Genomic DNA, 111502 nt, shown 5'->3' with positions numbered 1-111502 from the left:
ATGTCCGGCGCGGTCGATATCGATAACGGCCCCGATGGCGTGATGGAGTTCGATTGGAAGTGCGGCGGCATCGTGGTTGATGTGCTGCGCCAGTACGGCGAGACCCGGCACGACGCCGTGCAGCTTCGTTTCGCTGGTGCGTACCAACGCGACGACACCGCCGAAGTGCTCGCCATCGAAATCGTGGCGCGTGGCCGGCATAAGGAAATCACGATGGGCTCGGCCAAGATCGGCGATCAAACCGAGTTCTCCGTAAAGACCACGTGCAGCTATTACAAGCTCACGGTCAACGGCGTGACTCTGATCGAAATCGACCGCATGGCGATGATTGAAATCGTCGGCGGCGTTGACCGGCTCGCGCAGCAGCGCGCCGCGCTCGGCCTGTAATCCACGCCCGGCGCAACGCCGGGCCGCTCTCACCACGCCCTAAGGATCGTTCATGCCCAAGACCACCCCGGCCGAGATTTCGGCCGTCCAGCCCGTGCCGGTTCGCACAGCCGATATCACCTTGGAAACCCCGCTGAAGCGCGGCGATTCCGAGATCACAGTGGTCACCGTGCGCCGACCGGTGTCCGGCGAACTGCGCGGCCTGTCGATGCTCGATCTGATGCGCATGGAAATCGACGCCGTGCAGAAGGTGCTTCCGCGCGTCACCGTGCCCACGCTTACCGCGTTCGACGTGGCGCAGTTGGACCCGGCCGATACGGCGCAATTCGGCATGGCGATCACCGATTTTTTTCTGACGAAGGCGCAGCGGGAAGTCTCCCCGACTGCGTAGAAAACGCGATGGCGGATATCGCCGTCGTGTTCGGTTGGTCCCCGGTCGAGATGGGGGCTCTCTCTCTTAGTGAACTGATGGCGTGGCGCGAACGTGCGCGCGTGCGGAGCGGTGCGGACGAATGAGCGGCGGCGATCTTGCGTTGAAAGTGCGACTGGACCTGCTGGACCGCGCCACGGCGCCCATGCGCAAGATTGCCGCCGCGAGCCAGGGCGCCGCACGCGCGCTTCGCGAAACGCAAGCGCAACTTAAAGAGCTTGAGCGCAAGCAACAGCAGATTGCCGGCTTTCGCCGGCTCAAGAATGACGCCGACGCCAGCGGCCAAGCGCTGAAGGCTGCGCACCAACGCATGGCCGCGTTGCGCGGACAGATGGACGGGAGCGAGGCCGCCAGCGGCAAGCTGGCGCGCGCCTATGCGCGTGCTGAGCGCGAGACGGCCAAGCTGCGGTCCGCGCACCTGGGCGCGTTGCGCGTGCTGAAAGAGGCCAAGGGCGGCCTCGCGTCGGCGGGGATCGAGGTCAAGCGCCTGGGCGATCACGAACGGCATCTGCGGCAAGAGATGGCGCAGACGACGCAACGCATTGCCGCACAGCGCGAACAATTGAATCGCCTTGCCCAGCAAGCGCGACGGACACAAGCCGCGCAGCAGCGCATGGGAAGGATGCAGCAGCAGGCCAGCGCGGCGGCCAGCGCGGGCGCGAGCCTGGGCGTTGCTGGCGCCGCCACCGCCGCGCCGATCTTGTTCGCCGTCCGGGCTTACGCGTCATTTGAAGATGCGATGACGGGCGTTGCGCGACAAGTGGACGGCATGCGCGACAAGGTGGGTCGCCTGACGCCGCTGTATTACTCGATGGGCCGCGAACTGCAAAAGTTGTCCGAGGACTTGCCCGGCACCGCCGAGGAACTGGCGGCGATTGCCGAAGCAGCGGCGCGCATGGGCATCAAGGGCGAGAAAGACATTCTCGCCTTCACCAAAACCGTTTCGGTCATGGCCGACGCGTTCAACCTGCCCACCGACGAAATCGGCGAAAGCATGGGCAAGCTGCGCAGCCTCTACAAAGTGCCGATTGGCAGCATCGAAGAATTGGGCGATGCGATCAATTACCTAGACGATAACGCGCAGTCCCAAGGCCGCGACATCATCGACGTGATGCAGCGCCTGGGCGGTGTTGCCGACAAGCTCAATTACCGGCAGGCGGCGGCGCTGGGCAGCACGTTTCTTTCGTTGGGCAGCGCGCCCGAGGTTGCGGCGAGTGCAGCGAACGCTATGGTGCGCGAATTGGCCGTGGCGACAATGCAGGGCAAGCGCTTCCAAAACGGATTGCGCGCCTTGAGCCTGGACGCGGATGCGTTGCAGCAAGGCATGGTGACCGACGCGCAGGGCACGATTAAGCGCGTGCTTGCGGCAATCAAACAACTGCCGGGCAAAGATCAACTCACGGTCACGACCCAGCTTTTCGGCAAGGAATTCGGCGACGACGCATCCAAGCTCGCGAACAATCTGGACGAGTACGAGCGGCAAATTAAGCTGACCGAAGACGCGCGGGCGCTGGGTTCGTCCCAGCGCGAAGCCGCCGCCCGCGCCAACAACCTGTCCGCGATCTGGGCGAACGCCAAGGACACCGGCCGCAATTTCGCCGCCGATGCCGGCGCGCTTCTGGCGCCGAACCTGCGCGAGATCGGCGACCGCCTCAAGGGCATGACGCAATCCGCCCGGGCCTGGATCGCGGCCAATCCTGCGATGGCCGCCGGCCTGGTCAAAGCGGCCGCGGCTGGCGCCGTCATGCTGACCGTGCTGGGCGGCCTCGCCCTGGTGCTGGCGGGCATCCTGGGGCCGCTCGCCGTGATCCGGTACGGGCTGACCAGCCTGGGCCCGGCACTGACTCAGGCGCAGACCGCATTGAGCGGCCTGGGGGCGCGCGTGCTACCGCTGGTCGCAAACGCCGGCCGCGCCCTGTTGCCGATCCTGGGCGGCCTGTCTGCGCCCGTGCTCGCGCTTATCGCCGTGCTGGCTGCGGTCGCGGTCGTCGTCTGGAAATACTGGCAACCGATCAAGGCGTTTTTGGTTGGTCTGTGGGCGGACTTCACCGACGCGTTGCGCCCGGTGCTGGCGGAACTGGCGCCGCTGGGTGCCGCGCTGGCGGACGCCTTGGCGCCGTTGCGTCCGCTGTGGGAAGCCGTGGGCGGTGCGCTGGCCGTGGTGTGGGGCTGGATGCGGGATCTGTTTACCCCGTTTCAGGCCACAGCCGACCAGCTCGCCGGAGCGACCGAGAACGGCCGTGCGTTCGGCGCGGTGCTTGGCGCCGTCGTTGCCGGGCAGGTCCGCGCTGTCATCGCCGTACTGTCCACGCTCGCCGGTTGGCTCAAGACGGTGATTGCGTATTCGCCGCTGGGATTGATCGCGGCGAACTGGGACGGACTGCGCGGCTACTTCGGCGCGCTGTGGGGCGCGGTGCAAGGCATCGTGCGGGGCGGATGGAATGCCGTCATCGGCGTGTTCACGGGCGACGGGGCACGGCTGCGCGATGGCTTGGCGTCGCTGTGGAACGGCATCAACACGGTATTGATGGGCTGGCCTGCGCGGTTCGCGGCGTTCGGCGGTGATCTGATCCAAGGGCTTATCAATGGCGTGCTCGGCCGCCTCGACGCGCTCAAAGCCGCGATGACCAACGTCGCCGGCAACGTGGCGGGCTGGTTCGCAAAGCGTCTGGACATTCGCAGCCCGTCGCGCGTGTTCGCGCAATTCGGCGATCACACGATGGCCGGCCTTGCTGTGGGTTTGGACCGAAGCCAAACCGCGCCGCTTGCCGTGCTCTCGCGCCTCACGTCCGGGATGCAGCGAGCCGGCGCCGCGTTGGCGGTGGGGGCGGTAACGGCATCGCCCGCCGTGGCGATCGATCAACGCCCACCCGTGACCGCGCGAGCGTGCGCACCGCAGGCGAGTGCGCCGGCCGCGCCGGTCGTGATCCACATCCACGTGAGCGATTCCGCCAAGGGCGAGGAAATCGCGGCCGCCGTGCGCTCCGAACTGGCGCGGATTGAACGCGAACGTTCGGCGCGGCAGCGCTCCACCTACACCGATTACGACGACTGACCGATGATGATGGCCCTGGATACCTTTGTGTTTTCGCTGCCGACGCTGGCGTATGACCAACTGCAACGCAGCACGTCATGGCGGCACCCTGCATCGGAGCGAGTCGGCGCCCGCGCGGCGCGGCAGTACGTCGGCCCCGGCGATGACACCATCCGCCTGTCTGGGCTCATCGCGCCCGAATTGACCGGCACGCCGGCCTCGCTGGACGTGTTGCGGGCGATGGCCGACGACGGGCGGCCGTATGCGTTGGTTGAGGGTACAGGGATTGTTCACGGCGCCTTCGTGATCGGCGATATCAACGAAACGCGCTCGCTGTTCTTTGCAGACGGTGCCGCGCGACGCATCGAGTTCGATATGACGCTGGTCCGCGTGGATGACGATGCACGCGACGCGGATGGCCGGGCATGACCGCGCACGCGATCCCAGATTGGCGCGTCACGCTCGACGGCAAAGACCTGACCGACCGCATGCGCCCGCGCTTGCTCGATCTGTCGCTGACGGAAGCGCGCGGCGGAGAAGCCGACCAGCTCGATATGCGCATTCAAGACCATGACGGCGCGTTGGCATTGCCGCGTCGGGGTGTGGTGCTCACCGTAGCGTTAGGCTGGCGCGGCGCTGGGTTGGTAGACAAGGGCTCTTTCACCGTGGACGAGGTAGAGCACGACGGGCCGCCTTACGTGCTTACGATTCGTGCGCGCAGCGCCGATCTGACCAAGCCGCTGCGCATTCGACGGGAACGTTCATGGCACGGCGTTACGCTGGGCGCAGTGCTGCGCCAAATTGCCGGCGAGCACCGTTTGCAGTCGCGCATTGCGCCAGCCTTGGCCGGCGTTGCCATTGCGCACCTGGACCAAACCGAAAGCGATGTGGCGCTGCTGGCACGCCTGGGCCAGCGCTATGACGCCGTGGCGACGATCAAAGGCGGGTGCCTGCTGTTCGCACCGGTCGGCAGCGGGCGCACCGCCAGCGGTGTTGCGCTTCCCGAGGCCACTTTGACCCGAGAGAGCGGGGACCGGCACCGGTTCGCCTACACTGACCGGGATCAATACAGCGGCGTGCGTGCGTATTGGTCCGACCGCGACGGCGCCAATCGTAAATCCGTGCTGATCGGAGAAAGCGGCAATGCGAAGCGCCTTCGCGACACCTATGCGAACCAAGCCCAGGCCCGCGAACAAGCCGAAGCCGAGTGGGCGCGCGTGCAGCGCGGCGCGGCGGTGTTGTCGCTGACCTTGGCGCTCGGCCGCCCTGAGTTGTATCCAGAACAGCGCATGCGCGTGCGCGGGTTTAAACGCGAGATCGACGGCACATCGTGGCTGATCGCCAAAACCACCCACACCATGAGCGCGGACACAGGACTGACGACGGGGCTTGAACTGGAATCGGCGACGGACTGAACTGTTCAGGACGCCGCCGGACTATTCCTACCCCACGTCGGGCGAAATGCTACCTGTCCAATGCGTCGGCGCCGCGCGATACTACGCGTGGACGCCTTGGCCACTTCGCGTTGCGATGGATCGCGACGAATCGACCGCACGGACCCTAAGCGCCGGCGTCCTCTTTTTTCCCTTCCCGCGACGACCCGCGCTCCAAAGCGCGGGCATTTTTTCGCGCCCGTATACCGTGATCGGAGGCGTAGGAATTTTCCTACACGATGCCGCCGCAAATTCCGACGCGGCAATGCGGCAGTCACGAACGCAGGGGCGTTGCGATGCACCGTTTTTTGCGCGAGTCGGACACCCCGCATCGCCGTGGCGACGTAACAGATTGATCGCGCGTAGAGCGCTGGGCGCCGACGTGTTGAAGTCGGTGCGGCCCTTGATCGCTTTGCATGCGGTCCATTCGGGGCACCCCGTAAGCGCCGCGTGCCCTGCAAAGCCACGCAACGCATTCGGCAAATGCACGCGCATGGTGAGTGACCGGATATGCACATCACCATCAACGTACTGTCCAACCGTGACCGCGTGCGTCAGTCGGTCTTCCCCTTTTTTTTGCGTCCGCCGCCGCCCACGTTGAACGTTTGCGATCCGGTTATTGGGCCGTGGCTGACCTGCCCAATTTTGATGTTTCCGCTGGACGCATTGAACGTCGATCCAGTCGCGGGCGCTTGTGCCGAAATGCCGAGCACCGCCAATGCGGCTTTACGTAGTTCAAGCGAAGAACCGCGATACCGCGCCAACAATTCCGCTTCGTCATCGGCAATCGTGGAAGCGACGCGCTCGCCCGTGATGATGTAGGTGACATCAAAGCCCGCCGCCGCCAATTGCGTCATGTACGCAAGGTTGGGCATCGACTCGCCCATCTCGTAAGCCGCCTGAGTCCGCAGGCTCACGTGGCCCAGCGCGGCAGTCTCTTTTTGACTGGCGCTTTGCCGCTGCCTTTCTTCCGCAATCCTTGCGCCGATTGTGCTTATGTCCTTGTGCATAAAACTGCATCTTCCTGTTGACATGTGCGAAATTTCGCACGATTATAGATTCCGAACTGTACGAACCTATCCGCATCCATCGCAATGTCAAATCAGTCACGCATTCGCACCAAGAAACAGGCCAAAGCCGAACTGCGCCGTCGCGGTGTCAGTGTTGCCCAGTTCGCTAGGGCGCACGGTCTCGCGGTCGGCACGGTCTATCACGTTCTGAGCGGCGTTAGTCCTGCGCTGCGCGGCGAGGCCCATAAGGCGGCGGTGCTGCTGGGCATCAAAAACGGGGTGATCGAGCAGGGGGGCAAGTGAGCCGCATCCTGACCATGCTGTGCGGACACTGCCGCTGTGTCGGCAATGTTCGGTCGAGTAAGGAAATGACGCCGCTGTTTCGCGAGGTCACTTTGCGCTGCACCAACGATATGTGCGGGCATGTATGGGTGGCGGACTTGATTGCGGTTCGTACCGTTTCCCCCTCTGCCTGTCCCGATCCTGAAATCGCTTTGCCGTTTGCGCGAAGCGTGATGATCCGAAACCTAGGGTTGCAATTGGAACTGGCTTTCCGCGACGCCGCCAACGATCCCGGGTAGTTCGCTCCCGGTTCCTCTCCCAATCCCGACTTCTGTTCGCACGGCCCCACGGCCGGGCCTGGTCCCCTATTGCCTGAAGAAATGCAGACAGACACGCTCAACAAGATTTGCGAACGCCTTGAACAAGATTTCGGGTTCAAGAAGCGCAAGCAGTACTACCAAGACGGTAAGTGCCCGGAGTGCGGACAGAAAGAGCTGTTCACGCTGCGCGACAATCCGAACGCACTTAAGTGCGGTCGGGAGAACAATTGCGGTGCCGTGATCTTTGTTCGGGATTTGTATCCGGACCTGTTCAAGAACTATTCGGCCCGCTTTAAGCAGACCGACACCGCGCCGCACGCGGCGGCGGATGCCTATTTGTCAGAGGCGCGTGGGTTCGATCTTTCCCGCTTGCGTGGCCTGTATACGCAAGAGTTGCACCGCGATTCCGAACTCAAGATCACCACGGCCACGGTGCGTTTTCCGTTGGTGAACGGCATTTGGTGGGAGCGCTTCATTGACCACGCCGAGCGCTTCGGCAAGCAAAAGGCCAAGTTCGCGCCCGGCAAGGATCGTGCGGGCGAGTGGTGGCAGATGAAGGACACCGCCGCGTGGCCGTCCGAAATCTGGCTGACCGAGGGCGTGTTCGACGCAATCGCCCTGGAACATCACGGCATCGCGGCCCGTGCGCTCATGTCGTGCAACAGCTATCCCGACAAGGCGTTGGCGCGGCTGCGCGCCGCGTGCGAGGCCGCCGGCAAGCGATTGCCGACCCTGGTTTGGGCACTGCACAACGACAACGCGGGCCGCACGTACACGCTCAAATGGCATCACAAAGCCAAGGCGGATGGATGGAAGTCCAAGGCCGCGCAGATTCCGCAGAGCGGCCGGAACAAGATCGATTGGAACGATGCGCACCTGCGCGGCGCAATGAAGCCCAGCGACCGCGATACCTACCTGCACGAAGGTGCATTGCTGTGCGCGGACTCGCCTTCCAAGAAAGCGCGAATCATCTACAAGCGCGAGGAACGGGCGACGTTCCATTTTGCGCACGGCAATCGGCTGTATTGGGCGAGCTTCAATGCGGAAGCCTACAACAAGGCCAAAGACAAGCTGGAAGGTGAGAGCGCTGGAATGACCGAACAAGAATTGCGCGACAAAGCGTTGAACGATTCGCTGTGTGTCTCCGAAATCTGCAATTGCCACCCGCAGCCGCTTTACTACCAGTCCAATCGCCTGACCGGTGAGAGTTGGTATTACTACCGCATCACGTTTCCGCCGGGGCCGTACCACAAGACCGAAATCAAGGACACGTTCACCGCCAATCAACTGACGTCGGCAACCGAATTCCGAAACCGTCTCTTGCACATGGCGTCGGGCGCGATCTGGGACGGCACCACGCCGCAGGTTATCCGACTGTCGAAAGATACGCTGTTCGGCCTCAAGACCGTTGAGACCATCCCGTTCATTGGCTACGCCCGCGAACACGGCTGCTATGTCTTCGGCGACGTGGCAGTGAAGGACGGCGCCGTCTACAAGCGCAACGACGAAGACTATTTCGATATCGGAAAGCTGTCGCTCAAGAGCTTGAACGAAAGCATCGGCCTGACGATCAACACCAAGCGCGACGAGTACCGCAGCGATTGGCTGAACATGATCTGGGCGTGCTACGGGGTCAAAGGCATTGTGTCGTTGGCGTTCTGGTTCGGGTCGCTGTTTGCCGAGCAAATCCGCGCCAAGCAACAGAGTTTGCCGTTTATCGAAATGTCCGGCGAGCCCGGCACCGGCAAATCGACCCTGATTGAATTTCTGTGGAAGCTGGTAGGCCGCACCGGGCACGAAGGCATGGACCCGGCCAAGTCCACGTTGGCCGGCCGCATGCGTACCTTTACACAGGTCGCCAATCTGCCGGTGGTGCTGATCGAATCCGACCGTGGCAAAGAGGACGATCTAAAGCTCAAGAAGTTCGATTGGGAAGAAATCAAGCCGCTGTTCAACGGACACATTGGCCGCTCGATCGGTGTCAAGAACTCGGGCACCGACACTTACGAACCGCCGTTCCGCGCGTCGATTGTGATTGAGCAGAACGCCCCCGTCTCGGCGAGCAAGCCTGTGCTTGAGCGCATCGTGCATATGACGTTCGACAAGTCATTGCATAGTCGAGAGAACAAGGCGATTGCGGAGCAGTTGACCGACATTGATGTGTCCGAGGTCTCCGCGTTCGCGTTGATGGCGACGCAGCGCGAAGCCGAGGTAATGAAGATCGTCAACGACGCGGCGCGGGACTACAGCAACCAACTGTTGAGCTTGGCGGACATGAAGAACGTCCGTCTAGCGCATAACCACGCGCAGATTATGGCCCTGGTGGACGCGTTGAAGCTGGTGACGCCGTTGACCGATGAGCAGCACAGCGCAACGCACGCGGCCTTGATTCAAATGGCACTGGCGCGGCAAGTCGCGCTCGATGTCGATCACAAGCACGTGCAAACGTTCTGGGAGCTTTACGACTTCGTCGGCGGCGACTCGGGCAGCCCGCCGCTGAACCACGCCAACAGTGAAAGCCTGATCGCGGTAAGCCTCGTTGAATTTGAGGCCCGCGTAATGCGCGCCGGCATTCGCATGCCGTGTGACCAGTCGGAACTGAAAGACCTTTTGCGCACCTCGCGTGCGCGCAAGTTCCTCGACCACAAGAACGTCAAATCCCGCCTTACGGGCGAGGCGAAAAAGTGCTGGGTGTTCCAGCGCGAAATCTAAGCGGTCCCGGCGGGAGAGTTGGCGCTCTCCCCAAGGGCCATCACCACGGAGCAACGGAGAGAAACCATGCGAAGCACCACCGAAACGACGACGGCAGCAAGCGCACGCCACGAAGATCACGGCACCGGGACCGGCAGGAAGGCTATCACGGTCGAAAAAATCAGCAGTGTGCTTGCCGCGCATGCCCGCGCGGCCGTCACCTACTTGGACGCAGCCCAGGAACGGTATTTGGCTGAGGCCCGGCAACGGCGTGCGATGGCCGCCGCCATGCGGCTAAATCCGTTGTTGCCGCGTGACAAGCGCCACCAAGCCGCAGAGTCGGCGGAAGTTCGCGCCGGTTTCGCCGACGACAAGGCGTCGCACTACGCGGCGCGAGCAGCGCAGTTGCGGGCGTTCAACCCGGAACTACAGCCGTCGCCGCAAGTCCGGGTCGTCATCGCCGCGCAGGTCAACCGAATCGACGTGACCGCTTATTGGCCGCAGGGGCAGGGCGCCGCGCTGACGCAAAGCCGCGAACGCCTGGACGCACACTTGTGGCTCGTCACGGGCGCCCATTGGGGCGACCACCTGGAAACACTGGGGCCGGCGCTGTGCGAGTTTTTAGACGGGTTGCCGATGGCCTTGGATGTGGCTGACAGCTTGCGGTGCGGCGCATCCGAGGGTGCCCGCCATGGCTAAGCCCATCGGAATAGTGGCCGTGGTGCGCACGTGGGCTTTGGCCTGGGAGCGCAGGCGCGCCCAGGCGGCCCACCGCCGCGAGGTCCGGCGCGTCCTGGCGGCCTGCGCTGTAACGGCGACTGGCTTGCGCGCTCCGCAGTCGCCCCAGGCCGTGCGCCGCTCTTGGGAGGCGACATGACGCAACGACAGATCGCCCATCAGGTCACCTTGCCCGCCTGCGCTCAGGGGCACGCCGTTCGGCACGTCCACGACCTGCGGCGGCCGGAAGCTGGCGGCGGGCACCTTCTGGAATGCGAGTGCCGGCAAACGGCGAAATACGCCTGTGTCGGCGACGCCCTGCGGCAGTGGCGGCGGATGAACGCCAAGCGCCGCGCCCCGATCCGGCGCAGCGAGCCGGCGGCGCAGGCCGCACAGCCAGCGCCGGCAACGCTGGCCGGCATTCTGCAATTCCCCCTGGCCTTTGTCCGAGGGTCGGGCGCATGAGGAAAACCATGAATCGATTTGGTGGCCGGCATGCGCCACTGGACGGCGGCCCCGTCTCGGGCCAGCGAGAAAGCGGAGCCCGGTCGCCGCTGACCGTGATGGCCCGCCGCTGCCATCGCTGCAATACCGCGCGGGCGGTCGGCGGCGGGCGGGTGCGGATCGTTCAGCAACGCGGATGCCGAGTAAACGTTTTCACCTGCGCGGAGTGCAGCCGATGAGCCGAACCCCGGATATCGACGCCGGGCAAGTGTGGGTGGCCCGTAAGCGGCGCACCCGCACCCCGTCGCGGCGGGTGGTGGCCGCGATCAACGGCCGTATCTGCTACAGCGCGGGCGGGGACGTGACTCGTTGGTGCCGGCTCCGCGCCTTCCTCGTTTGGCTGCGGCGGTACAACGCCGTTCGCACCGATCCCCGGCGGCGCCGAGCGCTGGCGGCTTCCTGGCGGGGGGCATGATGGCGGTTGCACAACGGCGCATGCCGGCAAACGAACGGTTGCTGCGGCGGCAAGAGGTAGAACACCGGGTGGGCCTGAAAAAGTCGGCGATTTACCAGCGCATCGCAAAAGGGGCCTTTCCGGTGCCGGTGCCCGACGAAGACGGCACGAATGTCCGTTGGCTAGAGTCGGAAATTCGGGCCTACATTGCGGCCCGAAAGCGCGCCCGGGATGCTGGGTAAGGTGATGGGTACGGAAGTCTAGAAAAGAAAAAAGCCCCTGAAAAACAGGGGCTTTTTCTTTGATCTGGCGGAGAGGGGGGGATTCGAACCCCCGGTACGCTATAAACGTACGCCTGATTTCGAGTCAGGTACATTCAACCACTCTGCCACCTCTCCGGGTGCAGTGAGCCGCGAATGATACGGGCTGAGGCGGCCGATCACAAGCGGCCCGCGGCGCGTGCGGCGCCGGTATTTCCCGGGCTCCTGCTTCGGCCGGGCCCGCGCGGGCGGAGCGGGGCTACACTAACCGCCCCTTCGCAAACCACGGCTGCGCCCCATGTCCGAAATCCTGGTCCCGGTGTCCTTCGGCGAACTGTTGGACAAGATCTCGATCCTGCAGATCAAGTCCGAACGCATGACCGACGAAGCCAAGCTGAGCAACGTCCGCAACGAGCTGAGCGCTCTGGAGAACACTTGGATGGCCCATCCGGCCGCCGGTCACGACATCGTGCGCCTGCGTGCCGACCTGAAGGCGGTCAACGAGCGTTTGTGGGTGATCGAGGACGACATCCGGATCAAGGAAAAGGCGCAGGAATTCGACGCCGAGTTCATCCGCCTGGCGCGCTCGGTCTACGTCGAGAACGACGTGCGCGCGCGGGTCAAGAAAGAGATCAATCTGGCGCTGGGTTCGACCTACGTGGAAGAGAAGTCCTACCAGGACTACGGTACCGGCGCGTTCTGAGCCGGCGCGCGGCAACCGTCGGGGAGGACGGACGATGGCCGAAGCCAAACCGCGCGCCGCCGGCGCGTGGCTGTACGACGATCTGCTCGCCTGGCTGTGCCCGGGCGGGCTGTTGCTGACCGCGCTGGCCCTGCGCCATCCGGCCGGCCTGCATCTGTTGCGCGAGCAGGCGCCGGAACTGACTCTGCCGACCTGGTTCGCCGGTGCCTATGCGCTGGGCCTGGCGCTGAGTCCGATCGGGCGGCTGATCTATGGCATCGCCCAGGGCATCGTGTGGCCGCGCTTGCGCCAGGCCTGGGCGCCGGCGATCGAGTTTCTGTCGGCCCGCCTCGAACGCAGCGAAGGCCTGGTGTTGCCGAGCGCGGCTCAGATGTCGACCTCGGTCTTCCACGATGTGGACCGGCGCATGCGCGAGTATCTGGAAGCCGCCGATCCGTCTTCGCGCAACACGCTCAACCGGATGAAGGTGCTGTGCAGTCTGGCCTGCAACGCGGCCGCGGCCTGCCTGGTGTTCGTCGCGGTCGACGGCCTTACCGGCGGTTACATCGATTGGACCGCGGGACGTATCGGCGTGGCGGCGTTGGTGATCGCGCTGGCGTTGATCGCGGCGGTCTATCGCGAGCGTCGGCGACAGCGCACGCAGTTGTCGATCTGGCGGCGGTTGCGGATCGAGAACGAACAGGGTTAGTTGCGGTGTAGCCGCTCGCGCAAGTGGCCAACGCCGCCTGAGCCACGCAATCCTCCTGTAGGAGCGGCGCGAGCCGCGACAACCGAAGCGACGAAGTACCACGAAAGCAACCGTGCGATCACCTCCGAGATATTCCTCGGGGACTGCGTTACCTCATTCGAGCGCAGTGCCCGACAGGTACGGGCTTCAGTTACTGCGCTTACGTCCGCAGCTTCGCTTGTCGCGGCTCGCGCCGCTCCTGCAGGGAGCGAACGGCGGCATCGAATCTAGCCGGCGGCAGACGCGCTGAAGCGCTCGAACGCAGCCGCATGCAATCGCGCCGGATCGCTCGACGGCGGCGGATCGGGCAGCAGCTTCCACGACCGCGAGGTGATCTCGACGCCTAACGCTCCCAACGCGGCGGCGTACTCAGCGAACGCGTCGTCATCGTCGAACACCCGATCGCCGATCAGCGTCTCGACCAGTCCGCGTCCTTGCAGCAGCGAGAACTGGCCTTCGTTGTCGTACTTCGCGATCGGCGCGGCGGCCAACGCGAGGTTTTCGGGGCCGTGCCAATAGCCGAACAGGTTGTCGTGATCGTCTTCGAAGAAGAAGCTGATCGACTCGCACACCTGCGCGCAGGCGCGGACGTTGGCCGCGATCTGCGGATCGGCGAGTTCGCTCGGGCTCATGTAGCTCGCGGGATCGAGCAGGCTCGGTGCATCGTCGGGTTCGAGCAGCCTGTAGCCCATCGACGCCAACGCTTCGGCCAGGTCGGCATCGCCGGCGTCGCGCAGGCGCAGCAGGATCGTCAGATCGGCCGGGGCCGGGCCGTAACGGTCTTCAAGCGTGGCCAGAGCCATGGAACGTCCTTGTGTCGGTAGGGAAGAGGGTTCAAGCGGCCGGGTGATCGGCCACGTAGCGTTCGAACGCGGCAATGCCGTCCTCGACCGCGATCAGGTCCATGACCCCGTCGTGTTCGATCTTGGTGCCCCAGGCGATTTCGCTGGCGGACTTGCCCAGGTACTTGCGTGCGGCGTCGTCGTAGCGGTCGGCGCAGTAGCGCCGATCGCTGTAGGGGCCGCTGCGCGCCGGATTGCTGGCCGCGTGCAGGCCCAGCACCTTGGTGCCCATGGCGTTGGCGATGTGCATCGGGCCCGAATCGGGCGTCATCAGCAACTGGCCGCGCTCCAGCAGCGCCGGCAACTGCTTGAGCGTGTCCTTGCCGACCAGATCCAGCGCCGGGTGCTTCATCGCCGCGACGATCGCGTCGCTGGTGTCGCGTTCGAGCTGGCTGCGTCCGCCGCACAGCACCACCCGCCAGCCGCGCTGGGCGGCGTGGTCGGCCACCGCGGCGTAGCGTTCGCTGCGCCAATTGCGCAGGGTGTGGCTGGAGCACGGCGAAATCAGCAGGGTCGGCGCGGCGTCGTCCGGCCATTGCGCCCGCGCCCATTCGCGCGCGTCCTCGGGCACCGGCAGGTCCCAGACCACGTCGGTCTGGCGCAGGCCCAGCGGCTCGCTGAAGCTGCCGATGGCGTCGAGCACGTGGATGCCGGGCCGGTCGGGGATGCGTTCGTTGACGAACAGCCCGTGCAGGTCCTTGGAGCGCGAGCGGTCGTAACCGACCCGGCGCTGGGCCGGCACGAACGCCGACAGCAGGTTCGCGCGCGCGGCCACCTGCATCTGCAGCAGCACGTCGAAGCGTCCGCCGGGCAGCGGCCGCTCGCCCAGGGCGCGGCGCAGCGCGCGCATGCCGGCCAGGCCGGTTTTCTTGTCGTATTCGAGGAAATCCACGCCGTCCAGGCCTTCGAGCAGGCGGCGTTCGCCCTTGCCGATCAGCCAGACGATCGAGGCCTGCGGCCGCGCCTTGCGCAAGGTCCGGACCAGCGGCACGACGTGGGTGACATCGCCCAGCGCCGACAGGCGCAGCAGGCAGATCGAGGGTGAGGCATTGAGAGACGATTGGGTCACGTGACTTGTTAGACTCGGACGGATGACCGGTTATGACGCCGCCGAGGGACTGACGCCGTACCGCGACGATAGCGGTTACGGCGCGATTCTGTTCGACCGGACGCGGGTGCGGCAAGCCGCGCCGGAATGGTTCTCGCCCGCGCACTGGGGCGAGCAGGCGCGGCCGGTCGACAGCGGCGGCCGCGGCGGGGCCTGGTTCGTCGACGCGCCGTTCGGCCAGGCGGTGCTGCGGCGCTACTTGCGCGGCGGCCTGGTCGCGCGCTTCAACCGCGACCGCTACTGGTGGCACGGCGCCAACTACACCCGCAGCTTCGCCGAGTTCCGCCTGACCCGCGAACTGGCGCGCAAGGGCCTGCCGGTGCCGATGCCGATCGCCGCCTGGTACCGGCGCGACGGCCTGCATTACTACGCCGCGATCCTGATCGAGCGCCTGGGCGGCGTGCGTTCGCTGGCCGACCGCGCCGCGGTCGCCGGCGACGGCGCGCCCTGGGAAGAGGCCGGCCGGCTGATCTCGCGCTGCCATCGCGCCGGGTTGGACCATGCCGATCTCAACGCGACCAATCTGCTGTTCGACACCGCCGGGCGCGGCTGGGTGATCGATCTGGACCGCGGCGCGATCCGGATTCCGGCCACCGCCTGGCGCGAGCGCAATCTGGCCCGGTTGCAGCGTTCGCTGCTGAAATTGCGCGGCTCGCGCAGCCCGGCCGAGGTCGAACGCGATTTCGCCCGTTTGCGCACGGCCTATGACCGCGCCTGGGAACGTGGTTACTAAGGAAGGTCTGAATAACTCCGTCCTGGAGTTATTCAGACGTCGCGGGGGCGAGCCAAGCTCGACCCCGCTCCCGCCGGATCAAGCACTTGCGTGCTCGATCCGCGAGCGCGCCATCCATGGCGCGCGGAACCTCTGAATTATTCAGAGGTTCTGAGAGACTAACGAGCGCTCGAAAGGGGACGGGATGACTTGGCGGCTGCGTCTGCACGGTGTCGGCAATGCGTCGGCGGTGGAATTGGGATCGGCGATGGCGACCCTGGAGCGCGACGGCGAACCCTGGCTGACCGTCGACTGCGGCGGCGAGGGCCTGACCGCGTTCCTGGCCCATTACGGGCATATGCCCGAGGCCTTGTTCCTCACCCACGCCCACATGGACCATATCGCCGGTTTCGAACGGCTGTTCGTGGCCCATTACTTCGACGAGGCGCGGCGCGGCAAGCCGCGGCTGTACATCCCCGCGCCGCTGGTGCCGCTGCTGCAGCAACGGGTCGCCGATTACCCCAACGTGCTGGCCGAGGGCGGGGTGAATTTCTGGGACGCGTTCCAATTGGTGCCGGTCAGCGGCCATTTCTGGCACCGCGGCCTGCGACTGGAGGTGTTCGCCACCCGCCATCACTGGCCGGACACCTCCTTCGGCCTGCGCCTGCCCGGCAGCGCGGTATGGACCGGCGACACCCGGCCGATCCCCGAGGCGCTGGCCAAGTATGCCGACCAGGGCGAGCTGATCGCCCACGACTGCGCCCTGCACGGCAATCCCTCGCACAGCGGGATCGAGGACCTGGAGCGCGAATACCCGCCCGAACTGCTGAACCGCTGCCTGCTTTACCACTACGCCAGTCAGGAGGAGGGCGACGCTCTGGCCGCGCGGGGGTATCGTGTGGGCAGGCCCGGGGAGGTCGTCGACCTCGCCGAACCCATCGTCCCGCAGGTGCCGACTGCTTGAGACTCCCCGTTTGAGAGCTGCCGCGTGAACGCCGTACCCGCCCTGTCGCCGCCGTCGCTGCCGCTGGATCGGCAGGGCCGGCCGCTGCGCGATCTGCGTTTGTCGGTGATCGAGGCCTGCAACTTCCGTTGCCCCTACTGCATGCCGGCCGAGCGGGTGCCCGACGACTACGGCCTGGACGCGGCCTCGCGCCTGAGCTTCGACGAGATCGAGACCCTGGTGCGCGGTTTCGTCCGCATCGGCGTGAGCAAGCTGCGCCTGACCGGCGGCGAGCCGCTGCTGCGCAAGCGCTTGCCCGAGCTGATCGCGCGCTTGGCGAAGATCGACGGCCTCGACGATCTGGCCCTGACCACCAACGGCTCGCTGCTCGCGCGCCAGGCCCGGGCGCTGCGCGAGGCCGGTCTGCGCCGGCTGACTGTGAGCCTGGATGCGCTCGATCCCGACCTGTTCCGGCGCCTGTCCGGCGGCCGCGGCGAGGTCGCCGACGTGCTGGCGGGCATCGAGGCCGCGCGCGCGGCGGGTTTCGATTCGCTGAAGATCAACTGCGTGATCCAGCGCGGCGTCAACGAAGACCAGGCGCTGACGCTGGCGCAGCACTTCCGCGGCAGCGGCCATGTGCTGCGTTTCATCGAATACATGGACGTGGGCAACTGCAACGGCTGGAGCGCGCAGGGCGTGGTGACCTCGCAGGAGTTGCGCGACCGCTTGCACGCGCGCTGGCCGCTGCGCGCGCTCGACGCCAACTACCGCGGCGAAGTCGCCTCGCGCTACGCCTATGCCGACGGCTTGGGCGAAATCGGCTTCGTCTCCTCGATCAGCGCGCCGTTCTGCGGCGACTGCCATCGCTCGCGCGTGTCCGCCGACGGCCGCCTCTACACCTGTCTGTTCGCCGCCGACGGCACCGACCTGCGGCCCGCGCTCGTCCACGGCGAGGCGGCCTTCGCCCAACGCCTGAGCGAACTGTGGTCGCGCCGCAACGACCGTTACAGCGAACTGCGCGCGATGGATGCGCCGCGCTCCAAGCGGCACGTGGAAATGTTCCTGATCGGCGGTTGAGCGACGCGCGGCGCCCGACGAACGAGAGCCCCTCTCCCGTTCACGGGAGAGGGGTTGGGGTGAGGGCCGCGGAACCGTTGCGCCCACGCCCGCCACCATCGAAGCTTCAGTCAGTCCCCGACCTTTCCTGTGCATGACGCCCCCCCTCATTGGCATCCGACGGTTTCCTGACGATAAGCGCCGCGCTGACCACGGCGGCGCTGGCGCGGATCGTCGCGCAGCCGGACATCGCCGCGGAAAACGATTCGGATGCGGGCACGCGCAATCTGTTGCCCCAACCCTGGTGCCGTTCTCTGGCTGTCGAGCTGCGCGAACGCTTGCTCCACGCGCAGGTGCTGCACGCCGACAATGCCGCGGTGCAATGCACGCTGTTCCGCAAGAGCAGCGCCACCAATTGGAAGGTCGCCTTGCACCAGGATCTGTCGATCCCGGTCGCGCAGCGCCTCGAACACGCGCAGTTGCAGGCATGGTCGAACAAAGAGGGCGGCCACTTCGTTCAGCCGCCGGCCGCGCTGCTGGAGCGCCTGGTCGCGGTGCGTGTGCACATGGACCCCTGCGGCCCCGGCGACGGCCCGCTGCGCGTGGTTCCCGGCTCGCACCGGCACGGCAAACTGGACGCAGCGCACGCCGCGGCGCTGCGCGAACGGCACGGCGAGGTCGAATGCACCGCGCAGCCCGGCGATCTGCTTATCATGCGACCGTTGCTGCTGCACGCCTCGTCCAAGGCCACGAGCCCGTCGGGACGGCGGCGCGTCCTGCATTTCCTGTTCGGCCCGCACGATCCCGGGTTCGGACTGCGTTGGAGTACCGCGATTTGAAATCCAAGCCTTCCTTGACCCATATCGATCGCGACGGCCGCCCGGCCATGGTCGATGTGGGCGGCAAACCGGTCACCGCGCGCGTAGCGGTGGCGCAATGCCGCGTGCGTTTTCCGGCCGCCGTCGCCGCGCAATTGCGCGCCAGCGGACTGAAGAGCAAGAAGGGCGCGGTCATCGACACCGCGATCATCGCCGGCACCATGGCGGTCAAGCGCACCCACGAACTGATTCCGTTCTGCCATCCGCTGCCGATCGACGGCTGCCGCTTGGCCATCGATTGGGATGGCGAGAACGCCTTGAACATCGAATGCGAGGTCCGCACCACCCATCGCACCGGCGTGGAGATGGAAGCGCTGACCGGCGCGACGGTAGCGGCGTTGACCGTTTACGATATGTGCAAGGCGCTCTCGCACGCGATCGTGCTGGGACCGGCCAAGTTGCTCGGCAAGCGCGGCGGCAAGCGCGATTTCGGTTTGGCTCGGGAGCCGGCGGATGTTGCCGCGCCGCCGAAGCGATCGGCGAAGACGTCGGCCCGGCGCAAGCCCGGGGCGCGCGCATGAGCCGGCTCACCGTGCTGTATTTCGCCAGCCTGCGCGATGCCGCGGGCATGGCCAGCGAATCGGTCGAAGCCGGCGACGCCGATCTGCGCGCGCTGTATGAATCCTTGCGTATGCGCCACGGCTTCGCGCTGCCAGCCGAGCGCCTGCGCGTCGCGGTCGACGGCGCGTTCGCGCATTGGCACGACGCGCCGCGCGCCGACAGCGAAGTCGCCTTCATTCCGCCGGTTTCGGGAGGCTGAGCGATGCGACGATTCGCCTTGTCCGATGCCGCCTTCGCGATCGCGCCGCTGCGCGAAGAACTGCTCAGCGCGCACGCCGGCGCCTACGCCAGTTTCGAAGGCTGGGTGCGCGACCACCACGGCGGCCGCGCCGTCGCCGGCCTGCGCTACGAAAGCTACGCCACCCTGGCCCAGGCCGAGGGCGAGAAGATCGTGGACGAAGCCCTGGAGCGCTTCGCCATCGTCGATGCGCGCTGCGTGCACCGCGTCGGCGATCTGGCGATCGGCGAACTCGCGGTGTGGGTCGGCGTGAGCGCCGCGCATCGCGACGCCGCGTTCGCCGCCTGCCGTTTCATCATCGATGAGACCAAGGGGCGGGTGCCGATCTGGAAGCATGAGCGCTATGCCGAGGGCGATGCGGGGTGGTTGCATCCCGAGCCGCCCGGTTCGAAATAAACGCCCATCCTGGAATTTAAGGTCAAGGATGCCATGACCCGTGCGAAGACCGAATTGCTGGCAATCGTTTGCGCGGCCCTGGTTCCGGCAGTTGGTCTGAGCGTGTTGCAAGTGTTCGGCGATCGCACGGTCGAGCCGAGCCTGGGAGCCATCCTTAGCTGGGCCGCCCTTGTTTTTTTTCGTGTCTTTGCCGGTTGCGGTAATGGTGTGGTGTTCGGCCGTGTTGTTGTTGGATCGCTTGGGTTGGGTCAATGCGGTCACCGCGTCGCTGGCCGGCGGATTGGTGGGTGCGCTCTTGTCGCTGGCGTTCACTTATCCGAACGTCCAGTTGTCGTCGGGATTTTTGCTCTGGAGCGGTATCGGAATGCTGTCGGGGCTGGTGTTCTGGCGGGTAAGGACGCTGCCGGCAAAGTGAAGTATTCATACGATATGAAGGTTGCGCCAACTCTCGATGAGGACCTGCGATGCATAGCCGGCTGATTTGTTTTGTTCTGATGTCCTGCGCGTTTTTCCCTGCGGTTTCGGGCGAGATTCTGGTCGGCAACAAGTCCGCCGACACCGTCTGGCGGCTTTCGCTGGAGGATGGGCGCAAGCTCGGCGAGTTCCCGACTCAGCCCGGCCCGCACGAGATCGTGGTCAGTCACGACGGCGCGACCGCGCTGGTCGCCAATTACGGTACCGGCGACAAACCGGGTCATACGCTCAGCGTGTTGGACCTGCGCGGGAGCGCTGCGCCGCGGATCATCGATCTGGGCCGTCACGGCCGTCCGCACGGTTTGCGCTTCCTGCCCGGCGATCGCGAAGCGCTGGCCACCACCGAGGCCTCGCAACATCTGCTCCGCGTCGATATCGCCAGCGGCAAGATCGTCGCCGAGATCGCGCTGGGTGCGGGCAAGGGTCACATGGTCGCTGTCGCCGCCGACGGCAAGACCGCCTACGTGACCAAGGTCGACCGCGGCACGGTGAGCCGTATCGATCTGAGCACCAACGCCAAGACCGACGAGGTCGATGCCGGTAAGGGCGCCGAAGGCATCGCGGTGCGGCCGGGCAGCGGTGAGGTGTGGGTCAGCAATCGCGAGGCCGACAGCGTGACCGTGCACGATCCGCGCACGTTGGCGATCCGCGACACCTTGCCCAGTCCCGGGTTTCCGATTCGCGTGGTGTTCACCGCCGACGGCCGCCAGGCGTTGGTGAGCAACGCGCGCGCGGCGACGCTGTCGGTGTTCGACGCCAAGCGCAAGAAATCGCTGGCCACGGTCGAGTTGACCCGTGCCGACGCGCAATACCGCGACACCATGCTCGGCCGCGCTGCATTGCCGATCGGGGTGATCGCCGATCCGAAGCGGCCGCGGGTGTACGTGGCGATCAGCGGCGGCGATGAAATCGCGGTGATCGACCGTAAGACCTGGAAGCCGGTGGCGCAGTGGAAGACCGGGCGCGAGCCCGATGCGCTGGCGTTGTCGCTGGGCGGGAAGTAAGCGCCGCGGCTTCGGCTCAGCAGCTGATCGGAAAGGAACCGATGCGTGTGGGTGCGAGTCGGGGCTGAAGCCCCTCCCACAGAGACTTCGCCGCTTTATCGTGATGGTGAGCGCTGCTTTGAGGGGATTGGGCACCGGCCCACGCGCGTGCAACCTCGGGGCACAGATTCCGCCGCAGCATTCAACGGCGCATGCACCACCGCGACGATGCCGCGAAATCTTTTGTGGGAGGGGCTTCAGCCCCGACACGTGCTCACAAGCATCCGCGCAAGCCCCGGCTGCCGATTTCGCCACAACGTCCGCGCGACGAACTGCGGCGGCGTCGCCCGCGATCCAAGCCCCAAAAAGGCGGCGGCCCCGCAAGCGTGACTCCGGCACCCGAATCAGTCGATACCGTTGCTGCCTTCCGGCCCTGGCGGGGTTTTCAACCTATCGTCGCGGAGGCGCCAACGGGGCCACCATAGAGATCGCATGCGCGCCTGAGCGCCGTGCGTAGTCCGGATCGTGCCGGAGGGGCGGCATTCTGCCTGAAAGGCGGCCCGGGGCGCAAACCCCGTGTGCGACGCGGCGCGTAAGGCCCGCGCGGCCGCGTCGGCGGCGCGGCTGCCGGGTCGCGCAGGCGTTCGCCCGGGACCGTTTTGCGCGAAATCCGGATCCCGCGCGGCCGCCCGATCCGAACCGTGGCCACGGCTCGATCGCGCCAGTTCGGGACGAGGCTCGCCGCCCGAAGCGCAACCGCCGCAGCACGACTCGCCGCCCAAGCGGTTTACGATCCGCACATGCGCATCGCCGTTCTCTCCGACATCCACGGCAACCTCGGCGCGCTCGACGCGGTGCGGGCCGACATCGCGCGGCGCGGCGCGGACCTCATCGTCGATCTGGGCGATCTGCTGTCCGGTCCCCTGCAGGTCGAAGCGACCGCCGACCGGCTGATCGCGCTGGGCTGGCCAACCATCGCCGGCAATCACGAACGCCAGGTGCTCAACGATCCGTTCGAACGCATGAGCGAATCCGATCGCCACGCTGTCGCCCACCTGCGCGCCGATCAGCGCGACTGGCTGCGCGGCCTGCCGGCGAGTCTGCGTTTGAACGACGACGTGCTGATGGTGCACGGCACTCCACGCAGCGACCTGGAATGTTTCATCGAAACCATCGACGCTTCCGGCATGCGCGCGGCGACTTCGGCCGAAGCGGCCGAGCGCGCCGGAGATGCCGATGCGCGGGTGATCCTGTGCGGGCACACCCATGTACCGCGCGGCCTGCGCCTGGACGACGGGCGCCTGATCGTCAATCCGGGCAGCGTGGGTTTGCAGGCCTATGCCGACGATCGTCCGCATCCGTACAAGGTCGAAAACGATTCGCCGCAGGCGCGTTACGCCATCGTCGAACGCGGCCGCGACGGCGAGTGGCGCGTGGAATTCGTCGCGGTGGATTACGACTGGAACGCCGCCGCCGAACTGGCCTTGCGCAACGGCCGGCCCGATTGGGCGCGCGCCCTGGCGACCGGGCGGATCTGAGCGCGCCGCGCCATCGCCGGCATGGGGGCGGCGCGACGTTCGTCGCCGCGCCGCCTTCGATCACAACTGCACCAGGAACTTATCCATCGGGTAGTTGAGCGTGTGGCACTGCTCGAACATCAGCCGGTTGCGATTGCTGGTGGCATAGGACTCGTGCTTGCCCATCAACTGGCACGATTGCCACTTCACGAACGGCATGTCGCCGTTGAACGGGCGATAGACCACCGGCACCGAGGGCGGGCCGATATGGCTCTGGAACGAGCGCGCCGCGTCGGTGCAGGCGATGAAGGTGATATTGCCGTTGGCCGCGTCCCAGCCGCAGTTCATCAGCTTGCTCATGACGTGGCGGATCTCGAACCGAACGCCGACCACGATCAGCGTCTTGACCGTGTTGTTGTGCGGGCCCGGCGGCAAGTCGAAGAACACCGACGGCGTGTTCACGTCCTCGTTGCACTGGATCCAAGAACCGCCGTACACGTTGACGTAGCCGCCGCGGGCGAAACGCAGCAGGGTGCCGCTGCGATACTCGAACTTGCAGTCGCGGAACCAGAAATTCAGGAACTGGTCCTGTTGGCTCACGCTCGGGCTCATGCCCGAATGCAGGAACGCATCGCCGAGCACCACGTCGTTGGCCAGATGGCAGCGGTTGAACGACCACTCCGAGTTGAGGTTGGAATCGGTGGGGCCGTCGAGTCCGATCACGCGATTCCACGGGCCTCGCCACTCGACATCGTCGAAGGCGAAATCCTGATTGGTGCCCTGAGCCACCGACGCCCAGCAATAGATCCAGTTCAGGCCCGGGCGGGTTGCGCGGAAGGAAATGTCGCGCACACGGAACTGGCGCAGGCGGCCGTGCGCGGTCAACAGATTGTTGGCGAACGCATCGCCGCCGCCGGCCACGGCGTCGAACACGATTTCCGAGCTGCGCTTGCCTTGGCCTTCGATCACATAGCCGTTGACCTTCCTCTTGATGTCGCCCTTGGGCAGCAGCGCATCGGCCTTGGTCACCCGGTAGATGCCGGCCGGAAAATACAGGTGATGGGTGAGCCAGCCGTTGCCGTTGGCCGAAGCCAGGACCGCGTCGCGCGCGGCGACGATGGCCGCGGTGTCGTCGGCGCTGCCGTTGCCGATCGCGCCGTAGTCCTTGACGTTGATCCGTCCCGGGTCAGTGCCGGCGGCCGCGGTCGGCGCGAACGCCGGATTGCCCCGCGGCGGCGGTGCGCCGCCGATCGAGCGGTCTTGAAACGCCGCGCCGCCGATCGACGCCGAGGTGGTCGCCGCGGCCGCCGCGCCGGCGCCGGCGATCATGCCGGCCGCGCCGATCAGCTTGCGCCGCGCGTGCGAGGAAGGAGCCGAATCGCCGGCGGCGCCGGGATCGGAAAGCTTCTTGCTCATCTGAATTCCTTGAGTGGATGTCGTAAGTGATCGTGCCCGCCGACGGATCGCGGCGACAGGCGCGGCAAGCCGCGCGGCGGCGCAAACCCCCTTGGGCCCCGGCGCGGCGCGCGCAATCTAGAGGCGCGGCTTCGTGCGCGAATGCGAACCGGGGCGCAGTTCGCAGGGTTGGCTTGCGACGCGGCTGTAATGATTCGTGACAGTGCGCGGCGGGTCGCGAATGCACAATTGCGGCGGGCGAGCGACAAGAATTCGAAGCGAACGAAATGTTGCTTCTATGCTTATCTGCGCTTTATTCCGAGCGTCGCGACGAATCGAGATGAGAGCGATGTTTGCCGCGCGCTTTCGAGCGGAACGAGCCCGAAGCCGCGCACCAAAAACAAAAACGCCCCGGCTTTTATCCAGCCGAGGGCGCTTTATCGTTTCGAGTTGAATTGACGGCGATCAGCTCGGCGGCGGCCTGCGCACTTGCTCGGCGACGAACGCCGCCAACGCCGCGCGAAACTCCGCAGAATCCGAAGCGCTCAGGTGATCGCGACCGGGAACGATCAGCAAGCGCTTACGCCCCTCGGGCAGCGGCGCGGCCTCGAACAGCGCTCGCGCGAACCGCGGCGGCGTGGTGGTGTCGTTCTCGCCGACGACCAACAGCACCGGCTCGTCCAGCTTCGCGGCGACCGGGCCATTGCCCTTGCCGGCCAGGGCGCCTTCCGGCGCGACCCGGCGCACCAGCACACGCGCCCACAGTTTCTGCCTGGAGCGAAGATGGGCTGCCCACTCCTCGGAGGTGGTCACCGAGCTTTCCAGAATCAAACCGTCCAGCGTGCGCTCCGAGGCGACGCGCCCAGCCATGAAACTGCCTAGCGAATGCCCGTGCACGATCAACGGCAACCCGCCCAGCGCCGCATCCTTGCGCAGATCGTCGTAGACCGTCACCGCGTCGGCCATCAACGCATCCAGCGACGCGGTCCCGCTGCTGGCGCCATAGCCGCGATGATCGACCAGCACCACGTTCACCGGTGCATCCGCATAGCTCTTGACGGTGCGCCCCGCCCACTTGGTCACCGTGTAGCCGTTGCCGCCGAAGTACAGCACCGTGGCGACCGCGTCGCGGCGCAAGAAACGCAGTGAGTACAGTTGCGCGTCATCGGCCACCGCGATGCGCGTTTCTTCGATCCGGTACTGGGGAAACTGCGCGCGCAATGCGGTCAGATCGGCCGCGGGCGCCGTGCGCGGAATCACGATGTTGTTTTCGCGCACGTGCCAGGTGCAGGCCGACAAACTCGCGACCGCCAGCAACAGCCACAAACAACGAAGGGTCCGCTTCATGCGCATTCCTTTGCCAATCGACGAAGTCGCATCGACCCCGTTTCCGGCCTGCATCTTAACTTGGCGGCGGGCGTCTTTCCCCGGAAGGAATCGACCGAGTCTCAGACGCAAGCTCTTCGGCGGCCTGGGCAATCGGTCGCTCGATCTTCGTTCGCCCGGCCGGCCCCATGGACAGGCCTCAGGCGGCTACACGACGCAGGCCGAACGCCGGATTTCCGTTGCGGAAGAGCGTTTGTTTTTCATGCGGCGTGAGCTGAATCTGAAGACGAAGACCAGGGCGTTCCTGGGCAATTCGCCGACTGGCCGATCGTTCCAGGCTCCGCCGTTGATCCCTGGTAGTGCGGCTTTGTTTCATCAGGGAGAGATAACTATGAACAGCGCGGGCGTCACCAGACGCAGACTGATGCAGGCTGCGGGCGGAACCTTGCTCCTCTATGCCGTTCCGGCGCAGTCCGTCCTCGCCTCCTCCGCCTCATGCAGCACCAGTGACTGGCGCTTTTGCAATAAATGCCGGGCGATGTTCTATCGACCCGACGATGGAGGCGTATGTACGGACGGGCAGCCCCACAGGGCGCAGGGTTACAACTTCATTCTTCCCCAATACGACTCCGGCGCCTGCAGCGACGACAAGCAGCGTCGGGAAACGGCTACTGCACAACCTCGCTGGTGTCGTTGCAAGTATTGCAACGTCTTGTTCTTCAATGGATACCGTAACAAGGGGGCTTGTTCGGCGAACGGACGGAAAGGTCACGAGGCCTTGGGCTCGGGTGGCTACCTTGTGCCCCATGATGTTCCGGGTACTCCGACCGCGCAGACGGAATGGCGTTTCTGCAACAAATGCCACGCCATGTTCTATGACGGATACGGCGAAAGGGGAGCGGAAAAAGGGCAATGTCCAGCCGGCGGAGGACATATCGCGCAGGGATATGGGTTCGTCCTGCCGCATTCACGGCCACCGACGGGTGTATTGCGATAGTCCAGCCCACTGAAGGGATTGATCGGTTCGGCGGCGTTCCTGAGCGCCCTGCGGCGGTTCAAGCCATGTAATTCGCAAGGCCGCCTGCCGGGCGGCCTTTTTGTTGCCGGGCGGTGCGGATTGGCGTCGGTTTCGGGGCGAACACCCACGTGGGGCCGCCGGGCGGAGAGCCGATGCCGTTACGCCGGCCGCATCGTCTTCAAGTTGCGATTGATCTGGTTAGTCCACAAGCGGAACACCGAGGCCAGCGCCCGGCGGCGGGACTGTTCGGGCTTACGGACTGCAGGGGGAGGGCGCCGTAGCGGGGCCGATGGTGTTGGCGATGCCGGCCAACGCATCGTGGAAGGCTTGGAGCTCAAGATAGGGGCGGGCGATGATTTTCGGGGCATACGCGGCACTCCTCTCCATGGACCGGTGGCCCGCGCAGCGCGAAGTCGCAGGCGGGATGTCGGGAGGTTAGAAATCGCATACAGGCGGCGGGCGTATTTCCCTTGCGGGTGTTGTATTAGCCGCCCTCCCGACGCATGGAACTTGCGCCGGCAATGCCTAAACGACAGGCATAAAAAACCCACCGGGATATCGGAGGCGGGTACCGTTGTTTGAGGAGTTTCTACGCTCCGGGGGCATGATTGCTACGATGAAATCTTGGTGTCGACGGGGTGTTGGCACAAAGGCTTCATGTTGCGCCGGGAGTGGTCGCAGACGAACAAACGCTCACAGCCGAGTCGTTGCAAGTAAAGCGCTGCGGCCTGACCTGTATTCTTTCGCGCAAGGCTGCACCGTGTATGACCCGCGTACTCACAAGGAGAGAAGTGAAATGTGGCGAACTCTAGTCTTCATTGGCGTGCTGGTTGGCTCTAGCGCCTATGCCCAAGAAGCGCGAAGCGAAAAAATCGAGCCCTCGCCGGAAAGCCGGCGTGCGGAAGCGCAGGCGCGTGAGCGAGATCGTATTGAAGCCCTTGCCCGGCGGGGACTTCAAGGCAATTACCAGGCGCTGCTGAAGGCGGGAAAAGTGTCCGCCAACGTCAGGGGCGCGAGCATCGCGTTGAATGCGGAGCAAGTTGAGGCGATTTCGCGCGTATCGGCGATCGACCTTGCGGCCTTGGGGTTCACGGCTTCCGATGTGGCGGCGTATCGCCGACGCAATGTGAATTTGTTCGATGTGGTCGATGAGGTGTTCACGGGGCTCACTTCGAGCCCTTTCGAGCAGATGATGCTGACGGATACGGTGGTGATAGCGACCGCCGGTAAAGTCGAAGAAAGCCGGGCCCGTACCGACGGTTATTTGTCCGCGATTCCCTATACCGTCGTGAAATCGCTGAAAGGGTCGCGCGCAGTCGGCGATCTTATCCATCATCCGCGCCAATCCGGCCCGCAGTCGGCCGAAATCTATGTGGATGTTTCTTCCGATTACCCGGTGACGCCGGGGAAGAAGTACTTGTTGACCGCGTCTCGCAATTGGTACGAGCAACGCGTCGCCGAGAACAAGAAACAGGCAGAGAGCGGCTTCAATGCGCTCGCATTTATCGTTTACGAGATTTCCGACGATGGCACCTTGCTCTCAGGCCCTCGGCCCACGCTGTCGGGCGAAGCGCCTAAGGATCTTCCGTCGATTGAAGCGGATCTACGGAATCTCCCGGTGAAGTGAGCTAGGGCAGGCTGGGAGGCTGGGAACTTCAATTCATTGCTGCCGAGCTGGCGGCGGGAGGGTATGAGGTTTGGCTCATCCGATGGCTGCGCTCCTCTCCCGGGGAAGATGGCGAACCCGATGGCGAAAACGAAACAGGCCCCTGAGATCAGGGGCCTGTTCGATGATCTGGCGGAGAGAGGGGGATTCGAACCCCCGAAGCGCGGTTTAGACGCTTACACACTTTCCAGGCGTGCTCCTTCAACCACTCGGACACCTCTCCGGATCCTGTCCGGGCCGCGTGAGCGGGCCGTGCAGGGCCGTGGATTCTAGCTGTCGGCGGCGCCGGGAACAAGCTGGTGCGCGGCAGGGGCGGCCGGAGGCGCGCGGCGTACGGGGGCGAGGGTGGGGCATGGCACAATGCCGGGGTTCGTTCGCGAGCGTCCGGCGGCCCGCTGCCGGTCGCGACCGGCCCAGGCGCGCCGCGCCGGCCCGCGCGGAGGTTCGCGGCGCCGCAGGCGCCGGCTCTCGCCCCGTCCCAACGCCCCCAAGGATCCGATGTCCTATCTCGTCCTCGCCCGCAAATGGCGCCCCAAGCGTTTCGCCGAACTGGTCGGGCAGGAGCACGTGGTCCGCGCGCTGACCAATGCGCTCGGCACCGGGCGCGTGCATCACGCCTTTCTGTTCACCGGTACGCGCGGGGTGGGCAAGACCACGATCGCGCGGATCTTCGCCAAGTCGCTGAACTGCGAGCGCGGCACCTCGGCCGACCCGTGCGGCGAGTGCAACGCCTGTCTGGACATCGACTCGGGCCGTTACATCGACCTGCTCGAAATCGACGCGGCCAGCAACACCGGCGTGGACGATGTGCGCGAGGTGATCGACAACGCTCAGTACATGCCCAGCCGCGGTCGGGTGAAGGTCTATCTGATCGACGAAGTGCACATGCTGTCCAAGTCGGCGTTCAACGCGCTGCTCAAGACCCTGGAGGAACCGCCGGGGCACGTGAAATTCCTGCTCGCCACCACCGACCCGCAGAAATTGCCGGTGACGGTGCTGTCGCGCTGTCTGCAGTTCAATCTCAAGCGTCTGGACGAGCAGCAGATCGCCGGGCAGATGACCAAGATACTCGCCGCCGAGCAGATTCCGGCCGAGGATTCGGCGATCCGCCAGCTCGCCAAGGCCGCCGACGGCAGTCTGCGCGACGGGTTGTCGCTGCTCGATCAGGCCATCGCCTATGGCGGCGCCGGCGCTGACGCACCGCTGGAAGGCGCGGCGGTCGCGGCGATGCTCGGTTCGGTCGACCGCACCCGGGTGGGCGCGGTGCTGTCGGCGCTGGCCGACGGCGAAGGCCAGCGTTTGCTCGACGAAGTCGCGACCCTGGCCGAGTTTTCGCCGGATTGGGGCAGCGTGCTCGAGGCGCTGGGCGATGCGCTGCACCGGATCCAGGTGCGTCAGTTGGTTCCCGAGGCCGCGATCGAGGCCGACGGCGTCGATGTCGATGCGCTGGCCGCGCAGCTGCGGCCGGAAGTGGTCCAGCTTTGGTATCAGATGTGCGTCAACGGACGCCGCGATCTGCCGCTGGCGCCGAGCCCGCGCGCCGGTTTCGAAATGAGCGTGCTGCGCATGCTCGCCTTCCGACCGGGCGCGGCGGCGGGCGAAACCCCGCCGGCCGGCTCGGGCTCCGAGGGCGGCCGCGCCGAAGCGGCGCGCGGCGCCAACGCCGCGGCCCAGGCCGCAGCGGCGATGCGCGAGATGGGCACGCCGGCTCGCGGCGCCGCGCCGCGTCAGGCTGCGGAGCCTCAGGCGGCAGCGCCGGCGCCCGTGCGCGAGCTGATGGCGGCTCAGTCGCCCGCCGCTGCGACGACGCCCGGCCCGGCCGTGCCGCCGGCCAACGATCCGCGCGACGCACCGCCATGGGAATTGCCGCCGCCGGTCGCCAAGCCGGTCGCGGCCGCGCGTTCCAATCCCTTCGCCGACGACCCGCGCGATGCCGCGCCGTCGCCGCCTGCGAACCCGTTCGCGGACGATCCGCGCGAAGTGGCGTTGTCGTCGGCCGCGCCGAAGCCGTCGGCACCAGTCGCGGCGCGTTCGAATCCCTTCGACGACGATCCGCGCGATGCGCCGCCGTGGGAGGTGTCCGAACAGGCGGCGCCCGCGAAGCCGATGGTTGCGCGGCCCGAACGGGTGCAGGAAGCGCCGGCGCCGTATTTGGACCCGCGCGATTCGCAGTCGCAGGTCGCTGCGCCTGACCAAATCGCGCGCCGCGAAGCGCCGCTGTGGCCCGACGACGAGCCCGTGCGCGAACCGTTGCGCGATCCGCAAGCCGCGCAGGCGAAAGAGCACGCAGCGCTTGTCGCCGCGCCGGCCGCTTCGGCGCGGCAAAGTATCAACACAGCACAAAGCCTCGCGGAGCGTGCAGACGCCCACGCGGTCGAAACGCCGGTACGGGCCGAGTCGAACCCGCCGCTGTCCGCACCGTCGCAGTCGCCGCATCGCGAGCCGCCACGCGAAGACATCTTCGCTACGCCCGCCTCCGCCCCGATCACCATGCCCGCGCGCGCCGCCGCGCCGGCGGGCGGGGTGATCATCGCCGACGATCTGGCCTGGCACGCCATCGTCGATGCCAGCGGCTTGCGCGGCCCGTCGCGGATCCTCGCCGAACATGCCGGTTTCGTCGCTTATGCCGACGGTGTGCTGACCTTGTCGCTGGGGCCGAACGACGAACACCTGAAGGCGCCGTCGCTGATCAAGATGGTCGCCGATGCGCTGGCTTCGCGCCTGGGCGCGGCGCCGCAGATCCGCTTCGAGGCGGCCCAGGCCGGCGAATCGCTGCATGCGCGCAATCAGCGCGCGCGCGACGAGCGCCAGGCCAACGCCGAGGACCTGTTCATGAACGATCCGCAGGTGCGCCGGCTGATCGACGACTACGGCGCCAAGGTCGTGCCCGATTCGATCCGGCCCTTCGACGAGGCCTGAGCCCGCCGACCGGTCCGGCCGCGCCCTTGCGCGGAGGCGACGCCGGCCCCAATCCATGACTGACATCGCGCCGTGGCAGACTCGCGGCGCACGATCCAACGAATACTTCACGACAAGGCAGGACCACCATGCGCGGCAACATCGCCCAACTCATGCAACAAGCGCAGAAGATGCAGGAAAACGTGCAGCGCGCTCAGGAAGAACTGGCCAAGATCGAAGTCACCGGCAGCGCCGGCGGCGGCATGGTCAGCGTGACCCTCACCGGCCGGATGGAGTGCCGCAAGGTGCGCATCGATCCCAGCGTGGTGAGCGATCCGGAAATGGCCGAAGACCTGATCGCCGCGGCGTTCAACGATGCGGTCAACAAGATCAACACCGAATCGCAGGCCAAGATGTCGGCCGCCACCGCCGGCATGCCGATGCCGCCGGGCATGAAGCTGCCGTTCTGATCCCCGCCCAGCTCACACCATAATCATCCGGACGCATCGACATGGGATTTCATATCGGCATCACCGCCGCGGTGGTCGCGGCCGCCTTGCTGGGGCTGGACATCTACACGACCTGGGCGATCTGGCGCGAGCCGGATCTGACCGGCGCGCAGAAGGGTATCCAAGCGGTCTTCGTCTGGCTGGTTCCGCTGCTCGGGGCGATCGTTTGCCTCAACGTAGTGCGAGCGATGAACCGCGAGCCTACCGCGCGCAGCAACTTCACTATCTCCGAGTGAGCGCAGCGCCCGCCGCCGCGATGCCGGGCGCGCGCGCATGAGCAGCGCGCTGCTGGAACAGTTGATCGACGCGTTCCGGGTGTTGCCGGGCGTGGGTCAGAAGTCGGCCCAGCGCATGGCCTATCACGTGCTCGAACGCGAGCGCGCGGGCGGACAACGTCTGGCCGACGCGCTGAGCGAGGCGATCGAAAAAATCGGCCATTGCGCGCGCTGCCGCGATTTCAGCGAAACCGAAGTCTGCACGACCTGCGCCAGCGCCTCGCGCGACGCGCATCTGCTGTGCGCGGTGGAATCGCCGGCCGACCGGCTGGCGATCGAGCAGGCTACCGGTTATCGCGGCCTGTATTTCATCCTGCAGGGCCGGCTGAGCCCGCTCGACGGCATCGGCCCGCGCGAACTCGGCCTGGACAAGCTGGCCGACCGGCTAGCCGAGGGCGAGGTGCAGGAATTGATCATCGCCACCAATCCCACGGTCGAGGGCGAGGCCACCGCGCATTATCTGGCGCAGTTGTCGCGCCAGCACGGGGTCAAGCCGAGCCGGCTAGCGCACGGCGTGCCGCTGGGCGGCGAGTTGGAATACGTCGATCGCGGCACCTTGTCGCACGCCTTCGGCAGTCGGACCGAGGTTTAGGGCGGGTCGCGATTGCGGCGCGCGGCCTCATCCGCCCTCCGCCCTCCGCCTTCTCGGGGGCAGGCCGCTTCGGGCACCTTCTCCGGTGAACGGGAGAAGGGGCGGGCTGCGATCGGAATCTTGGAATTCGGGATTGGGTGAAGCAACGCCGCGGCGATTGGCTGTAACGTAATCGCCGACTCCCACTGCGTGATTCCGACATGACCGATTCCACCATCTTCGGCAAGATCATCCGTCGCGAACTGCCGGCCGACATCGTCTATGAAGACGAGGATCTGATCGCGTTCCGCGACATCGCGCCGCAGGCGCCGGTACACGTGCTGTTCGTGCCGAAGACGCCGATCGCCACGCTCAACGATCTCAAGCCCGATCAGGCGGTCATCGTCGGCAAACTCGCGCACGCGGCGGCGGCCTATGCGCAACGCGAAGGCTTCGCCCAGGACGGTTATCGCATCGTCATGAACTGCAACGGCCATGGCGGGCAGACGGTGTTCCAACTGCATCTGCACCTGCTCGCCGGCGCCATCCTCGGCCGCTTCGGTACCCCGCGCTAAAGCCGCTGCGGTTCCCCTTGCCAGCATCCGCTGTTCCCCCTTTGAAAAAGAGGGGTAGGGGGATTCGTTTTTGCTTTTGAACGCCGCGGCAAAGCCAAAGCAAATCCCCCGGCGCAGCCGCATACGTCTGAAACGCATAGACGCAGGCGCCAGCCCCCTTTTTCAAAGGGGGCGAGTTTCCAAGGGGCGGGTTGTCGAATCACGAGCGTCGCCGCGCACCCATTCGCCCTGGCCCAAAACGACCGAAGGCGCTTTCGCGCCTTCGGTTCGCAACACCGCCGTGACGTTTATCGTCGACGGCTTACCACCAACCCCACCACGGCCACGGCGCCGGACGTTCGATCACGTCGACCTGCTGGCGCACCGGCCACAGATACACCACGTCGGCGTCCACGCGCGGGAAGCGGTAGTCGTACTCGCCGATGCGGCGGCTCTCATAACCGGCGATGCGGCCGGTGAAGGTCACCTCGCGGTTCTTCTCGAACAGCGCCGGATCGTAGAAACCGGTGCGGCAAGCCAGGAAGCGGCCGCCGGTGTCGTCGGTGGCCCAGTACGGGCGCGCGGTGTCGCCCAGGCGGGTCGAGATCATTTCGAAGCAGGTGCGGTTGGCCTGCGGTTCGACGTTGACGATACGGCCGCCCCAACGCACCACCGAACCGGTGCTGTCGGTGGCCGCCGCATCGGACGGGGTCAGGGCCGAGAACGCCCCTTGCAACGGTTGGGGCGCCGTGGCGCAGGCGCTGAGCAACGCGGCGCCGGCGGCTAACAAGGCAAGACGGAGCTTCATCGACGTTCTCCAGTGCGGCCGGGGCGGTGCGCGCGTAGCGCCCTGACCAGTTCGTTGCGCAGTTCTCGGGCCTCGCGCCGCCCGGGTTGGCCCTCAGCGTAACGCCAATCGCTGAAATGTTGGCTGAGTTGCAGCAGGCTTATGCCCAAATCGGGTCGCGCCTTTCCGACACGTTCAGCCCAGGCCAGCGCCGGCTCGTGCGGTTCGCGCTCCAGACCCAGCTTGCGGTAACGCCGGCCCAGCGCGTGCCAGGCCCGCAGCGCGGGGTCGCGCTGGCGCTCGCCGCGGCTGCTGAGCCAGACCATCCAGGCGCCGGCGGCGCTGGCGAACAACACGAACAGCATCACCAGCTTGGCGCCGTCGAGGCGGTCCACGCCGAACGGCCGCAGCAGGCGTTCTTGCCGGCTGGCGTCGAATCCGAGCACGAAATCGTTCCAGCCGCGCCGCGCCCAGTCGCTGAGATTGAACAGCGGCGTCGCCCCGCCGATCCCGCCGAACAGGCCGCCGGCGCCAGGGGCGCGATCGGCCAGAGTGTCGTAGATGCGTTCGGGCGCGACCGCCGCGGTCGGATCGACCCGCACCCAGCCGCGTCCTTGCAGCCAGACCTCGGCCCAGGCGTGCGCGTCGGAGCGGCGCACCAGCCAGTAGCGGCCGACCGGGTTGTAGTAGCCGCCGGCATAACCGGTGACCACCCGCGCCGGAATCCCGGCCGCGCGCATCAGCACCACGAAGGACGAGCTGAAGTGCTCGCAGAAGCCGGCTTTGTAATCGAACAGGAACTCGTCGACCGCGTGCCTGCCCAGCAGCGGTGTTGCCAGGGTGTAGACGAAGTCGCGGCGGATCAGCGCCAGGGCGCGCTCGACCACGGCGGCATCGTTGGCGCCCGCTTCGGCCCGCCACTGCCGGCCTAATGCCACGGTGCGCGGGTTGTAGTTCTGCGGCAGATCCAGCGCGGCGCGGCGCAGCACCGCGCGCAACTGCGGCTCGTACGCGGCCGGCGGCGAGGAGCGCAGATGCCAGCGGCTGAGCGCGCTGAGCGCGCGCGGCGCGTAGATGCCGTGATCGAGCGACAACTGCGAACCGTTCGGCGCGGCCAGCGGCAGGTCGAGCGCGACGAACTGGCGATCGTCGGTGGGTTCGACTTCCAGTTCGTAGTCCCACACCGTGGCCGAAGGCGTGAACGGCGCCGGCTCGATGCCTCGGAACCAGCGCGGCTGCGTCCAAGTACGGCCATCGAAATTCCACAGCACCGGTCCGCGCCAGTACATCTGCGAGGTCGGTGGCGCGGCGCCGTTGAAACGCGCGCGCAGGGTCACGGTCTCGTCGTTCATCAGATCGACCATTTCCCCCGGCGTCATCCGGTCCGACAGGCCCGGCCGGGCGATCGCGCGTTCGGGCACGCCCCACAACGGCGCGCTCAATCGCGGAAACAGCCAGAACACCGCCAGCGCCAACGGCAGACCGATGCCGATCAGGCGGCCGATCGCGATCAAGCGCTGCCAATGCGACAACGGTGCCTCGACCGCGCGACCGGGTTCCACCCGCGATTCCAGTTCGGCCAGGCGCTGCAGACTCGCCAGCGCGAACACCGACGCGGCCAGGCCCAGGGTCAGCGACAGCGGGCCCTGATCGAGCAGGAAGGTGGCGAACGGGCCGAACAGGGCGAAACCGATCAGGCTGCGCGCGTCGCGCAGGGTGTAGGTTTCCGACGGCTTGAGCGCGAACATCGCCGCGAGCAGGGCGCAGCCGGTGTCGCGGCCAATCGCGAAGCGGGTCATCAGCAGCACCGCGCCGACCAGCGCGATCACCATCAGCAGACGCAGCAGCGCCGGCAGCGGTTTGCGCCAGGAAAGCAGGCCCACGCCGATGCCGGCCGCGGCGATCGCGGCGGCGATCTGCGGCGGCAGTTGCAGCAACAGCGGCAGCAGGCAGCTCGCGCCGGCCAACAGCGCCCAGCGCCGCGCGCCCGGTTCCAGCGGCGGGGGGGCCTTCGGCTTAGCCATGCGGCATCAGCGCCAGCGCGCGCAGACAGGCGTGACGGTGCGCGGCGCCGTTGCCCGGGCCCAGCGCGGGCTGGTTGGGCAGGCTCAGGCGATAGCGGCAACCGTCGCGTTCGGCTTCGTCGACCCAGCGCGCCAGTCGCGAGATGCGCGCTTCCTGCTTGAGGCCGCTCAAGCGATGCCATTCCAATTCGACGTCCGCGCCCAGCGGTTGTTCGTATTCGCGCACCAGCAGCATGTCGCGCCGTGCCGAATGCTTCCAGGCGATCGCCCGGCGCGGGTCGCCGGGGCGATAGGCGCGCAGGTGATGCACGTCGTCGCCGCTGGGATGCAGCCGGGTCACCGCCTGATCGCCGCCGCCGACCGGCAGCGGCGGGCCTTGCGCTTCCGGCGTGGGATACACCAGCAGCGGCGCTTCCGGCCACACGTGCGACCAGGCCCGCGCCAGGCCCAAGGGGCGGGTGGTGGAAACGCGCAGTTTGGGCAGGTCGAGCCAGCCGCGGCGATGGGTGGCAATGCGCAGTTCGGCTTCGCCGGCGCCCTGGTCCAGATCCAGCCGCGCCGGGTCGGCGCCGAGCGCGCCGGCGTCGTCCACGCGCAGGCCGCGGCGCAGACGGTCGGGCGCGGCGCGCGCGTGCACGCGGACCTGCAGCGGTGTGCCGGCCGGTACCGGTTCGGCGTCGATGGCGACGATGCGCAGTCCGGTCAGTTGCAACTGCGCGGCGATCAGGCTCGCCAGCCCGGCGCCGGCCAGCAGCAGCGCGAGCAGAAACGCCGGGTTGTTGTTGTAGTTCAGCGCGCCCAGGGTCATCGCGGTGAGCAGCGTGCCGTAGAACGCGCCGAACCCGGTGGGCAGCACGTAGATACGGCGCCGGTCGAACTGCGCCGGCAACGGCTCGGGCCGGCGCGGCTTGGTCAGTGTCAGCATGTGCGCGCTCAGCCGCCGCGCATAACGTTCGCGCAGCGAGGCCGGCGCCGCAGCGTCGCCGTCTTCGGGGTCTTGCGGGGCCACCATCGCCGTGCTCAATCCACCGCCACGGCGTAGAGGATGGACTTGGTGATGTCCGGCGCGGCGTCGGCTTCGGCGACCAGGCGATGCGAGGCGACCGCGGCGAACAGCGCCTGCACGTCCTCGGGCACCACGTGCGCGCGGCCGAGCAGCAGCGCGTAAGCGCGCGCGGCGCGCAGCAGCGCCAGACCCGCGCGCGGCGACAGGCCCACGCGCACGCCCGGATGCTTGCGGCTGCGCGCGAGCAGGGCCTGCACATAGTTGATCAGCGCTTCGCCGGCGTAGACCGCGTCGACCGCGCGGCGGATCGCCAGCACGTCTTCGCTGCTCAGCAGCGGCTTGGTCTGTGCGATCAGATGGCGCCGGTCGGCGCCGCCCAGCAGATCGCGTTCGGCGGCTTCGTCGGGGTAGCCCAGTTGCAGGCGCAGCAGGAAGCGGTCGAGCTGCGAGTCGGGCAGCGGATAGGTGCCCGACAGATCGACCGGGTTCTGCGTGGCGATCACGAAGAACGGATCGGGCAGCGGATGAGTGCGTCCGTCGATGGTGACCTGGTGTTCGGCCATCGCCTCCAGCAACGCGCTCTGGGTACGCGGCGGAGCACGGTTGATTTCGTCGGCCAACAGCACCTGGGTGAACACCGGGCCGGGGTGGAACTGGAACTGACGCGAGGTCGGATCGAACACCGACACGCCGACCACGTCGGCCGGCAGCAGGTCGGAGGTGAACTGCACACGCTGGAATTCCAGGCCCAAGGTGGCGGCCAGCGCGTGCGCCAGGGTGGTCTTACCCAGGCCCGGCAGATCCTCGATCAGAAGATGCCCGTCCGACAGCAGCGCCACGAAGGCCAGCCGCACCGCCTGCGCTTTGCCCAGCACCAAGGCATTGACCTGGGCCTGCGCCTGTTCCAAGGCGGTGCGCAGGCCATCGGGTAGGATGCTGGCGTTGCCTGCGGGGGTCTTGCCTGCGCTCATCGGGCCTGCCGTCATCGTGCTTGGATCCTGAGTCTGTAAGGTCGGGCCTGACGGCCGCGGAGTGCTGCCACGCGCACCGCCCGCATGATCGCGTGCGGTCCGTCGCCGGCGCAGCCCGAAACCGGCGTGTCGCCCGGCTTCTGGGATGCGCGTCAACAAACCGCGGCGATGGCTGCGTTCGTGTGCGCGTATCGCCTGCAGCGGCGGAAGCGAACGGTAACGCGGACGTGCCGCGAACCGATGCCGCCGCGGCGGGTCGAAATCCATCCAGAGTGTAGCGAGGTCGGGTGCCGATGCGGGACAAGCAAGAAGCCAGCGCGATGCGCAACCTGTTCTGGGCGCTGTGGACGCTGGTGCTGCTGCTCAAGTTCGCCGTCGCCGCCAAGCTGCCGTTGTTCGTCGATGAGGCGTTCTACTGGCAGGAAGGCCGCCATCCGGCCGCCGCGTATTCGGACCTGCCCGGCCTGACCGCCTGGCTGACGCGTCTGGGCGTGGAACTGGGCGGCAATCACCCGCTGGCCTTACGCGCGCCGTTCTTGCTGGTCGCCGCGCTGGTGCCGTGGTTGCTGGCGCGCATCGCGGCGCGCGAATACGGCGAACGCAGCGGCTGGATCGCCGGTTGCTACGGCTTGCTGCTGCCGCTGTCGGGCACCTTGGGCGTGCTCGCCTTGCCCGACGCGATGATGGCGTTGGCGACTTTGTTGTGCCTGGACGCGGGCGCGCGCCTGCTGCGCGAGGTCGATGCGCGCACTGCGGTGGAACTCGCCGCCGGTCTGGCCCTGGGCGCCTTGAGTCACTACCGCTTCATCGCCGTGATCGGAGTCGGTTTCGCGGCGCTGATGCTGTTGCCGGAAGGGCGGCGCGCCCTGCGCGATGCGCGCGTGCTTACCGCGGTGGCGATCGGCGCTTCGGCGTGGGCGCCGCTGGTGGCCTGGAACATGGACAACGCCGACGCGGGATTGCGCTTCCAACTGGTCGACCGGCATCCGTGGTCGTTCCACATCGAAGGGTTGTGGTTCATCGCGATCCAGGCCCTGCTGGTGACGCCGCTGCTGTTCGTCGCGCTGGCCGTGACCGGTTGGCGCGGCGCGCGCGACGCCTCGCCGGTGACGCGTTATCTGGCGCTGCTCGGCAGCCTGGTGGTGGCCGGTTTCTTCGTGCTCGGCTTCTTCGCCGATACCGAGCGAGTCAGTTTCCATTGGCCGTTGCCGGGCTTTCTGGCCTTGTTGCCGCTGCTGCCGATGGTGCTCTCGCGCTGGCCGGAGTGGCTGCGCGGACTGACCGCGGGTCTGGCCGGCGCGACCTTGTTGGCGATGCTCGGTTATTACGTGGCCGTGTCGATGCCGGAACTGCGCGCGCGCAGCGCCGGCGAGAAGTGGTATCCGTCCAACTTCGCCGGCTGGGACGAATTGGCGCGCGCGGTGCGCGCACGGCAACAGGCGATGCCGCCGGGCACGCGCGTCGTCGCCGACAACTTCAAGGTCGGCGCCGAGCTCGGGTTCGCGCTCGACGATCCGCGCATCGCAGTGCTCGATCACCCGATCAACCACAAGCACGGCCGCGCGCCGCAGTTGCAGCTGTGGGGCCTGCAGCGCGCCGGCCGTGCCGATTGGGGCCAGGCGCCGGTGCTGTTGGTGGTCGGCGTGACCGAAGTGGAATACAAGAATCTGCTGCAGCGCTATCACGACCTGTGCGCGATGGTCGGGCCGTTGCCGCCGGCGCAGATCATCAACATCGATCACGGGCGCCAGCGCTTCGCCTTGTTCGCCTTCGACGGCGCGCCGCGCGAAGGCGCTTGCACGACTCCGGCGATGGCCTGGATCGATGCGCCGGCGGCGGGGCGCAAGGTCGAGCGCGTGTTCGAGGTCAACGGCTGGGCGTTCAAGGACGGCGTGGGTCTGCGGCGCGTGGAGGTCATGCTCGACGGACGCGTGGTCGCTCAGGCCGAGTACGGCGGCGAACGGCCGGGCGTGCGCGATTACTGGGCGCTCGCCGACGGTCGACGCTCCAGCGATCCGCAGCATCCCAAGATCGGTTTCCGCGCGCAGGTCTCGCTCGATGCCGAGGCGCCCGGGCGGCATTGGCTGGGCCTGCGACTGCATGGCCAGGACGGCAGCATCGAGGATTGGGCGGAGCAGCCGATCGAAGTGCGGCGGCGGTGAATGCGTGGTGTTGATCGAGCGAAGCGATCGATGCGCTCGTGAGCTTTTGTGGGAGGGGCTTCAGCCCCGACGCTTTTCGATCCGCTTGCTTCGAACTACCGGCAATCTGAGCGAAAAGCGTCGGGGCTGAAGCCCCTCCCACAAAAGACTTCGGCTTCCTCACATCGCCCTCAAGGCAACGCGTAACCCGCCTCGCGCAACAACCGCGCGGTCGCGATCAACGGCAGCCCGATCAACGCGGTCGGGTCGCGCGATTCGATCGCTTCGAACAACGCGATGCCCAATCCTTCGGATTTGAAACTGCCGGCGCAGTCGTAAGGCTGCTCGGCATCGACATAGCGCGCGATCTCCGCCGGGCTCAACGGGCGAAAGCGCACCACCGTGGTGTCCAGCGCGGTCAGTGGCGGATGGCCGTGGCGTGCGATGCACAGCCCGGTCAGAAAACGCACTTCGCGGCCCGACATCGCCGCCAACTGCGCCAGCGCGCCTTCGCGGCCGCCGGGTTTGCCGATCGGGCGACCGTCGAACTCGGCGACCTGGTCCGAGCCGATCACCCAGGCCTGCGGATGCAGCGCGGCGACCGCCGCGGCCTTGGCCACGGCCAGACGGCTGGCGAGGGCGGCCGGGGCTTCGCCAGGCTGCGGGGTTTCGTCGGTGTCCGGACGCGCGATGTCGAAGGCCAGGCCCAGGCGGGTCAGCAGTTCGCGCCGATAGACCGAGGTGGAGGCGAGCAGGAGCGGGGCGGACATGGCGGCGGCTCGGAAAGGATGGGTTTGGGCGGCCGTGCGCGCAGGGGGCTGGTAAGGCCTGCGCAGGCGGCCGATGGTTCAGGTCCGGTCGCGCGGCCGGCCTGGCCGGGGCAAAGCCGGCCAGGGCGCGGTTCAGGCCAGCGGCGCGCGCGCCTGCTCGATCTTGTTCAGCTGCTGCTCGATCCGGCCGCGCGCATCGTCGATCGAGGCGCGCACTTCGGCCAACTGCGACACGCTGGCCCGGCGGCCGTGATCGCGCAGCCACAGGCGCTGGCGCAGCATCTCGCGCATCGCGTCGCCGACCGGGTCGCGGCCCTCGTCGCCGGCCACCGCTTCGATCTCGGCCCGGGCCGCGCGCAGCCGGGCTTCGAGCGCGTCGGCGGCGTCGAGCACCTCGCGCATCGCGCGCTGGCGCCGCAGCGGGCGGTACAGGACCAGGCCCGCGGCCGAGGCCGCCAGCACGGCCAGAATCATGAACAGGACGTTGATCAAGCCGGACTCGACGCGGGGACAATGCCCGGAAGTCTGCACGTCCGCCCCGGCCGGCGGCAAATCCCTGCGCCGCCCGGGGCTTACGGTTTGACACAGCCCCGGTCGGTCTCTAACATTCCGCGGCTTATGTCAGCCGATGTGCCATCCGGGCGGGTGCCCGATCTTCTGGATGCCTGGCGGCTGGTGGCGGCACGGCGTGGCGTGGAAGGCCGTCTGCCGTTGTCGGCCCTGACCCGGCTGCAAGGCGTACTGCTCGATACGCAGGGCTTCGTCGAGTACTCGCTGGATTTCGACAGCGACGCACTCAAGGTGCCTTACGTCGAGCTGAAGATCGACACCGAATTGCCGTTGCTGTGCCAGCGCACCCTGGAGCGGTTCTTGTTCCCGGTTCAGATCCTCCAGCGTCTGGGGCTGATCCGCGAGGAGGCCGACGAAGCGGCGTTGCCGGAAGGCTACGAGCCCTTGCTGATGCCCGAAGACGGCATGCTGCGGGCCTCGGAGCTGGTCGAGGACGAACTGATCCTCGCCGTGCCGGTGGTGCCGATCTCGCCGGGCAGCGAAGCGGTCGAAGCCGACTGGCCGGCGCCGCAGGCCGAGCAGGACAGCGCCAATCCGTTCGCGGCGCTGTCTTCGCTGAAGAAAAAGAACTGACGCACGTATTGGTTTCAAATCAAATCGTTCCACTCCGACCTGCAGGCGAGTCAGCAAGCTCCTGCTAATCGGGCTTACGCTATCCACCTCAGGTTTCCACCGCTTTTCCGGAGCAAGACCATGGCTGTCCAGAAGTCCCGCGTTTCCCCGTCCCGCCGCGGCCAGCGCCGCGCCCACGACGCGCTGACCAGCAAGCAGCTGGCCACCGACCCGACCACCGGCGAGACCCACATCCGCCACCACGTGACCGCCGACGGTTACTACCGCGGCAAGAAGGTCATCGACACCAAGTCCAGCGTCGCCGACGAAGAGTAAGCCTCTTCCGACACGCCGCGCCGCGCGCCTGGAGTAGGTGCGCGTCGCCGCCGATCTGGGCCGGCGCCGGTGCCGAACGACACCGTGCCGGCACCGATCGGACCGTCCCTGCTGACGATCGAGCATGGAGACGCGTCCGCGTGACAACAGACCTGCGGCCGCCGCGGCTTCGTACTACCGCCAGCTTTTGCTGGCGGTCCTGTTTCCCGGTGGCTTGCGCGGCTCTGCGTCGGATCGATCGATGCTCACTGCGCGAGCCGACACACGGCAACTCCGCGGAGTGGTGATGACAGATCGGATTTACGCCCGTATCGCGGGCACCGGCAGCTATCTGCCGGAAAAGGTGTTGACCAACGCCGACCTCGCGCAATTCGTCGATACCAGCGACGAATGGATCGTCAGCCGTACCGGCATCCGCGAGCGCCACGTCGCCGCCGAAGGCGAGACCACGGTCGATCTGGCCTATCACGCTTCGCTGCGCGCGCTCGAAGCGGCGGGCGTGGACGCCGCCGAGATCGACTTGATCGTGTTCGGCACCACCACCCCGGACCTCATCTTCCCGTCCAGCGCCTGCCTGTTGCAGCACCGCCTGGGCGCCAACGGCTGCCCGGCCTTCGACGTCAATGCCGCCTGTTCGGGCTTCGTCTATGCGCTGACCGTGGCCGACAAGTTCGTGCGCTCCGGCTCGGCCAAGACCGTGCTGGTGGTCGGCTCGGAAACCCTGACCCGGATGCTCGACTGGAACGACCGCGCGACCTGCGTGTTGTTCGGCGACGGCGCCGGCGCGGTGGTGCTCAAGGCCGACAGCGAAACCGGCATCCTCAGCACCCACTTGCACGCCGACGGCGGCAAGAAGGAACTGCTGTGGAATCCGGTCGGCGTGTCGGTCGGCTTCAAACCCGAAGAACACAATGCCGGCGTCAAAGTGCTGATGACCGGCAACGAAGTGTTCAAGCACGCGGTCAAGGCGCTGGATTCGGTGGTCGAAGAGACACTGGAAGCCAACGGCCTGGACCGTCACGAGATCGACTGGCTGATTCCGCACCAAGCCAACCTGCGCATCATCGAAGCCACGGCCAAGCGCCTGGACATGCCGATGGATCGGGTGATCGTCACCGTCGATCGCCACGGCAACACCTCCTCGGGTTCGGTGCCGTTGGCGCTGGACGAAGCGGTGCGCTCGGGCAAGGTCCAGCGCGGCCAGCTTTTGCTGCTTGAGGCTTTTGGCGGCGGTTTCACCTGGGGTTCGGCTCTGCTGCGTTACTGATGCCTCGACAGGGGCGCCCGCTCCTGCGACGGAGCGGCCCCACGGCCAGGACGCCTTTGCGCAGTCCTGGCGCTGCGGCGACCGTCACGCACAGGACTCGCGTCATGGTCACTCGATTGTCGATGCAGGGCCACACGGCCTGGCTTAAATCCTATGGCGGCGGCAGCCGCCGTTTACGTTTGCGCGCGCTGGATCTGACCGTGCGCCGCCTCGGCGTGCCCGCGTTGCGGCCGCCGCCGCACCGGGTCGGCGCGGGCGCGCGCGAAACCGAGCAGCGGCGCTTGCTGGAACTGGCCGCCTGCGACGTGCGCGTGCCGAGCATCCTCGGCGAAGGCGATACCTATCTGCTGCTCAGCGACATCGGCGAAACCTTGTCGGCGCGGCTGCGCCGTTCCAGCGCCGATGAAGCCTATACGCTGGTGCATCGCGCCGCGCGCACGCTGGCGCAGGTGCATGCGCTCGGCGGCTACATCGGCCAGCCGCTGGCGCGCAATCTGACCATCGACGAACACGGCCGCATCGGCTTCATCGATTTCGAGGAAGACCCGGGCGAAATCATGACCGTGCAACAGGCGCAGATCCGCGACTGGCTGATCTTCGCCGCCGGTACTTCGCGTTATTTCCGCGATCGTGATCGCGAACTCAGCGCGATCATCGCCGAATCGTTGCGCGGCGAAGCCGAGGAGGTGCGGATCGGGCTCGGCGATGCCGCCGACCGGCTCGGTTTCGTCCAATCGGTCACCCGCTGGCTCGGGCGCCGCGCGCAGGGTTTGGGCGGCGCGGTGCGCGCGCTGCGCCGCGCGGCCTGGGTGTGGATGCTGTTCGCGGTGTTGATCGGTCTGGGGATCGATTTCGCGCCCGATCGCGAGCTCGATTCGGTCAAGCACATGGCCGAGCTCATCGACTGAACCTCGGTGCCGGCGCGGCGAGCGCGCGCCGCGCTCCATATCCGCAGCGCGATCGCGCCGCGGCGGCCTGCGTCACTTTGCGACGCGGCGTGACGCCGTACCGCCGGGTACAGACGCTGGCCGCTTTTCGCCCGTATCATTCGCCCTCCTTATCGATTCGGCAGCGCGCGTGAGCGATCAGCGACTTTCTTTCGTCTTTCCGGGCCAAGGCTCGCAATCGCTGGGCATGCTGGCCGAGTTGTCGGAACTGCATCCGCAGATCCGCGAGACTTTCCGCGAAGCCAGCGACGGCGCGGGCGCGGACCTGTGGGCGCTGAGCCAGGGCGGCTCGGAAGAAATGCTCAATCGCACCGAATACACCCAGCCGGCATTGCTCGCGGCCGGCGTGGCGGTGTGGCGCCTGTGGCAGGCCCAGGGCGGCGCGCAGCCGGCGCAACTGGCCGGCCACAGCCTGGGCGAATACACCGCGCTGGTCGCCGCCGGCGCGCTGTCGCTGCGCGACGGCGCGCACCTGGTGCGCCTGCGCGGGCAGCTGATGCAGGAAGCCGCGCCGGCCGGCGTCGGCGCGATGGCCGCGGTGCTCGGCGCCGAGGACGCGTTGGTCGAGGAGATCTGCCAGGCCGTGTCGGGCACCGAAGTGGTGGTGCCGGCCAACTACAACTCGCCGGGCCAGATCGTGATCGGCGGCCACGCCGGCGCGGTCGACAAGGCGCTCACGCGTCTGGCCGAAGCCGGCGTGCGCAAGGCGGTCAAACTGGCGGTCAGCGTGCCTTCGCACACGCCGCTGATGCGCGAAGCCGCCAACCGCCTGGCCGAGGCGATGGCGGGCCTGCACTGGAACGCGCCGGCGCTGCCGGTGGTGCAGAACGTCGACGCGGACAGCCACGAGGATGTCGAGGCGATCCGCGACGCGCTGGTGCGGCAGCTCTATCTGCCGGTGCGTTGGAGCGGTTGCGTGCAGGCCCTGGCCGCGCGCGGTACCCAGCGCATCGCCGAATGCGGTCCCGGCAAGGTGCTGGCGGGGTTGGTCAAGCGCATCGACAAGGCCATCGACGGCCGCGCGATCGGCACTCCGGCGGAGTTCGAAACCGCGCTCGCCGACTGGCGCTGAGCCGCGCGGATTATTTCGCCGCCAGGCCGCCGTCCACCGGCAAGGTAACGCCGGTGACGCCATACGCCTCGTCCGAACACAGCCACAAGGTGGCGTTAGCGATTTCCTCCGGCTCGGACATGCGCTGCATCGGCGATTGACCGGCCAGGAAAGATTTCATTTCATCGCTCAGGAAGGCCTTGGTCGCTTCGGTGGCCACCGCCGCCGGAGCCACCACGTTCACCCGGATATGGTCTTTCGCATACTTCACCGCCGCCCATTTGCTCATGTGGATCATGCCGGCCTTGGCAGTGCTGTAGGACAGGCTGGTGAAGTCGACATCGACCACCATGCCGGCGATCGAACCAGTGTTGACGATGGCGCCGCCGCCTTGCTTGAGCATTTGCCGGATCTGGTACTTCATGCCGAGGAACACGCCGCTGAGATTCAAGGCGATATTGCGGTCCCAGCCCTCTTCGAGCGTGTCGTGAACGCCGGTGCCCAACTCGTCGGGCGCCAGGATGCCGCCGGCGTTGTTGACCGCCACGTCCAGGCGGCCGAAACGCTGCGCGATGTCGGCGATCAGGCGTTCGGACTGGACCGGGTCGGTGACGTCGGACTGAATGAAATGCGCCTGGCCGCCGTGTTCGCGCAACTGCGCCTGAAACGCCGGGCCGTGCTCGTCCGACAGATCGGTGAACACCACGGTCGCGCCCTCGTGGGCGAAGGCGGTCGAGGTGATCTTGCCGATGCCGGTCGCTCCGCCGGTGATCAGCACTACTTTATTTTCGTAACGTCTGCGACTGGCGGTCATGGATCGCGCCTCGGAAGGAAGAGTGGGGTCGGGAAGGGCAGCGGCGGCGCGCGCGCCGATGGCGGTGCCGCTTCGATCATGCTGAACGGTGAGTATTGCGTTGGCATGGCGCGGACGAACGCGGCTTGGGTCACGTTGAGCGATGTGTACGACCAGCGCACAGGTCGGCTGCGCGCGCGGTCGTATTCCATCCGTGATCCGGCCCCGTGTCGCGCGCCGGGAGGCCCCGCGTGCGCTACTCAACTCCCGTCCCAGCCTGTACGCTTTGCTGCGGTCGCAACATCGGCCGGCCCGGCGCCCGTGAGGCGACGGTTCCGGCGCGGGTTCCACGGCCGTAACCCGATACGATCGGGGCCAGCCCGGTCTCGCGTCCGCGCGCAGTCCCAGCCCGCAACGCAGTATGTTTTGAACGGAGTGAATGCATGAGCACCCCACCGCTTTCGGGCGAAATCGCACTGGTCACCGGCGCCAGCCGCGGCATCGGCGCGGCCATCGCCGACGAGCTCGCCGCGCAGGGCGCGACCGTGATCGGAACCGCGACCAGCGAATCCGGCGCCCAGGCCATCGCCGCGCGCCTGGCCGCGCAGGGCGGCCACGGCCGGGTGGTGGACGTGGCCGACGCGGCCTCGATCGAGGCGCTGATCGACGGCGTGTCCAAGCAGGTCGGCGCGATCTCGATCCTGGTCAACAACGCCGGCATCACCCGCGACAACCTGCTGATGCGGATGAAGGACGAGGACTGGCAAGCCATTCTCGACACCAATCTGACCAGCGTGTACCGCACCAGCAAGGCGGTGATGCGCTCGATGATGAAGGCGCGCAAGGGCCGGATCATCAATATCGCCTCGGTGGTCGGCGTGACCGGCAACCCCGGCCAAGCCAACTACGCGGCGGCCAAGGCCGGCGTAATCGCCTTCAGCAAGTCGCTGGCGCGCGAGATCGGCAGCCGCGGCGTCACCGTGAACGTGGTCGCCCCCGGCTTCATCGACACCGACATGACCCGCGACTTGCCCGAGGACGCGAAGAAGGCCATGTTCGAACAAATCGCGCTGGGTCGCTTCGGCGAACCGGCCGACATCGCCCGCGCGGTGGCGTTCCTGGCCAGCCCTGGGGCGGCCTACATCACCGGCGAAACGCTGCACGTCAACGGCGGCATGTACATGCCCTAAAGCCTTGGCGTAGGCTAGTAAGCGATTGAACCAAAAGGGATTTTATCAAGGCCGGGAGCCGGCCTCGCGAAACCCCTCGATTCCATTAGACTATTCCATCGAAAAACCCCTCACGGGAGGAGCAGCATCCATGAGCAGCATCGAAGAGCGCGTCAAGAAGATCGTGGTCGAACAGCTGGGCGTCAAGGAAGAAGAAGTCACCAACAACGCTTCGTTCGTCGACGACCTCGGCGCGGATTCGCTCGACACGGTCGAGCTGGTGATGGCCCTCGAAGAAGAATTCGAGTGCGAAATCCCGGACGAAGAAGCCGAGAAGATCACCTCGGTGCAGCAGGCGATCGATTACGTCAAGGCGCACGTCAAGTCGTAAGGCGCCTGACGAATGCCGCGCGTGCCTGAAAACGCGCGTGGCGTTCGCGCAGTTACCGCATATCAGTGACAACTCGGGGCCGCATTGCGGCCCCGTGCTTTTACGGCCGGTCAGTACGCCGGCGTAGCGTACGCAGACGGATTCAACAGAGGTAAGGCTGCATGTCCAACCGTTCCTTCAACCGCCGTGTGGTCGTCACCGGCCTCGGTCTGGTCTCTCCGCTGGGCAACGACGTCGTCAGCAGTTGGGACGGCATCGTCAACGGCCGTTCGGGCATCGGCCCGATCACTCATTTCGATCCCGCGCTGTTCACCACGCGTATCGCCGGTGAAGTGCGCGACTTCGACATCACCCACTACGGGGTGAGTTCGAAAGACGCCAAGAAGATGGAGGAGTTCATCCATTACGGCGTCGCCGCCTCGCTGATGGCGTTAAAGGACGCCGGCATCACCGTCGACGACTCCAACGCCGAGCGCATCGGCGCGCTGATCGGTTCGGGCATCGGCGGCCTGCTCGGCATCGAAGAGCAGACCATCAAGTACCACGAGGGCGGCCCGCGCAAGATCTCGCCGTTCTACGTGCCCAGCACCATCATCAACATGCTGCCCGGTCAGGTCTCGCTGTTGACCGGCATCAAGGGCCCGAATTTCTCCGCCGTCTCGGCCTGCGCCACGTCCAACCATTCCATCGGCATGGCGATGCGCATGATCCAGTACGGCGATGCCGACGTCATGGTCGCCGGCGGCGCCGAGCGCGGCTCCTCGCCGACCTCGGTCGGCGGCTTCTGCTCGATGAAAGCGATGTCCACCCGCAACGACGATCCGATCCACGCCTCGCGGCCGTGGGACAAGGAACGCGACGGCTTCGTGCTCGGCGACGGCGCCGGCATCCTGGTGCTGGAAGAGTACGAACGCGCCAAGGCGCGCGGTGCGCGCATCTACTGCGAGCTGGCCGGTTTCGGCGCCACCTCCGACGCGTTCCATATGACCGCGCCGAGCGAGAACGGCGAAGGCCCGGCGCGTTGCATGGCGGCGGCGTTCGCCGATGCCGGGATCAACCCGGATCAGGTCGGTTATCTCAATGCGCACGGCACCTCCACGCCGCTGGGCGATCTGGCCGAGACCCTGGCGATCAAGCGCGCGCTCGGCGACCACGCCTACAAGACCATGGTCAGCTCGACCAAGTCGATGACCGGGCATCTGCTCGGCGCGGCCGGCGGCGCCGAGGCGATCTTCTCGGTGCTGGCGCTGCATCACAACATCATCCCGCCGACCATCAACCTGGACGAGCCGGGCGAGGGTTGCGATCTGGATTACGTGCCCAACACCGCGCGCGACGCCAAGGTCGACATCACCGTGTCCAACGGCTTCGGCTTCGGCGGCACCAACGGCACCCTGGTGTTCAAGCGCATCTGACCGCGTTGTCGCATGCGAAAGGCCCGCGCAGACTTCGGTCTTCGCGGGCTTTTCGTTTTCTGGCGGCGAAGAATCTTCTTTCGCCCCCTGTAGGAGCGGCGCGAGCCGCGACTGCGAGTTCACAACTACGCCGATACCTGCAATGCGCTTGCGGATTCGCAGTCGCGGCTTGCGCCGCTCCTACAGGGCTGCGGCGGGGTTCGTCGTACGGGTAAGTTCGCATTCGCGGCTTACGCCGCTCCTACAACAGCCGCGCCGGCGCTAGGATGCGATGCATGACGACCGCATCGGCCACGCCATGAACGAAGCCCGCATCTTCCGCGGCGGCGAGCGGGTCGATGCGCTCTCGCCGTACGATCGCGGCCACGCCTATGGCGACGGCCTGTTCGAGACCCTGCTCGCGCATCGCGGCGAACTGCCGTGGTGGGGCGCGCATTGGGCGCGGCTGGCGCGCGGCGCACAGCGTATAGGGCTGCCGTTGCCCGATCCGGCGCAGGTCCGCTGCGAGGCCGCGCAACTGCTCGAAGACCTGGGCGCGGTACTCAAACTGATCCTGACCCGCGGCGAAGGCGGCCGCGGCTACGCGCCGTCGGTGCAGGCCGAACCGGTCTGGACGATCTCGCGGCATCCGGTGCCCCCTGCGCCGCGGGCCGGCGGTCTGAACCTGCGCTGGTGCGATCTGCGCCTGTCCGAACAGCCGGCGCTGGCGGGTCTGAAGCACTGCAACCGGCTCGAACAGGTGCTGGCGCGCGCCGAATGGGACGATCCGGCGATCGACGAGGGCCTGCTGCGCAATGCCGCCGGCGAGGTGGTCTGCGCGACCGCGGCCAATGTGTTCGCGCTGATCGACGGGCAGTGGCGCACACCGCCGCTGGAGCGCTGCGGCGTCGCCGGTATCTGCCGCGAGTTCCTGATCCCGCTCGCCCAGGCCCGGGTCGAGCGTCTGAGTCCCGAGGATCTGCAGCGCGCCGATGCGATTTTCCTGTGCAACGCCGTGCGCGGTATCCTGCCCGTGGCGCGGCTCGGCGAGCGGCATTGGGCGCCGCATCCGGCCTTGGCCGGGCTGCGGCGCCGGCTCGGCGCAGCCCATCCCGCCTTGGTTCCGCTCGAAGACTGAGTCGCCGCACCCGCGGGCGACGGTCGGCGGCGCGGCGGGTCCGGATCGTTCGAGGAGGTTTCGTGGCTGCAAAGGAAAAAGGCCGCAAGCGTGGCTGCGGTTGTCTGATCGTCATCCTGCTGTTGCTGGCCGCCGTGGCCGCGGCGGGCGGGTGGCTGTGGCAACGCTACGAGGGTTTCGCCAACGCGCCGATGAGCGGGTTGGAGAAAGGCGAGACGCTGCTGGTCGAACGCGGCGACTCGCTGCCGGTGGTGGTGCGCAAGCTGCGCGCGCTTGGCGTGAGCGAGGGCCAGGAACTGGAATGGCGCGCGCTGGCCAAGCAACTGGGCGCGGCCGGCCGCCTGCAGGTCGGCGAGTATTCGCTGGAGCCGGGCACCAGCCCGCGCGCGCTGTTGCTGGCGATGCGCGACGGCAAGGTCATCAGCCACCGCTTCACTATCGTGGAAGGCTGGAACATGCGCGACCTGCGCGCCGCGCTGGCGCGGGCGACGCCGCTCAAGCAACGCGCCGGGCAGTTGGACGATTCGGCGCTGATGAAGGAAATCGGACGCGCTGGCCAACATCCGGAAGGCCGCTTCCTGCCCGAGACCTATCAGTACACCGGCGGCGACAGCGACGTGGACGTGCTCAAGCGCGCCGCCGACGAGATGGACAAAGCCGTCGCCGCGGCGTGGAAGGCGCGCGACAAGGACAGCGTGCTCAAGAGTCCGACCGAGCTGCTGATCATGGCCTCGATCGTCGAGAAGGAAACCGGCATCGCGCAGGAGCGCTCGCAGATCGCCGGTTTGTTCGAGCGCCGGCTCAAGCTGGGCATGAAGCTGGAGACCGATCCGACCGTGATCTACGGCATCGGCCCGAGTTACGACGGCAACATCCGCAAGCGCGATTTGCTGACCGACACGCCGTACAACACCTACACCCGAACCGGCCTGCCGCCGACGCCGATCGCGATGCCGGGACGCGCCGCGCTCAAGGCCACCGCCAATCCGGCCCCGGGCGATGCGCTGTTCTTCGTCGCGTCCGGCGACGGCAGCGGCCGCAGCCTGTTCGCCGCGACCTATGCCCAGCATCAGGCCAACGTGCGGCTGTATCTGCAGCGCTACCGGCAGAACCAGACCCGCGGGCAGCCGGAGGAAGGCAAGGCGGTGCTGGAAGAAGCGGCCGAAACGCCGGCCGCGGGCGAAGCGCCGGCCACACCGGTCAAGCCTGGAGCAGGCCGATGACGTTGCCCATCCACGCGCGCTTCGTCACCTTGGAAGGCGGCGAAGGCGCGGGCAAATCGACCGTGCTGGCGGCCTTGCGCGCAGCGTTCGAAGCGCAGGGCATCGCGGCGGTCTACACCCGCGAGCCCGGCGGCACCCCGCTGGCCGAGCAGATCCGCGGACTGATGCTCGACACCCATCACGAGCCGGCGACTGCCGAAACCGAATTGCTGCTGGCTTTCGCCGCGCGCGCCCAGCATGTGCGCACGACGATCCTGCCGGCGCTGGAGCGCGGCGCCTGGGTGGTCAGCGATCGCTTCACCGACGCCAGCTATGCCTACCAGGGCGGCGGCCGCGGCCTGGATGCGGACTTCATCGCCGATCTGGAACGCCGCGTGGTCGGCATCCGGCCCGCGCTGACCTTGCTGCTGGATGTGCCGGTGGAAGTGGGCCTGCAGCGCATGCGCGGCCGCGGCGCCGCCGATCGCATCGAAAGCGAGCGCAACGATTTCTTCGAACGCGTGCGCCAAGGCTATCGCGACCGCGCCGAGGCCGAGGCCGGGCGCTTCGAAGTCATCGACGCCAGCCAGGCGGCCGACGCGGTCGCCGCGCAGGCGGTCGCGCGGCTGCGCGCGTTGATCGCGCAGGCAGGGCGATGAGCGCGGCGTTCGCGCCCTGGCAGCGGCGCATCTACGATCAGGCCAAGGCCTCGATCGACGCCGGCCGCCTCGGCCACGGATTGCTGTTCTGCGGCCCGGCCCAGTTGGGCAAGCGCTCCGTCGCCGAACGTCTGGCCCAGGGCCTGCTGTGCCGCGAGCGCAGCGCGCAGGGCGAGCCTTGCGGCCATTGCCGCAGCTGTCTGCTGCTGGCCGCCGGCACCCATCCGGACTATCAGCTCGTGAGTTTCGTGCCGAACAAGGAAGGCACCCGGCTGCGCACCGAGATCGTGATCGAACAGATCCGCAATCTGTCCGAGCGTCTGTCGCTGACGGCGCAGTACGGCGGCGCGCAGATCGCGATCATCGATCCGGCCGACTCGATCAACACCGCGGCCTGCAACGCGCTGCTCAAGACCTTGGAAGAACCGGTGCCGGGGCGCTATCTGTGGCTGGTCAGCTCGCACCCGGCGCGCCTGCCGGCGACGATCCGCAGCCGTTGCCAGCGGCTGGAGTTCCGTTTGCCGCAGCCGGAGGAAGCGCTGGCCTGGCTCAAGGCTCAGGGCCATGGCGAGGCGGCCACGCGCGAGGCGTTCGAAGCGGCGCGCGGGCATCCGGGTTTGGCACACGAATGGTTAGGCGGCGATGGCCTGAAGCTGCGCCGCGAGGTCGCCGCGGATCTGGGCAAGCTCGCGCGCGGCGAAACTTCGGCGCCGGAGATCGCGCAACGCTGGGTCGGCGACGAGCACGCGGCCCTGCGTCTGCGACACGCGTCCGACATCGCGCTCGCCGAGGCCGCTTCCGGCTTGACCGACCCGGCGCGCCAGCGCAGTCTTGCGGCTTGGTTCGATCGAGCCAACCGGACCCGCGACTTGTTGCGGACCACGGTACGCGCCGATCTGGCGGTGGTGGAACTGTTGATGGTCTGGCGCGCCGACGAAGGGCGCCGCGCCGGGGGAGGAAGCAAGGCATGAACGCACCAGCGGGCGCAGCGCGGCAGGGCATCTTGTCGCTGACGATCAAGGACAAGGCCGCGCTGTACAGCGCGTACATGCCGTTCCTGAAATACGGCGGCATCTTCGTCGCCACGCCCAAGCGCTACTTCCTCGGCGATGAAGTCTTCTTGTTGCTGACCCTGCCCGAATCCACCGAACGCCTGCCGGTCGCCGGGAAGGTGGTCTGGGTGACCCCGACCGGGGCGCAGGGGCATCGCGCCGCCGGCATCGGCGTGCAGTTCGCCGAGACGGCCGAGGGCGATGCGGTCAAGGGCAAGATCGAGGCCTTGCTGGCCGGCACGCTCACCGCCGAGCGGCCTACGCACACGATGTAAAGCCGGCCGCCGTTCTTTTTTCGCGAGAGTCCGTATGTCGTCGGTGTGCGCCCTGTCTCCGCCGGATAAGCGCGTCCAGGCCACGCGCGTGGGCGACGATCTGTTGCGCCATTACGGCAGAAAGCCTTACTACAGCGTCGAGGAAGTCAAAGCCGCGAACCGGCGCAATCGGATCTCGATCGACGTGGAATGTTGGTCGCATGCGATGTTCAACAGCCACGAAGATTTCGACGCCATGCATGCGGCCCTGGGCGAGGTATGCGATTACGCCGGGATGAAGCTGCAGATGCTCGAAGCGGTCAGCGCGGGCGCGGGCGGCTGGTTCGATTTCGATCTGGATCTGTCGTGGCTGGAGTTTCCCGACATCGATTGGTCGGTATTCGATTTTTTCGATTGAGCGCGGCGATGAGCGGATTGTCGCGATGCCCTGTAGGAGCGGCGCGAGCCGCGACCGCGGCATAACGGTAACGGCGAAGCATTCGTCGTAGTTGCGATGTCGCGGTCGCGGCTCGCGCCGCTCCTACAGGTGGATCGCGCGATTTCGCGCATGGCCTGCCGCATCGCCGAAACGAAAAAACCGCGCGATGCGCGGTTTTTTCGTCGTGGCCGATGGCGCGAACGCTTACCGTCGCAACGCCGGTGAATCCCAGCCCGGCCGCGGCGCGAATCGATCGCCGTACCGCGCCTGCAATTGCTTCAGCCGTGCCAGCACATTGTCCACGCCGGTTTCTCGCACGTATTGGATCGGGCCGCCGCGGAACGGTGCGAAGCCGGTACCGAAGATCACGCCGGCATCGAGCAGGTCGCCGTCGGTCACCACGCCGTCGTGCAGACAGGCCACCGCTTCGTTGATCAGCGGCAGGATCAGGCGGTCTTCCAGGTCGTTCGGCGCCTTGTAGTCCTTCGGCAGTTCGGGCTTCTGCGCGCGGCCGTTCTCCCACTTGTACAGGCCCTGGCCGTCCTTCTTGCCGCGCTTGTTCGGCTCGATGTTGGCCAAGGCCGAGGGTACGGTCAGGCCGAGGAACGGCGCCAGTTCCGCGCCGACGCCGGCGGCGACGTCCAGGCCGACAGTGTCGATCAGTTCGATCGGGCCCATCGGCATGCCGAACTTGACTGCGGCCTTGTCCAGCGCCGGGCCTGGAATGCCTTCGGCGAAAGCGGTGCCGGCTTCGAGCAGGTACGGAAACAGCACGCGATTGACCAGGAACCCCGGCGTGCCGGCGACCGGCACCGGCAGTTTGTCGATCGCCTTGCAGAACGCGGCCAGGCGCTGCTCGGTCTCCGGCGCCATCTGGTCGTGGCGGATGATTTCCACCAACGGCATCAGCGCGACCGGATTGAAGTAGTGCAGGCCGCCGAACTGGGCCGGACGGCGGATGTGTTCGCGCAGTTCGTCGAGCGGAATCGACGAGGTGTTGGTGGTCAGCAGCGCATCGGGCTTCATGCGCGGCTCGACCTGCTGGTACAACTCGCGCTTGGCCTCGGGCTTTTCGATGATCGCCTCGATCACCAGATCGGCGATGTCGGCGCCTTCGCCGGCCAGATCGCCCTTCAAGCGCGCGGCCACGGCCGGCCGCTTGGCCTCGTCCTTGACCTTCTTGGCGAACAGCGCCTGCGCGCGCTCCAGGGCGCCATCGATGAAGCGTTGTTCGCGATCGCTCAGGGTGACCTCGAAACCCTTGTAGGCCGACCACGCCGCGATGTCGCCGCCCATCACGCCGGCGCCGACGACGTGCACGTTCTTGATCTTGTGTTCTTTACCGCCCTGGCCCTTGAGGCGTTCTTGCAGGAAGAACACCCGGATCAGATTGCGCGCGGTCGGCGTGCCCGACAGCTTCACCACCGATTTGCGCTCGGCCGCGAGCTGGGCCTGGATGCCGCCGCCGGTGCGTTCCCAGGTCGAGATCAACGCATACGGCGCGGGGTAGTGATCCTTCTTGGCCTTACGCGCGACTTGCTTGACCAGCATCGGCGCGAGGATCTTGCGCGCGAGCCAGGTGTTGCTCGCCCAGCCCCTGAAGCGCTGCTTGAACGGGCGCTCGTCGCCGCGTAGCGCGAGCGCGGCGGCGGTATCGACCAGCACGGCGGGCTCGGCGGTCTTGTCGACCAGGCCGATCGCGCGCGCGGCCGACGCCGACAGGGCGCGGCCGGTCAGCATCATGTCGAACGCGGCCGGCGCGCCGACCAAGCGCGGCAGACGCACGCTGCCGCCCCAGCCGGGGTAGATGCCCAGCTTCACTTCCGGCAAGCCGATGCGGGTCGACGGATCGGTGCTGGCGACGCGGTAGCGGCAGGCCAGCGAGATCTCGGTGCCGCCGCCCATGCAGAAGCCGTGGATCGCCGCGACCGTGGGGCAGGGCAGTTCGGCCAGGCGTTGGAACACCTGTTGGCCGCGACGGATCGCATCGCCGACCGTGCCCTTCTCGTCGAAGGTCTGGAATTCCTTGATGTCGGCGCCGGCGATGAAGCCGCTGGCCTTGGCCGAGCGCAGCACCAGACCCTTGGGCGGATCCAGCGCCAGCCGTTCGAGCAGGCCGTCGAGCTCGATCAGCACTTCCTGGGCGAAGGTGTTGACCGGCGATCCTTCGCGGTCGAAGGACAGCACCAATACGCCGTCCTCGCGCAGTTCGGTGTGCCAGTGCCGGGCGCGTAAGCCGTCAAACGCGGGGAGGCCGTCGAGGGCTGCAGTCATGCCGCACCATCCGTTCAGGTATGGAATAAGACGCTATCATCCCGATCTTGTTTCGCTGCCGTCAAATCGGCGTTGTCCGGGCACGCCGCGCCGGGCGTTTCCGGCGCCCCGTCGCGCCTTGTGTGACACTTGGCGGTTGCGAGCGGTCGCCGGTGGCCCCATTAATCCTGCGATTGAACTTTTCCCCGACAGGGTTGTCCCATTGTTCGGCCATGGCCGAGCTGACAGGAGTGCCGGCGCGGTATGGCCGATAACGAGTTGTTGGACCAGGAGCTGGTCAGGCGTGTCCAGCGCGGCGACAGCGCGGCCTTCGATGCCTTGGTGCGAAAGTACCAGCATCGGATCACCGCGTTGATCGGGCGCTACATTTCCGACTGGAGCGAATGCCAGGACGTGGCCCAGGAAACCTTCATCCGCGCGTACCGCGCGATGGCGAATTTCCGCGGCGACGCCCAGTTCTATACGTGGTTGCATCGGATCGCCGTGAACACCGCCAAAAACTATCTGGTAGCGCAGAACCGCCGCCCGCCGACCGACGATATCGACGCCGGCGACGCCGAGCAGTTCGAGACCGGCATGCGCCTGCGCGACACCGACACCCCCGAGCACGAGTTGCTGCGGCAGGAGATCGAGCGCACGGTCATGCGCGTGGTCGAGTCCCTGCCGGAAGAATTGAGATCGGCGATCACCCTGCGCGAGGTGGACGGTTTGAGCTACGAAGAGATCGCGCAAAAGATGGCCTGCCCGATCGGCACCGTGCGTTCGCGGATTTTCCGCGCCCGCGAGGCCATCGATACGGAACTTCGGCCCCTCTTGGACAACCAAGACCAAGGTACCCCACGCAACCGGGAGCGCGCTCACTGATGGCCTCTACCCCCTTCCAACCCGATGCCCATGGCGACGATCGCGAGAATCTGAGCGCGCTGTTCGACGGCGAGCTCGATGTCGATGCCGCGCGCTTCGCGCTCAAGCGGCTCGGTCACGATGCGCAATGGCGCGAAACCTGCGGCCGCTGGCAGTTGTGCGGCGACGTGCTGCGCGGACACGCGCAGGGCAAGGCCGCGCCGGGTTTCGCCGGCCAAGGTTTCGCCGACCGCGTCAGTGCGGCGATCGCCGCCGACGCGGCGTTGCAGGCCACCCGCGATGCGGTCGTTCACAGCGAGGCCGGCATCAAGCCGCGTCGCGCGGCCGGTTCGCGGCGCGGCTGGATCGGCGGCGCTGCGCTGGCCGCTTCGGTGGCGGTGGCGGCGCTGTTCGTGGCGCGGCCGTTCGCGGACGACTCCGCCAGCGGCGCGGCCGATCCGACCCAGGTGGCCGCGCAATCGGCGACCGTGGCGCCGGCGCAGACCGCGCAGTCCAATCCCGATCCCGCGCCTAACCCCGCGCCTGTCCCGGCGCCGAGCGGTGAAGCCCTGGCCGCCGTGCCGGCCGAGGCCGAGCCGTCGCTGACCTCGGCCGATGCCTCGGGCATCGCCGCCGCTGCGGTCGCGGTCGCGGAAATTCCGCGCCGCATCAACGAACGCCGTTCGCGCGGCCAGAGCCAGCGCGCGGCGATCCGCGCCTCCGACCGGCAGAGCCTGCAGGCGCAGCTGCCACTCGCCGCGGCCGGCGGTGCCGGACCGATCCTGGTCGCAGACGCCGCGCACGCCAATCCGTTCCGTCCGCAGCAGAGCGAAGTGCCGGCCGCCCGTCCGTGGCCGCGCGCGGCGTTGCCGGGCTATCAGGCGGCCGGCAGCGGTTATGTCGCCAACTACGGCAGCTCCGGCCTCGGCTCGCCCTCGTTCTACCCGTTCGAGCCGGCCGCCACGGCCGAGCAAGCCCGGCTTGAGCAAGCCCGGCTCGAGCAGCTTCGATCCCGGCCGCCGGTCCAGGAACGGCCGCAGCCACAGCCCTAAGCTGTCGCTGCGGCGCGGATTCCGGCTCCTGTCTTCAAGCCCGTGCCGTCGAACGCGGCCGGGCTCCCCGAACTCCAGCCGAATGCGCGGTACGTCCGCGCAATGGGCTCTCGTTGTCTCCCGTTTGTCTCCATTCTTCGGATAACCACGTCGTATCGAGGTCGCTGCCCCATGAATCGCCTGACGATGAATCGCTTTCCCATGAGTTCCACCCCGGGCCGCCTGCGCAGCCGCCCTCTGCAGTCGCTGGCCCTGGTCGGCGCGATCATCGCCGCCTTGCCGGTGGCCTGCACCGCGCAGCAATCGGCCACGCCGATCGCGCCGCCGCCCGCGGCCACACCGTCGGCACCGCTGGTCGCCGGTTTGCCCGACTTCACCAATCTGGTCCAGCGGGTGGGGCCGGCCGTGGTCAACATCAGCGCCGAGGTCACGCCCAAGCGCGAGCGCACCGCGCGAAACGCGCCGCAGCTCGATGAGGATCAGATCCCTGAGTTCTTCCGTCGCTTCTTCGGCCCGGACGGGGTTCCCGGCGGTCCGGGCGGTCAGGGTCCGCGCCAGCCGCGCGGCGGCGCCCGCTCGATCGGCAGCGGCTTCCTGATTTCGCAGGACGGCTATGTGCTGACCAATCACCACGTGGTCGACGGCGCCGATACGGTCACGGTCAAGCTCACCGACCGCCGCGAGTTCAAGGCCAAGGTGATCGGCAGCGACGAGCAATCTGACGTGGCCCTGCTCAAGATCGACGCCAAGGCCCTGCCGTTCCTGCGTACCGCCAATGCCAGCCTGACCAAGGCCGGGCAGTGGGTGGTCGCGATCGGCTCGCCGTTCGGCCTCGACCATTCGGTCACCGCCGGCATCGTCAGCGCGGTCGGCCGCAGCAATCCGTATGCGCCGGACCAGCGCTACGTGCCCTTCATCCAGACCGACGTGGCGATCAATCAGGGCAACTCCGGCGGCCCGTTGCTCAACACCAGCGGCGAGGTGGTCGGCATCAACTCGCAGATCTTCTCCAACTCCGGCGGCTACATGGGCGTGAGCTTCGCCATTCCGATCGACGTGGCGATGAATTCGGCCGAGCAGTTGCGCTCCAAGGGCAAGGTCAGCCGTGGGCAGCTCGGGGTGGTGGTGCAGCAGTTGACCTCCGAAGGTGCCCGCAGTCTCGGGTTGCCCGACAGCAACGGTGCGTTGATCAGTCAGGTGTTGGACGGCGGTCCGGCCAGCAAGGCCGGCATCGTGCCAGGCGATGTGATCCGCTCGGTGAACGGTACGGCCGTGCATGAGTCCAGCGACCTGCCGCCGCTGATCGGCAACATGGCGCCGGGTTCGAAGGTCAAGTTGGGTGTGTTCCGCGACGGCAAGACGGTCGAACTCAACGTAGCGATCAACGAACTCAATGCCGACAGCGTGGCGGGTCTGTCCGACGGCGGTGATTCCGATCGCGGTGGCGACTCTGCCGGTCCGACGGCCAAGGGCAACACCCTGGGCATCGTCGCCCAGGACGTCGACCCCGCCGCGCGCCAGCGCCTGGGCCTGAAGCCGGGCGAGGGCGTGGTGGTGCGCGACCCGGGCGCCGCCGCCGGCGATGCCGGGGTGCGGTCGGGCGATGTGATCCTGTCGGTCGGCCGTACCCCGGTCGGCAGCGCTGCGGCGCTGAACCGGGCGTTGGCCGGGGCCCAATCCGGGCAGACGGTAATGCTGCTGGTCCGTCGCGGCGCCCAGACCACCTTCATCGCGGTCCAGGCCGGCGGCGAAGCGAAGTGATTCCGGCCTGCCGGCCTCGGTCCCGTGTTTCCAGCCGGAAGCGCGGGACCGAGGCGGCGGGTCCAGACGGGACGTACCGGGCGCCCGCCGAGCTTCGGCGGGCGTTCTTGCGTCCGCCGCCGGTTCTCCGAGCCCGGTCGTCGTCGCGGTCTGTGAACGCGGCCCGGCGGATTTCCGACCCGTGCCACGTCCGCGCCACCAAGAACCGCCGGCGGCGGGGGGTGTGCGATAATCTCCCGTTAATTTTCCTGTCCGTTCACACTTTGGAGTCGGCGAGTCTTACGTCGCCCTGCATGCACCTGATCCGAAACTTCTCCATCATCGCCCACGTCGACCACGGCAAGTCGACGCTCGCCGATCGCATCATCCAGTTGTGCGGAGGTCTCGAAGCGCGCGAGATGGAAGCGCAGGTGCTCGACTCCAATCCGATCGAGCGCGAGCGCGGCATCACCATCAAGGCCCAGTCCGTCTCGCTGCCGTACAAGGCGAAGGACGGCAACACCTATCAACTCAATTTCATCGACACCCCCGGCCACGTCGACTTCAGCTACGAAGTCAGCCGTTCGCTGGCCGCCTGCGAAGGCGCGCTGTTGGTCGTGGACGCGGCCCAGGGCGTGGAAGCGCAGTCGGTCGCCAACTGCTACACCGCGGTAGAGCAAGGTCTCGAAGTAGTGCCGGTGCTGAACAAGATCGATCTGCCGACCGCCGACATCGAGCGCGCCAAGGCCGAGATCGAGGCGGTGATCGGCATCGACGCCGAGGACGCGGTCGCGATCAGCGCCAAGACCGGCCTCAATGTCGATCTGGTGCTCGAGGCCATCGTCAAGCGCATCCCGCCGCCCAAGCCGCGCGACACCGACAAGCTGCAGGCGCTGATCATCGACTCGTGGTTCGACAACTACCTCGGCGTGGTCTCGCTGGTGCGGGTCATGCAGGGCGAGATCGTGCCGGGCAGCAAGATTCTGGTGATGTCGACCGGCCGCACCCATCTGGTCGACAAGGTCGGCGTGTTCACGCCCAAGCGCAAGGATCTGGCCAAGCTCGGCGCGGGCGAAGTGGGCTGGATCAACGCTTCGATCAAGGACGTGCACGGCGCGCCGGTCGGCGACACCCTGACCTTGGCCAGCGATCCGGCCGCCAAGCCGCTGCCGGGCTTCCAGGAAATGCAGCCGCGCGTGTTCGCCGGCCTGTTCCCGGTCGACGCCGAAGATTATCCGGCGCTGCGCGAAGCCCTGGAAAAACTGCGCCTCAACGACGCCGCGCTGCGTTTCGAACCGGAAAGCTCGGAGGCGATGGGCTTCGGTTTCCGTTGTGGCTTCCTGGGCATGCTGCACATGGAGATCGTGCAGGAGCGTCTGGAGCGCGAGTACGACCTCAACCTGATTTCCACCGCGCCGACGGTGATCTACGAAGTGCTCAAGACCGACGGCACGGTGTTGCCGATGGACAACCCGGCCAAGCTGCCGCAGTTGAACTTGGTCGCGGAAATCCGCGAACCGGTGATCCGCGCCAACATCCTCACGCCGCCGGACTACATCGGCAACGTGATCAAGCTGTGCGAGGAAAAGCGCGGCGTGCAGATCGGCATTACTTATATGGCCAGCCAGGTGCAGATCAGCTACGAGCTGCCGATGGCCGAGGTGGTGCTGGATTTCTTCGACAAGCTCAAGTCGGTCTCGCGCGGCTACGCCTCGCTGGACTATCACTTCCTGCGTTTCCAGGAAGGCCCGTTCGTGCGCGTGGATACGTTGATCAACGGCGACAAGGTCGATGCGCTGTCGATCATCGTCCATCGCAGCCACGCCGACCGGCGCGGCCGCGATCTGTGCGAGAAGATGAAGGACCTGATTCCGCGGCAGATGTTCGACGTCGCCATCCAGGCCGCGATCGGCTCGCAGGTCATCGCCCGCAGCACGGTCAAGGCGATGCGCAAGAACGTTTTGGCCAAATGTTATGGTGGCGATATCAGCCGCAAGAAGAAGCTGTTGGAAAAGCAGAAGGAAGGCAAGAAGCGGATGAAGCAGGTCGGCCGGGTCGAGATTCCGCAGGAAGCCTTCCTCGCGGTGCTTTCCACCGACAGCAAGTAAGAGCGGGAATAGGGAGTGGGGAATCGGCAATGGTGAGCGTCGTCGGACCGATGGATTCCGATCCCTCCCAGCAAGGGTTTCCCGAAGTTTTCGTTGCTATCAATTACTGCGAGGACTGGGGTTGAGAGATTGAGGTTTCGCGCCGCGCCGTATACGCGCCGCGTCGCCGACTGAGCGCTCCCGATTCCCATTCCCGCCCAAAGGAACAAGCATGCGTTGGTTCGAAATCGCCCTGGTGTCGTTGACCCTGTTCACCGGCCTGGTCTGGTTGCTCGACAAAGCGGTATTGGCCAAGCGCCGCGCCGCGCGCGAGGGCCTGCTCGACGACGGCAAGGAGCCGGTGGTCGTCGACTACTCCAAGGCCTTCTTCCCGGTCTTGTTCGTGGTGCTGATCCTGCGCAGCTTCATCGCCGAGCCGTTCCGGATTCCGTCGAACTCGATGATGCCGACCCTGCTGACCGGCGACTTCATCCTGGTCAACAAGTTCACCTACGGCCTGCGCCTGCCGATCACCAACCAGAAGATCCTGGCGATGGGCGAGCCCGAGCGCGGCGACGTGGTGGTGTTTCGGCCGCCGCATCATCCCGAGCAGGACTGGATCAAGCGCATCATCGGCCTGCCCGGCGATAAGGTGAGCTACCGCGACGGCCGCCTGACCGTGAACGGCGAGCCCATCATTTATGCGCCTATCGGCACCTATCAGGGCCGCGGCAACGGTACCGAAATGACCGGTGCGCAAGAATTGCGCGAACAGATCGGCAAGCATGTGCATCGGATCCTGCTGCGCAGCGAATCGCCGCTGCTGGATCAGGGCGAAGGCGACTGGGTAGTGCCGCAGGGCGAATATTTTGTGATGGGCGACAACCGCGACAACAGCGAGGACAGCCGATACTGGGGCTTCCTGCCGGAGCAGAACCTGCGCGGCCGGGCCTTCCTGATCTGGATGAATTTCGACGGGGGCGTGGATTTTTCCCGGATCGGTAATAGCATTCCCTGACGGCGCACGCCGTGGGGCGGGGGCTTGGAGCGGTAGGGCCTGGATCGGTCGGCGCAATCGGCAACTGGGATCACATGGGGATTGAAGGTATGAAACGTAATCAGAGCGGCATAACGCTGATCGGCTTCATCGTTGTGCTGGGTGTGGTCGGCGTCTTCGTCTATATGGGCATGAAGCTGGTTCCGATGTACACGGAGTTCTATTCGGTCAAGCGCTCGCTCGCCGATCTGGCCAAAGAGCCGGGCGCTGGGCGTATGGACAGCGCCAAGGCGCGCGACCTGTTCTTCCGTCGCATGGAAATGAGCTATGTCGACAGCGTCAAGCAAGGGAACTTCAAGATCAAGCGCAACGAACGCGGTCTGGAAATCACCGTGGAGTACGAAGTGCGTCGTCAGCTGATCGCCAATCTGGACGTGGTGGGTCACTTCAACGCCGTGCAGCAATTGACTACGAAAGAAGGTGATTGATCCGATCACTCATCGCTTCGCCAATCCGGCGTTGCTGCAACAGGCTCTGACCCATCGCAGCGCCGGTGCGCCGCATAACGAGCGCCTGGAGTTCCTGGGCGATGCGTTGGTGAATCTGATGGTGGCCGAAGCGCTGTACCAGCGCTGGCCGCAGGCCGACGAGGGCGCATTGACCCGCGCCCGGGCCGAGTTGGTGCGCGAATCGGCGCTGGCGCCGATCGCGCGTTCGCTGGAGCTGGGCGCGCGGCTCACGCTCGGTCCCGGCGAGATGAAATCCGGCGGTCACCGTCGCGATTCGATCCTGGCCGACGCGCTGGAGGCCGTGGTCGCGGCGATCTACCTCGACTCGGGCTTCGAAACCTGCCGCGAACAGGTGCTGCCGTGGTTCCAGTCGGCGATGGACGCGCTGCCGCCGCCGCACAAGGTCGGCAAGGACGCCAAGACCCGCCTGCAGGAGTGGCTGCAGGGCCGGCAGAAACCGCTGCCGGTGTATGCCCTGCTGTCGGAGAGCGGCGAGGATCACGCCAAGACCTTCCGCGTCAGCTGCACGCTGGGACAGCCCGCCATGAGCGCCGAGGGCGAGGCCGGCTCGCGCCGGGCCGCCGAGCAACTCGCGGCCGAAGAGGTCTTGCGGCTGCTCAAGGCCGACGACTGAGCCTCGCGGCCACCCGCGGGGCCGCCCTTCGCGGCTGATCGACACGCCGCGCCAAGTCGTCTGGAACCCTCCCCGGCAAGCGCCGCCGCGCCCCCAAGCCGTCCTTCATTCCTTCGACGAGCCCGTTCGACAGGCCCGTTTCCTTCCTTACCGCCGCCGTTCGTGAACGCGGCCCGCATCCGAGTTTGCCCTGGCCGCGCCACGCGCGGACAATTCGCCAATGAATCCCTCCTCGCATCGCGCCGGCCACGTCGCCGTCATCGGCCGTCCCAACGTCGGCAAATCCACTCTGGTCAACGCTCTGGTCGGGGCCAAGATCAGCATCGTCTCGCCGCGTCCGCAGACCACGCGCCACCGCCTGCTCGGCATCGCCACGTTTCCCGAGGGGCAGTTGCTGCTGGTCGACACGCCCGGCCTGCACCGCGAACAGAAGCGCGCGATGAACCGGATGATGAACCGCGCCGCGCGCGGTTCGCTCGAAGGCGTCGATGCGGCGTTGCTGGTCGTGCGCGCCGGCAAGTGGGAAGACGAGGACACTTTGGCGTTCGATGCCTTGCGCGGTGCCGGCCTTCCGGTGGTGCTGGTGGTCAACCAGGTCGATCTTATCCCCGACAAAACCGCGCTGCTGCCGTATCTGGCCCGGATCAGCGAAGGCCGCGAATTCGCCGGCGTGCATCCGATCTCCGCGCTCAAGCGCAGCGGCCTGGAAGCGCTGGTCAAGACCGTGCTGGCGCTGCTGCCCGAACAGGCAGCGCTGTACGGCGAGGACGAAATCACCGACAAGAGCCAGCGCTTCCTCGCCGGCGAAATGGTGCGCGAACAAGTCATGCGCCAACTCGGCGACGAACTGCCGTATGCGACCACGGTGGAGATCGAGCGCTTCGAGGTCGACGGCGCGCTGCTGCGCATCGGCGCAGTGATCTGGGTCGAACGCGACGGTCAGAAGGCGATCGTGATCGGCAAGGGCGGCACGCGCCTGCGCGAGATCGGCGCCAAGGCGCGCGTGCAGATGGAACACCTGTTCGGCGCGAAAGTGTTCCTGGAAACCTGGGTGCGCGTGCGCGAGGGCTGGTCGGACGACGAGGCCGCTCTGCGTCAGCTCGGATATGAGTGATTGAGGCCGGGAGTGGAGATTCGGGATTCGGGATTCGCACAAGCCGATTCCGTCGCTGACTGGCGGTGACGCGTTGTTCGCAACTCTGAAGTACGCACTGCGCTTGGATCGATCCGGCCGCGCGTTTTTCCCAATCCCTAATCCCTAATCCCTAATCCCTAATCCCTAATCCCTAATCCCCGGCCCTATGCGCCTGTCCGCCGAACCCGCCTACGTGCTGCACACGCGCCCTTGGCGCGAGACCAGCTTGCTGGTCGAGGCGTTGAGCGAGCAGTACGGCCGCATCGGCCTGATCGCGCGCGGCGTGCAGGGACCCAAGCGGCAGGTGCTGCGTGCGGCCCTGCAGCCGTTTCAGTACATCCGCGTGGATGCGCTGCTGCGCGGCGAACTGGCGCGGTTGATCGCGGCCGAAGCGGTGGACGCGGCGCCGCGCTTGCACGGCGAGGCCGCGCTCGCTGGTTTCTACGTCAACGAGCTGTTGCTGCGCCTGGTGCCGCGCGGCGATCCGTTCCCCGAATTGTTCGATCTGTACGGGCGAACCCGCTCGGAATTGGGCGGCGAGCAGTTGGCCTGGACCCTGCGTCGCTTCGAACGCGATCTGCTCGAAGCCTTGGGCTCGGGCTTCGATTGGCGGGTCGACGCCGAGGGCGCGCCGATCGATCCGGCCGCGCGTTATCGGCTCGATGCCGAACAAGGCCCGCGCCGTTTGCTCAGCGATCGCGGCCACGGCGAACGCAGCGCCGCGGCGACCGGCCGCGCCCTGCTCGCGTTGGCCGACGACATCGCGCCAGAGGCTTCGGATCTGCCGGGCTTGCGCCACGCGATGCGCAGCGTGCTGGTGCATCACCTGGGGCCGCGCGGATTGAAGTCCTGGGAGATGCTGGCCGAGTTGTCGCGCGTGTCGGCCAAGCGCGAGCCGGGTGCGGAAGACGGCTGATCGGGCGCCAAGCGGCTTGAAAGTGGGAGGGCTTCAGCCCCGATGCTTTGGCTTCAAGCCGCCGCGATGGGGCGGAAGTCGCAGCCCACGCTCACGAATATTCGGGCCACTCGACGGCGGCGATTGATCGCATGCGCCGCCGCGTGACCGCGGCTCAGCCGGCTTGGTCGATCGTATCCTGCGCGGCCTGATCGAACTGGGTCAGCAGCGCCGGGGAGTCGGGTTGCGCCTGCAGCACTTGCACCGCTTGCGCCAGCCGCGCGGCGCCGACGAAACCGCAACTGGCGCGCAGTTTGTGCAGTTCGCCGCGCATGGCTTCGATGTTGCCCAACTGCGAGGCCGCCAGAATCGAGCGCCGCGCGTTCGGCAGTTCTTGGGCGAACAATCCGCGCAGGGTCGCGATATGGGCGCGATTGCCGTTGAGCGCGCGCGCGGCGCCGTCGTCGTCCCAGACCGGAGTCTGGCCGGCGCCGTTGAGCGCGGGCACAGCGGGCAGATCATGCTCGGGTAAGCCGAGCAGGCGGCGGATCGCGCAGCGCACCGCCGCCGCCGGCAGCGGTTTGACCAGCACTTCGGAGAAACCCGAGGCGATCAACCGATCACGCACTTCGCTTTCGCCCGTTGCGGTGTGGGCCAGCGCCGGGGTGCGCGGATGTTGCCGGCGCAGACGTTCGAGCAGATCGATGCCGCTGCCGTCGGGCAGATGGGCGTCGAACAGCCACAACTGATAATCCTGACCGGCGCTCAACGCCATCGCCGAGGCGAGGCTGTCGGCACCGTCGACCAAAGCAGGAATCGCCTCGACGGCCGCGGTGAGGAAGGCTCGGCTGGTCGGATCGTCCTCGACCAGCAATACGCGTGGGACCTGGGAATTCTTCATTGCCGGTTCGCTTCCGCCCGCTATCCTGCATCCATGCTGCGGACCATGTTACGCCTCCTGATGGGTTTGTCGCTGCCCCTGCTGTGGGCGGCGTCTGGGCATGCTGAAGCGCGCACGCTGAATGCCAGGATGGCGAGAGTTGCGACGGCTGTTGCAATTTTGGAACAGGTGCAACTGCGTCTGACCTGGCCCGACGGCGCCGACCGCGGCGAACTGGAGCTGCGGGCCGCGCGGATCCAGGCGCCGGACCTGGGTTATCGCTATCGCGACGTGGTCTGGCGCTGCCCGCTGCAACGCGACGGCCACGGCGGTTGGCGCTGCGACGGCGAACTGCGCGGCGCCGGCGGCCGGCCGCTGCGGTTGGCCTTGGACCTGGGCGTGGCCAGTACCGACGCGCGGCTCAGTCAGGGTGCCAGTGCGTTGTCGTTGCATCGCGCCGCGGCCACGCCGGATCTGACCCGGATCGAGTTGGCGCGGGTGCCGCTGGCCTGGGCGCAGGCGCTGGTCGCGCAGGCATGGCCGGAAGGACGGATCAAGGCCGGCCGTCTCGACGGCCATCTCGACATCGCCGCGCCCGAGCGCGAACCGCTGCGCATCGCCGGCCCGTTGCGGCTCAGCGACGGCGCGCTGGACACGCCCGATGGCCTGATCGCCGCGGAGAAACTCGGCGCGCAGTTGCGGATTCAGGCCGAGCTCGACCGCGGCAGCCGGGTCGCGATCGACGGCCGCCTGCTCGGCGGCGAGATGCTGTTCGGCAATGCCTACATCTCCATGCAGCAGCGTGCGATCGAGCTGAAATTGCAGGCTGCGCAGAGCCCGGGCGAGGGTTGGCGGCTGCCGCTGCTGTCGTGGCGCGACGGCGACATCCTCGTCGCCGAGGGCAGCGCCGCGCTGACCGCTCAGGCCGGGTTGGCCGCGTTGGATCTGGACCTGCGCAGCGCCGATCTGGCGCCGTTGCGCGACGGTTATTTGTCCGGTTTCCTGGGCTTGGCCGGCCTGGCCAAGCTGGAGATGTCCGGGGCGCTGCAGGCGCGCGTGCGCTTGCGCGGCGGCGAGTTGGAACAGGCCGAGGCGACATTGCGCGAAGTCGGATTGAAGGACGAGCAGGGCCGGTTCCGTTTCTCCGGCCTGGACGGCAGCGTGGTCTATTCGGCCGATGCGCCGCGCAGCAGCGAGCTGGGCTGGCGCGAGGGCGCCCTGTACGGCCTGGAATTCGGCGCGGCGCGGTTGCCGTTCTCCAGCGGCGACGGCGAGCTGCGCCTGCAACGCGCGGTCGATTTCGCCATGCTCGGCGGCCGCGCCGGTTTCGACGGTCTGCGCCTGCGCCCGCCCGCGGGCGGCAAGGGGCTGGATCTGCGCTTCGGCCTGAATCTGGACCGGCTCGACGTGGGCCAACTGGCCAAGGCGCTGGACGGACCGGCGTTCACCGGCGAGCTCAGCGGCCGCCTGCCGGAGGCGCACTACGCCGACGACCGGCTCGAACTCAACGGCGGCCTGACCATGCAGTTGTTCGGCGGCACCGTGGCGGTGTCGTCGCTGGCGATGGAGCGTCCGTTCGGGGTCGCGCCGACGCTGAGCTCGGACCTGGCCTTGAACGATATCGACCTGGAATCGCTGACCGGCGTGTTCGGCTTCGGCAGCATCACCGGGCGCTTGTTCGGGCGCGTGGACCAGTTGCGTCTGGTCGATTGGCAGCCGACCGCCTTCGACGCCGAACTGCACACCCGCAAGACCCGCGGCGTGCGCCAGCGGATCAGCCAGCGCGCGGTACAGGATCTGTCCAGCGTCGGCGATTCGTCCTTCGTCGGCAGCCTGCAGGACCGGCTGATCGGCTTCTTCGACGATTTCGGCTACGCCCGCCTGGGCATCGCCTGCCGCCTGGCCGACGAGGTCTGCCATATGGACGGGCTGGGGCCGGCCAAGGCCGGACCCGACGGCAGCCGCGGCTTCACCATCGTCCAAGGCGCGGGCGTGCCGCATCTGGACGTGGTGGGCTATAACCGCCGGGTCGATTGGCCGACCCTGCTCGAGCGCCTGGAGGCGGTCAGCAAGGGCGAACTCAAGCCGGTGGTTCAGTGAACCGGGCCGTCCGGGCCGAACCCGGCCGGGTAGCCTTGCCGTTCAACGGTGCCGTGGTTCAATAGCGTCGTTCGTTCAACCCGCGCTGCGATGCGCACAACCAGAAGGATTCGCTCATGCGCCGTTGGATGGGAGTACCGGTCGCCGCCGTGATGTTGACGGCCTGCGTGACCATCAACGTCTATTTTCCGGCCGCCGAAGCCAAGGAAGCGGCGAAGGAATTCGTCGAGAAGGTGATCGGCGATCAAGCCGGCGCGGTCGCGCCCGAAGCCAAGCCCAGCGAAGGCGGCAAGCCCGGCGGCAGCGCTTCGTTGAATCGCCCGGGGTTGGAATGGGGCCGACTGGCCAGCCGCATCGATTGGCTGTCGTTGGTCGGCATCGGCAGCGCGTACGCGCAATCGCCGGACATTTCGATCAAGACCCCGGCGATCCAGGCCATCCAGTCGCGCATGGCCCAGCGCTTCGACGGCCAATTGCGCGCGCACTTCGATTCGGGCGCGCTGGGCTTCACCAACAGCGGCACGGTCAGCGTGCGCGATGCGGCCAAGATTCCGTTGTCCGATCGCGTCGCGGTCAACCAGGCGGTGGCCGACCAGGGCCGCGATTCGGCCGCGGTCTACCGCGAAATCGCGGTCGCCAACGGCCACCCCGAATGGGAAGGGCAGATCCGCCAAGTGTTCGCGCGGCAGTGGATCGACAGCGCCAAGGGCGGCTGGTGGTACCAGGACGCGGGCGGCGGTTGGAAGCAGAAGTAAGCAAGGCCGGGATTGGAGATTGGCGATTCGGAATCGGTAAGAGCAAGGGCCCGCGCAAGCGGGCTTTTGCTTTCGCGTTCCAGCCACCCCCTGATCTCGAATCCCCGATCCCGGCTCCATGCGACAATGCGCGCCCTTTGATTCCTGCCAGCAGCTGTGGCCCGCATCGATCAAACCCCCTTCGAGGTCGCCATTACCGGCCTCACCCACGACGGCCGCGGCGTGGCCCGTCGGACCGATCCCAAGGCGCCCCACGACGCCGGCAAAGCCATCTTCGTCGCCGGCGCATTGCCCGGTGAGCGGGTCATGGCCAAGCAGACCGCGCGTTCGCGCAGCTTCGACGAGGCGGTGACGCTCGAGGTGCTGCAGGCCTCGGCCGACCGGGTCGAGCCGCGCTGCGCGCATTTCGGCACCTGTGGCGGCTGCGCCCTGCAGCACATGGCCGAGGATCAGCAGATTCTCGCCAAGCAGCGCGTGCTGATGGAAAACTTCGAGCGCATCGGCCATGTCACGCCCGAGCGCGTGCTGCCGGCGCTGACCGATTCGGCCTGGGGCTATCGCCGCAAGGGCCGGTTCTCGGTGCGCCGGGTCGAGAAGAAGGACAAGACCCTGGTCGGTTTCCGCGAAACCGATCCGCGCTTCGTCGCCGATATCGCGCGTTGCGAAACCGTGATTCCGGCGGTCGGCGACAAGATCGGCGCGCTCGCGCAACTGATCGACAACCTGCAGGCGCGCCGCGAAATTCCGCAGGTGGAGTTCATCGGCGGCGACCGCATGGACGACGGCGACAACGCCCACAGCGGCATCGCGCTGACCTTCCGGCATCTGGCGCCGCTGTCGCAGGCCGATCTGGATGCGCTAGCCGCATTCGGCCGCGAGCACGAGTTCGCGATCTTCCTGCAACCCGGCGGCGTGGAGAGCGTGCATCCGCTGTGGCCGGCCGATCCGCGGCTGGTGTTCTCGCTGCCGCAGTGGGATTTGCAGCTGAAGTTTCGGCCGCTGGATTTCATCCAGGTCAATGCCGGGCTCAACGGACACATGATCCAGCACGCGCTGGATCTGCTGGCGCCGCAACCGCAAGACCGGGTGCTCGATCTGTTCGCGGGCCTGGGAAATTTCACCCTGCCGCTGGCGCGCACGGTGCGCGAGGTGGTCGGCGTGGAGGGCGAGGCCGGATTGGTCAAGCGCGCGCGGGAGAACGCCGAGCATAACGGACTGACCAATGCGCAGTTCTATGCCGCCGATCTGAGCAAGGATCTCAGCGGTGAGGCGTGGATGCGCGAGGGCTTCGACCGTCTGTTGCTCGACCCGCCGCGTTCGGGCGCCGATTTCGTGTTGACCCAATTGCCGCTGAAGCAGTTCAAGCGGATCGTTTACGTCAGCTGCCATCCCGCTTCGCTGGCGCGCGACGCGGGATACTTGGTGCGCGAGAAGGGGTGGAAACTGCGTGCGGCGGGGGTGATGGACATGTTCCCGCACACCGCGCATGTCGAATCGATCGCGATGTTCGAGCGCTGAGCCGGGCCGATCGTTCACGCGGACAGGCGACTGCGGTTCATCGCGACTTGATCGGAAAGCGTCGGGCCTGAAGGCCCTCCCACAACAACGGCCGGTGCGGCGATCGGTACTGGGAAGGGGCGATCCCGACGGCTTTCGGCTCGATTCGTTGCGAACCGGGCGCCGGGCCCTGCAGCACGAGCGATTGCCGCGGCGGCGCTCAGCCCGGCAGCAGCGTCCACCGTCCGTCGTTGAGCGCGAAGCGCAGCGCAGGGGCGGAATTCCGGTCGCATTCCGCGCGTCGCCGCGGCTGAGTCATAATGGCGCATGGGCATCGAAATCGAACGCAAATTTTTAGTCGCCGGCGAGACTTGGCGCGAGGCCGCGCACAAGATCGTGCCGATGGCGCAGGGTTATCTCAACGATCTGGCGGCGATGGACAACGGCGCGATGAAGGCTTCGGTGCGCGTGCGTATCGCAGGCGAGGAGGCCTTCCTCAATCTGAAATCGCGCGAACTCGGCCATACCCGCCAGGAGTTCGACTATCCGATTCCGGTCGAAGATGCGCGCGACCTGCTGGCGCTGTGCGTCGGCGGGTTGGTCGACAAGCGCCGGCACTACGTCGAGCACGAAGGCCATCTGTGGGAGGTCGACGAATTTCTCGGCGACAACGCCGGGCTGGTCGTCGCCGAGATCGAGCTGGAAAGCGCCGATGCGGCCTTCGCCAAGCCCGCATGGGCCGGCGCGGAGGTCACCGAGTCGGTGCGTTACTACAATCTGGCGCTGTCCACTCGGCCGTTTTCGCAGTGGAGTCAGGCCGAGCGCGACGGCGAGGTCTGAGCGGCGCATCGGCGCGTTGATGAATTGCGAGGTCTGTTGTGGGAGGGGCTTCAGCCCCGACGCTCTCCTAGCAGGCGACCGGCATTCACCACATCTGAGCCAAGAGCGTCGGGGCTGAAGCCCCTCCCACAAAAGACCTCGTGACCCCGTCGGCCGTCCTGGCGAGCGCATGCAGCCACGGCGCCGCCTGTTTCCCGGCCCCGACCCCAGCCCCGCGAACCGGACAGGATGCCCCGCCGCCGCATCTGCGCGACAATATGCGTCGCGCAGACCGCGCTGTTTCTCCTTCAGGAGTTCCGCATGCTCGTGATCGGCGTCGCCGGTACCGAACTCACCGCGCAGGAGCGCGACTGGCTGCAGCACGATGCCTGCGCCGGCGTGATCCTGTTCAGCCGCAACTTCGCTTCCAAGGCCCAGGTCGCCGAGCTGTCGGCCGCGATCCGCGCCGCCGCGCCGCGGCCGCAGCTGATCTGCGTGGACCAGGAAGGCGGGCGGGTTCAGCGTTTCCGCGAGGGCTACAGCGCGTTGCCGCCGCTGGAGGTGTTCGGCAAGTTGTTTGCGAACGAGCCCCGCGCCGCGCTCGAGCTCGCCGAGGAACACGCTCAGCTGATGGCCCGCGAGGTGCAGGCCAGCGGCGTGGACCTGAGCTTCGCGCCGGTGGTCGACTTGGGCCGCGGCAATCTGGCCATCGGCAACCGCGCCTTCGACGCCGATCCGCGGGTCGTGGCCGAGTTCACCCGCGCCTACATCCGCGGCATGCACGCGCGCGGCATGGCCGCCACGCTCAAGCATTTCCCCGGCCACGGTTCGGTGCTGGCCGACACCCACTTCAACGACGCGGTCGACCCGCGCACGCTGGAGGAACTGCGTGCGACCGATCTGATTCCGTTCCTGGCCGGCATCGAGGCCAAGGCCGACGCGGTGATGATGGCGCACGTGTCCTATCCGGCGGTGGCGCCGGAGCCGGCGGGTTACTCGCGGCGCTGGATCGAGGAAATCCTGCGCGGCGACATGGGCTTCCGCGGCGTGGTATTCAGCGACGACATCGGCATGGCCGCCGCGTTCTCGGCCGGCGGGGTCCGCGCGCGCATCGACGCGCACCTGGATGCCGGTTGCGACGTGGTGTTGGTCTGTCATCCGCAGTTGGTAGAAGAGTCCTTGGCCGCGGTCGAAGGCCGCCGCCTCAACACCGCCGCATTGATCGGCCTGATCGGGCGCGGCGCGATGGGCTGGGACGGCCTGATCGCCGACACCGGCTACGCCGACACCCGCACCCGTTTGGAAGGATTGGCTTGATGAGCAACAACGACCTGGCTTCGGCCCTGGAAAACGCCGACCTGATCTTCGATCGGCGCACGCTGGAGCGCGAGATCGCGCGCATGGCGGTGGCGATCCGCAACGACTACGCCGGCAGTCGTCCCGTCTATCTCACGATCATGCACGGCGGCCTGCCGTTCGCCGCGCAGCTGGCGATGGAATTGGGCGAGCGCGGGCTGGACCTGGAGTTCGACTACCTGCACGCCACCCGCTACCGCGGCGCCACCACTGGCGCGGACCTGGTCTGGAAGCACCGCCCGGCCACGCCCTTGCGCGGCCGCCGGGTGCTGCTCGCCGACGACATCCTCGATGAAGGCCATACCTTGCACGGCATTCGCGAATGGTGTCGCGAGCAGGGCGCGGTCGAAGTGCGCATCGCCGCGCTCGCGGTCAAGGCTCACGACCGCTGCGTCGACGGCCTGCGCGCCGATTACATCGGCGTGGAAGTGCCCGACCGGTACGTATTTGGCTACGGCATGGATTTCCACGAGCAGGGGCGCAACCTGCCTGCGATCTACGCATTGAAGGACTGAGATGAGCGAGCGAGGTATCGATCTGGCGGTCATCGGCGGCACCGGCCTGTACCGCATCGCCGAACTGCAGGACGTGCAGACCCATCAGCCGGCGACGCGCTACGGCGCGCCGTCGGGGCCGGTGCGCGTGGGCACCTTGGGCGGGCGCCGCGTCGCGTTCCTGGCTCGCCATGGCGAAGGCCATTCGCTGCCGCCGCATCAGATCAACTACCGCGCCAATCTGGCCGCGTTGCAGGCGATGGGCGCGCAGCGCGTGCTCGCGCTCAATACGGTCGGGGGGATTAGCGAACGGTTCGGGCCGCGCGTACTGGGCTGTCCGGATCAGCTGATCGATTACACCTGGGGCCGCATCTCCACGATCTGGGAAGTTCATTCCGATGAAAGCGGGGGCAGCGAAGTGCTGCATGTGGATTTCGGCGAGCCTTACACGCGCTCGTTGCGCGCCGCGGTGCTGACGGCCGCGGCCCGCGCCGGCGTGGCGCTGGTCGATGGTGGCTGTTACGGCGCCACCCAGGGCCCGCGTCTGGAAACCCGCGCCGAGATCGCGCGCATGCGTCGCGACGGCTGCGATCTGGTCGGCATGACCGGCATGCCCGAAGCCGGCCTGGCGCGCGAAATGGGTCTGGATTACGCGTGCCTGGCGATCGTCGCCAACTGGGCCGCGGGCGCCGGCCCGGATCCGGACGAGATCATCACTTTGCAAGATGTGCTCGATAACGTGGCCGTGGCCTCGGCCGGTTTGCCGGCGCTGCTGACCGCGTTGCTCGAAGCGGCGTAGGTGACCACGGTCGCATAAACGCGATTGCGCGTAAAAAACGTGGCCGGATCTTGCTTCAAACAACGTGTGCGATGCCGTCACGCTGAACCGTTGTCATCCAACGGCACAGTTTGCATACTCGCAATGCGTCTAACGCCAACGCGGCGTCGACGCACGTCAACGCATCCAGCATGAGGTCAATAAGGATATGCAGTACGGCACCGTGAAGTGGTTCAACGACGCCAAGGGCTTCGGTTTCATTTCTCCCGAAGATGGCAGCGCGGATGTATTCGTGCACTTCTCCGCGATCAACGCAAAAGGTTTCCGCAGCTTGCAGGAAGGCCAGCGCGTCAGCTATCAGCTGACTCAAGGGCCGAAGGGCGCGCAGGCGTCCGAAGTGGCTCCGGTGGTTTGATCGCATTGCCCGCGGGGCCGAGTTTGGCCTGACGGCATCGGACAGTTTCCAAGGCCCCGCTTCGGCGGGGCCTTTCTTTTTTTGTGGGACCCCAGCGGTGGGGTGTGAGAGAGTTTCGCGCCGATGCATGAGGCTGCGCGTTTTCGATACTTGCCCGCTTCTTGCCGCGCACTTCCAGTTCGTTGTTCCCGCGAAGGCGGGCGCCGTTTTACTTCGGCGGAGCCGAACCTCCCGAGCCTTCAGAGCCATCTTCCAGTCCGTCATTCCCGCCAAAGCGGGAATCCAGTGCCTTTCGTGCGAGAACGTTTGAAGTCAATGGATTCCCGCTTTCGCGGGAATGACGACCTGGAAAGATAGCGCTGAAGTCTCTGGATTCCCGCCTTCGCGGGAATGACGGACTGGAAGATGGCTCTGAAGTCTCTGAACGTTTGGCTCTGCCGAAGTAAAACTAAGCCCGTCTTCTTCGGAATGCCGAGCTGAAAGAGAGCGCGCACCCACCACACACCCACCTCATCGATTCCCATTAGAATCCAGCCATCCCAGCACGGAGAGCTGATGATGCTCACGCTGCCCCCGTTCGCTACCCATCGGGTCGAGAATCAGCCGCCGGCGTTCGCACCGCGCGATCTGTGGCGCGACGACGCCACGCTGCGCGGCGCGGTGAGCCGTGAAGGCGGCGAGGGCTTCGCCGCGCAGCTGGCCGGTTACGGCGCGCTCGCCGGCGGCGAGCTCTACGCGCTGAGTTTCGACGCACACCGCGACAAGCCGCGACTGCGCAACTACGACGCCTATGGCCATCGCGTCGATCTGGTCGAATTCCATCCGAACTACCACGCGATCATGAGTGCGGCCGTCGAGCACGGCGTCGCCGGCCTGTCCTGGCACGACCCGCGCCCTGGTTCGCACGTCGCGCGCGCGGCGCTGAGCTATCTGCACCATCAGGTCGAGCCGGGCACCAGTTGTCCGCTGACCATGACCCACGCCTCGGTGCCGGTGCTGCGTCACGCGCCGGCGCTGGGTGAATGGATGCGCAAGGCCGCCGCGCCGCATTACGACGGCCGCGATGTCGCCGGCGGCGACAAGGCCGGGCTCACCCTCGGCATGGGTATGACCGAGAAACAGGGCGGCTCGGACGTGCGCGCCAACCAGACGGTCGCCACGCCGATTGGTAACGACGAATACGAACTGGTCGGCCACAAGTGGTTTTTTTCGGCACCGATGTCCGACGGATTCCTGGTGCTGGCGCAGGCGCCCGACGGTTTGACCTGCTTCCTGATGCCGCGCTGGCATCCGCACGGCGGCAAGAACGCGCTGCGGCTGATGCGGCTCAAGGACAAGCTGGGCGACTGGTCCAATGCCTCTTCGGAAGTCGAATTCCAGGGCGCGTGGGCGCAGCGCGTCGGCGAAGAAGGACGCGGGGTGGCGACCATCATCGAGATGGTGATGCTGACCCGCCTGGACTGCATGCTCGGCTCGGCCGGCGAGATGCGCATGGCGCTGGCGCAGGCGTTGCATCACGCCCGCCATCGCCGCAGCTTCGGCAAGCCGCTGGCCGATCACGCGCTGATGCGCAATGTGCTGGCCGATCTGGCGATCGAATCCGAAGCCGCGACCGCGTTGGCGATCCGCGTCGCCGGCGCGATCGACCGCGCGCCGCGCGACCCGGGCGAAGCCGCGTTCGCGCGCATCGCCACCGCGATCGGCAAGTTCTGGATCTGCAAGCGCGCGCCCGCCTTCGTCAACGAGGCGCAGGAATGCCTGGGCGGCGCGGGTTACGTCGAAGAATCGATCCTGCCGCGGCTGTATCGCCAGGCGCCGTTGAATTCGATCTGGGAAGGCAGCGGCAACATCCAATGCCTGGACGTGCTGCGCGCGCTCACGCGCGAACCCGAGGCCGGGCAGGCCGTGCTGACCGAATTGGAACGCGCGCGCGGACGTCATCCGGTCCTGGATGTGCGCATCGGCGAGATCGGCGAGGCCTTGTCCGGCCGCGCGCCGCCGCAGGAAAGCCAGATGCGCTTGTGGGTCGAGCGGTTGGCGCTGGTTTTACAGGCGGCGCTGTTGTTCGCCGCCGACAGCCCCAATGCGGTCGCGTTCTGCCGCAGCCGGCTCGACGGCGCGCACGGACTGGGCTTGGGCACCTTGCCGGGCGACCTGGATTTCGAAGCGATCGCGCAAGGAGCGCTGCCGGCATGAACAAAGTCTTGGCGTTTTCGCTTTGGGCCCTCGTGTCGGCGTGCGCGCCAGCCTGGGCGCGCACGCCGCCGGCGATGGCGCCGGCCGCGGCGCGCGCCGACCGCATCGTGGTCGACAAGTCCGAACGGCGCATGCAGCTGCTGCGCAACAACATGGTCATCCGCACCTATCCGATCCTGCTCGGCGACGCGCCGACCGGACCCAAACGCCAGCAGGGCGACGAACGCACGCCCGAAGGCAATTACCGGATCAGCGGCCGCAATCCCAACAGCCGCTTTCATCTGTCGCTGCGGGTGTCGTATCCCGACCCGGCCGATCGCAAGCGCGCAAGCACGCTCGGGGTCGATCCGGGCGGCGACATCATGATCCACGGCGGTACGCCGGCGGGGTATCGGCGCGATTGGACCGACGGATGCATCGCGGTGACCAACGAGCAGATCGAGGAGATATGGAGCCTGGTGCCGAACGGCGTGCCGATCAGGATCGATCCGTAACGCCAAGATCCGGCGCGTGTAGGAGCGGCGCGAGCCGCGACCGCGCCGATTCAGTGCCATCGAAACCTGCGCAGTCTGTGCGATGTCGCGGTCGCAGCTCGCGCAGCTCCTACAGCCAGTGGCCGTGGCATCGCGGTCCGGCGAAGCCCCTGTAGGAGCGGCGCAAGCCGCGACCGCGCCGATTCAACGCCATCGAAACCTGCGCAATCTGTGCGATGTCGCGGTCGCAGCTCGCGCAGCTCCTACAGCCAGTGGCTGTGGCATCGCCTTCCGGCGAAGCTCTTGTAGGAGCGGCGCAAGCCGCGACCGCGCCGATTCAACGCCATCGAAACTTGCGCAATCTGTGCGTTGTCGCGGTCGCAGCTTGCGCAGCTCCTACAGCCATGGGCCGTGGCATCGCCTTCCGGCGAAGCCCTTGTAGGAGCGGCGCGGGCCGCGACCGCGCCGGTTCAACGCCATCGAAACCTGCGCAATCTGTGCGATGTCGCGGTCGCAGCTTGCGCAGCTCCTACAGCCAGTGGCCGTGGCATCGCCGTCCGGCGAAGCCCTTGTAGGAGCGGCGCGAGCCGCGACCGCGTGGATTCAACGCCATCGGAGCTTGCGCAATCTGTGCGATGTCGCGGTCGCAGCTTGCGCAGCTCCTACAGCCAGTGGCCGTGGCATCGCCGTCCGGCGAAGCCCTTGTAGGAGCGGCGCGGGCCGCGATCGCGCGGATTCAACGCCATCGAAACTTGCGCAATCTGTGCGATGTCGCGATCGAGTCGATACCGGCGCTGTCGGCGGTATACAGATAGACCGTGCCGTCGAGGAACTCGACCGCGATCGCATCCGGCCCGGGCAGATAGGCGCGTACACCGGAGTCGCCGCTGAGGTTGAGATATCGCTTCATCATCGGTCGAAACCCTGAATCCGTGCGGCCGGGCGATTCTCGCCGAGTCGCGATACCGGCCGTCGCCTGTTCCGGAAGGGGTCATCCCAAGCTAGCGTGGATGGGTGTAAGGTCGGATGAGACGGCCATCCGGGCCGTCGCGGGAGGTGCGCCATGCGTGGTTCACGTAAATCCCAGGCGCTGGCGCTGATCGCGCTGGCCGCGATACCGCCGCCGGCGCACGGGTCGGATTTCTCCTTGGCCCTGTTCTGGTTGAGCCGCGGCGCGGGTGCGTTCGCCCTGTGCCTGCTGAGCGTCTGGCTGCTGAGCGAGTTCAAACGCGCAGATTGAATCCGCGCGCATTGAATCGCTGCCGATCTTGCGGCGGTCGGTTCGGCACTGCGAAGCGATGGCCGACGATCCTAGCGACGGTTCCGCGCGCTAAAACTCAGGTGATTGCAACGGCAACGCGTTTGCGCTGAAGTGCCGCGTCCGCGGACAAGGGGCGGCGGCCACAGGAACCCACACGCATGCCTTCGCTTCACCACACCACGGCCTGTCTGCGGATATGGGGCGAGGATCTGATCCCCGATGAAGTCAGCGCCTTGCTCGGCACGCAGCCGTCGCAGTCGCAGATCAAGGGCGAAACCATCTGGGTATGCAAGAGAACCGGGCGAGAGCGCATCGCTCAGACCGGATCGTGGCGCTTGAAGGCGGAGGATCGGGAACCCGGCGATCTGGAGGCGCAGATCGAAGCCTTGTTCGCCCAGCTCAGCGACGATCCCGCGGTGTGGGCGCAGTTGCAGTCGCGCTTCGAACTGGATCTGTTCTGCGGCTTGTTCATGGGCAGCAGCAACGACGGCGAAGGCATCGGCTCGCGCAATCTGCGTCTGCTGGGCGAACGCGGAATCGAGCTGATCCTCGATATCTACGACCCGAGCGAACAAGCGCCCGCGCCGTAAGCGCATTCGACCGTGGCCGGCACCGCATCGCGCAGTAACGCGAACGATTCCGCTGCATCGCAACATCCGAATAAATCGCCACATACCGCGACGCATTCGCGCCCGGTTTGGTTCATCGGGTTATTCCAATAAGTGTTCTTGTGACGCGCCTCGGACTCTGCGTGTGACTTGGCCTTGCGTGCGCATCTTGCACAAAGAAGACACATCTTTTTAGCTGGGACGGCCTCACAGGCGGCGCGTGCACGCGACCAGCCGATTCAGGCCGCCGTTAACGCAACGGCGTCGAGAAGCCGTCCGGCTTCATTCCATCGATCCCCATGTCAGACCCTTTCAGGAGTTCTTCGCATGTCCGTATCGAAATCCCGTTCGCGCCGCTCGTTCGTGCGCGCTTCCGTTTTCTGCGTCGCGGCCGCGGTCGCCGCGTTGTCTTCCGGCGCCGCGTTGGCCGCCGATCAAGTCGGCCCCGAACTGAAATTCGCCATGCAGCGCGACCTGGGCATATTCCCGGGTCAGATCGCGCAGTACCTGCAAACCGAAAGACTCGCCCAGACCCAGGGCGCAGCGATCGAACGCGAACTCGGCGGCCAGTTCGCCGGCAGCTGGATCGAGCGCAAGGCCGACGGCAGCTTCGGTTTCGTCGCCGCCAGCGCGGGCGCGCGCGCATCGACCACGCTGGCCGGGGTCGAGTTGCGCACGGTGCGCCACAGCCTCAAGCAGTTGCAGCATTCGATGGACTTGCTCGACAGCGGCGCGAGCGCGCGGGTGAAAGGCATCAGCAAGCCGTTGTCCGGGGTGCAGTCGTGGTACGTCGATCCGCGCAGCAACGCGGTGGTGGTCAAGGTCGATGAAGGCGCCACCGACGCCGGCGTGGACTTCGTCGCGCTCAGCGGCGCCGACAGCGCGACGGTGCGCATCGAAACCTCGCCGGGCCAGTTGCAGACCACCGCCAACATCATCGGCGGCATCGAATACTCGATCAACAACGCGAGCCTGTGTTCGGTCGGCTTCTCGGTCACGCGCGGCGCCACCAAGGGCTTCGTCACCGCCGGCCATTGCGGCACGGTCAACGCGGTCGCGCGCATCGGCGGCGCCCAGGTCGGCACCTTCGCCGCGCGGGTGTTCCCGGGCAACGATCGCGCCTGGGTCAGCCTGACCAGTGCGCAGACGCTGTTGCCGCGCGTGGCCAACGGCAGCGGTTACGTCACCGTGCGCGGCAGCGCCGAAGCCGCGGTCGGCGCGGCGGTGTGCCGCTCGGGCCGCACCACCGGTTATCGCTGCGGCAACATCACCGCCAAGAACGTCACCGCCAACTACGCCGAAGGCGCGGTGCGCGGCCTGACCAACGCCAACGCCTGCATGGGCCGCGGCGATTCGGGCGGTTCGTGGATCACCAGCGCCGGCCAGGGGCAGGGCGTGATGTCGGGCGGCAACGTGCAGTCCAACGGCAACAACTGCGGTATTCCGGCGGCGCAGCGCACCAGTCTGTTCGAGCGTCTCGGACCGATCCTGAGCCAGTACGGTTTGAGTCTGGTGACCGGCTGATCGATATCTGCGCTTCGGATCGAAACCGCAACGCCCCGCCTTGTGCGGGGCGTTGTGTTTATACGAGTGCGCGGCGCGTTTCGCCCTGACGAGCGTGCAGGAATGCTTGTGGATTTTGCACGCAAGTTTCTTTTCGATATCGTTTCTTGTGATCGCGCACATTGTTTTAGCCGAATCGCTGCTTCGATCGAGGTTGTCATTACGCGATGCAGGCGGTTATCTGAAATCGGTTCGCACGATCGCTGTTTGCGCGGCGTGGTGGATCGAGATCGCAACGACGCCGTGTGATTCGCCCATGGCGTTCATCTGCAAAGCCCTCGTCAACCTAAGGAGTTCTCAATGTCGGTATCCAAGCTGCCACGCTCGTTGTCCCTCGCCGGCGCGGTCTGCGCCGTGCTCGCTTCCGGCGCCGCCAGTGCGGGCGATGAAGTCGCACCAGTGCTCAAGGCCGCCATGCAACGCGATCTGGGCCTGTCCTCGGCTCAATTGCAGCAGTACTTGAAGATCGAACAACTGAGCCAGACGTTGGATGCCCAGGGCAAACGCCAGCTCGCTTCAAGCTTCGCCGGCAGTTGGATCGAGCGCGACGAGGCCGGCTCGTTCAAGGTCGTGGTCGCCACCTCGGGCACAGGCAAGAAGGCGAATCTGCCTGGTGCTGAACTGCGTCATGTCCGCCACAGCCTCAAGCAACTCCAGTCGATCCAGAGCGCGCTCGATACGCAGGCACGCGGTCGCGTGGCCGGTATCAGCAAGATGCTCACGGGCGTTAACTCCTGGTACGTCGATCCGACCAGCAACAGCGTCGTGGTCGCGGTGGCGCCGGGCGCCGACGAACAGGCCGTCGACCTGATCGCCTTCAGCGGCGCCGACGCCAGTGCGGTGCGCTTTGTGACCGACACCGGCGTGCCGCAAACGACCGCGACCGTGCGCGGCGGCATCGAGTACCGCATTCCCAAGCCCGACGGCACTTACGTTTGTTCGGTGGGCTTCTCCGTTACCAAGGGCACGGTCAAGGGCTTCGTCACCGCCGGTCATTGCGGCGCAGCCGGCCAGGCGGTGAACATCGGCACCGCCGCGCTCGGCACGTTCACCGCGTCGAAGTTCCCGGGCAACGATCGCGCGTGGGTCACGGTCAACGCCACGCACACCCTGGCCGGCAACGTCAGCAACTATTCTGGTGGCACCGTCGCGGTGAAGGGCAGCACCGAGGCCGCGGTCGGCGCGGCGCTGTGTCGGTCGGGACGCACTACAGGTTACAAGTGCGGCACCATCCGCTCCAAGAACGTATCGGTGAATTACGGGGTAGGCATCGTCAGCGGTTTGACCGAAACCAACGTGTGCACCGGCAGGGGCGATTCGGGCGGTTCCTGGATCACCGCCGCCGGCCAGGCGCAGGGCGTGACCTCCGGCGGTTCGCTGCCCAACGGGTCCAACGACAACTGCGCGGTTGCGGCGGCGCAGCGCAAGACCTGGTTCGAACGTTTGAATCCTATCCTGACTCAGTACGGCCTGACCCTGGTCAAGAGTTGAGTCGGCAGGGAACCGAGTCGGATCCGCAGTAGACGACGCCCCGCATCTGCGGGGCGTCTTGCGTCCGATTGCGCGACAGCGATCGGTCGCGCCGTATCCGGTCGCGCCGGATCAACTCAGCCGGATCAACTCAGCGCGGCCGCCATCAACACGACGCCGACGAGCACCACGGCGGTACTGACCGCGCTGATGATCAGGCCCTTGACGAAGGTGGTCTGCAGCAGCAACTGATAGACCAGCGCCGAGCCGAGAAATCCCAGGATCGTGGCCAAGGGTTCGGACACAGCGAAGCTTTCGAAGGCTTTGGTGAGCGCCGACTGCACCACCAGGCACAGCACGACCCAGCCCACGCTGGCGCGTTCGGCGCCGACCGCGCGCGCGGTGTAGAGCACCGGCAGAATCGCCAGCGCGATGATGACGGCCAGAAGCAGCAGAATCTTCAGCATGGGTGACCTGTTCGTAGTTGTGGATGCATTTTGCCTTGTCGCCAGATTGCCGACCACTGAGACCGAACTGCGTGGCGCCACCGACAGGCTCGAACCGAACACGCTGCGCGACAACCCGGCGTCGACGGTCAGCCGCGACACCTGCTCGCTGCTGCGTTGCGGTCGCGAAAACCGGAATCGAGCCCGATGCGGATCGTTCGGTGTGCTTGCCAAGCACCTGCATCACGCGGTTTTTCTCCGAGCTGCTCGCATCGTCGTCGTTTCACGCTATGAATCGGGATTAGTACTCGTCTGATTCGCGAAGGTTCTGTGACCCGGCGCATGGCTTCGAGCCGATTCTCGGCGGCGGTTCGATTGTATGGAATCTGTCTATCCCGTTACCTGGGAATGCCCGGCGAGAACGTCGTGGCGCTCTCGGCAAGTATCGAGAGCGGCGATGCGGCCCGCGGCACCATACGCGCCAGCACGGCTGGCTCTTCCTTCGAGTACACAGGAGTTCTTTCATGACTGCTACCTACACTGCACGCCGCCTGCTGGTCCGTTCATCGTTGCTCGGATTGGCGTCGGCGGGCGCGCTGGCGTGTGGCGCGGCCTCTGCCACCGATGCGATCGATGTACGGCTACGGCAGGCGATGCAGCGCGATCTGGGCATCTCCGCCAAGCAACTTCCGCAATACCTGCAGACCGAACGGCTCTCGCTGCAGCGAGGCGGCGCGGCCAAGCGCGCGCTGGGTTCGACTTACGCCGGCAGTTGGATCGAACGCAAGGCCAATGGCCGCTATCAGTTCGTGGTCGCAAGCTCGGGCACCGGCAAGGCCGCGCGCGACCTGGGCGGCGTGGAAGTGCGCAATGTGCGCCACAGCCTGCGCCAGTTGGAGAATGCGTTCTCCGCGCTGGAAGCGCATGCGGGCTCGCGTGTGGCTGGTGTCAGTAAGCCGCTGAGCGGCGTGCATTCCTGGCGCGTGGATCCGCTCACCAACTCGGTGGTGGTCAGTGTGGCTCCGGGCGCCGACACGGACGCCATCGACTTCGTCGCTTTCAGCGGCGCGGACGCTTCGGCTGTTCGCTTCGAAACCGAGCACAATACTCCGCAACTGTTGGCCGAAGTCGTGGGCGGCATCGAATACAGCTGGCCGGTGATGGTCGAGGGCCAGAAAAGGTATGGCGTGTGTTCCGTGGGTTTCCCCGTTACCAAGGGCACTGCCAGGGGATTCGCGACCGCGGGCCATTGCGGCGCGGCCGGCGTTGCCGTGAACGTCGGCCCCAGGGCCGACGAAATTCCGCTGGGCACCTTCACCGCCTCGAACTTCCCGGGCAACGACATGGCCTGGGTGACCATCAACGCCGACCACACCTTGGCCGGTAAGGTCACCGACTACAACAGCGGCTCGGTGGCGGTGAAGGGCAGCACCGAGGCCGCGATCGGCGCGGCGGTGTGCCGCTCCGGCCGCACCACTTTCTACAAGTGCGGCACCGTGCGCGCCAAGAACGTGAGCGTGAACTATGGTCTCTTCAGCCGCGTTACCGGACTGACCGAGAGCACCGCCTGCGCCGGCGGCGGCGATTCGGGCGGTTCGTGGATCACGCCGCAGGGCCAGGCTCAGGGCGTGACCTCGGGCGGCAACGTCAAGTCGGACACCAAGGAAAACTGTACGTTGGCCGAGGCGCAGCGCCGGACCTGGTTCCAGCCGCTCAATCCGCTGCTGACCAAATACGGCCTGACCCTGGTCACCAACTGATCGCGGTTCGCACTTTCGCGATATCGACGCCCCGCATCGCGGGGCGTCTTTTCTTTGAATATGCACACCGGTAACGCCACTGCCGCCGGAAGCGGCCAGTCCAAAAACCAGTCAGTCCAGAAACTGCAGTTTGGCCAGCTCAGCGTACAGACCGCCCTGCGCGAGCAATTGCTCGTGCGTGCCTTCGGCGACGATGCGGCCGCGGTCCATGACCACGATCCGGTCGGCCTTGAGCACGGTGGCCAGGCGATGGGCGATGACCAGGGTGGTGCGGCCTTCCATCAAGGCTTCCAGCGCCTGCTGCACCGCGCGTTCGCTCTGCGCGTCGAGCGCGCTGGTGGCCTCGTCGAGCAACAGGATCGGCGCGTCCTTGAGCAGGGCGCGGGCGATCGCGATGCGTTGCTGCTGGCCGCCGGACAGGCGCGCGCCGCGTTCGCCGAGCTGGGTCGACAAGCCTTCGGGCAAAGCCTGGATGAAGTCGGTCGCGTACGCGGCGCGCACGGCTTGTTCGACTTCCTCGTCGCTGGCATCCAGGCGGCCGTAGCGGATGTTGTCGCGCGCGGTGGTGGCGAAGATCGCCGGCTGTTGCGGCACCAGGGCGATGCGGCTGCGCAGCGCGCCCGGATCGGCCGACCGCACGTCCACCTCGTCCACCCGTACCGCGCCTTGTTGCGGATCATGGAAGCGCAGCAGGATCGAGAACACCGTGCTTTTGCCCGCGCCCGACGGCCCGACCAGGGCGACGGTCTCGCCGGGCCGCACGCGCAGACTGAAATCCTGCAACGCGGGCAGGTCCGGGCGCTGCGGGTAGTGGAAGCCGACGTGGTCGAACACGATGTCGCCGCGCAGCGGTTCGGGCAGGGTTTGCGGATGTTCCGGCGCCTGCACCGCGCTTTCTTCGTTGAGCAGTTCGCTGATCCGGCCCATGCCGCCGGCGGCGCGTTGCAGATCGTTCCAGACCTCGGCCAGCGCGCCGATCGAGCCGCCGCCGATCAGGGCGTACAGCACGAACTGGGCCAGCGTGCCGGCGGTGAGCCGACCGGCCATGACGTCGTGCGCGCCCGACCACAGCACCAGGATGATCGCGCCGAACACCAGGGTGATGGCGATCGCGGTGACCCAGGCCTGGGCGGTGATGCGTTGCCGCGCGGCCTTGATCGCGACCCGCAACGAATCGCCGAAACGGCCGCGCTCGTAGGGTTCGCGCGCATGCGCCTGGACCGTGCGCACGGCGCCGAGCGATTCGGCGGCCAGCGTGTTGGCGTCGGCGATGCGGTCCTGGCTGGCGCGCGAGATGCGCTGCAGCTTGCGTCCGCCGGCGACGATCGGCAGCACCGCCAGCGGAATGCCGAGCAGGGAATACGCGGCCAGACGCGGATTGGTCACGAACATCATCGCCAGGCTGCCGATCACCGTGACCGAACTGCGCAAGGCCACCGACATGCTCGAACCGACCACGCTGCGCAGCAGCTCGGCGTCGGCGGTCAGGCGCGAGACCAGCTCGCCGCTGCGGTTACGGTCGTGAAAACCCGAATCGAGCCCGATCAGATGAGCGTAGAGCCGTTCGCGCAGGTCGGCGACGACTTTCTCGCCCAGCACCGACACGAAGTAGAACCGCGCCGCGGTGGCCAGGGCCAGGCCCAGGGCGACCAGGAACAGCAGCAGGAAGGCGCTGTCGATCGCCCCGGTTCCGCCGCCGGCCGCGCTTTGCGCGAAGCCTTGGTCGATCATGGTCTTGAACGCCGCCGGAAAGCTCAGGGTCGCGGCGCTGGAAGCGGCCAGTGACAGCAGCCAGGCCACGAACAAGGCGCGGTGCTCGTTTACGAACGGCCACAAGGTGCGCAGGCTGCCGATCGGGGCCTTGTCGCGGCGGGGGGCGGCCTTCGGGCCAGCGCTGGCATCGGTCATCGGATCGCAGTCATCAGGAGAAGGGCGGTTCGCCGGGCTGATCGCCGCCGGGCGAAGCTTCGCCGGGAGATTTCAGTCGTACGCGGTTACGAGTGGCGTCGCGCAACTGCGCTTTCAAGGCGGCCGACTGCGACGCCGGCAGGCGAATCCGCACTTGCGCGCCGTCGGCGTCGAAGCGTTCGGCGCCCTTTTGCGCGTCGAATGCGTTCAGCGCCGCGTGCACGGCGCCGAGATCTTCGAACCGATAGGCCAGGTCCAGCTCAGCGTAGACGACCAGTTCCCGCCGCGGCGCCAGGCGCAGGCATTCGGCGGCCGCGCCGCCGTAGGCGCGGACCAGCCCGCCGGCGCCGAGCTTGATGCCGCCGTACCAGCGCGTGACCACGGCCACCACCTCATCGCAGCCCTGGCCGTCGATCGCGGCCAGAATGGGTCGACCGGCGGTGCCGGAGGGCTCGCCGTCGTCGTTGAAGCGGTACTGGGCGCCGATCCGGTAGGCCCAGCAGTTGTGGGTGGCGGCCGGATCGGAGACTTCCTGGACGAAGGCCAGCGCAGCCTCGGGCGAGGCCACCGGCGCGGCCAGGGCCAGGAAACGGCTGTGCTTGACCTCGATCGCGTGGCGGGCGCGTTCGGCCAGGGTGGTGGCGCTCATCGCCGTCTCAGGCGGCCGGGTGCGGGCGCCACGCGACGGATGGGCCGCCGCTGGCCGAGCTCATTTGAGCAACGGCCGCAGATCCTTCGGGATCCGGCTGCGCGGATGGGCGACGCGGAATTGGCGCAGGCTTTCGCGAGCGCGCTCGGTCTGGCCGTTGTCGCGGTACTCGCGGATGCGCTCCAGCCATTGCTCGGCCGGCAGGCGCCGCTCGTCTTCGCCGCTGCCCAGGCGCGAACCGGTGATCTCGACGCGATCGAGCGTGGTGGCTTCTTTTTCGGTGGCCGGCGGGGCTTGGGCCTTGAACGCGTTGGTTTCGCCGCGCGGCGAAGCTTCGGCGGCGGTGTTGGAGGACGCCGATTGGGATTGCGCGGCGGGTGTCGAGTCAGGCGGCGCATACGCCGGCGCGGGGTGGGTCGCGGCGTTGCGCGACTTGGCCGAGGCGGCGTCAGGTTTGGCGCTGTCGCGCGCCAGCGGTGCCGCTGTCGATACCGGTGCGGGGGCGCTCTGCGCGGCCGCCGCACCGGCGGGTGCTGAATCGGCAGGTGCGGAGAGGCCGGCGATGGACGCAGGCGCCGCCGGCGTAATGGCCGGAGCGGGAAAGGTCTTCGCATCGCGGCGTTCGACGCTGCGCGAGTACGCCGGCTCGGGCGGAGCCTGATGCGTTTTCGCTTCCGTCGCGGTTTCGGCTTTGAGGCGGCTGCGTTGGGCTCGTGCGTTCTCCAGCGGAGGCGGCGGCGGTGCGATCGCGCGCGGCGCCTCTTTCGGCGCGGCGGCAGGCAACGGCGCCTCGGCGATCGCCGGCGCTGCGGCGCTGGCCGCCGCATCCGCGGAATCGGCCATGTCCGGCGCTACCGGCAGCGCCGGTGCGGCGACCGTCGAATCCTCCGCGATCATCGCATCGGCCGGGTCCGCGGCGGCCGCCTGAGCCGCGGCGGGCGCGTCGATCGCGACCTGTTCCTCGCTCATCGCCTCCGCTGCCTTGTCCATCGGCCGCAATTGCCAGGCGATACCCACCGCCAGCGACAGCGACGCCGCCACGCCGATCCAGGCCGGCCAGCGTTGTTTTTTCGCGCGCGCGCGCGGGGCCTGCGCCACCGCGGCATGCGCGGCGGCGAGGATCCTGGCGTCGAGCGCGGGCGAGGGGCCTTCGTGCGGACCCAGCCGCAGCAGGCGCTCGGCCAGATCGCGTTCTTCCGGCGACAGCGGATCGGGAGCGTCGGGACGGCGGTTCATTCGGTCAACCTCGCGCGAAGTTTGTCCATCGCGTACCGCAGCCTGGACTTCACCGTTTCCCGGCCGGCCCCCGTGATCTCGCCGATCTCCTCCAAGCTCAGTTCCTGTTCCAGGCGCAGCAGCACCACCTCGCGCTGTTCCTCGGGCAATTCCTCGATCGCGCGCTGCAGGCGGCGGCGCTGTTCGAATTCGGACAGTTCGCGCTCCGGCGTGGTCGGATCGGGCACGCGCGCGGCGCGCTCATCGCCGTCTTCGGGCGCCGGCGGGCGGTGCTTGAGGCCGCGCCAGTAGTCGTTGAGGCGGTTGTGCGCGATCCGGAACAGCCAGGTGCTGAACTGCGCATCGGGTTTCCAGCCGTCGCGCGCGCCGATCACGCGCTGCCAGACGTCCTGGAAGAACTCGTCGGCCAGCGCCGAGTCGCGGATATGACGCAGCAAAAAGCGGTACAAAGGCCCGCGGTGGCGCGCGTAGAGCAGCTCGAACGCGGCTGCGTCGCCGGCCGTCCAGGCCAGCATCAGCACGTCGTCGCTCGCGTCGGCACCGGAATTCATTCGCGGCAGGGTACGGCCAGAAGGCGCCGACGGGAAGCGCTTGCGCGCCGGTGGGGCGTCGTATAGCGATGAGCGCAGGGCCAGTAGCATGTTCGGAATAACGGTTCGGGACCGCCAGCGGGGTTGCGGTCTGCCGAACATGTAAAGCTCGCGTTATCCTGCGCCCTGCGTAAGAGGCGGCGATCCGGTGCGTAATGATGCAATGCAAGCGGCAGCGGTGAGCGAAACGTCCGCGGGCGAGGTCCTGGCCTGCGCCCTGCAGGAGGCCCTGCCGGCGGGGTCGCAGGTGGTGGTGTGCTGGCGCGCGACGGCCGGGCGGGTGTGGGAATCGTTCACCCAGGGCACCGAGGCCGGTCTGCGCGATACCGCGCGGTGCTTGCTCGAGCGCGATCCGCCGGCGATCGGCGCCTCCGACGACCGCTATGCCGACCGGATCGAAGCGGCCTGGTGGCTGGAAGACCGCAGCCGCGCCAGCATCGTCGCGCAGATGCCGCAGGCGCTGACCGCGCCGCTGCGCGCGGCCTGGCTGGCGATGGCGCGGCGGATCGTCAGCGCCGACCTGGCCGCCGGCCGGGCCCACGCCCGCGCCGAGGCGCTGGAAAAATCCGAACGCCTGCAGCAGGCGCTGTACGGGATCGCCGATCTGGCCGGTTCGGGGCTGGAGATGACCGACCTGCTCAGCCGCATCCACGGCGTGGTGTGCGGGCTGATGTACGCGGAAAACTTCTACATCGTGCTCTACGACGATGTCGCCGACACCATGCGGTTCCTGTATTTCGCCGATCTCTACGACCCGTACGTGGCCAATCCGCTGCAGTCCATCCGCGGCGAAGACATGCCGACCAGCCTGACTTTGGCGTTGTTGCGCCACGGCGAGGCGCTGCAGGGCAGTTCGGCCGACCTGCGCCAACAGTTGAACGTGCCCCACGACGAACGTCACGGCCCCGACAGCGCCGACTGGCTGGGCGTGCCGATGCGCCGCGACGAGCGCGTGTGCGGCGCGATCGTGGTGCAGAACTACGACACCGCCGGCAGCTACGGCGACGAAGACCGCGCCCTGCTGTCGTTCGTCGCCCAACACATCCTGACCGCGCTGGACCGCTTCCGCGCGCGCGAGGAACTCGAACGCCGCGTCGCCGAGCGCACCTACGCGCTGCAGCTGAGCAACCGCGACCTGCAGGCCGAAATCATCGAGCGCCAGCGCTCCGAGCGCCTGCAGCGCGCGCTGTTCCGCATCGCCGAGCTGACCATCACCTCCGACACCCTGGAGCGCTTCTATTCCCAGGTCCACGACGTGGTCAGCGAGCTGCTGTACGCGCGCAACTTCTATATCTCGCTGCTGTCGGACGACGGCGAGCGCCTGCAGTTTCCATATTCGATCGACGAGCGCGACGTGATCCGCGAGACTCGCCGGCTCGCCGACGGCCTGACCGAATACGTGATCCGCCAGGGCAAGCCGCTGCTGGCCGACCGCCACCGCATCGCCGAGCTCAACAGCCGCGGTGAAGTGCGCAGCCACGGTTCGGCCGCGCATTGCTGGTTGGGCGTGCCGCTGTACCGCAACGACGCGGTGGTCGGGGTGATCGCGATCCAGAGCTATTCGCGCGCGATCAGCTTCAACGCGCGCGACCAGGAACTGCTGACTTTCGTCGCCCACCACATCAGCATCGGTCTGGCGCGCAAGCAGGCGCAGGACCGGCTGGTCACCGCGCACGGCGAACTCGAACAGCGCGTGGCCACCCGCACCCGCGAGCTGGCCCACACCAATGCCGAATTGGTCGCGCAGATCGGCGAACGCGTGCGCGCCGAGCTCAAGCTCACCCATCAGGCGCTGCACGATGCGCTGACCGGGCTGCCCAACCGCGGGCAGCTGCTGGAACGGCTCGACGAGGCGATCGCCCGGGCCAAGCGCGAAAACCGCGCGTTCGCCGTGCTGTTTCTGGATCTGGACCGGTTCAAGCTGGTCAACGACAGCGTCGGCCATTCGGCCGGCGACGAGCTGTTGATCGAAAGCAGCCGCCGCATCGTCAACACCGTGCGCAGCAACGACACGGTCGCGCGCCTGGGCGGCGACGAGTTCGCGATTCTGATCGAGAGCATCGACGGGCTGATGGTCGCCGAAGACCTGGCCCAGCGCGTACTGCGTTCGCTCGGCGAGCCGTGCTGGGTGGCCGGGCGCGAGGTGTTTCCCTCGGCCAGCATCGGCATCGCGCTGTGGCATCCGCGCTACGGCAACGGCACCGAACTGCTGCGCGACGCCGACGCGGCGATGTACCGCGCCAAGGGCGCCGGCCGCGGCCGGCTGGCGGTGTTCGACGAGGAAATGCGCGAGCAGGCCATGCGCATCCTCGATCTGGAAGCGGACCTGCGCCGGGCGATCAACGGCGATGCGTTCATCGCTTACTACCAGCCGATCGTGCGTCTGGACGATCAATCGCTGATCGGCCACGAAGCGCTGTTGCGCTGGCGCCACGAGAAGCGCGGCCTGTTGTTGCCGCGCGACTTCATCGGCCTGGGCGAGGACAGCGGCCTGATCGAGGAGGCCGACTGGATTCTCTACGGCCGGGTGGTGACGGAGCTTGCGCGTGGCGGGCAGGGCTACATCTCGGTCAACGTCTCGCCGCGGCATTTCCGTTCCGGCGATTTCGCCGACCGTTTGCTGCGCATGATCGACGAAGCCGGCGCCGATCCGCGCCGTCTGCGCATCGAGATCACCGAGGTCGCGCTGCTCGACGACGTGCCGAGGGCGCTGCGGATGCTGCGCAATCTGCGCAACCACGGGGTATTGGCGCAGTTGGACGATTTCGGTACGGGGTTTTCGGCGTTGTCCTATTTGCATCGATTCCCGATCGAGTGTCTGAAGATCGATCAGAGTTTCGTCGCAGGGTTGGTCGGCGAATCGCGCCCGGAAAGCGTCGCGGTGGTGCGCGCGATCCAGGCGCTGGCCGGCACCTTGGGCATCCATACCATCGGCGAAGGCGTGGAAACCCAGGCCCAACGCGCGATCCTGAGCGAACTGGGCTGCACCTACGGCCAGGGCTATCTGTTCGGGCATCCGGCCGAACGGGTCAGCGGCGAGTCGCGCCTGGTTGCGGCGGAGACGGACGGTGCCGTGTCGGCGATCGATCCGGTGACCGCGCAAAAGGGCGTCGCCGGCACCGGAGTCGACGAGCCTGACTTCGTCGAACACACGGGCACCGGCGACGCTTGAGCGCAGGATTTCAGTTTGGGTCTTGGTGTTGCGTGGCGGGCTTGCGCCACCTTGGTCGCGGCTCGCGCCGCTCCTACACGATGCAGGAGCGGCCGCGTTTGCGAGTGTAGGAGCGGCGCAAGCCGCGACCGCGGCTAAATAATGGTGAAATTGCGGACCGGCGCGAAAGACCAATCACTCCGACCCACCCGCACCGCTGCGATCGGAATCGGGCCGTCCCTGGCCCATCGCACCGCTCCCGCTCGCCCGCCGAGTTACTCGCTCACCGCCACGCCGTTGGCCGGCTTTAGCTCGCCGATCTGCGCCTTGGCGCGTTCGACCAGGCGCACGAACTCGGCGCGCTGGCCCCAGCGATCGTCCAGGCGCACGCCGCGCGCATTGGCGAGGATCTGATCCCAGCCCCAGCCGTCGTACTGACTGCCGCCGCGCAAGGCGTCGGCGAAGGCGGCCACCGAGGCGGCCATGCGCATGGGATCGCTGGCGACGGCGCGCTGGGCCGAGCGCAGCACCGGCGTTTCGATCAGTTGGCTGCGGTCTTCGCCCGGACGCTTGTAGCGCAGCTTGAGATTGGCGATCTCGCCGTCCTTACCGGCGGCGGTCGCGGTCTTTTCGCCGTAGCGCAAGGCCGGCAGCCGCGTGGCCTGTGAGCCGGCCGGAGTGATCTCGTACAACGCGGTGACCTCGTGCCCGGCGCCGATGTCGCCGGCGTCGACCTTGTCGTTGGTGAAATCCTCGCGCTTGAGCAGACGGTTTTCGTAACCGATCAGACGGTACTCGGCGACCTGCGCCGGATTGAACTCGATCTGGATCTTGACGTCGCGGGCGATGGTCATCAGGGTGGAACCCATCTCCTCGACCAGCACCTTGCGCGCTTCCTGCAAGGTGTCGATGTAAGCGTGATTGCCGTCGCCGACGTCGGCCAGTTTCTCGGAGAGCTGGTCGTTGTAGTTGCCGGTGCCGAACCCCAGCGTGGTCAGGGCGATGCCGCTCTTGCGCTGATCGGAGACCAAGGTTTCCAGCGCGTTGTTGTCGACCGTGCCGACGTTGAAATCGCCGTCGGTGGCCAGGATCACGCGATTGACGCCGCTCTTGACGAAGGCCTGCTTGGCCGTGGCATACGCCAGGCGGATGCCGTCGCCGCCGTTGGTGCTGCCGCCGGCTTCCAGGCGGCTGAGCGCATCGAGAATCTCCTGCTGACGATCGCCCGGCGTCGGCGGCAGCACCAGGCCGGCCGAACCGGCGTAGACCACGATCGAAATGCGGTCCTGCGCGCGCAGTTGTTTGGCCAGCATCGCGAACGCGCTCTTGAGCAACGGCAACTTGTCTGGGGAGTTCATCGAACCGGAGGTGTCGATCAGAAACACCAGATTGGCCGGAGGCAAGGTCTGCTTGGGCACGTCATAGCCCTTGATGCCGATCATCAGCAGTTGGCGCTGCGCGTTCCACGGCGCCGGCGCCAGTTCGGTGGAGACCTTGAACGGCGTGGCCGGCGAAGCCGGCGCGGCGTGGCCGTAGTCGAAGTAGTTGATGAACTCCTCCGCGCGCACCGCGTCGGCGGGTGGGCGCTGGCCGTCGTTGAGCATGCGCCGCACGTTGGCGTAGCTGCCGGTGTCCACGTCGATGGAGAAGGTCGACAGCGGCTGCTCGCTGGCGCGCACTACCGGGTTGTCTTCGCGTTCGGCGTACTTCTCGGTGTTGGCCGGCTGCGAGTAATAGGGCGGCGCGGGCGGCGGCGGGGCGATCCCGGCCGACAGGGCCGAAGGCATTGGTTGCAGCGCCATTCGCTTCACCTCGCGACGCTCTTGCTTGGCGCGCGCGTCGACCGGCGCGCCGGTGGCGACGACGCTATCGAGGGTGAGCGATTCGTGTCCCGCCGGCGCGGTCTGGCCGGACGCGCCGGCCTTGTAGGCGCCGACCGATTTCGCCGGTTCGCTGGGGGCGCTCAGAAACTGATTGGCCGTCGCCACCGTGGCGCTCGCTGCCGCTTCGCTGGCCGGTGCATTGACCGGGGCCGGTGGTGCGTGATGGGCTTGGGCGTCGGCCCGGTTCTTGGCGGAGGAAGAAGAACTGATGTCGCCCGAGGACTGACAGGCGCTCAAGGCCAGCGCGGCCAGCAGCGCGGCGCTCAGAGCATGGGCGGAACAACGGACGGACGACGAGCGGCGCGAGGCTTGCATGACGGCTTCCCTGGTGTGTGGACCTGGGAAGTCGAACGGGCCGGTATGGCGGGTGGGGTTGATGGGGCGAGAATTTTTTTGCGTGGGTCGGGGCACCTTCTCCCGCTTGCGGGAGAAGGTGCCCGATAGGGCGGATGAGGGCAGCGCGGTGGGCCGGCCCTCACCCCAACCCGTGCCCGGCCCGAACGCGTGGCGTTCGGGCGTTCGGTGCCGCGCGAGCCGGTGGCTCGCAAGCGCGGCCCCTCACCCCGCAAAGCAGGAGAGGGGCCTGGTTTCAGCCGACGCGATCGCGGATCACCAGCAAACGCTGCTCGCTCATATCCTCGATCGCATACCGCACGCCCTCGCGGCCCTGGCCGGAATCCTTGACTCCGCCGTAAGGCATGTTGTCGACCCGGAAGCTCGGCACGTCGCCGACGATAACGCCGCCGACGTCGAGACGGTCCCAGGCGCGCATCGCGTGATCCAGGCGGCCGGTGAACACGCCGGCCTGCAGGCCGAAGTCGCTGTCGTTGACTTCGGTGAGCACGCTGTCGAAATCGTCGAAGGGCTCGATCAGGGCGACTGGGCCGAAGGCTTCCTTGCGGTACAGGTCGGAATCGTGCGGCACCTTTTCCAGCAAGGTCGCGGGAATCATGTTGCCCGTGCGCGGCCCGGCGTTGATGCGCTTGGCGCCTGCCTTTACCGCCGCGTCGATCCACGACTGGATGCGCTTGGCGGCGTCTTCGTCCACCACCGGCCCGATGAAAGTTTTCTCATCGCGCGGATCGCCCATGCGCAACCCGCCGATCGCGGCCTTGAGTTTCTTGCGCAGCTTGTCGTAGATGTCGGCATGCGCGTAGATGCGCTGCACGCTGATGCAGCTCTGGCCGCTCTGGTAGTAGGCGCCGAACACCAGGCGCTCGACCACGTGATCCAGGCTCGCGCCGGGATCGGCGTCGACGATGCAGGCGGCATTGCCGCCGAGTTCCAGGGTGACCTTCTTCTTGCCCGCGCGCGATTTGAGATCCCAGCCGATCAGGCCGCCGGTGAAGCTCAGCAATTTGATCCGCTCGTCCTCGACCAGTAACGAGGCGTCCTCGTTGGAGCAGCACAGTACCGAGAACGCGCCTTCGGGCATATCGGTTTCGGCCAACACCTCGCCGATGATCAGCGCGCCGACCGGCGTCTTGATCGCCGGCTTGAGCACGAACGGGCAACCGGCGGCGATCGCCGGAGCGACCTTGTGCGCGACCAGGTTCAGCGGGAAATTGAACGGCGTGATGAAGCTGCACGGACCGATCGGCACGCGCTTGACCATGCCGCGGTAGCCGCGGGTGCGTTCGGAAATCTGCAGTTCGATGATCTCGCCGTCGATGCGGGTGGCCTCGCCGGCGGCGATGCGGAAGGTGTCGATCAGGCGGGTGACTTCGCCGCGCGCGTCCTTGATCGGCTTGCCGGCTTCGATGCACAGGGCCAGGGCGAGTTCTTCGAAACGTTCGGTGAAGCGGCGCACGCAATGTTCGAGCACATCGCGGCGGCGGTCGGGAGTGAACCGCTCCATCGCCTCGCGGGCCTTGTGCGCGGCGACGATGGCTTTGCGCACCGCGGCCGCGTCGGCCATCGCCACGCGGGTGGCGCGCTTGCCGCTGTATTTGTCCAACACCTCCAGATCGGTGTTGGCCGCGACCGGGCGATTGGCGAGGTAATAGGGATAGCTGGACTTGAGTCCCTTGGCGGGCTTGGTCTTCTTGGGCTTGGCCATTGGCGGCTCCTTGAGGGATGGCAAGGTCGGGGGTTGTCGTCGCTTCGGGTGTCGGGGCTGAAGCCCCTCCCACAAAATATTTCGCGGCTTCGAGGTCTTTTGTGGGAGGGGCTTTCAGCCCCGACCGAGGTCGGGTCGTATCGGGAGTAAAGCCCCCTCACAAAAGATGTCGTCGCTTCGAAGTCTTTTGTGGGAGGGGCCTTCAGCCCCGACCGAGGTCGGGTCGTATCGGGAGTAAAGCCCTCTCACAAAAGATGTCGTCGTTTCGAAGTCTTTTGTGGGAGGGGCCTTCAGCCCCGACCGAGGTCGGGTCGTATCGGGAGTGAAGCCCTCTCGCAAAAGATGTCGTCGCTTCGAAGTCTTTTGTGGGAGGGGCCTTCAGCCCCGACCGAGGTCGGGTCGGAATCCGACCCGGCATCGCACTACATGAGTTCGCTCACTGCACCGCGGCGGCCAGCCGCGGAATGTCTTCGTTGAGTATCCGGTCGTCGTCGCTGTAATCGATCGGCACCTCGATCAGATCCACGCCCGGGGTATCCAAGGCCTTGCGCAGCAGCGGCAAGAACCCATCGCTGGACTCGGGCCGGTGCCCGCGCGCGCCGTAGCTGCGCGCGTAGGCGACGAAATCCGGATTGCCCAGGTCCATGCCGAAGCTGGGGTAGCGCTCATGCGCCTGCTTCCACTTGATCATGCCGTAGGCGTCGTCGCGCAACACCAGCACCACCAGATCCAGTTTCAATCGCACCGCGGTTTCCAGTTCCTGCGAATTCATCATGAAACCGCCATCGCCGCAGACCGCGACCACTTTGCGATCCGGACAGACGATGCGTGCGGCGATCGCCGAGGGCAGGCCGGCGCCCATCGTCGCCAGCGCGTTGTCGAGCAGCAGGGTGTTGGGCTCGCGGCAACGGTAGCTGCGCGCGAACCACAGCTTGTACAGGCCGTTGTCCAGGCAGACCACATCGCGCGGCGACAGCGCCGCACGCACGTCGGCGACCAAGCGCTGCGGCACGAGCGGAAAGCGGTCGTCCGCGGTGCGGTCTTGCAACTGTTCCAGCAGCGCCTTGCGCACGCGATCGAAGTAGCTGAAATCCCAGTGCGGTTGCGGCTGCACGGCTTCGGATAGTCGCCAGACCGAATGGGCGATATCGCCGACCACTTCGATCTGCGGGAAATACACCGCGTCGACTTCGGCGCTGGCGTAGTTGACGTGGATCACCGTGCGCCGGCCTTCGCGCATGAAGAACGGCGGCTTTTCGATCACGTCGTGGCCGATGTTGACGATGCAGTCGGCCGCGTCGATGGCACGGTGGACGAAGTCGTGGTCCGACAACGCCGCGTTGCCCAGCCACAGCGGGCCTTCCTCGTCGAGCACGCCCTTGCCCATCTGAGTGGTGAAGTAGGGGATGCCGAGTTTGGCGACGAAGGCGTCGAGGGTTTTCGAGGTGGTCTTGCGGTTGGCGCCGGCGCCGATCATCAGGATCGGGTGGCGCGCGCCCGCGATCGCTTCGGCGGCGCGTTCGATGGCCTTGTCCTCGGCGACCGGACGGCGCGAGAACGAGGCCGGAATCAACCGCGCCTGGGTCGGATCGGCGGCGATGTCCTGCGGCAGTTCCAGATGCGCCGCGCCCGGGCGTTCTTCCTCGGCGCGGCGGAAGGCTTCGCGCACTCGCGCCGGGATGCTGTCGGCGGCGACGATCTGGCGGGTGTACTTGGTCAGCGGCCGCATCGTGTCGACCACATCGACGATCTGGAAATGGCCCTGCTTGCTGGTCTTGATCGGCTTCTGCCCGGTGATCATCAGCATCGGCATGGCGCCGAGCTGGGCGTAGGCCGCGGCGGTGACCAGGTTGGTTGCGCCAGGTCCCAGGGTGGACAGGCAGACTCCGGCCTTGCCGGTGAGGCGTCCGTAAGTCGCGGCCATGAATCCGGCGGCCTGTTCGTGGCGAGTCAGCACCAGTTTGATCGAGGAGGTGCGCAGCGATTCGAGCAAGTCGAGGTTTTCCTCGCCGGGGATGCCGAAGACGTACTCCACGCCCTCGGCCTCGAGCGCGGCGACGAACAGATCGGACGCCTTGGTCATGCGGAACTCCGTGTGCGGGCCGGGCCCGAATCAGCGAATCCTCGCGCAAACGGTGTTAGCGGTGGGCGATGGCGGTGGAACGGTGCGGGCTATGCGCGATCGGATCGCCAGATTCGGAAAGATCGGAAGCCGGCGCTGGCTTCGAGGTCTTTTGCGGTGGGGCTTCAGCCCCGACGCTTTCCGCTCCGGTCGCTTCGACAAGTCGGTTCCGAGATTCAAGCGATCCGATCGAAGAGCGTCGGGGCTGAAGCCCCTCCCACAAAAGACTTCGGAGTTACGAATCGCTGCCTTCGACGCGTACCTTCAACTGTCCGTCATGCACCCGCGCGGTCAAGCGATCGCCCGGCGCGGCGTCCAGCACGCTGCGCACCACGCGCCCGTCCTCGCGCTGGACGATGGCGTAGCCGCGCGCGACCGTCGCCAGCGGGCTGACCGCTTCCAGCGAACGTGCCAGGCCGCGCAGGCGCAAGGCATCGGCGCGCAGGCGGCGCGCGATGGCGGCCTGCGGGCGCTGGGCGAGCGCGGCCAGGCGTTCGCGAAGTTGCGCGATGCGTCGCCGCGGATGGCGCGCGCGCAGGACCGCGTCGGCGTGGCGCAGGCGCGCGGTGTCGCGTTCCAGGCGCAGGCGCCAGGCTTGTTCGAGCCGGCGCAACGCTTCTTGCTGGCGAGTGCGCAGCGAGGCCAGCCGGGCTTGCGGGCGCTGCGCGTTCAGACGCAGGCCGGCGCGGTCGGCGCGTTGCATCGCCTGACGCAGACGCTGGCCGTGCAGGTTGTGCAGACGCGCTTCGAGCACGCGCAGGCGATGCAGCAGATCGGTTTGCTGCGGGACCAGCAACTCGGCGGCGACCGACGGCGTCGGCGCGCGCACGTCGGCGGCGAAGTCGGCCAAGGTGAAGTCGGTTTCGTGGCCGATCGCCGACACCACCGGCACCGCCGAAGCGGCGATCGCGCGGGCCAGGCGTTCGTCGTTGAACGCCCACAGATCTTCCAGCGAACCGCCGCCGCGCGCGAGCACGATCACGTCATAGCGATCGGAGGCTTGGGCGCGTTGCAGCATCGCGGTAATGCGTTCGGCCGCGCCGTCGCCTTGTACCGGAACCGGCAACACCTCGGCCTCGGTCAGCGGGAAACGTCGCGCCAGCACGCTGAGCACGTCGCGCACCGCCGCGCCGCTGGGCGAGGTGATCACTGCGATCCGTGCCGGAAAACGCGGCAGTTCGCGCTTGCGCTCGCTGTCGAACAGGCCTTCGGCGCCGAGCCGCGCCTTGAGCTCCTCGAAGGCACGGCGCAGCGCGCCTTCGCCGGCCTCTTCCATGTGGTCGAGCACCAACTGGTAGTCGCCGCGCGCCTCGTACAGGGTCAGCCGGCCGCGCGCGAGCACCCGCAGGCCTTCGCGCGGGACGAACTTCAGCCAACTGCTCTTGGGCTTGAACATCGCGCAGCGGACCTGAGCGCGCGCGTCCTTGAGGGTCATGTACAGATGGCCCGAGGACGGCCGCGACAGATTGCCCAGTTCGCCTTCGACCCAGATCAGCGGGAAGGTGTCCTCCAGCAGGTTCCGCGCCAGGGCGTTGAGCTGGCTGGGGGTGAGGACTTCGTCGGGCTGGCTGGGGGGCATCGGTTCGGTACTGAGGCTAGGGGGAGGCTAAATTTTCCGCTCGTCATCCCCGCGAAGGCGGGGATCCAGAGACTTCAGAGCTTATGTCGCGATGAGGCCCTGGATCCCCGCCTTCGCGGGGATGACGTCCGAAAGAAGACGGCCATTGGCGTCATCGTCTGCGCCGATGGTAGCGCGGCGCCCCCTCGGACGTTCCAGGCGGGTCGAAAGTTCAGTTAAAGCCGCGTCGGGGCGGTCCCGCCGCACCACAGCGTTCCCGCAGCTTCACCCCCGCCCCACGTAAGCCCCGCGCCCCGGCGTTACAATAGGCCATGAATTCAGAAGCCTTGCCCTGCGCCCATTCCGGTTTCGGCCCCCTGCCGCGACGCCTGACCCGCTCGGTCACGGTCGGCGGCGTTCAGGTCGGCGGCGGCGCGCCGGTGGTGGTCCAGTCGATGACCAACACCGACACTGCAGACGTCGCTTCCACCGCCAAGCAGATCGGCGAGTTGTGGCGCGCGGGTTCCGAACTGGTGCGGATCACGGTCAACACCGTCGAGGCCGCCGCGGCGGTGCCGCGGATCGTCGACAAGCTGGCGATGAAGGGCATCGAGGTGCCGATCATCGGCGACTTCCACTACAACGGCCATCAGCTGCTCACTGCTGAGCCCGCCTGCGCCGAAGTGCTGGGCAAGTACCGGATCAACCCGGGCAATGTCGGTTTCGGCAAGAAGAAAGACAGCCAGTTCGCCACCCTGATCGAGTTCGCGATCAAGTACGGCAAGCCGGTGCGCATCGGCGCCAACTGGGGTTCGCTGGACCAGGCCCTGGCGACCCGGCTGATGGACGAAAACGCCGCCCGCGCCGAGCCCTGGGACGCCGGCCGGGTGCTGCGCGAGGCGCTGATCCGCTCGGCGCTGGACTCGGCCGCGCGCGCGGTCGAACTGGGCCTGCCGGCCGACCGCATCGTGCTCAGCGCCAAGGTCAGCGGCGTGCAGGAGCTGATCGCGGTGTATCGCGAGCTGGCCACGCGCGGCGATTACGCGCTGCATCTGGGCCTGACCGAGGCCGGCATCGGCAGCAAGGGCATCGTCGCCTCCAGCGCCGCGCTCGGCGTGCTGCTGCAGGAAGGCATCGGCGACACCATCCGCATTTCGCTGACGCCCGAGCCGGGCCAGTCGCGCAACAACGAAGTCATCGTCGCCCAGGAACTGCTGCAGACCATGGGCCTGCGCGCGTTCACACCGATGGTGACCGCCTGCCCGGGCTGCGGCCGGACTACCAGCACCTTCTTCCAGGAACTGGCGCAGACCGTGCAGGAACACGTGCGCAACAAGATGCCGGAGTGGAAGATCACCCATCCGGGCGCGGAGAACCTCACCCTCGCGGTGATGGGCTGCATCGTCAACGGCCCGGGCGAGTCGCGTCACGCCAACATCGGCATTTCCCTGCCGGGCACCGGCGAGACGCCGTCGGCGCCGGTGTTCGAGGACGGCGAGAAGACCGTGACCCTGCGCGGCGAGAACATCGCGCGTGAGTTCGTCGCGCTGATCGACACCTACGTCGAGCGCCATTACGGCGCGCGCGTCGTCGGCGCCTGACCCGCGGTGACGGAACCGCGCGTGAGCGAGTCGTCTCCGCAGAACCTCGCCGCGGGCCGCGATGCCGGCGACGGCGCGTTGAGGCAAGAGGCGCGTTTCGGTCTGGCGCTGTTGCGCCGTCACGGCTGGATGCTGCTGCTGGTGTTCATCGGTCTGTTGCTGCCGCTGTGGGCTTTCGCCGAACTGGCCGATGAGATCCACGAGCAGGAAGCCATCGTCTTCGACGTGCCGATGCTCGAGTACGCGCACGGTCTGGCGCGCGAGGGCTTCGACCGCGTCTTCGTGTTGTTCTCGCAACTGGGCTATCTGTACGGCGTGGTGCCGTTCGATATCGGCCTGGTGATCGTGCTGAGCGTGCGCCGCCGATTCCGCGAAGCCAGCTTCGCCGCGATCGCGTTGGGCGGCTCGGCGCTGTTGAACATCGCCGCCAAGCAATTCTTCGCGCGCGAGCGGCCCTCGTTGTGGGAGTCGATCGCGCCCGAGCACAACTTCAGTTTCCCCAGTGGGCACGCGATGGGATCGATGACCCTGGCGGTCACCCTGATCCTGCTGAGCTGGCCCACGCGCTGGCGTTGGCCGGTGATCGCGCTGATGGCGGCGTTCGTGCCCTTGGTCGGCTTCTCGCGCCTGTACCTGGGCGTGCATTACCCCTCCGACATCCTCGCCGGTTGGTCGGTGGCGACCGCCTGGGTGGTGGCGGTGTATCTGCTGGTGTATCGCGGCGGATTACGGCGGCCCTGGCATGCGGCCGACTGAACGGGCTGCCACCTCGCTTCCGGCTCGTGGCACTTGTCAGGAATCAAAGCGTGCTTTCTGGCGCGGAGTATCGACTCTCTTCGAACCTGCGCCCTGATTACGTCTTCGGCCAGCGCATCGGGCTTGCGTGCGCAGAATCGCGTCGCGGTCGGTGCCGGCTTCCAAGGCGGCGAGCAGGCGCTGTCGATCGGTTACCAGCGCGCGATCAGCGACCGCGCGACGGTGACTGTGGGCGGTGCGTTCAGCGATTCGGAAAGTTCGGTCGGTATCGGCGCGGGCTTCGGCTGGTAAAGAGCCGCTCACCTGCGTAAGCCGGTTACAGGGAGCGCTTCGGCGCTCCCTTTTATTGCCTGCCTGCGCGACAGAGCCTATGCGGTCGGCCCTCGGATCGGCACGGTGAGGCGCTGCCCGCGGGAGAGACTTGATGCACGCAGCCTGTTTATGAAGGTGACGTTTCACTGTTGAAACATGCTTGTTTGGCATGTGTGAGGCATCGGAAATGTGCGTATTGTCACGCCGTAACTTCGCCGGCTCGCGCAGTGTTCCGCGTGGGTGGGAAGTTCGGCCCGGCGCATACGAATGCGCGCGGGCGTTGCGGGAGGGACGGTCGGTCGAGCCACGTTCGTGGTTCGGCACACGGACGACGTCGACTGCGCCGATCTCTCTCCCCAACTAGGACCGCGACGTGCCTGGCAAGGGGGCGGGCGTGTGGCGGTGTCTTCGCGAAATGAACGTGGAGGACCACTCGATGCCCAACGTAGTCAATCGATTGACGATCGCCATCAGCCTGGTCGGGCTGGCGGCGCTCGCCGGAGCCGCGGTACGCGGTCTCAACAGCGACAGTCCGGCCGATGCCGGGGTCATCGGCGGCGCGCCGTCGCCGCAAAGCAACGACAGCGGGCTGGAAACCCGGACCAGTCGTTACATCGTGCTCTACAAGGAAGCGCCGGTGAGCGCGTATCACGGCGAAGTCGCCGGCCTGCCGGCGCCGCAGCGCCTGGAAGGCGCGCAGAACGCCAACGTGGCGCTGGCCAAGGGCGTCGGCGGCGGCAGCCGCGTCGATGTGCGCGGCGCGCAGGCGCGCGGCTACGTGCAATACCTCGACCGCGCTCAACGCGATCACGAAAGCGGCATCCGTTCTTTGATCGGCCGTCCGCTCAGCATCGAACGGCGCATGCATCACGCGGTCAACGGCGTGGTCACGCGCATGACCCAGAACGAAGCCGCGCGCGTGGCCAAGCTGCCCGGCGTCGAACTGGTCGAGGAATACCGCGAGTACGCGCTCGACACCGACGTCGGCCCGCAACTGATCGGCGCGCCGTCGCTGTGGAACGCCAATCCCACCAACTTCCGCGGCGAAGGCGTGGTGGTCGGCATTCTCGATACCGGCATCAATTTCGGCAGCCCGGCATTCGCCGCGGTCGACGATACCGGTTATCACCACGTCAATCCGAACGGCAGCGGCAACTACATCGGCACCTGCGCACCCGGCGGCGCCGACGAAGGCCGATGCAACGACAAGTTGATCGGCGGCTGGGACTTCGTCTGCGGCGCTCCGGGCAACACCTGCGGCGTGCCGGGCCTGCGCGAAGAGCCCGGTTTCGGCGACACCAACAGCCACGGCAGCCACACCGCCTCGACCACCGCCGGCAATGCCTGGACCGCGAACTTCAAGGGACGCGACGTCCGCATCTCCGGCGTCGCGCCGCACGCCAACATCATCGCTTACGACATCTGCTACACCAACATCGCCACCAATCAGGGCTCATGCCCGAACGTGTCGGCGGTCGCCGCGATCGATCAGGCCATCGCCGACGGTGTGGACGTGATCAATTACTCGATCGGCGGCGGCGGCTCGCCGTGGGGCGAAGCGGTGTCGCTGGCCTTCCTCAATGCTTCCGACTCGGGCATCTTCATCGCCACCTCGGCCGGCAACAGCGGCCCAGGCCCGAACACCACCGGCCATCGCCAGCCCTGGACCTCGACCACCGCCGCTTCCAACCACGGCCGCGGCACGTTTGCTTATCTGTTGCAGATCACCGGCCCCGGCGCGGTGCCGCCGGCCTTGCAGGCGGTGCAGTTGACCGAAGGCGTGTCGGGTACCGCATTCACCGCCACACTGCCGCCGACCACGCCGGTGCGCGTGAGCGCGGGCATCGATTCGGCCAACGACGGTTGCGCCGCGTTCGCGGCCAACACCTTCCAGAACGCGGTCGCGGTGATCCGCCGCGGCACCTGCAATTTCACCGATAAGGTCAACAACGCCAGGAACGCCGGCGCGGTCGCGGTGGTGATCGCCAACAACCAGCCGGCGATGACCTCGCCGAGCGTACCGGGCACGACCATTCCCGCGTTCCTGGCCGCGCAGACCGACAGCGATGCGATCCGCGATTTCGCCACGGGCAACGGCAACAGCGCCACCGGCGGCATCAACTTCCCGCCGACGCCGATTCCGAACACGCCCGACGTGCTCGCCGGTTTCAGTTCGCGCGGCCCCGCGGTCGGTCTGGACGTGATCAAGCCCGACGTGACCGCGCCCGGCGTGAACGTGCTCGCGGTGATTTCCGGCACCACCCTGACCGGCAGCGAGAACCTGGTCGGCTTGCTCAGCGGCACTTCGATGTCCTCGCCGCATCAGGCCGGCGCCGCCGCGCTGTTGCGTCAGGCGCAACCGAACTGGACCTCGGCCGAGATCAAGTCGGCCTTGATGCTGACCGCCACGACCAAGGTCTTCAAGGAAGACGAGGTCACGCCGGCCGATGCGTTCGCGACCGGTTCGGGCCGCATCCAGCTCGATCAGGCGGTGCGTTCGGGTCTGGTGCTCAACGAGACCACGGCCAACTTCCTCGCGGCCGATCCGGCCCAGGGCGGCGACGTGTCGGCGTTGAATCTGGCCAGCTTCACCTCGAGCAGTTGCTACAGCTCGTGCAGCTTCGAGCGTAAGTTCCGTCATGCGCAGGGCAAGCTCGAGTTGTATATCGCGCAGGTCAAGGGAGTGCAGGGCATCGCGTTCCCGCCGCTGGTGCTGTCGGCGCCGGGCCAGACCAGCAAGATCAAGGTGTTCGTGCTGACCCCGTCGTATCCTCAGGACGGTTCGTGGCACTTCGGCCAGTTGGAGCTCAAGCCGCTGATCGGCCGCGATACGCCGGATCTGCACTTGCCCATCGCCGTCGCCGTGCCGCCGCCGCAGATCGCGCTCGCTCCGGAGCAGGTCGCTCTGAGCTTGCCGGCCGGCAGCCGCGGTTTCGCCGACTTCCGCATCGCCAGCCGCAGCGCATCGCCGTTGGAGTTCGAAGTCGACAATACCGGTTCGGCCGCGATCACCATCAACCACGCAACGGCCGAAGGCGTCAACAGCGGCTTCCGCAGCACGGTCTACACCGATCCGGCTTCGGCCGGCGGCTTGCAGGCGCAGTTCTCGGCGGACGATTTCGTCCTCACCGGAAACACGCAATTGTCGAAGCTGTTCTCGGAAGGCTTCGTGTCCAGCGGTGCGGCCTTGGCGAGCGTCGCGGCCAATCTGACCTGGAGCGTGTACAGCGATAACGCGGGCAATCCCGGCAGCCATCCGCTGGCGGGGTCCGCGGTGTGGAGCTACACCGCCGCGCCGACCGCGGCGGGCGTGACCGTCAACGGCGCCAACGTCACCCTGGATATGGCCGCGGCCGGACAGAACGTGCAGTTGCCGGCGGGCCGTTACTGGCTGGTGGTCAACGCGCGTACCAGCTTCGCCAACCGTTGGGTCTGGTTCGCCTCCAACACCGGCGACAACCAGTTCCGCACCATCGCCATCGAGCCCGGCGGCGCGGGCAACTGGGGCGCGGGCGCTGGCTTCGCCGGTCTGGCCTTCGACATCCAGGGCCAGAGCGCTTGCGGTGCGCCGTGGATCGGCGCTCCGCAGCGCGCGTTCGGCCGGGTTCAAGGCAACCGCGAGCTGGCCAATCGGGTGCGTATCAACACCGCCGGACTGGCGCCGGGTTCGCATGTGGGTTACGTCTGCGTAGCCAGCAACGATCCGGTGCGGCCGAAGGTGGCTTTGCGCGTGGCCCTCACGGTCACCGCGCGCTGATCGCTTAGCGAGTCGCAGGCCGGGCCCGTTCGCGGGCCCGGCTTTTTTGTGCCCGCGCTTGTCGGCGTTGTCGGATCGACGGGGCGGAGATACGGTTGTTACGTAGCCTGCACATCGCGCGTGCAGGACGGATCGAACGGATCGAACGGACCGGCGGGATGGATGCCGCCGGTTTCACCACTCGCGCCAGGTCTCGGTGATGTCTTCCTCGCCCGCGATCGCGCCGGCATCCGCGGCGGCGCTCAGGATCAGTTCGCACAGGCCCTCGCGCTGATCGGTTTCGATCAGGTTGTAGCCGCAGCGCGCATTGAGCGCGTTGAGCGCCAGCACGATGCGCCGCACCGAAGCGTGTGCGGCGGTGCGATCGCCGCTCTCGGCCGCCGCGCGCGCGGCGTCGAGGAAACGGTCGATGATGCGCTCGCACTCGTCGATATCGCCGACGTTGTAACCCGCATCGGCGCCGTCCTGGGCGAGGTCTTCCATGTAGCTGCGCATGCCGTCGAGGATTTCGCTCTTGAGCTCGACGTAATCGTTGGTTTTCACCTGCATCGGGTTCCTCGGTCGGGGCGGCGGCGCGCGTGCGGCGGCCTGCATGCGTGGGCGTGCAGGCGCGGGCGTGGATGCGCGGGAGCAGGCGCGGGCCGCGATGCGATCGCTTCGGAGTGTATCGAGCCGACATTGCAGACGTGGGAAGGCGCACAGGCAGCCCGTCGCGGTCGCGCCGTGACCGGCATCGACGCTTGGCAACGCGCGGCGTCGGGCGCATTGACGGGGATGCGCGCGCATGCTGCGGGCTTGGGCGGGACGGGCGAGGTGTAACGGGGCGTGGCCGGACCAGACGCCAGGGGCGTCGGCGCATCGGCCGTGGCATGGGACTACGGGTGAGGTTCGCGATCGGCACGCGGCCCGTGCCCGAAGCAGACGCTGAGTCGATCGCCGGTGTGCGCGCGGCGATCGACACCTGCCCAGCGCTTGCGGCGACCGGCGCCGCAAGCGCGCCGATCAGCGATACGCCCGTTCGCGTTCGGCCTGCAGGCGTTGGCGCAGATACTCGTCGCGGGTCACGCCGCCGGGGATCTGCGTCATCGCCATCACTTCCTCGACGACGATGCGTTCGCGTTGCTTGTAGTTCTGGAAGCGAGGGTCGTTTTGTTGCTGCTCGGCCCAGCGTTGTTCGCGCTGCCGCGCATCGGCGCGGTAGCGTTGGGCGAGCTGTTGCACCAAGGCTTTTTGCCGGGCTTCGTCGGGCACGGTGGCCTGGATCAGGCCAATGCGCAGCATCAGGCTTTCCCCGGCCGACAGCTCGCGTGCTTGTTCGTAGCCGTCGATCCGGCTTTGCAGCGTCTGCGCGCGGCGTTCGCGTTCCACCGGTCCCAGCGAGGCGGCGACGCGGAAGAAGTCCCGCGCGTCGCTGTGGAACTTCTGGCGTTGTTGGTAGCTGCGCGCCTGCGGTGTCGACAGCAGGTTCTGCAGCGGCGTGCCCTGGCTGGCGTTGGCCACCGCGGCGACGGCCGCCGGAGTGGACGCGGCGTCGGCGCGGGCCGGATACATCGGCAGCCAGCCCAGGCTGACCGCCGCGGCGAACGCCGCGACGGTCAGGGCCAGGCCGAGCATGGCGGTATGGCGTTTCATGCCGGCACCGTCGGTCAGATCAATTGATCGACGAGCCAGTACAGCAGGTTGAACGGCTTGGCCTTGTCGGCCGCGTCGCTGGTTTCGCTGGCGTCGAGCACCTTGCCGTTGCCGTCCAGCACGCTGTCGATGAAGTGCTTCAGCTCCAGGTTCTGCGCTTGCACGTCGCCGTTCTTGAAATCGACGATGGTCGTGCAGTGGCTTTCGTTCAAGGCGCGGTACTGCGGGAAGTAACCGCCGAAATTGTCCAGCGTGTTCAAGCGCGCCGCCAGGCGGGTGGTATCGGTGCCCCATTTGGCGTGAATCAACGCTTCCTTGGCCGCCTGATTGGGCGCTTGCGCGATGTCGTCGTGGAAGCGCTCGTAGGAGTACGAGGAGTAGTTCAGATCCTGCCAGAAGTGGGTCTGGCCGAGGCGGTCGCTACGGTGCTTGTTGGCCAGGGCCGGGTAGATCGAGCCCAGTTCGTTGAGATCGATTTGCGGCAGGCCCGAGGCCAGGAACGCCAGTGGACCGTTCGGCGCGTCCAGGCCCCACACGTCGCGGATCTTGTTCATCAGCGGCTGCGAGGGATATTCGGACGGACTGGCGTTGCGCGGGGTCGGGAAGATCGGGCCGGAATCGTCGATCAGGAAGGCGCTGGTCGGGGCCAGATCGCTGCGGACCGAATCGTAGGCGATCAGGCTGCCGGCGCCGCCGGCGCTGCAGCCGGTGCTGAGCATCTGGCCCGGACGCGGCAGATTGTCCTTGAGCCAGGCGGTGAGCGCGCGAGTGTTGCGCAGACCGTTGTGGTGCCACACCAGCGGCGGCTTCTGCCCGGTGGGATCGTCGTACACCGCGACCTTGTCGCCGCTGTAGATATCGCCCGTGCAGTAGGGCACGTAGACCATGTTCCAGCCCTGGGTCTTGACCGCGTCGAACGGGCTCACGCGGGTCACGAACGGGCTGACCAGGCTGGCGCCCGGGTTGAGCAGCTTCATGTAATCGTCGGGCACGCCGTTGGGATTGCGCGCGCCGCGCACGCCGGTGGCGCCGGTGCAGCTGGGGTAGTCCCAGCACGCGCCGCCGCCTTCCATGTAGATGATGGTGTTGGTGGTGTCGGGGACGCGGTTGACGAAGATCTTGTACGGCGATCCGTTGCCGCAGATCGCGCCGGTTTCCACCGGCAGTTGCACGGTCTGCCATTGGTAGTAAGCGGCCGGATCGAAACCGTCGGCGCGCGTGGCGTCGCGGCTGAGCAGGGGGTAGTGGCCGGTGCGTTGCGCGGGTTGGACCTTGTTGTCGGCCTTGGGCGGCGAGAACAGGTTGCGGATCGTTTCGAAGAAACCGTAATCGCCTTGTTCGGCCTGCGAAGGCAGGCTGGATAGGGCGACGGCGCCGCCCACGAGGACGGCGGCCAAATGACGGCTCAGTGCCATGATGTCTCTCTCCTTGGATCGTCATGAAGGGAGGAGGCAAACGCGCTCCGGCGCGAGCTAGGGCGTGCGCGCGGCCGGGTTCCCCTCCGTACTGCAGCGTCCGGGATAGCCCTGCGTAAGTGACGGGTCAATCGCGATTCGGCGTGTTTGGCCGCGTGAAGCCAGATTGACCGCGAATGCGCTCGCGAGTGACCGCTATTGCCCCGCCGCGCGTCACGGAAACCGGTATCGCGCGAAACCACGTCGTGCGCTGCAGCATGTGACTGACATCGACGAATGCGCATACGTGTCGAGGATCATGCGCGTTGCGTGATCGCACGCGTAAACGCCGATAGCGAACGCTCGCGTCGCCACCGTTACTGTCGCTATTGCTGTTCCCCCTTGGAAAAGGGGCAGGGAATTCGCTCTTGCCGTGCGGCCATCGCAACCTGCGTCCAATCCCCCACGCCAGTCCTCCGACCGGACTACCAGCGACCCAGCGCGCAGCCCCTTTTGCGAGCAGGCGAACTTCTTACTCGCCCGGCGCCGCCGAAGCGCGCCGCCGCGCCAGCACCGCTTCGCGATGGGCGATGTAGGCGTTGGAGCCGAGGATGATGGCCGCGCCGATCACCGTATAACGGTCCAGCGATTCGCCGAACCACAACCAGCCCGCGGCGGCGACCAGCGGCAACTGGGTGAAACTGATCGGCGTCAACGCCGAAACTTCGCCGAGCTTGAGCGCATGCGTCCACAACACCTGGCCGCCGGTGCCGAAGATGCCGGCCGCGACGATCCACACCCAGGTGATGCCGTGCGGCCATTGCCAGACGAACAACGCCGGGATCAGCGACATCGGCACCCAGAACGAATAGGTGTAGAGCACGATGGTGTTGGCCGAATCGATCTTCGACAGCTGCTTTATCTGGATCGAAATCACCCCGCCCAGCACCGCCGCCGACAGCGCGGCCAGCGAGTCGATGGTGAACTCCGCCGAACCCGGGCGCACGATCACCAGCACGCCGACGAACCCCGCCGCGACCGCCATCCAGCGCCGCGCCCGCACTTGTTCGCCCAGAAACAGCACCGCGGCGATGGTGACGAAGATCGGCGTGGAATAGGTCAGCGAGATCGCCTGCGCCAACGGCAGATGGCCCAGCGCCCAGAAACCGGCGGTCATCGAGCAGATGCCGATCAGGCAGCGCACGAAATACTTCGGCAACTGTTTGGTTCGCAGCTCGCCGCGCTGCGAGCCCAGCAGCAGCGGCAACACCGCGAGCAGGCCGAACAGATTGCGGAAGAACGCGATCTCGAAGGTGTGCAGGGTCTGCGAGGCGAGCCGGATCGATATCGCCATCACTCCGAAGCACAAAGTGCTGGCCAGCATCAGCCCGGCGGCGCGCATCGGATTCGAAGGCGCGTCGACGTTCACCAGCGCGCGCCGACGATCCGCGGCTCGGGTTCGATCGGCACCGCGAAGCGCGCCTGCACCGATTCGGCGATGCGCCGGGCCAGGCCCAGCAATTGCGCGCCGCTGGCGCCGCCGTGGTTGACCAGCACCAGCGCGTGCGCCGGCGACACGCCGGCGTCGCCGTCGCGATGCCCCTTCCAGCCGCAAGCATCGATCAGCCACGCGGCGGAGAGTTTGCGCGAATCCGCATCGGTGCCGCGGAACACCGGCATCGCCGGATGCGCGGCCAGCAGCGCGTCGGCTTGGGCCGCGGGCACGATCGGGTTCTTGAAGAAGCTGCCGGCATTGCCGAGCACGGCCGGGTCGGGGAGCTTGCGCTGACGGATCGCGATGACCGCGTCGGCGACGTCTCGCGGCGTCGGCGCGTCCACGCCCATCGCCGCCAGCTCCTCGCCGATGCCGGCGTAGTCGAGCTTGAGCGCGGCGCGGCGCGGCAGGGCGAACTCGACCGCGGTGATCAGATAACGGTCGGGCGCTTGCTTGAAGCGGCTGTCGCGGTAGCCGAACCGGCAGGCGGCGTTATCGAAGCGGTGCCATTGGCCGTTGCCCGGTTCGAATGCTTCAACCGCGTGGATGAAGTCGCGCACTTCCACGCCGTAGGCGCCGATGTTCTGGATCGGGCAAGCGCCGACCGTGCCCGGAATCAGCGCCAGGTTTTCCAGTC

At 67.1% G+C, this 111502-nt stretch carries 105 protein-coding genes, 2 tRNA genes, 1 other RNA gene and 3 pseudogenes (2 of these 111 cut by a window edge); 77 read left to right on the top strand and 34 right to left on the bottom strand.

Translation table 11 applies throughout. The features are described 5' to 3' along the window. The 6 genes in view from ACTOWJ_RS01320 to ACTOWJ_RS01295 are tightly spaced (at most 52 nt apart) and all read left to right on the top strand, a layout consistent with a single transcriptional unit that may run on beyond the window. Positions 1 to 387, top strand: partial view of a phage major tail tube protein gene (locus tag ACTOWJ_RS01320; RefSeq protein WP_441332768.1) — the 3' portion only. Its footprint begins 126 nt before the window's first position; the window shows 387 of its 513 coding nt (coding positions 127-513); the start codon falls outside the window, past its left edge; its stop codon occupies positions 385 to 387. A 52-nt stretch (positions 388 to 439) separates the two neighbouring features. Then, complete coding sequence (locus ACTOWJ_RS01315) at positions 440 to 778, top strand: phage tail assembly protein (RefSeq protein WP_441332767.1); 339 nt, start codon at positions 440 to 442, stop codon at positions 776 to 778. A gap of 8 nt (positions 779 to 786) precedes the next feature. After that, positions 787 to 903, top strand: a complete 117-nt coding sequence (locus tag ACTOWJ_RS01310; protein WP_441332766.1) for a GpE family phage tail protein — start codon at positions 787 to 789, stop codon at positions 901 to 903. Then, complete coding sequence (locus ACTOWJ_RS01305; protein WP_441332765.1) at positions 900 to 3872, top strand: phage tail tape measure protein; 2973 nt, start codon at positions 900 to 902, stop codon at positions 3870 to 3872. The genes ACTOWJ_RS01310 and ACTOWJ_RS01305 overlap by 4 nt, the downstream gene beginning before the upstream one ends. Before the next feature lie 3 nt (positions 3873 to 3875). Continuing rightward, positions 3876 to 4280: a phage tail protein gene (locus ACTOWJ_RS01300; protein WP_441332764.1), complete on the top strand. Its 405-nt coding sequence runs from the start codon at positions 3876 to 3878 to the stop codon at positions 4278 to 4280. Next, complete coding sequence (locus tag ACTOWJ_RS01295; RefSeq protein WP_441332763.1) at positions 4277 to 5266, top strand: phage late control D family protein; 990 nt, start codon at positions 4277 to 4279, stop codon at positions 5264 to 5266. Before ACTOWJ_RS01300 ends, ACTOWJ_RS01295 begins: the two co-directional genes overlap by 4 nt. 572 nt (positions 5267 to 5838) lie before the next feature. Here ACTOWJ_RS01295 and ACTOWJ_RS01290 read toward each other — a convergent pair. Beyond that, positions 5839 to 6294 (bottom strand): helix-turn-helix domain-containing protein, encoded by a 456-nt coding sequence (locus tag ACTOWJ_RS01290; protein ID WP_441332762.1) that lies wholly within the window; start codon positions 6292 to 6294, stop codon positions 5839 to 5841. 84 nt (positions 6295 to 6378) lie between these two features. Between ACTOWJ_RS01290 and ACTOWJ_RS01285 the strand changes: the two genes are divergently transcribed. The 6 genes from ACTOWJ_RS01285 (at position 6379) to ACTOWJ_RS01260 (ending at position 11444) form a co-directional block, all read left to right on the top strand. Continuing rightward, the gene (locus ACTOWJ_RS01285) at positions 6379 to 6597 is read left to right on the top strand and encodes a helix-turn-helix domain-containing protein (protein WP_441332761.1); all 219 of its coding nucleotides are present in this window, start codon (positions 6379 to 6381) and stop codon (positions 6595 to 6597) included. Next, the gene (locus ACTOWJ_RS01280; RefSeq protein ID WP_336131489.1) at positions 6594 to 6875 is read left to right on the top strand and encodes an ogr/Delta-like zinc finger family protein; all 282 of its coding nucleotides are present in this window, start codon (positions 6594 to 6596) and stop codon (positions 6873 to 6875) included. The genes ACTOWJ_RS01285 and ACTOWJ_RS01280 overlap by 4 nt, the downstream gene beginning before the upstream one ends. A gap of 81 nt (positions 6876 to 6956) precedes the next feature. Beyond that, positions 6957 to 9608 (top strand): toprim domain-containing protein, encoded by a 2652-nt coding sequence (locus tag ACTOWJ_RS01275; RefSeq protein ID WP_441332760.1) that lies wholly within the window; start codon positions 6957 to 6959, stop codon positions 9606 to 9608. Between the two features lie 66 nt (positions 9609 to 9674). Further along, a complete protein-coding gene (locus ACTOWJ_RS01270) occupies positions 9675 to 10286 on the top strand; it encodes a hypothetical protein (RefSeq protein ID WP_441332759.1) in 612 nt (203 codons plus the stop codon). Between the two features lie 174 nt (positions 10287 to 10460). After that, positions 10461 to 10769: a hypothetical protein gene (locus ACTOWJ_RS01265; protein WP_441332758.1), complete on the top strand. Its 309-nt coding sequence runs from the start codon at positions 10461 to 10463 to the stop codon at positions 10767 to 10769. A 450-nt stretch (positions 10770 to 11219) separates the two neighbouring features. Then, a complete protein-coding gene (locus tag ACTOWJ_RS01260) occupies positions 11220 to 11444 on the top strand; it encodes a helix-turn-helix transcriptional regulator (protein WP_441332757.1) in 225 nt (74 codons plus the stop codon). 65 nt (positions 11445 to 11509) lie between these two features. On the opposite strand, the gene ACTOWJ_RS01255 is transcribed toward ACTOWJ_RS01260, so the two are convergent. Then, positions 11510 to 11600 (bottom strand) — tRNA-Ser (locus tag ACTOWJ_RS01255). A gap of 160 nt (positions 11601 to 11760) precedes the next feature. Between ACTOWJ_RS01255 and ACTOWJ_RS01250 the strand changes: the two genes are divergently transcribed. Together ACTOWJ_RS01250 and ACTOWJ_RS01245 are read left to right on the top strand one after the other, a co-directional pair. After that, positions 11761 to 12165, top strand: a complete 405-nt coding sequence (locus tag ACTOWJ_RS01250) for a DUF6165 family protein (protein WP_441332756.1) — start codon at positions 11761 to 11763, stop codon at positions 12163 to 12165. A gap of 34 nt (positions 12166 to 12199) precedes the next feature. Beyond that, positions 12200 to 12853, top strand: a complete 654-nt coding sequence (locus ACTOWJ_RS01245) for a hypothetical protein (protein ID WP_441332755.1) — start codon at positions 12200 to 12202, stop codon at positions 12851 to 12853. A gap of 266 nt (positions 12854 to 13119) precedes the next feature. Here the strand turns inward: ACTOWJ_RS01245 and ACTOWJ_RS01240 are convergent, their stop codons facing one another. Both ACTOWJ_RS01240 and ACTOWJ_RS01235 read right to left on the bottom strand, forming a co-directional pair. Then, positions 13120 to 13695, bottom strand: coding sequence for a hypothetical protein (locus ACTOWJ_RS01240; protein ID WP_441332754.1), 576 nt, complete (start codon positions 13693 to 13695; stop codon positions 13120 to 13122). Between the two features lie 31 nt (positions 13696 to 13726). Then, positions 13727 to 14803 carry a glycosyltransferase family 9 protein gene (locus tag ACTOWJ_RS01235; protein WP_441332753.1) on the bottom strand — a complete coding sequence of 359 codons (1077 nt, stop codon included), beginning with the start codon at positions 14801 to 14803 and terminating at the stop codon, positions 13727 to 13729. Positions 14804 to 14825: 22 nt separating this feature from the next. On the opposite strand from ACTOWJ_RS01235, the gene ACTOWJ_RS01230 reads away from it, so the two are divergent. The 9 genes and pseudogenes from ACTOWJ_RS01230 to ACTOWJ_RS01190 all read left to right on the top strand — a co-directional run bounded on the left by ACTOWJ_RS01230 (position 14826) and on the right by ACTOWJ_RS01190 (position 21104). Continuing rightward, complete coding sequence (locus ACTOWJ_RS01230) at positions 14826 to 15575, top strand: 3-deoxy-D-manno-octulosonic acid kinase (protein WP_441332752.1); 750 nt, start codon at positions 14826 to 14828, stop codon at positions 15573 to 15575. Positions 15576 to 15759: 184 nt separating this feature from the next. Further along, positions 15760 to 16518, top strand: a complete 759-nt coding sequence (locus tag ACTOWJ_RS01225; RefSeq protein WP_441332751.1) for an MBL fold metallo-hydrolase — start codon at positions 15760 to 15762, stop codon at positions 16516 to 16518. A gap of 24 nt (positions 16519 to 16542) precedes the next feature. Beyond that, positions 16543 to 17574 carry a GTP 3',8-cyclase MoaA gene (moaA, locus tag ACTOWJ_RS01220; protein ID WP_441332750.1) on the top strand — a complete coding sequence of 344 codons (1032 nt, stop codon included), beginning with the start codon at positions 16543 to 16545 and terminating at the stop codon, positions 17572 to 17574. A 149-nt stretch (positions 17575 to 17723) separates the two neighbouring features. Next, the gene (locus ACTOWJ_RS01215) at positions 17724 to 18392 is read left to right on the top strand and encodes a phytanoyl-CoA dioxygenase family protein (protein ID WP_441332749.1); all 669 of its coding nucleotides are present in this window, start codon (positions 17724 to 17726) and stop codon (positions 18390 to 18392) included. Continuing rightward, positions 18389 to 18874 (top strand): annotated as a pseudogene (gene moaC, locus ACTOWJ_RS01210) (cyclic pyranopterin monophosphate synthase MoaC); the annotation flags it as partial. The gene ACTOWJ_RS01215 and the pseudogene moaC, both read left to right, overlap by 4 nt. A gap of 74 nt (positions 18875 to 18948) precedes the next feature. Further along, the gene (locus tag ACTOWJ_RS01205) at positions 18949 to 19191 is read left to right on the top strand and encodes a MoaD/ThiS family protein (protein ID WP_441332748.1); all 243 of its coding nucleotides are present in this window, start codon (positions 18949 to 18951) and stop codon (positions 19189 to 19191) included. Positions 19192 to 19194: 3 nt separating this feature from the next. Continuing rightward, the gene (locus tag ACTOWJ_RS01200) at positions 19195 to 19626 is read left to right on the top strand and encodes a molybdenum cofactor biosynthesis protein MoaE (protein WP_441332747.1); all 432 of its coding nucleotides are present in this window, start codon (positions 19195 to 19197) and stop codon (positions 19624 to 19626) included. A gap of 33 nt (positions 19627 to 19659) precedes the next feature. Then, positions 19660 to 20106, top strand: a complete 447-nt coding sequence (locus ACTOWJ_RS01195) for a hypothetical protein (RefSeq protein WP_441332746.1) — start codon at positions 19660 to 19662, stop codon at positions 20104 to 20106. 14 nt (positions 20107 to 20120) lie between these two features. Beyond that, entirely contained in the window at positions 20121 to 21104 is a 984-nt protein-coding gene (locus ACTOWJ_RS01190) for a YncE family protein (protein ID WP_441332745.1), read from the top strand. Positions 21105 to 21459: 355 nt separating this feature from the next. Here the strand turns inward: ACTOWJ_RS01190 and ffs are convergent. Then, an RNA gene (gene ffs / locus ACTOWJ_RS01185) (signal recognition particle sRNA small type) lies at positions 21460 to 21556 on the bottom strand. Positions 21557 to 21883: 327 nt separating this feature from the next. Here ffs and ACTOWJ_RS01180 point away from each other — a divergent pair. After that, positions 21884 to 22621: a metallophosphoesterase family protein gene (locus ACTOWJ_RS01180; protein WP_441332744.1), complete on the top strand. Its 738-nt coding sequence runs from the start codon at positions 21884 to 21886 to the stop codon at positions 22619 to 22621. 60 nt (positions 22622 to 22681) lie between these two features. Here ACTOWJ_RS01180 and ACTOWJ_RS01175 read toward each other — a convergent pair whose 3' ends face one another. Next, on the bottom strand, positions 22682 to 24016 hold the full coding sequence (locus ACTOWJ_RS01175) for a glycosyl hydrolase family 28-related protein (RefSeq protein ID WP_441332743.1): 1335 nt from the start codon (positions 24014 to 24016) through the stop codon (positions 22682 to 22684). A gap of 189 nt (positions 24017 to 24205) precedes the next feature. Between ACTOWJ_RS01175 and ACTOWJ_RS01170 the strand changes: the two genes are divergently transcribed. Then, positions 24206 to 24454, top strand: a complete 249-nt coding sequence (locus ACTOWJ_RS01170) for a hypothetical protein (RefSeq protein WP_441332742.1) — start codon at positions 24206 to 24208, stop codon at positions 24452 to 24454. A 6-nt stretch (positions 24455 to 24460) separates the two neighbouring features. On the opposite strand, the gene ACTOWJ_RS01165 is transcribed toward ACTOWJ_RS01170, so the two are convergent. Beyond that, positions 24461 to 25342 carry an alpha/beta hydrolase gene (locus ACTOWJ_RS01165; RefSeq protein ID WP_441332741.1) on the bottom strand — a complete coding sequence of 294 codons (882 nt, stop codon included), beginning with the start codon at positions 25340 to 25342 and terminating at the stop codon, positions 24461 to 24463. On the opposite strand from ACTOWJ_RS01165, the gene ACTOWJ_RS01160 reads away from it, so the two are divergent. Both ACTOWJ_RS01160 and ACTOWJ_RS01155 read left to right on the top strand, forming a co-directional pair. Continuing rightward, positions 25341 to 26318: a hypothetical protein gene (locus tag ACTOWJ_RS01160; protein WP_441332740.1), complete on the top strand. Its 978-nt coding sequence runs from the start codon at positions 25341 to 25343 to the stop codon at positions 26316 to 26318. The two genes, ACTOWJ_RS01165 and ACTOWJ_RS01160, sit on opposite strands and share 2 nt — an antisense overlap. Positions 26319 to 27135: 817 nt before the next feature. Then, complete coding sequence (locus tag ACTOWJ_RS01155) at positions 27136 to 27966, top strand: hypothetical protein (RefSeq protein ID WP_441332739.1); 831 nt, start codon at positions 27136 to 27138, stop codon at positions 27964 to 27966. Between the two features lie 169 nt (positions 27967 to 28135). Here the strand turns inward: ACTOWJ_RS01155 and ACTOWJ_RS01150 are convergent. Continuing rightward, positions 28136 to 28228: transfer RNA gene (locus tag ACTOWJ_RS01150), tRNA-Ser, on the bottom strand. Positions 28229 to 28503: 275 nt separating this feature from the next. Between ACTOWJ_RS01150 and dnaX the strand changes: the two genes are divergently transcribed. The 5 genes from dnaX (at position 28504) to ACTOWJ_RS01125 (ending at position 32833) form a co-directional block, all read left to right on the top strand. Then, entirely contained in the window at positions 28504 to 30924 is a 2421-nt protein-coding gene (gene dnaX, locus ACTOWJ_RS01145; protein WP_441332738.1) for a DNA polymerase III subunit gamma/tau, read from the top strand. A 128-nt stretch (positions 30925 to 31052) separates the two neighbouring features. After that, a complete protein-coding gene (locus ACTOWJ_RS01140) occupies positions 31053 to 31373 on the top strand; it encodes a YbaB/EbfC family nucleoid-associated protein (RefSeq protein ID WP_441332737.1) in 321 nt (106 codons plus the stop codon). A 41-nt stretch (positions 31374 to 31414) separates the two neighbouring features. Continuing rightward, the gene (locus ACTOWJ_RS01135) at positions 31415 to 31648 is read left to right on the top strand and encodes a hypothetical protein (protein WP_441332736.1); all 234 of its coding nucleotides are present in this window, start codon (positions 31415 to 31417) and stop codon (positions 31646 to 31648) included. A gap of 37 nt (positions 31649 to 31685) precedes the next feature. Beyond that, positions 31686 to 32279: a recombination mediator RecR gene (gene recR, locus ACTOWJ_RS01130; RefSeq protein WP_441332735.1), complete on the top strand. Its 594-nt coding sequence runs from the start codon at positions 31686 to 31688 to the stop codon at positions 32277 to 32279. Between the two features lie 200 nt (positions 32280 to 32479). Next, positions 32480 to 32833 (top strand): histidine triad nucleotide-binding protein, encoded by a 354-nt coding sequence (locus ACTOWJ_RS01125; RefSeq protein ID WP_441332734.1) that lies wholly within the window; start codon positions 32480 to 32482, stop codon positions 32831 to 32833. A gap of 301 nt (positions 32834 to 33134) precedes the next feature. On the opposite strand, the gene ACTOWJ_RS01120 is transcribed toward ACTOWJ_RS01125, so the two are convergent. From ACTOWJ_RS01120 to ACTOWJ_RS01105, 4 genes are all read right to left on the bottom strand, one after another. Next, entirely contained in the window at positions 33135 to 33620 is a 486-nt protein-coding gene (locus ACTOWJ_RS01120) for a Slp family lipoprotein (RefSeq protein WP_441332733.1), read from the bottom strand. Further along, positions 33617 to 35623: a transglutaminase TgpA family protein gene (locus ACTOWJ_RS01115; RefSeq protein ID WP_441332732.1), complete on the bottom strand. Its 2007-nt coding sequence runs from the start codon at positions 35621 to 35623 to the stop codon at positions 33617 to 33619. The genes ACTOWJ_RS01120 and ACTOWJ_RS01115 overlap by 4 nt, the downstream gene beginning before the upstream one ends. Further along, positions 35616 to 36548 carry a DUF58 domain-containing protein gene (locus ACTOWJ_RS01110; RefSeq protein WP_441333068.1) on the bottom strand — a complete coding sequence of 311 codons (933 nt, stop codon included), beginning with the start codon at positions 36546 to 36548 and terminating at the stop codon, positions 35616 to 35618. Before ACTOWJ_RS01110 ends, ACTOWJ_RS01115 begins: the two co-directional genes overlap by 8 nt. A 95-nt stretch (positions 36549 to 36643) precedes the next feature. Beyond that, on the bottom strand, positions 36644 to 37600 hold the full coding sequence (locus tag ACTOWJ_RS01105) for an AAA family ATPase (protein WP_441333067.1): 957 nt from the start codon (positions 37598 to 37600) through the stop codon (positions 36644 to 36646). A gap of 320 nt (positions 37601 to 37920) precedes the next feature. On the opposite strand from ACTOWJ_RS01105, the gene ACTOWJ_RS01100 reads away from it, so the two are divergent. Beyond that, entirely contained in the window at positions 37921 to 39762 is a 1842-nt protein-coding gene (locus tag ACTOWJ_RS01100) for an ArnT family glycosyltransferase (RefSeq protein ID WP_441332731.1), read from the top strand. Between the two features lie 38 nt (positions 39763 to 39800). On the opposite strand, the pseudogene ACTOWJ_RS01095 reads toward ACTOWJ_RS01100, so the two are convergent. From ACTOWJ_RS01095 to ACTOWJ_RS01085, 3 genes and pseudogenes are all read right to left on the bottom strand, one after another. Next, positions 39801 to 39851, bottom strand: a pseudogene (locus tag ACTOWJ_RS01095) (DUF6053 domain-containing protein); the annotation flags it as partial. Between the two features lie 81 nt (positions 39852 to 39932). Then, on the bottom strand, positions 39933 to 40511 hold the full coding sequence (locus ACTOWJ_RS01090; protein WP_441332730.1) for a Maf family protein: 579 nt from the start codon (positions 40509 to 40511) through the stop codon (positions 39933 to 39935). A 132-nt stretch (positions 40512 to 40643) separates the two neighbouring features. Beyond that, positions 40644 to 41003: a hypothetical protein gene (locus ACTOWJ_RS01085; protein ID WP_441332729.1), complete on the bottom strand. Its 360-nt coding sequence runs from the start codon at positions 41001 to 41003 to the stop codon at positions 40644 to 40646. A 126-nt stretch (positions 41004 to 41129) separates the two neighbouring features. On the opposite strand from ACTOWJ_RS01085, the gene ACTOWJ_RS01080 reads away from it, so the two are divergent. The 5 genes from ACTOWJ_RS01080 to fabD all read left to right on the top strand — a co-directional run bounded on the left by ACTOWJ_RS01080 (position 41130) and on the right by fabD (position 45255). Beyond that, on the top strand, positions 41130 to 41654 hold the full coding sequence (locus ACTOWJ_RS01080) for a YceD family protein (protein WP_441332728.1): 525 nt from the start codon (positions 41130 to 41132) through the stop codon (positions 41652 to 41654). A 120-nt stretch (positions 41655 to 41774) separates the two neighbouring features. Beyond that, positions 41775 to 41969 carry a 50S ribosomal protein L32 gene (gene rpmF / locus ACTOWJ_RS01075; RefSeq protein ID WP_336094786.1) on the top strand — a complete coding sequence of 65 codons (195 nt, stop codon included), beginning with the start codon at positions 41775 to 41777 and terminating at the stop codon, positions 41967 to 41969. Between the two features lie 286 nt (positions 41970 to 42255). After that, a complete protein-coding gene (locus tag ACTOWJ_RS01070) occupies positions 42256 to 43236 on the top strand; it encodes a beta-ketoacyl-ACP synthase III (protein ID WP_441332727.1) in 981 nt (326 codons plus the stop codon). A 104-nt stretch (positions 43237 to 43340) separates the two neighbouring features. Beyond that, complete coding sequence (locus ACTOWJ_RS01065) at positions 43341 to 44144, top strand: serine/threonine protein phosphatase (protein ID WP_441332726.1); 804 nt, start codon at positions 43341 to 43343, stop codon at positions 44142 to 44144. A 169-nt stretch (positions 44145 to 44313) separates the two neighbouring features. Continuing rightward, a complete protein-coding gene (gene fabD, locus ACTOWJ_RS01060) occupies positions 44314 to 45255 on the top strand; it encodes an ACP S-malonyltransferase (RefSeq protein WP_441332725.1) in 942 nt (313 codons plus the stop codon). 10 nt (positions 45256 to 45265) lie between these two features. Here the strand turns inward: fabD and ACTOWJ_RS01055 are convergent, their stop codons facing one another. Both ACTOWJ_RS01055 and ACTOWJ_RS01050 read right to left on the bottom strand, forming a co-directional pair. Next, on the bottom strand, positions 45266 to 46048 hold the full coding sequence (locus ACTOWJ_RS01055; protein WP_441332724.1) for an SDR family NAD(P)-dependent oxidoreductase: 783 nt from the start codon (positions 46046 to 46048) through the stop codon (positions 45266 to 45268). Continuing rightward, entirely contained in the window at positions 46045 to 46239 is a 195-nt protein-coding gene (locus tag ACTOWJ_RS01050; protein ID WP_441332723.1) for a hypothetical protein, read from the bottom strand. The genes ACTOWJ_RS01055 and ACTOWJ_RS01050 overlap by 4 nt, the downstream gene beginning before the upstream one ends. Positions 46240 to 46470: 231 nt before the next feature. Here ACTOWJ_RS01050 and fabG point away from each other — a divergent pair, with 231 nt between their 5' ends. From fabG to ACTOWJ_RS01005, 9 genes are all read left to right on the top strand, one after another. Continuing rightward, entirely contained in the window at positions 46471 to 47217 is a 747-nt protein-coding gene (gene fabG, locus ACTOWJ_RS01045; protein ID WP_441332722.1) for a 3-oxoacyl-ACP reductase FabG, read from the top strand. Between the two features lie 130 nt (positions 47218 to 47347). Then, positions 47348 to 47587 (top strand): acyl carrier protein, encoded by a 240-nt coding sequence (acpP, locus tag ACTOWJ_RS01040; protein ID WP_031373652.1) that lies wholly within the window; start codon positions 47348 to 47350, stop codon positions 47585 to 47587. A 161-nt stretch (positions 47588 to 47748) separates the two neighbouring features. Further along, the gene (fabF, locus tag ACTOWJ_RS01035; RefSeq protein WP_441332721.1) at positions 47749 to 49002 is read left to right on the top strand and encodes a beta-ketoacyl-ACP synthase II; all 1254 of its coding nucleotides are present in this window, start codon (positions 47749 to 47751) and stop codon (positions 49000 to 49002) included. Positions 49003 to 49273: 271 nt separating this feature from the next. After that, the gene (pabC, locus tag ACTOWJ_RS01030; protein WP_441332720.1) at positions 49274 to 50119 is read left to right on the top strand and encodes an aminodeoxychorismate lyase; all 846 of its coding nucleotides are present in this window, start codon (positions 49274 to 49276) and stop codon (positions 50117 to 50119) included. Positions 50120 to 50181: 62 nt separating this feature from the next. Beyond that, entirely contained in the window at positions 50182 to 51342 is a 1161-nt protein-coding gene (gene mltG, locus ACTOWJ_RS01025) for an endolytic transglycosylase MltG (RefSeq protein ID WP_441332719.1), read from the top strand. Continuing rightward, a complete protein-coding gene (gene tmk / locus ACTOWJ_RS01020; protein WP_441332718.1) occupies positions 51339 to 51980 on the top strand; it encodes a dTMP kinase in 642 nt (213 codons plus the stop codon). The genes mltG and tmk overlap by 4 nt, the downstream gene beginning before the upstream one ends. After that, positions 51977 to 52951, top strand: a complete 975-nt coding sequence (locus tag ACTOWJ_RS01015) for a DNA polymerase III subunit delta' (RefSeq protein WP_441332717.1) — start codon at positions 51977 to 51979, stop codon at positions 52949 to 52951. Before tmk ends, ACTOWJ_RS01015 begins: the two co-directional genes overlap by 4 nt. Further along, a complete protein-coding gene (locus tag ACTOWJ_RS01010) occupies positions 52948 to 53307 on the top strand; it encodes a PilZ domain-containing protein (protein WP_336093446.1) in 360 nt (119 codons plus the stop codon). Before ACTOWJ_RS01015 ends, ACTOWJ_RS01010 begins: the two co-directional genes overlap by 4 nt. A 34-nt stretch (positions 53308 to 53341) precedes the next feature. Then, positions 53342 to 53704 carry a hypothetical protein gene (locus tag ACTOWJ_RS01005; protein WP_441332716.1) on the top strand — a complete coding sequence of 121 codons (363 nt, stop codon included), beginning with the start codon at positions 53342 to 53344 and terminating at the stop codon, positions 53702 to 53704. Positions 53705 to 53929: 225 nt separating this feature from the next. On the opposite strand, the gene ACTOWJ_RS01000 is transcribed toward ACTOWJ_RS01005, so the two are convergent. Next, positions 53930 to 55999 (bottom strand): 3-hydroxyacyl-CoA dehydrogenase NAD-binding domain-containing protein, encoded by a 2070-nt coding sequence (locus ACTOWJ_RS01000; RefSeq protein WP_441332715.1) that lies wholly within the window; start codon positions 55997 to 55999, stop codon positions 53930 to 53932. 243 nt (positions 56000 to 56242) lie between these two features. Here ACTOWJ_RS01000 and rpoE point away from each other — a divergent pair, with 243 nt between their 5' ends. The 9 genes from rpoE (at position 56243) to recO (ending at position 65912) form a co-directional block, all read left to right on the top strand. Then, positions 56243 to 56863, top strand: a complete 621-nt coding sequence (gene rpoE, locus ACTOWJ_RS00995) for an RNA polymerase sigma factor RpoE (RefSeq protein WP_441332714.1) — start codon at positions 56243 to 56245, stop codon at positions 56861 to 56863. Beyond that, on the top strand, positions 56863 to 57894 hold the full coding sequence (locus tag ACTOWJ_RS00990) for an RseA family anti-sigma factor (RefSeq protein ID WP_441332713.1): 1032 nt from the start codon (positions 56863 to 56865) through the stop codon (positions 57892 to 57894). Before rpoE ends, ACTOWJ_RS00990 begins: the two co-directional genes overlap by 1 nt. A 201-nt stretch (positions 57895 to 58095) precedes the next feature. Beyond that, the gene (locus ACTOWJ_RS00985; RefSeq protein ID WP_441332712.1) at positions 58096 to 59655 is read left to right on the top strand and encodes a DegQ family serine endoprotease; all 1560 of its coding nucleotides are present in this window, start codon (positions 58096 to 58098) and stop codon (positions 59653 to 59655) included. 293 nt (positions 59656 to 59948) lie between these two features. Next, complete coding sequence (lepA, locus tag ACTOWJ_RS00980; RefSeq protein WP_441332711.1) at positions 59949 to 61742, top strand: translation elongation factor 4; 1794 nt, start codon at positions 59949 to 59951, stop codon at positions 61740 to 61742. Positions 61743 to 61953: 211 nt separating this feature from the next. After that, the gene (gene lepB / locus ACTOWJ_RS00975) at positions 61954 to 62739 is read left to right on the top strand and encodes a signal peptidase I (protein ID WP_441332710.1); all 786 of its coding nucleotides are present in this window, start codon (positions 61954 to 61956) and stop codon (positions 62737 to 62739) included. A gap of 89 nt (positions 62740 to 62828) precedes the next feature. Then, entirely contained in the window at positions 62829 to 63206 is a 378-nt protein-coding gene (locus ACTOWJ_RS00970; RefSeq protein WP_441332709.1) for a DUF4845 domain-containing protein, read from the top strand. After that, positions 63199 to 63861, top strand: a complete 663-nt coding sequence (gene rnc / locus ACTOWJ_RS00965) for a ribonuclease III (protein WP_441332708.1) — start codon at positions 63199 to 63201, stop codon at positions 63859 to 63861. The genes ACTOWJ_RS00970 and rnc overlap by 8 nt, the downstream gene beginning before the upstream one ends. A gap of 220 nt (positions 63862 to 64081) precedes the next feature. Next, a complete protein-coding gene (gene era / locus ACTOWJ_RS00960) occupies positions 64082 to 64975 on the top strand; it encodes a GTPase Era (RefSeq protein WP_441332707.1) in 894 nt (297 codons plus the stop codon). 187 nt (positions 64976 to 65162) lie between these two features. Further along, on the top strand, positions 65163 to 65912 hold the full coding sequence (recO, locus tag ACTOWJ_RS00955; RefSeq protein WP_441332706.1) for a DNA repair protein RecO: 750 nt from the start codon (positions 65163 to 65165) through the stop codon (positions 65910 to 65912). Between the two features lie 154 nt (positions 65913 to 66066). Here recO and ACTOWJ_RS00950 read toward each other — a convergent pair whose 3' ends face one another. Beyond that, positions 66067 to 66792, bottom strand: a complete 726-nt coding sequence (locus ACTOWJ_RS00950) for an Hpt domain-containing response regulator (protein ID WP_441332705.1) — start codon at positions 66790 to 66792, stop codon at positions 66067 to 66069. A gap of 168 nt (positions 66793 to 66960) precedes the next feature. Here ACTOWJ_RS00950 and ACTOWJ_RS00945 point away from each other — a divergent pair, with 168 nt between their 5' ends. The 10 genes from ACTOWJ_RS00945 (at position 66961) to ACTOWJ_RS00900 (ending at position 77675) form a co-directional block, all read left to right on the top strand. Continuing rightward, positions 66961 to 68871 (top strand): hypothetical protein, encoded by a 1911-nt coding sequence (locus ACTOWJ_RS00945; RefSeq protein ID WP_441332704.1) that lies wholly within the window; start codon positions 66961 to 66963, stop codon positions 68869 to 68871. A gap of 116 nt (positions 68872 to 68987) precedes the next feature. Then, positions 68988 to 69626 carry a DUF1318 domain-containing protein gene (locus tag ACTOWJ_RS00940; RefSeq protein WP_441332703.1) on the top strand — a complete coding sequence of 213 codons (639 nt, stop codon included), beginning with the start codon at positions 68988 to 68990 and terminating at the stop codon, positions 69624 to 69626. Between the two features lie 144 nt (positions 69627 to 69770). Next, the gene (rlmD, locus tag ACTOWJ_RS00935; protein WP_441333066.1) at positions 69771 to 71144 is read left to right on the top strand and encodes a 23S rRNA (uracil(1939)-C(5))-methyltransferase RlmD; all 1374 of its coding nucleotides are present in this window, start codon (positions 69771 to 69773) and stop codon (positions 71142 to 71144) included. 306 nt (positions 71145 to 71450) lie between these two features. After that, the gene (locus ACTOWJ_RS00930) at positions 71451 to 71963 is read left to right on the top strand and encodes a CYTH domain-containing protein (protein ID WP_441332702.1); all 513 of its coding nucleotides are present in this window, start codon (positions 71451 to 71453) and stop codon (positions 71961 to 71963) included. A 300-nt stretch (positions 71964 to 72263) separates the two neighbouring features. Next, positions 72264 to 73259 (top strand): beta-N-acetylhexosaminidase, encoded by a 996-nt coding sequence (nagZ, locus tag ACTOWJ_RS00925; protein WP_441332701.1) that lies wholly within the window; start codon positions 72264 to 72266, stop codon positions 73257 to 73259. Further along, positions 73259 to 73813 carry a hypoxanthine-guanine phosphoribosyltransferase gene (locus tag ACTOWJ_RS00920; protein WP_441332700.1) on the top strand — a complete coding sequence of 185 codons (555 nt, stop codon included), beginning with the start codon at positions 73259 to 73261 and terminating at the stop codon, positions 73811 to 73813. Before nagZ ends, ACTOWJ_RS00920 begins: the two co-directional genes overlap by 1 nt. A 1-nt stretch (position 73814) precedes the next feature. Beyond that, positions 73815 to 74591 (top strand): S-methyl-5'-thioinosine phosphorylase, encoded by a 777-nt coding sequence (locus tag ACTOWJ_RS00915; protein ID WP_441332699.1) that lies wholly within the window; start codon positions 73815 to 73817, stop codon positions 74589 to 74591. A gap of 187 nt (positions 74592 to 74778) precedes the next feature. After that, positions 74779 to 74985, top strand: a complete 207-nt coding sequence (locus tag ACTOWJ_RS00910; protein ID WP_031373678.1) for a cold-shock protein — start codon at positions 74779 to 74781, stop codon at positions 74983 to 74985. A gap of 555 nt (positions 74986 to 75540) precedes the next feature. Continuing rightward, positions 75541 to 77181, top strand: a complete 1641-nt coding sequence (locus ACTOWJ_RS00905; protein WP_441332698.1) for an acyl-CoA dehydrogenase family protein — start codon at positions 75541 to 75543, stop codon at positions 77179 to 77181. Further along, complete coding sequence (locus ACTOWJ_RS00900) at positions 77178 to 77675, top strand: L,D-transpeptidase family protein (RefSeq protein WP_441332697.1); 498 nt, start codon at positions 77178 to 77180, stop codon at positions 77673 to 77675. Before ACTOWJ_RS00905 ends, ACTOWJ_RS00900 begins: the two co-directional genes overlap by 4 nt. A gap of 715 nt (positions 77676 to 78390) precedes the next feature. Here the strand turns inward: ACTOWJ_RS00900 and ACTOWJ_RS00895 are convergent. Then, positions 78391 to 78567, bottom strand: a complete 177-nt coding sequence (locus ACTOWJ_RS00895; RefSeq protein WP_441332696.1) for a hypothetical protein — start codon at positions 78565 to 78567, stop codon at positions 78391 to 78393. Between the two features lie 150 nt (positions 78568 to 78717). On the opposite strand from ACTOWJ_RS00895, the gene ACTOWJ_RS00890 reads away from it, so the two are divergent. The 4 genes from ACTOWJ_RS00890 to ACTOWJ_RS00875 all read left to right on the top strand — a co-directional run bounded on the left by ACTOWJ_RS00890 (position 78718) and on the right by ACTOWJ_RS00875 (position 82577). Continuing rightward, entirely contained in the window at positions 78718 to 78894 is a 177-nt protein-coding gene (locus tag ACTOWJ_RS00890; protein ID WP_441332695.1) for a hypothetical protein, read from the top strand. Between the two features lie 179 nt (positions 78895 to 79073). Next, on the top strand, positions 79074 to 79505 hold the full coding sequence (locus tag ACTOWJ_RS00885) for a DUF4279 domain-containing protein (protein ID WP_441332694.1): 432 nt from the start codon (positions 79074 to 79076) through the stop codon (positions 79503 to 79505). A gap of 345 nt (positions 79506 to 79850) precedes the next feature. Next, the gene (locus ACTOWJ_RS00880) at positions 79851 to 81047 is read left to right on the top strand and encodes a S1 family peptidase (protein ID WP_441332693.1); all 1197 of its coding nucleotides are present in this window, start codon (positions 79851 to 79853) and stop codon (positions 81045 to 81047) included. Between the two features lie 339 nt (positions 81048 to 81386). Then, positions 81387 to 82577, top strand: a complete 1191-nt coding sequence (locus ACTOWJ_RS00875; RefSeq protein WP_441332692.1) for a S1 family peptidase — start codon at positions 81387 to 81389, stop codon at positions 82575 to 82577. Positions 82578 to 82702: 125 nt separating this feature from the next. Here ACTOWJ_RS00875 and ACTOWJ_RS00870 read toward each other — a convergent pair whose 3' ends face one another. Beyond that, entirely contained in the window at positions 82703 to 83023 is a 321-nt protein-coding gene (locus ACTOWJ_RS00870) for a hypothetical protein (RefSeq protein ID WP_441332691.1), read from the bottom strand. On the opposite strand from ACTOWJ_RS00870, the gene ACTOWJ_RS00865 reads away from it, so the two are divergent. Beyond that, on the top strand, positions 83022 to 83318 hold the full coding sequence (locus tag ACTOWJ_RS00865) for a hypothetical protein (protein ID WP_441332690.1): 297 nt from the start codon (positions 83022 to 83024) through the stop codon (positions 83316 to 83318). The genes ACTOWJ_RS00870 and ACTOWJ_RS00865 overlap by 2 nt on opposite strands. Before the next feature lie 208 nt (positions 83319 to 83526). Continuing rightward, a complete protein-coding gene (locus ACTOWJ_RS00860) occupies positions 83527 to 84762 on the top strand; it encodes a S1 family peptidase (protein ID WP_441332689.1) in 1236 nt (411 codons plus the stop codon). A gap of 111 nt (positions 84763 to 84873) precedes the next feature. Here the strand turns inward: ACTOWJ_RS00860 and ACTOWJ_RS00855 are convergent, their stop codons facing one another. The 4 genes from ACTOWJ_RS00855 to ACTOWJ_RS00840 are packed head-to-tail and all read right to left on the bottom strand — an operon-like array spanning position 84874 to position 89106. Beyond that, a complete protein-coding gene (locus ACTOWJ_RS00855) occupies positions 84874 to 86670 on the bottom strand; it encodes an ABC transporter transmembrane domain-containing protein (protein ID WP_441332688.1) in 1797 nt (598 codons plus the stop codon). A gap of 13 nt (positions 86671 to 86683) precedes the next feature. Further along, on the bottom strand, positions 86684 to 87319 hold the full coding sequence (locus tag ACTOWJ_RS00850) for an IMPACT family protein (protein ID WP_441332687.1): 636 nt from the start codon (positions 87317 to 87319) through the stop codon (positions 86684 to 86686). 60 nt (positions 87320 to 87379) lie between these two features. Continuing rightward, on the bottom strand, positions 87380 to 88555 hold the full coding sequence (locus tag ACTOWJ_RS00845) for a hypothetical protein (RefSeq protein ID WP_441332686.1): 1176 nt from the start codon (positions 88553 to 88555) through the stop codon (positions 87380 to 87382). Continuing rightward, the gene (locus ACTOWJ_RS00840; protein ID WP_441332685.1) at positions 88552 to 89106 is read right to left on the bottom strand and encodes an RNA polymerase sigma factor; all 555 of its coding nucleotides are present in this window, start codon (positions 89104 to 89106) and stop codon (positions 88552 to 88554) included. The genes ACTOWJ_RS00845 and ACTOWJ_RS00840 overlap by 4 nt, the downstream gene beginning before the upstream one ends. Positions 89107 to 89308: 202 nt before the next feature. Here ACTOWJ_RS00840 and ACTOWJ_RS00835 point away from each other — a divergent pair, with 202 nt between their 5' ends. Then, entirely contained in the window at positions 89309 to 92317 is a 3009-nt protein-coding gene (locus ACTOWJ_RS00835; RefSeq protein ID WP_441332684.1) for an EAL domain-containing protein, read from the top strand. 254 nt (positions 92318 to 92571) lie between these two features. On the opposite strand, the gene ACTOWJ_RS00830 is transcribed toward ACTOWJ_RS00835, so the two are convergent. The 4 genes from ACTOWJ_RS00830 to xseA form a co-directional block, all read right to left on the bottom strand. Then, on the bottom strand, positions 92572 to 94494 hold the full coding sequence (locus ACTOWJ_RS00830) for a vWA domain-containing protein (protein WP_441332683.1): 1923 nt from the start codon (positions 94492 to 94494) through the stop codon (positions 92572 to 92574). Positions 94495 to 94768: 274 nt separating this feature from the next. Next, the gene (locus tag ACTOWJ_RS00825; RefSeq protein WP_441332682.1) at positions 94769 to 96238 is read right to left on the bottom strand and encodes an aldehyde dehydrogenase family protein; all 1470 of its coding nucleotides are present in this window, start codon (positions 96236 to 96238) and stop codon (positions 94769 to 94771) included. Positions 96239 to 96674: 436 nt separating this feature from the next. Next, the gene (locus tag ACTOWJ_RS00820; protein WP_441332681.1) at positions 96675 to 98321 is read right to left on the bottom strand and encodes an acetolactate synthase large subunit; all 1647 of its coding nucleotides are present in this window, start codon (positions 98319 to 98321) and stop codon (positions 96675 to 96677) included. 274 nt (positions 98322 to 98595) lie between these two features. Continuing rightward, the gene (xseA, locus tag ACTOWJ_RS00815) at positions 98596 to 99939 is read right to left on the bottom strand and encodes an exodeoxyribonuclease VII large subunit (protein WP_441332680.1); all 1344 of its coding nucleotides are present in this window, start codon (positions 99937 to 99939) and stop codon (positions 98596 to 98598) included. A 311-nt stretch (positions 99940 to 100250) separates the two neighbouring features. Between xseA and ispG the strand changes: the two genes are divergently transcribed. From ispG to ACTOWJ_RS00795, 4 genes and pseudogenes are all read left to right on the top strand, one after another. Then, entirely contained in the window at positions 100251 to 101519 is a 1269-nt protein-coding gene (gene ispG / locus ACTOWJ_RS00810; protein ID WP_441332679.1) for a flavodoxin-dependent (E)-4-hydroxy-3-methylbut-2-enyl-diphosphate synthase, read from the top strand. Positions 101520 to 101597: 78 nt separating this feature from the next. Beyond that, positions 101598 to 102275: a phosphatase PAP2 family protein gene (locus ACTOWJ_RS00805; protein ID WP_441333065.1), complete on the top strand. Its 678-nt coding sequence runs from the start codon at positions 101598 to 101600 to the stop codon at positions 102273 to 102275. A gap of 111 nt (positions 102276 to 102386) precedes the next feature. Further along, positions 102387 to 102566: pseudogene (locus tag ACTOWJ_RS00800) on the top strand (YadA-like family protein); the annotation flags it as partial. 457 nt (positions 102567 to 103023) lie between these two features. Continuing rightward, positions 103024 to 106344, top strand: coding sequence for a S8 family serine peptidase (locus ACTOWJ_RS00795; RefSeq protein ID WP_441332678.1), 3321 nt, complete (start codon positions 103024 to 103026; stop codon positions 106342 to 106344). A gap of 174 nt (positions 106345 to 106518) precedes the next feature. Here ACTOWJ_RS00795 and ACTOWJ_RS00790 read toward each other — a convergent pair whose 3' ends face one another. The 5 genes from ACTOWJ_RS00790 to murB form a co-directional block, all read right to left on the bottom strand. After that, positions 106519 to 106893 (bottom strand): hypothetical protein, encoded by a 375-nt coding sequence (locus ACTOWJ_RS00790; protein WP_441332677.1) that lies wholly within the window; start codon positions 106891 to 106893, stop codon positions 106519 to 106521. Positions 106894 to 107346: 453 nt separating this feature from the next. After that, positions 107347 to 107976 carry a hypothetical protein gene (locus tag ACTOWJ_RS00785; protein WP_441332676.1) on the bottom strand — a complete coding sequence of 210 codons (630 nt, stop codon included), beginning with the start codon at positions 107974 to 107976 and terminating at the stop codon, positions 107347 to 107349. Between the two features lie 14 nt (positions 107977 to 107990). Beyond that, positions 107991 to 109391 carry a pectin acetylesterase-family hydrolase gene (locus ACTOWJ_RS00780; protein WP_441332675.1) on the bottom strand — a complete coding sequence of 467 codons (1401 nt, stop codon included), beginning with the start codon at positions 109389 to 109391 and terminating at the stop codon, positions 107991 to 107993. A 511-nt stretch (positions 109392 to 109902) separates the two neighbouring features. Continuing rightward, entirely contained in the window at positions 109903 to 110772 is an 870-nt protein-coding gene (locus ACTOWJ_RS00775; RefSeq protein ID WP_441333064.1) for a DMT family transporter, read from the bottom strand. Positions 110773 to 110795: 23 nt separating this feature from the next. Continuing rightward, a protein-coding gene (murB, locus tag ACTOWJ_RS00770) for a UDP-N-acetylmuramate dehydrogenase (protein WP_441332674.1) crosses the window boundary here: on the bottom strand, positions 110796 to 111502 show its 3' portion. It continues 334 nt past the right edge of the window; 707 of the gene's 1041 nt are visible here — the last part of the coding sequence; the start codon falls outside the window, past its right edge — the gene reads right to left on this strand; it ends in the stop codon at positions 110796 to 110798.

It is taken from the genome of Lysobacter sp. CA199 (assembly GCF_052078715.1).
Lineage (GTDB): Bacteria > Pseudomonadota > Gammaproteobacteria > Xanthomonadales > Xanthomonadaceae > Lysobacter.
The sequence above is the reverse complement of the archived record's forward strand: the minus strand, read 5'-3'. Positions and strand labels throughout refer to the sequence as shown.

Bases quoted from the DNA above. Each gene is read 5' to 3' on its own strand.
- ACTOWJ_RS01315 (WP_441332767.1), top strand. From the start codon at position 440: ATGCCCAAGACCACCCCGGCCGAGATTTCGGCCGTCCAGCCCGTGCCG.
- ACTOWJ_RS01310 (WP_441332766.1), top strand. From the start codon at position 787: ATGGCGGATATCGCCGTCGTGTTCGGTTGGTCCCCGGTCGAGATGGGG.
- ACTOWJ_RS01305 (WP_441332765.1), top strand. From the start codon at position 900: ATGAGCGGCGGCGATCTTGCGTTGAAAGTGCGACTGGACCTGCTGGAC.
- ACTOWJ_RS01300 (WP_441332764.1), top strand. From the start codon at position 3,876: ATGATGATGGCCCTGGATACCTTTGTGTTTTCGCTGCCGACGCTGGCG.
- ACTOWJ_RS01295 (WP_441332763.1), top strand. From the start codon at position 4,277: ATGACCGCGCACGCGATCCCAGATTGGCGCGTCACGCTCGACGGCAAA.
- ACTOWJ_RS01290 (WP_441332762.1), bottom strand. From the start codon at position 6,294: ATGCACAAGGACATAAGCACAATCGGCGCAAGGATTGCGGAAGAAAGG.
- ACTOWJ_RS01285 (WP_441332761.1), top strand. From the start codon at position 6,379: ATGTCAAATCAGTCACGCATTCGCACCAAGAAACAGGCCAAAGCCGAA.
- ACTOWJ_RS01275 (WP_441332760.1), top strand. From the start codon at position 6,957: ATGCAGACAGACACGCTCAACAAGATTTGCGAACGCCTTGAACAAGAT.
- ACTOWJ_RS01270 (WP_441332759.1), top strand. From the start codon at position 9,675: ATGCGAAGCACCACCGAAACGACGACGGCAGCAAGCGCACGCCACGAA.
- ACTOWJ_RS01265 (WP_441332758.1), top strand. From the start codon at position 10,461: ATGACGCAACGACAGATCGCCCATCAGGTCACCTTGCCCGCCTGCGCT.
- ACTOWJ_RS01260 (WP_441332757.1), top strand. From the start codon at position 11,220: ATGATGGCGGTTGCACAACGGCGCATGCCGGCAAACGAACGGTTGCTG.
- ACTOWJ_RS01250 (WP_441332756.1), top strand. From the start codon at position 11,761: ATGTCCGAAATCCTGGTCCCGGTGTCCTTCGGCGAACTGTTGGACAAG.
- ACTOWJ_RS01245 (WP_441332755.1), top strand. From the start codon at position 12,200: ATGGCCGAAGCCAAACCGCGCGCCGCCGGCGCGTGGCTGTACGACGAT.
- ACTOWJ_RS01240 (WP_441332754.1), bottom strand. From the start codon at position 13,695: ATGGCTCTGGCCACGCTTGAAGACCGTTACGGCCCGGCCCCGGCCGAT.
- ACTOWJ_RS01230 (WP_441332752.1), top strand. From the start codon at position 14,826: ATGACCGGTTATGACGCCGCCGAGGGACTGACGCCGTACCGCGACGAT.
- ACTOWJ_RS01225 (WP_441332751.1), top strand. From the start codon at position 15,760: ATGACTTGGCGGCTGCGTCTGCACGGTGTCGGCAATGCGTCGGCGGTG.
- ACTOWJ_RS01205 (WP_441332748.1), top strand. From the start codon at position 18,949: ATGAGCCGGCTCACCGTGCTGTATTTCGCCAGCCTGCGCGATGCCGCG.
- ACTOWJ_RS01200 (WP_441332747.1), top strand. From the start codon at position 19,195: ATGCGACGATTCGCCTTGTCCGATGCCGCCTTCGCGATCGCGCCGCTG.
- ACTOWJ_RS01195 (WP_441332746.1), top strand. From the start codon at position 19,660: ATGACCCGTGCGAAGACCGAATTGCTGGCAATCGTTTGCGCGGCCCTG.
- ACTOWJ_RS01190 (WP_441332745.1), top strand. From the start codon at position 20,121: ATGTCCTGCGCGTTTTTCCCTGCGGTTTCGGGCGAGATTCTGGTCGGC.
- ACTOWJ_RS01180 (WP_441332744.1), top strand. From the start codon at position 21,884: ATGCGCATCGCCGTTCTCTCCGACATCCACGGCAACCTCGGCGCGCTC.
- ACTOWJ_RS01175 (WP_441332743.1), bottom strand. From the start codon at position 24,016: ATGAGCAAGAAGCTTTCCGATCCCGGCGCCGCCGGCGATTCGGCTCCT.
- ACTOWJ_RS01170 (WP_441332742.1), top strand. From the start codon at position 24,206: ATGATTCGTGACAGTGCGCGGCGGGTCGCGAATGCACAATTGCGGCGG.
- ACTOWJ_RS01160 (WP_441332740.1), top strand. From the start codon at position 25,341: ATGCGCATTCCTTTGCCAATCGACGAAGTCGCATCGACCCCGTTTCCG.
- ACTOWJ_RS01165 (WP_441332741.1), bottom strand. From the start codon at position 25,342: ATGAAGCGGACCCTTCGTTGTTTGTGGCTGTTGCTGGCGGTCGCGAGT.
- ACTOWJ_RS01155 (WP_441332739.1), top strand. From the start codon at position 27,136: ATGTGGCGAACTCTAGTCTTCATTGGCGTGCTGGTTGGCTCTAGCGCC.
- dnaX (WP_441332738.1), top strand. From the start codon at position 28,504: ATGTCCTATCTCGTCCTCGCCCGCAAATGGCGCCCCAAGCGTTTCGCC.
- ACTOWJ_RS01140 (WP_441332737.1), top strand. From the start codon at position 31,053: ATGCGCGGCAACATCGCCCAACTCATGCAACAAGCGCAGAAGATGCAG.
- ACTOWJ_RS01135 (WP_441332736.1), top strand. From the start codon at position 31,415: ATGGGATTTCATATCGGCATCACCGCCGCGGTGGTCGCGGCCGCCTTG.
- recR (WP_441332735.1), top strand. From the start codon at position 31,686: ATGAGCAGCGCGCTGCTGGAACAGTTGATCGACGCGTTCCGGGTGTTG.
- ACTOWJ_RS01125 (WP_441332734.1), top strand. From the start codon at position 32,480: ATGACCGATTCCACCATCTTCGGCAAGATCATCCGTCGCGAACTGCCG.
- ACTOWJ_RS01120 (WP_441332733.1), bottom strand. From the start codon at position 33,620: ATGAAGCTCCGTCTTGCCTTGTTAGCCGCCGGCGCCGCGTTGCTCAGC.
- ACTOWJ_RS01115 (WP_441332732.1), bottom strand. From the start codon at position 35,623: ATGGCTAAGCCGAAGGCCCCCCCGCCGCTGGAACCGGGCGCGCGGCGC.
- ACTOWJ_RS01110 (WP_441333068.1), bottom strand. From the start codon at position 36,548: ATGCTGACACTGACCAAGCCGCGCCGGCCCGAGCCGTTGCCGGCGCAG.
- ACTOWJ_RS01105 (WP_441333067.1), bottom strand. From the start codon at position 37,600: ATGAGCGCAGGCAAGACCCCCGCAGGCAACGCCAGCATCCTACCCGAT.
- ACTOWJ_RS01100 (WP_441332731.1), top strand. From the start codon at position 37,921: ATGCGCAACCTGTTCTGGGCGCTGTGGACGCTGGTGCTGCTGCTCAAG.
- ACTOWJ_RS01090 (WP_441332730.1), bottom strand. From the start codon at position 40,511: ATGTCCGCCCCGCTCCTGCTCGCCTCCACCTCGGTCTATCGGCGCGAA.
- ACTOWJ_RS01080 (WP_441332728.1), top strand. From the start codon at position 41,130: ATGTCAGCCGATGTGCCATCCGGGCGGGTGCCCGATCTTCTGGATGCC.
- rpmF (WP_336094786.1), top strand. From the start codon at position 41,775: ATGGCTGTCCAGAAGTCCCGCGTTTCCCCGTCCCGCCGCGGCCAGCGC.
- ACTOWJ_RS01070 (WP_441332727.1), top strand. From the start codon at position 42,256: ATGACAGATCGGATTTACGCCCGTATCGCGGGCACCGGCAGCTATCTG.
- ACTOWJ_RS01065 (WP_441332726.1), top strand. From the start codon at position 43,341: ATGGTCACTCGATTGTCGATGCAGGGCCACACGGCCTGGCTTAAATCC.
- ACTOWJ_RS01055 (WP_441332724.1), bottom strand. From the start codon at position 46,048: ATGACCGCCAGTCGCAGACGTTACGAAAATAAAGTAGTGCTGATCACC.
- ACTOWJ_RS01050 (WP_441332723.1), bottom strand. From the start codon at position 46,239: ATGGAATACGACCGCGCGCGCAGCCGACCTGTGCGCTGGTCGTACACA.
- fabG (WP_441332722.1), top strand. From the start codon at position 46,471: ATGAGCACCCCACCGCTTTCGGGCGAAATCGCACTGGTCACCGGCGCC.
- acpP (WP_031373652.1), top strand. From the start codon at position 47,348: ATGAGCAGCATCGAAGAGCGCGTCAAGAAGATCGTGGTCGAACAGCTG.
- fabF (WP_441332721.1), top strand. From the start codon at position 47,749: ATGTCCAACCGTTCCTTCAACCGCCGTGTGGTCGTCACCGGCCTCGGT.
- pabC (WP_441332720.1), top strand. From the start codon at position 49,274: ATGCATGACGACCGCATCGGCCACGCCATGAACGAAGCCCGCATCTTC.
- tmk (WP_441332718.1), top strand. From the start codon at position 51,339: ATGACGTTGCCCATCCACGCGCGCTTCGTCACCTTGGAAGGCGGCGAA.
- ACTOWJ_RS01015 (WP_441332717.1), top strand. From the start codon at position 51,977: ATGAGCGCGGCGTTCGCGCCCTGGCAGCGGCGCATCTACGATCAGGCC.
- ACTOWJ_RS01010 (WP_336093446.1), top strand. From the start codon at position 52,948: ATGAACGCACCAGCGGGCGCAGCGCGGCAGGGCATCTTGTCGCTGACG.
- ACTOWJ_RS01005 (WP_441332716.1), top strand. From the start codon at position 53,342: ATGTCGTCGGTGTGCGCCCTGTCTCCGCCGGATAAGCGCGTCCAGGCC.
- ACTOWJ_RS01000 (WP_441332715.1), bottom strand. From the start codon at position 55,999: ATGACTGCAGCCCTCGACGGCCTCCCCGCGTTTGACGGCTTACGCGCC.
- rpoE (WP_441332714.1), top strand. From the start codon at position 56,243: ATGGCCGATAACGAGTTGTTGGACCAGGAGCTGGTCAGGCGTGTCCAG.
- ACTOWJ_RS00990 (WP_441332713.1), top strand. From the start codon at position 56,863: ATGGCCTCTACCCCCTTCCAACCCGATGCCCATGGCGACGATCGCGAG.
- ACTOWJ_RS00985 (WP_441332712.1), top strand. From the start codon at position 58,096: ATGAGTTCCACCCCGGGCCGCCTGCGCAGCCGCCCTCTGCAGTCGCTG.
- lepA (WP_441332711.1), top strand. From the start codon at position 59,949: ATGCACCTGATCCGAAACTTCTCCATCATCGCCCACGTCGACCACGGC.
- lepB (WP_441332710.1), top strand. From the start codon at position 61,954: ATGCGTTGGTTCGAAATCGCCCTGGTGTCGTTGACCCTGTTCACCGGC.
- ACTOWJ_RS00970 (WP_441332709.1), top strand. From the start codon at position 62,829: ATGAAACGTAATCAGAGCGGCATAACGCTGATCGGCTTCATCGTTGTG.
- era (WP_441332707.1), top strand. From the start codon at position 64,082: ATGAATCCCTCCTCGCATCGCGCCGGCCACGTCGCCGTCATCGGCCGT.
- recO (WP_441332706.1), top strand. From the start codon at position 65,163: ATGCGCCTGTCCGCCGAACCCGCCTACGTGCTGCACACGCGCCCTTGG.
- ACTOWJ_RS00950 (WP_441332705.1), bottom strand. From the start codon at position 66,792: ATGAAGAATTCCCAGGTCCCACGCGTATTGCTGGTCGAGGACGATCCG.
- ACTOWJ_RS00940 (WP_441332703.1), top strand. From the start codon at position 68,988: ATGCGCCGTTGGATGGGAGTACCGGTCGCCGCCGTGATGTTGACGGCC.
- ACTOWJ_RS00930 (WP_441332702.1), top strand. From the start codon at position 71,451: ATGGGCATCGAAATCGAACGCAAATTTTTAGTCGCCGGCGAGACTTGG.
- nagZ (WP_441332701.1), top strand. From the start codon at position 72,264: ATGCTCGTGATCGGCGTCGCCGGTACCGAACTCACCGCGCAGGAGCGC.
- ACTOWJ_RS00920 (WP_441332700.1), top strand. From the start codon at position 73,259: ATGAGCAACAACGACCTGGCTTCGGCCCTGGAAAACGCCGACCTGATC.
- ACTOWJ_RS00915 (WP_441332699.1), top strand. From the start codon at position 73,815: ATGAGCGAGCGAGGTATCGATCTGGCGGTCATCGGCGGCACCGGCCTG.
- ACTOWJ_RS00910 (WP_031373678.1), top strand. From the start codon at position 74,779: ATGCAGTACGGCACCGTGAAGTGGTTCAACGACGCCAAGGGCTTCGGT.
- ACTOWJ_RS00905 (WP_441332698.1), top strand. From the start codon at position 75,541: ATGATGCTCACGCTGCCCCCGTTCGCTACCCATCGGGTCGAGAATCAG.
- ACTOWJ_RS00900 (WP_441332697.1), top strand. From the start codon at position 77,178: ATGAACAAAGTCTTGGCGTTTTCGCTTTGGGCCCTCGTGTCGGCGTGC.
- ACTOWJ_RS00895 (WP_441332696.1), bottom strand. From the start codon at position 78,567: ATGATGAAGCGATATCTCAACCTCAGCGGCGACTCCGGTGTACGCGCC.
- ACTOWJ_RS00890 (WP_441332695.1), top strand. From the start codon at position 78,718: ATGCGTGGTTCACGTAAATCCCAGGCGCTGGCGCTGATCGCGCTGGCC.
- ACTOWJ_RS00885 (WP_441332694.1), top strand. From the start codon at position 79,074: ATGCCTTCGCTTCACCACACCACGGCCTGTCTGCGGATATGGGGCGAG.
- ACTOWJ_RS00880 (WP_441332693.1), top strand. From the start codon at position 79,851: ATGTCCGTATCGAAATCCCGTTCGCGCCGCTCGTTCGTGCGCGCTTCC.
- ACTOWJ_RS00875 (WP_441332692.1), top strand. From the start codon at position 81,387: ATGTCGGTATCCAAGCTGCCACGCTCGTTGTCCCTCGCCGGCGCGGTC.
- ACTOWJ_RS00865 (WP_441332690.1), top strand. From the start codon at position 83,022: ATGGGTGACCTGTTCGTAGTTGTGGATGCATTTTGCCTTGTCGCCAGA.
- ACTOWJ_RS00870 (WP_441332691.1), bottom strand. From the start codon at position 83,023: ATGCTGAAGATTCTGCTGCTTCTGGCCGTCATCATCGCGCTGGCGATT.
- ACTOWJ_RS00860 (WP_441332689.1), top strand. From the start codon at position 83,527: ATGACTGCTACCTACACTGCACGCCGCCTGCTGGTCCGTTCATCGTTG.
- ACTOWJ_RS00855 (WP_441332688.1), bottom strand. From the start codon at position 86,670: ATGACCGATGCCAGCGCTGGCCCGAAGGCCGCCCCCCGCCGCGACAAG.
- ACTOWJ_RS00850 (WP_441332687.1), bottom strand. From the start codon at position 87,319: ATGAGCGCCACCACCCTGGCCGAACGCGCCCGCCACGCGATCGAGGTC.
- ACTOWJ_RS00845 (WP_441332686.1), bottom strand. From the start codon at position 88,555: ATGAACCGCCGTCCCGACGCTCCCGATCCGCTGTCGCCGGAAGAACGC.
- ACTOWJ_RS00840 (WP_441332685.1), bottom strand. From the start codon at position 89,106: ATGAATTCCGGTGCCGACGCGAGCGACGACGTGCTGATGCTGGCCTGG.
- ACTOWJ_RS00835 (WP_441332684.1), top strand. From the start codon at position 89,309: ATGCAAGCGGCAGCGGTGAGCGAAACGTCCGCGGGCGAGGTCCTGGCC.
- ACTOWJ_RS00830 (WP_441332683.1), bottom strand. From the start codon at position 94,494: ATGCAAGCCTCGCGCCGCTCGTCGTCCGTCCGTTGTTCCGCCCATGCT.
- ACTOWJ_RS00825 (WP_441332682.1), bottom strand. From the start codon at position 96,238: ATGGCCAAGCCCAAGAAGACCAAGCCCGCCAAGGGACTCAAGTCCAGC.
- ACTOWJ_RS00820 (WP_441332681.1), bottom strand. From the start codon at position 98,321: ATGACCAAGGCGTCCGATCTGTTCGTCGCCGCGCTCGAGGCCGAGGGC.
- xseA (WP_441332680.1), bottom strand. From the start codon at position 99,939: ATGCCCCCCAGCCAGCCCGACGAAGTCCTCACCCCCAGCCAGCTCAAC.
- ispG (WP_441332679.1), top strand. From the start codon at position 100,251: ATGAATTCAGAAGCCTTGCCCTGCGCCCATTCCGGTTTCGGCCCCCTG.
- ACTOWJ_RS00795 (WP_441332678.1), top strand. From the start codon at position 103,024: ATGCCCAACGTAGTCAATCGATTGACGATCGCCATCAGCCTGGTCGGG.
- ACTOWJ_RS00790 (WP_441332677.1), bottom strand. From the start codon at position 106,893: ATGCAGGTGAAAACCAACGATTACGTCGAGCTCAAGAGCGAAATCCTC.
- ACTOWJ_RS00785 (WP_441332676.1), bottom strand. From the start codon at position 107,976: ATGAAACGCCATACCGCCATGCTCGGCCTGGCCCTGACCGTCGCGGCG.
- ACTOWJ_RS00780 (WP_441332675.1), bottom strand. From the start codon at position 109,391: ATGGCACTGAGCCGTCATTTGGCCGCCGTCCTCGTGGGCGGCGCCGTC.
- ACTOWJ_RS00775 (WP_441333064.1), bottom strand. From the start codon at position 110,772: ATGCGCGCCGCCGGGCTGATGCTGGCCAGCACTTTGTGCTTCGGAGTG.